We start from the raw sequence: 90,137 nt of genomic DNA, 5'->3' as shown, positions 1-90,137 counted from the left end.
GTATTAGGCACGCCGCCAGCGTTCGTCCTGAGCCAGGATCAAACTCTCCAAATTGGTGTTTGAAATGCTCATTACTTTTTTATCGCTTTTTTCGCTTATCCCGAAGGATTTGCGAGGCAGTTATTACTCGTTGTTCAGTTTTCAAAGAACAATTCATTCTTTCGTGTCAACCGCGTTTTTCGTATCGGCGACTTTTATAATATATCACATTCGCCCAAGTTAATGCAAGCTTTTTTTTAAATTCTTTTTTCAAAGCTTGTTTACTTACTCTTGGGGCGAGAACTAATGTAGCACATAATTGAATACAGAGTCAACCTTTTCCTTAAACCTTTTTTCAAAATTGCTAAACCACCACCCACTGGAGCCCAACGATTAAGGCTACTCCAGGTACACCTAAAGTAAGTACAGTTCCTATTGTTATAGGGTTCAGCGGGATATACATCCCTGGAACAAGACCTGAATAGTTTAACAAGTACAGCAAACCAGCCRCCAAAACAAGATGAAGCGAGAAGCTGCGTAGCCATCCCCATGATAACCTGTTCTTAAGCAGTACGACTGCTAACAGGAGAGAAGATCCAATAAAAATCGATAACCATATTGTCTTCACACTCTCACCCCTCTCCATGCTGGCCAGTTCTTGCTGGTACGCTTTGCCAATCGAAGCAGCATCTCATATCGCTTTTCTGCTGTGATCATACAATATATCGCGTAATCCACTTGATCCTTGCCGACTGCGTAATTAAAGAAACGATTCGCATTTTCCCATTCACGGTGTGCCTCAACAATTTCGGCTCGGATGTCATCCATTTGGTTCATCCCTTTTTTTAATTCGAGCTGGCCTGTATTGCTCATATCTATCCCTCCCGCTTGTCCTCACTACATCATGTTCATTACTATATGTATAAGCTTGGACATTAGAATAGAACGGGATATTAAAAGGAACACCTTATCAAAACGACAAAAACGGCAGATCGATTAATTTCTCGACCTGCCGTTTTCTATATTGATTATGACTAGTTTATTTCTCTTCGACCTTCTAATGCTTTGGACAAAGTAACCTCATCCGCATATTCAAGATCACCGCCAACAGGCAAGCCATGCGCGATACGCGTAACTCGGATACCAAATGGCTTGATCAGCCGGGATAGATACATTGCTGTGGCTTCGCCTTCAATATTCGGGTTAGTGGCCAGTATAAGCTCCTGAACGCGTTCGTCGCTCAGCCTTCTTAACAGCTCAGCGATACGAATTTCGTCTGGACCGATGCCCTCCATAGGCGAAATTGCGCCTTGAAGCACGTGATAATGGCCTTGGAAGTCCTTCATACGCTCAATCGCAACAAGATCCTTAGATTCTTGAACAACACAAATGATGGAGTTGTCACGTGATTTATCCTGACAGATTCTACATGGATCTGTATCGGTTATATTGCAGCAAACCGAGCAATAGAACAAATTGCGCTTAACGCTTACTAGCGCCTTCGCAAAATCAATGACGTCGTCTTCCTTCATTCGAAGAACATGAAACGCCAGACGGGCGGCCGTTTTGGGTCCAATACCCGGTAATCGCGTAAAAGCATCAATTAATTTCGCTATCGGTTCTGGGTAATACAAAACTGGGTACAGCTCCTTTCAAACAAAAAACGCCTTCGGTGTCCCCTGGACACTGAAGCAGCTTTGACGGGGAAATAAAAGATAAGTATACACGTAATATACTTTCCTTTATTTCAAACAGAAGCAATACTGCTTCTTAGAACAATCCTGGAATTTTCATTCCGCCTGTGAATTTACCCATATCCTTATTTGCTAGATCATCCACTTTAGTTAGCGCATCGTTAACAGCTGTAAGGACAAGGTCTTGCAGCATTTCGACATCTTCCGGATCTACAGCCTCAGGTTTAATCGTAATGCTAAGAAGTTTCTTATGGCCGTTCGCAGATACGGTTACTACTCCGCCGCCCGCTGTTCCTTCAACCGTCTTTGTTTCCAACTCTTCTTGAGCCTTCATCATTTGATCTTGCATCTTTTTCACTTGCTTCATCATTTGGTTCATATTGTTCATTACCATTCACCTCATCATTAGAATTTAATCTTTATCCTTCACTACTACTAAATCTTCACCAAAAAGTTTGACGGCCTCTTCCACCCATACTGGCCGACTTGCAGCTTGTGGTGAAGCAGAAGATTCGGGCTCAAGCTGAAGCGCCTCGCTCTTCTGCGTACTAGCACCTTGTGCCGCTGCAGCCTGCCAGTCCTTCATCATAACCGTAACGATACGGAATGAACCGCCGAGTACATCATGCATGACTTTCTCAATAATCTCGCGATTGGCCGGCTTCTCGGTCGTTTCTCGGTGCATCGTATTCTTGAACGCTACGAGAATGGCATCGTCAGCAGAAGCAACCGGTTCACCGTCTTTCAGCCAAGCATGGACCGTAATCTTAGCGTCCTTCACACCCTGCAGCACATCGTTCCACTTCATTCTGAACTGATTGAATTCTGGACTGCCTGCTGTTGCCAGGTACGGATCAAGCTTGACTGCGGACCGTACTATGCCGCCTGAGCCGCCGAATGAACTGCGAACCGCATTAGTACGTGCTGCTTGCTTGCTGGCCGCGCTGTCAGCCGAAGAAGCGCTGTTCCCGCTACCTACTCCATTTTGAATCGCTTGCTCTAGTTTACGCTCCAATGCCTCAATCTGCTGACGCAAACGTCCTACTTCAGCTGATTGTCCGCCGCTTGATGCTGAAGCAGCTGCACTTGCAGAAGCCGCTCCGCCTGAAGATTGCTCGTCATTTAACGTGCAAAGCTTCATAAGCGCTACTTCAAACAAGGTTTGAGGCTGCGAGGCATGCTTAAGCTCCACTTGATAACGGTTCAACGTATCAATCATAGCGAACAATCGCTCTGGAGTGAAGGCCTCGGCCATCATTTTGAAGCGTTCAGGATCAACGATCCTCTCTGTTACTGCGCCGCCCTGCGGAGCAAGCTTCATAACAAGCAAATCACGGAAATAATATATTAAGTTTTCCATGCATTTGTCCGCACTTTTGCCGGCTTGCATCAAGCTTTCCACGAGCGGCATAACAGCTGCTACATGACGATCCTTCACAGCCTCCGCCAGTTGGTAGAAATGATCAGCGGCCATGCCGCCTGTCACATCTACTGCCGCGTCGAGAGTAATGCGATCACCTGCAAAAGCAGAAACCTGCTCCAGCAAGCTGATCGCATCGCGCATTCCGCCTTCCGACAATCTTGCAATATAAGCAAGCGCATCTTCGTCGGCCTGTATGCTCTCTTCACGGCAAATCTTAAGCAAGTGCTGCGTCTGCTCTTCAAGCGATACCTGCCTGAAATCAAACCGTTGACAACGGGAGATAATCGTAGCAGGCAGCTTATGCGGTTCGGTCGTCGCCAAGATAAAGATAACATGCCCCGGCGGCTCCTCCAATGTTTTGAGCAAGGCATTAAATGCCTCGGCCGTAAGCATATGTACTTCATCTATAATATAAACTTTGAACCGCACTTCTGAAGGTGCATATCGCACTTTATCACGAATATCACGAATTTCATCAATACCGCGATTAGATGCAGCATCAATCTCAATTACATCCATAATATGTCCCGCGGTAATCCCTATGCAAGCATCACATTCATTACATGGCTCTTCAGCCGGACCACGTTCACAGTTAACCGCTTTGGCTAATATTTTCGCAGCGCTTGTCTTCCCGGTTCCTCGCGGCCCATTAAAAAGATAAGCATGAGATACACGCTGCTCACGAATAGAATTTTGCAGCGTTTGAATAATATGCTGTTGTCCAACCATGTCCTGAAACGTCTGCGGACGCCAGGCACGGTATAAAGCGATATGTGACACGCAGACCTTTCCTTTCAAGTTGCCTTTTCATTTACAATAAGCAAAAGCACCTTCGGTCCTGTGGACGCTGAAATTGCTTTGCATTGCGAAATATAAGAGTAGTATTAGAAAATAATATACTTTCTTATATTTTAAACCATTGCTACTCCCCTATTATACAACAACTGTGTAGCAAGCAAAACTTTCTTTTGCTAAGATTTTACCCTATTAAAACAACAGCAATAAACAAAAACACCTGCATTCGCTAATTCCGACAAAAACATCGAACAGCGATCACAGGTGCTACTTTTGCTATAAGCAAATCATATTAGAAAATTTTAGTACCGTGCACCTACTCCTGATAAATACGACCCAGGCGACATCCTTGCACTACAGCTCGAGTCAGGCACTCCCCCGGCACATGAACTAATTTACTTATGGCTGCTTCCTTCCGGACCTGACCAAGTTCATAAACGTCCATTGCGGAGGACCCAACTGTCAACACTGCTCGCAAGTGCCAAGACCCTACATCAGTATAACCTCAAGTAGGAATTCAACCTCGCTACAGCGGATTGCGAGTTACAGGGCACCGCTACCTCCCCATCTAGCACGGCAAAAATAAGTATAGCCGATTCCGTCCTAAAGCGCAACTCGTGGTTGAAATTGGACGAATGCCAGAGCTACCTTTTGGCTTCTACATGAACCTTATACCGAGGCATATTGTACTGAACGACCGACTGGGCCTTTGCTCGCAGCTCTTCGACTTGAACGTCGGACAGTGCTTTATTTGCTTTTACATTCACATGAAGATCGGTACCGTTAAAATAAATTTGCGTATGCTCGATGCCGGAAATCGGCTTCAACACCTGCTCAATGAATTTTCCATCTGCATTATAATTAAGATACTGATAACGATTCGGTAAATTCGGATTGCTGTTGGAATAACCCATGTATCCATCATGACCGTAGGTTTTCAGCCTGTTTTCTTGCTTGCTTTTTCCGTTCCCACATCCTGAGATCGTCATGGCTAACAGAAATAAGCAAGCCAGTAAGGCTGCCATTTGAAATAAACCAAATCGTTTACTCAAACCGAATGTTTGTTTATTCAATCAAAAAACCTCCCTTCTATCCAATAGGATGGCTGAGGGAGGCTCTTGTATTCTGCCAAATAAAGGCGGAACGATTTGTAGGATTAAATACCGTATTTCTTCTTGAAACGATCGACGCGGCCGCCAGCATCCAGGAACTTTTGCTTACCCGTGTAGAATGGGTGGCATTGGGAACAAACCTCTACGCGAAGACTCGGTTTAACCGAACCAGTCTCGAAGGAATTTCCACAAGCGCAAGTTGCTGTAATGATGTGGTATGTCGGATGAATAGCTTGTTTCATCTCGTTCACCTCTTTCTGCCCTGAATCGCATGCGGACTCAGAGTTAAATCGCACATCTCGGATTATAGCATGAACTTATTTGCTGTTGCAATGAATAATCAGTGATATGGTTAATATTAGCCGAATTTACTACCTAATAGGTACTTATCGACGTAATGCGGCTGGTGGAACATGTGTATAAGAGCCAATAACTACACCCGGCAGCTCTTCACGGAAAATTTCAAGCATTTGCTTCATCCCGTATATTTCACCTTGTGCCTTAGGAATAATCGCTAAGTAGCTTTCAGGATCGATATTCAGGTTGCGCATTTGAATGAGTTTTAGTCCAGTACGCTTAACGAATCCAATCATCGCTTCTATTTCTTCCTCACGGTCAGTGACCCCTGGGAAAATCAAATAGTTGATCGACGTATATACACCATTGTCAGAAGCATACTTCAAAGACTTCTCAACATTTTTTAAGTTGTAGCCGCGAGGCTTATAGTAAGCATTATAGTGATCATCAAGTGCACTGATCGTACTTACGCGCATTAGATTAAGGCCTGCATCAACTATCGCACGCATGAAATCAGTCAATCCCGCGTTCGTATTAATGTTAATGTATCCAAGCGAGGTTTGACTGCGAACACGTTTCATAGCCTCAACAATGATTTTAGCTTGTGTTGAAGGTTCCCCTTCACAGCCTTGACCGAAGCTAATGATGGATTCCGGCTCGCGCAAATGCTCAAGCATAATTTCAACGATCTCATCAACAGTCGGCTTAAAATTCATCCGCGTCTGCGGAGCAACAAAGCCGCTATCGTCAGGTTGTTCAGAGATACATCCGAAGCAGCCTGCATTGCAAGAATACGATACCGGAACAGCACCCTCCCATCTTCCTAGAAATGTGTTGGAAGAGGTTAAGCACTCATAACCTAGAGCACAGTTCGACAGATGCTTATAAAGACGATTATCCGGATATTTAGCAAGAATACGCTCTACTTGAATACCTAGTTCGCCACGGTCGCAATTAAGCGGGTCCCATCTTTCAGGATCGTCACTTTGCTCAGCCGTTACATAAAAGTTACCGTCTTTCCATACGACAGCTGTATATCCGAACAATGGCAGCTTCTCGTTCTTGTCCGCTTTCACATAGCCCGGCAAGCATAGACGAGTAAATCCTTGCGGAAGCAAGGCGCCGACTGCTTGAGCTCCACCTTGCAATGCCTGCATCTCGCCCGTGCTCGGATTAAGACCAATGGGTCTAGTGAAAGGCAGGCTAACAAGAGTTGCTCCATTAGGTAGCGGAATTAATTCCTCCTCCATAATTTCGACAATCATATCGCCGCTTCTTCCCAAAGCTATAAAGTCGGGATGGTCAAATACATTTCCGTTTTTATCCGCATATACGAGATTCATGTTGTTCTCCCTCCTGCGGTCTTACGATCCGTGCGTAGTTCTAGGCGTAGGACGCCTGCTGGTCGCTGTAGTACTGCTCTTTATACCGGACCGCTCCGGTTTCGCTTCAACTGTTGTATCAAGAGACATGAGGAACTGTTCGTTGTTCTCACTATCTTTAAGTTTCTTCAAGAAATTATCTACATAATCAGGCGTATCTGTCATACCTCTGCGGATGGCCCAAACCTTCTCCAGCTCTTCCTTCGTAAGCAGCATTTCCTCACGTCTAGTTCCAGATCTGCGCAAATCAAGCGCAGGGAAAATACGACGCTCAGAAAGCTTACGGTCTAGATGGAGCTCCATATTGCCCGTACCTTTAAATTCTTCATAAATGATGTCATCCATACGTGATCCTGTTTCGATCAGCGCAGTCGCAAGTATAGTCAAGCTTCCGCCCTCTTCCACGTTTCGAGCCGAACCAAAAAACCGTTTTGGACGGTGGAACGCTGCTGGATCAATACCGCCGCTAAGCGTACGACCAGATGGAGGAATAACCAAGTTATACGCCCTAGCAAGACGGGTGATACTATCCATCAAGATGACAACGTCCTTCTTATGCTCAACAAGACGAAGCGCTCGCTCAAGTACAAGCTCTGCTACTTTGATATGGTTCTCGGGCAGCTCATCAAATGTGGAGGCGATAACTTCACCCTTCACGGAGCGCTGCATATCAGTAACTTCCTCTGGACGCTCGTCAATAAGCAGAACGAACAATTTGATATCGGGACGATTTTCGGAAATGCTGTGGGCGATTTCTTTAAGAAGCAAGGTTTTACCTGTCTTCGGAGGAGCAACAATTAGACCGCGTTGGCCAAGTCCTACAGGAGCAAGCAAATCCATCATTCGAGTGGAAAGCTTCGACTGTGTCGTCTCAAGCACTAGCTTCTTTTCTGGATAAAGAGGAGTAAGCGCAGGAAAGTGCAATCGTTCGGAAGCCGTTTCCGGATTTTCGCCGTTAACAGCATTTACTTGCAATAGACCAAAATAACGCTCATTCTCTTTCGGCGGACGGCATTTACCTGAAACAAGATCGCCGCTTCTCAAATCAAATCTGCGAATTTGAGATGCTGAAATATAAATATCTTCCTTGCTCGGCAAATAGTTAATAGGCCGTAAAAATCCGAAGCCTTCTGACAAAATATCAAGGACGCCTTCCATGAACATAAGGCCGCTCTTCTCTGCTTGCGCTCGAAGAATTGCAAAAATTAATTCCTTCTTCTTAAGTGTTCCGTAATAGGGAACTTGAAATTGCTTCGCCAATTTGTAAAGGTCGGTCAATTTCATCTCTTCTAGATCTGCGATCTGAAGGTCTGTCATGTTCTCACCACTTTATTTAATTTTCATTATGATTTTGTATATCTAGTAAAATCATAGGATTGATTATCCATCATTGCCGAATTAGACGCCGTCTATTCCACAGCGTCTGCATCGTCCTATTCCTTATGAAGTGGCTTCCGTTTCACGCCAAACTTCCGCACCCAGGCGGCATAAGTTTTCTACTAGATTATCATAACCTCGGTCAATATATTCGACGCCCGAAATTTCAGTAACGCCTTCTTCAACAGTCAAAGCAGCGACAACAAGTGCAGCCCCTGCGCGTAAATCAGCAGCCTTAACTTTTGCAGCACTCAGCTTGCCGCCTTCAATAACAGCTGAACGGCCCTCAACACGAATATCCGCTCCCATGCGAGTGAGCTCAGGAACATGCTTAAATCTAGTACCGTAAACATAATCAGTTAAAATACTGACTCCATTCGCTTGTGTAAGCAAGGTTGTCATTGGAGATTGTAAGTCCGTAGGGAAACCAGGGTACACAAGTGCCTTTACATCAATGGACGAATAATTAGGTCCGCCAATAATACGGATGGATTCATCCATCTCAATAACTTGAACACCCATCTCTTCAAGCTTAGCGCTCATCGCTTCCAAGTGCTTCGGAATAACATTATCAATAAGGACATCGCCGCGCGTTGCTGCAGCTGCAATCATATACGTACCGGCTTGAATTCGATCGGGAATAATGGAATGGCGGCAGCCATGCATCTGATCGACGCCTTCAATACGAATCGTCTCAGTCCCGGCACCTTTGATTTTTGCGCCCATGGCATTAAGGAGAGTAGCTACATCTATAATTTCAGGCTCTTTTGCCGCATTTTCAATAATCGTTATTCCTTTGGCCCGCGAGGCAGCTAGCATGATATTAATCGTTGCTCCAACACTTGAAACGTCAAGGTAAATCTTTGCGCCTCGTAATTGCTCAGCATGAATTCGAATAGATCCATGATCATTAGTTACCGTGGCACCAAGTGCTTCAAACCCTTTAATATGCTGATCAATTGGTCTAGGCTCAAAGTTGCAGCCCCCTGGCATTCCGATTGTCGCTTCACCAAACCTACCAAGCATTGCCCCCATCAAATAATAGGATGCGCGCAGCAATTTCACTTTGCCGTTTGGCATCGGTTTGGAGACAAGCGCGGAAGGATCAATGCGCATCATATCGCCATCACGTTTTACGACTGCGCCAAGCTCCTGCAAAATTTCACTATATACAGCTACATCACTTATAATAGGCAAATTATCCAACACAACTTCTGATTCTGCTAAAATAGCAGCAGGTACAAGAGCCACCGCGCTGTTCTTGGCTCCGCTGATTTGAACGGTACCGCGAAGCGGCCGTCCACCGCGTATCATCAATTTCTCCATCTAATTATAGTTCCTCCCGTAGATTGGAAGAGAATAAAGGAAAAACCGCCAAAGCAAGCGAGTGTTAAACCCACTTGCCGTTATGAGGCGGTTTATTCCTTTGCTCCTGTTATTACACATAGTTGTTACTTCCGAACAAACGGATTTTTGTTAGTAACAGCCAGCTTCTCAATTCGCACAGCTGTCAAGTATTGGCGTAGTTCCAACGAATCAGCGTTAGCTATTTGTTTTCTTGGAATTGTATTTGTAAAAGCAACATGTTTCTCTCAAAGGGATACTGCAACTGAAATTAAAATCATGATCAAAATCAAATCGATTGGAAGACTAGATTTTTTTGGCCCCGGCACACGCCATTGCAGCAGTGAATGGAATGCCCATATATTTCAAGGCGCTTTCGCTGACCTTGCAAATAAACGGTGATTTTTCTTCCTTAGCAGCTTCAACAATCGTTTGTGTAATTACCCTGATGTCTGTGTTGAACTGGACTACTGTTTCTTGCTTGCTATAAGCGCCTGGCAAAATTCATTCATAGGAACTAACAAGATCGCTGTCTTCCTCGTAAATGTTATCTTTCTTCCTCCAGCTCGGTCCGACTTGTCATTCTGAGACATTATAACATAATGAGCCTTGGAATAGTAAAGCTTGTTTTGCTATTGCCAATAAATGAAAAAAACGGCATCGCCTTCAAGTAAGAGACGATGCCGTTTATTTGCTAAATCAGGAGCCTATTGCAAAACGACTTGTGGAGTTGCCGCCTCGCAGCTGCATATTAACCGCAATTCGCATCTCATCGATGTCGAAAGGTTTCGTAAAGTGCATTAATGCCCCGAGATCCGTCGCTTCTTTAATCATATCCAATTCACCATATGCGGTCATCATGATGACTTTAATGTTTCGGTCGATAGCTTTCACATGCTTTAAAATTTCCAAACCATCCATGCCGGGAATTTTCATATCCAACAGAACAAGATCTGGAGCATCGTTCTTGACGATTTCCAAAGCCAGCTTGCCATTAGACGCTTGGAACGTATTATAGCCCTCGCTGCTGAAAACTTCCATAAGCAATACGCGAATACCGTTCTGATCATCAACGATCAACACTTTCTTCTTATCCAACTCCAAATCCCCCCGCAAATGAGTTTACCCAGAAAATGGCCAACTCTTCCATAATCGTTAATATATTCGCTAAAGTGGGTATATAATCCTTCTCGTTAAGAGAAAAACTTATCTGTTGTTGTTAAAGAATCTGCCATTGATCATAAATGCAATATATTACTCGGAATGGTTAAGCGCGGCTTGTACAAATCCGCGGAACAATGGCTGCGGACGGTTCGGTCTAGACTTGAATTCCGGGTGGAATTGAACAGCCAAGAACCAAGGATGATCAGCCATTTCCACAACCTCAACAAGACGGCCGTCTGGAGAAGTTCCAGAAATAGTAAGACCAACAGATTCAATTGCTTCACGGTACTCATTGTTAAATTCATACCGGTGACGATGACGCTCATAAACGAGCTCGTCGGCATATTCACGCTCAGCAAGCGTACCTGGCTTAAGTTTACAAGGGTAGAGACCAAGACGCATCGTGCCACCCATATCTTCAACATCCTTCTGATCCGGCAGCAAGTCAATAACCGGATATGGAGTGGATGAATTAATTTCAGAGCTATTCGCACCAGCTAGTCCCGCCACATTTCGAGCATATTCAATGACAGCTACCTGCATGCCAAGGCAAATGCCGAAAAACGGAATTTTGTTTTCACGTGCGTATTTAATCGCTGTAATTTTGCCTTCAATACCGCGATCGCCAAAGCCGCCTGGCACAAGAATACCATTAACGCCTCTAAGCTGTTGCTCGACATTCTCTTCCGTAAGCTCATCTGCATGCAGCCAACGAATTTTCACTTCTGAGTCGGAAGCAATACCCGCATGCTCTAGCGACTCTACAATACTGAGGTACGCATCATGCAACGAAACATATTTACCAACAATTGCAATTTCCGTCTTCTTATGAAGCGACTTTACACGCTGAACAAGGCTTTCCCATTCGCGCATATCCGGCTGTTCTGTCTTAAGCTTCAGATGATTAACAACGATCTCGTCGAGGCCTTCCTCACGAAGCATCAATGGCACTTCATACAAAGTGGACGCATCGCGGCATTCCACGACTGCATTCGCATCGATATCGCAGAACAAGCCAATTTTACGTTTCAAATCTTCAGCAAGCGGATGCTCTGTACGGCATACGATTACGTTCGGTTGAATACCGATGCTGCGCAATTCCTTAACACTATGCTGCGTCGGTTTTGTTTTCACTTCACCTGCCGCTTTGATGTAAGGAATAAGCGTTACGTGGATGTACATTACATTGTCGCGCCCGATATCGCTTTTGATTTGACGAATAGCTTCAAGGAAAGGCAAGCTTTCGATATCACCAACCGTACCGCCGATTTCTGTAATAACAACATCAGAACCCGCTTCTTTGCCCGCACGGAATACACGGTCTTTAATTTCGTTCGTAATATGCGGGATTACCTGAACAGTTCCACCCAAGTAGTCGCCGCGGCGCTCTTTGGTAATTACGTTGGAATAGATTTTGCCGGACGTCACATTGTTGTTCTTCGACAAGTTAATGTCGATAAACCGTTCATAGTGACCAAGATCCAAATCTGTTTCTGCACCATCATCGGTAACGAATACTTCTCCGTGCTGATATGGACTCATTGTTCCTGGGTCGACGTTGATGTATGGATCAAACTTCTGAATCGTTACTTTGAGGCCCCTGTTCTTCAGCAATCGGCCAAGCGAGGCTGCTGTTATCCCTTTGCCCAAGGACGACACTACGCCGCCGGTTACAAAAATATATTTGGTCACTGTGATGATACCCTCCAAGCCCTATGGTTAATGTTTAGGTTTGCCCATTTACTCGATAAACATGGATGCGGATACACTCCGCCTATCCATCCAATTTGTGGGAATGCATCCTACAGACCCATCCCTCACAAACAAAAAAAGTGACACCCGTAGCAACGGGGCACTTTTCCTTTTTTGGCATATATAAAAATACAAGCAAGCATCAGCAATGCGTTATGCTCTACTTCTATTTCACCGCGAAACTTGACCTTCTCGTCAAAAGACGAAAACGAGTCGTTTGCGCTTGTATGCGTTATTTGTTAACCGAATCTTAAGCCCATGAGATAGTTTACTCTGCGCTCGTAGCAACTGTCAAGCGAAACTGACTGGATATTCCTCACGCCAGTTCAAACGACTAAGCCATCTGTATAGAGCAGAGCTCGTACCGCAGAAAAGTATAAGAAGAAGGATAAGCTGGGTGCTTAGACCGCCTTATACTTTCAGCAAACATTTACTTGTCAGACTCGTCGTCGTCTTCAAATTCCTCATCATCCGACTCATCATCATCCGCATCGAGTTCACCGTCGACTTCTTCCTCGTCCAGCTCCTCGTCGTCGATTCCAACTTCCTCATCGACTTCAGCTTCCTCTTCCGCCTCTTCGAAGTCCTCGCGGTCCTCGTCGAATACATCGTAGTCTTCTTCAGCCTCTGCGTAAGTATCCTCTTCTTCGTCCGCAAATACATCATCATCTTCGAGATCATCATCATCGTTAATGATACGCGTACGCTTCGCATTACCTACAGGATCTTCAGAACGCTCAACTGGATACCAGCGTTTCAGCCCCCACATGTTGCTGCCAACGCAAGCGAAACGTCCATCAATGTTGATTTCTGTATACACTTGGGCGATGAACTGGTTGATTCCGTCTGCGGAAAGACCGCGTATTTTAGCGATCTCCATCATTAGATCGCGATAGTAGTAAGGCGTATTAGCCGCTTTCAGCACTTCAAAGGCCAAATCGACCATAGGCATTTCCTTCATACGTTCAGGATCCAGCTTTAACGTGAAATTGCTGCTGCTCATATGGACACATCCTCTCTTGCCATTCAATTTATGTACTCGTTCTTACCTATAAAATGCAAGGATCGTGTACGTTATTCTCTTATACACCGCTCACATTTAATCGCAAAACGATCGGTAACTGCCAGAGGCTCGCACCCGTCGTTTACGCTAGTCACAGTATAGTAAAACCTATTTCCTGCAAAAAAGCAAGCGGATCACGCTGCTGCAGTATAGCTTGGACTTCTATGCAAAAAGCGAAAGGATAGTCCTTCCGCTTTGACTGTATCCATCCGGCCATGACACGAGGCAACGCACCTTGGTCGTAAGAGCCCCTGAGAACTCTTTGTTCATCGTATGTCCCCAGTCGGTTTTTGACACGGTTTTCAGCCTAATTATGTGAAAAAAGGCAAGTTGCTCATGCGTTATAGAGCGCTCGTTCATACAATAGTTCAGCATGGTCCGTCGGGRGGGGAAGCCAAGTTTGGACACCGTCGCTTTTATCCGTATGTTGCAGGATACGATGGCTCGCACGGACACAACGACTGTAAAGCGTATCATTCGCTTTCAGCGTGCGAGCGACTACCGATACTTCCTACAGCAATTGCCTAAAGTCACTTCATCATCTTTACCGCAAAAAAGCATTAGACAAATGCCCAGCATTCTTGGAATAGCCTGCACATTGCCGGCCGAGGAATCATTAGAGCGATTCGCCGGGCGTGTTTGGATTGAGAAAGATTGTAAAATCAGCGTGCATTCTTCTCCACAAAAGTCGATTATTGTAGATAAGGGCATCCCCTGGGGTGTAAACCAGATTAAAGCCCCGCTGGCTTGGAGCACGACAACCGGTCACCGGGTCAAGGTCGGCGTCATCGATACAGGAGCTGACTTCAGCCATCCAGATCTTCGCCAATCACTCTCTAGGGGCATCAACCTTCTCAATCGCAGCATGCTCCCTCATGATGATAACGGTCATGGTACACATATTGCAGGTACCATCGCCGCAGCAAATCAATTACAGGGCATGATTGGCGTAGCCCCGCGGGCGTTAATCTCGCCGGTCAAAGCTTTTGACCATAATGGGAGCGCCTTCGTATCCGACATTATTCTCGGTATTGAATGGTGTATCCGCAATCGCATGAACGTCATCAACATGAGCTTCGGTATGAAGACAAAAAGCAAAGCGCTGCTTGGAGCTGTCATTAACGCCCACAATGCAGGCGTCATTATCGTTGCTTCCTCCGGCAATGACGGGAAGCGCCGTTCCGTTGATTATCCGGCACGCTACCCTCAAACGATTGCTGTTGGCGCTACGAATAAACTCCGCCGCGTTGCACCATTCAGCAATCGAGGCTCCTATATTGACGTTTACGCGCCTGGCGACAAAATCGTATCCGCATGGCTGCGCGGCAAATACAATGAAATGAGTGGAACCTCCATGGCCACCTCGCATGTCAGCGGAGCAATCGCGCTTCTGCTCGCACATAAGCCGGGACTTACGCCTACCGAGATCAAGACAATTATTAAACGATCCGTTCAGCCCCTTAGAGGCAGTAAAGCCCGCCGAACGATCGGCGAGCTTGACGTGATGCGTATGATGCAAACCGTGGATAAAGTATGAGTCCACGGTTTATTTTTATGAAACAAAGCTTACATGCGTTCTGGAGCAGAAACGCCGACCAAACGAAGCACATTCGCAATAGCGATACGTACGGCTCCAAGCAAGGCTAAGCGCGCTTGCGATTGCTCAGCATCTTCTGTGATGACGCGCTCCGCTCTATAATAGCTATGGAACTGGGAAGCCAGCTCGTATACATAACGAATAAGACGATGAGGCGCATATTGTGCTGCAGCCTCAGAGATCTCCTGCGGCAGCTCACCAACTTTACGAAGAAGATCGAACTCGCCCTCGGCAGTCAGCTTGCTGAAATCGATAGTGTCCGTGGATTTAAGAACGATGCCTTGTTCCTCCGCTTGTCTGAAAATACTGCAAATCCGAGCGTGCGCATATTGAACATAAAACACAGGGTTCTCATTTGAAGTAGAGATCGCCAAATCCATATCGAAATCAAGATGCGAATCCATGCTCCGCATGGAGAAGAAGTAACGAATCGCATCGATGCCCACTTCATCCATCAGATCCTGCATGGTAACCGCTTTGCCCGTACGCTTCGACATTTTCATTTTCTCGCCGTTCTGGAACAAGCTGACCATCTGTGCAATTAACACGGTCAGTTTCTTCGGATCGTTGCCTAGTGCCTCCATCGCTGCTTTCACACGCGGAATGTAGCCATGGTGATCGGCACCCCAAATGTTGATCATCTGATCGAAGCCGCGTCCGTATTTATCCATATGATATGCGATATCCGGTGTCAAATAGGTATATGAGCCGTCATTTTTCACGAGCACGCGGTTTTTGTCGTCGCCAAAAGTCATGGTAGACAGCCATGTCGCTCCTTCTTCTTCATAGACATGCCCTGTCGCCTTCAGCGTTGCAAGACCTTGCTCCACTTGTCCGCTCTCGTATAATGCTGTTTCACTGTACCAAACGTCAAAACCAACGCGGAATCTTCCGAGATCGCGTTTAATTTTATCTAGCTCCCGTTCAAGGCCAAACTGGCGGAAAAACGTAAAACGTTCTTGATCCGGCAATTCCAGCAGCTTATCGCCTTCTTGCTCGACAAGAAGTTTTGCAAAGCCAATAATGTCCTCGCCATAATAACCATCCTCCGGCATTTCCGCCGCTTGACCAAGCGCTTGACGGTAACGAGCTTCGATGGATACAGCTAGGTTCTCCACCTGCTTGCCCGCATCATTAATATAATATTCGCGCGTAACATCATATCCCGCATAATCAAGTACATTGCACAATGCATCGCCAACTGCTGCGCCGCGAGCATGTCCAAGATGCAGGCTGCCCGTAGGATTCGCGCTCACGAATTCTACCTGTACACTTTTGCCGGAACCATCCGAAGTACGTCCATAGTTTTCTCCCGCTTCAAGCGCTGCAGCCACAACCGGATAGAGATAGCTGTTATCCATACGGAAGTTAATAAAGCCCGGGCCTGCAATTTCCGCTGCTTGAATAGAAGCTTGCTTCGTATCCAAATGCGCAATAATCGCCTCAGCGATTTGACGAGGATTTTTCTTCGCCAGCTTAGTCAGCTGCATCGCTGCATTTGTTGCCAAATCTCCGTGCGATTTATCCTTAGGAACTTCAATCACAAACGCCGGAAGCTCTTCCCGCGCTGCCAAACCAGCCGCTACCGCTGCATCAGCGATCGCTGCTTTGACTTGTTCATACATCTTCTCTAATACATTTGCATTCATTAATTTTGTTCCTCCTGTATATGGAGCCGGATATGAAACCGACCCGACATTTGATCACCAACGTACAATTCATACTCCCATTCAAGTGTAAAAGGCAGCTGATCAGGCAATGTGTCCATCGCCTTCATTACACCATCTTCACCCGGCGCATGAAGCCGCAGCCGCAGCGTTTCTGCTTCAAGCGATAAAGATGTCATTTGTGATTGATAGCTGCCAGCTCTCCTATGTCCAGGAACAAAAAGCTGCTCCGATTCTATAGCGCCGCGCCGCACAACTGACATTTCTTCCGGCCGGAATCGAATAAGCGTCCGTATTTCGCCAGCTTCTGTATCGCCTTCCACTGCCGGCTCGATGTAGCGGATAAATATGGATTTCTCCTTGCGGAACCAATCCCCTTTGTAAGCATGAGTATGCGAGCTTCCATCCTGCACACTCTCCAAGGTAATTCGCACTTTCCTGCTGTCTGCCATCATCTTGCTCCTGTTATCAGTCTAATCTTATGTAACTACTATATACAGGTAGGCTCCGAATTTCAACGCCAGAGCCCGGTTAACTTGTTGCAAACGGTACGATTTCACGCCATGCCTCCACACGATCCTCGAGCGTTCGCATACGCGGAGTTGGAATCGGACTGGAGGAAGGCAGCTTGAGTAGCGTGATGCTTCGAAAGCTTTCATGCCCTTTATAAAATTTCTGAAAGGTATCGTATGCCTTGCTTCCGTTAAATGCAAAGCAGCGCAGCTCTGGATATTTGGCTACAAGCTCCGGCAGCTTCTGCGGTACGATTCCACGTATGTTCACATCCAAGCTGCCTTCGCGCTCGCAAGATTCGATAACATCCCATAGCGCTAAGCGATGCTCCTTTAAGAATGCGAGACGGTTGTCATACACAGGGTCCGGGTCAGATTCATTGAATAAACGATATATTATTTTCCACATAAAATTTTGCGGGTGTCCATAAAATTGCTTATGCTCAAGCGATTTTACGCTTGGTGCTGTCCCAAGAATCAGCACGCGCGATCGCTCATCGATAACAGGCGGAAACGAATAAATGCGCATGTCGTATAGCCCCCTAATCTATTTTTAAAAGCAGCAATAACGTCTTATTATAAGCCCATTCTAGCCTTGATCATACGATCGCATTTTCTGTTTGTATTAGAAAAAGACGCTTCCCGCTAAGATTACGCGGAAAACGTCTTTTTATCAATCCGAATCGATTATTTAGCCGGAATCTTTATGCTTTGACCCGGATAGATTCTATTCGGGTTCTTTAGCTTATTGTAGCTGGCTAATTTCTGCCATGTCGTTCCGTGCTCCAAAGCTATTGCATAAAGAGTATCCCCAGCTTTCACCGTATAAACCGAAGCTTGAGGAGCCGTTGGAACAGAAGTCGTTGGCTTCTCAGGTTTAGCTGGCTCTGTCGGCTTCGTCGGTTTTGTTGGTGTTGTCGGTTTTGTTGGTTCTACCGGCAATACTACTGACTTCGGACTTAGATTAAGCTTAAACTCTGCATAACCATCAGCTGTATCACCCGTGTAGGAAGTCAACTTATTCGCTTCCGCTGCACTCTTTGCTTCCGGTGACGTCTTGATTGTCACGTTCACGGTGTCATTAATTGCCGCTAGCGACCAGTTGCCGTCCGCTGCCGGATCAATCGTCTTGAAGGAGCGAATGTAGTCAATGACAACCTGGCGGTTCTCATCCGGGGAAGCAAGGATAATACGTTTGCCGTCTGGGTTTGCGAATTTGCTGGAAGATGCGCGATAGTTGTTCGTTGCAACAACGAACTTCTGATCCGCCTTAATTGGTTTTCCTTCAAACTGCAAATTAACGATCCGCTTCGCGCTTTCGTTCTTGAGCGCGCCGCCAGCTTCATACTTCGTCGGTTGTGCAACATCGATCTGATAGGTCACACCGTCAATTACATCGAAGTTGTACGTTGGAAAATCATAATTGATCAGCTCTTGCTTCTCTGTGCTTGATGCGTCGATCTGCTTGAATTGACCAGCCGACCACTCGAGCCATTCTTTAATCTCCGCTCCTGTGACGAGTACAGCATTCACAGTATTCGAGTACAAATACAAATCGGCAACATTCTTGATTGCAATATCGCCCGCCTGAATATTGGTATAATAATTCGGTCCTTGGCGGCCGCCAGCCTTAAACGGCGCTCCTGCCGAAAGAACAGGAAGCCCTTCATATTCCGTTCCCTGCAGCTGCTTCTCTACATACCATTTTTGTGCATTCGTAACGATCTGAATGGATGGATCATCTTGAACAAGAGCAAACCAGCTGTTGATTGACGCTGTCGTCTTGCCGACAGGCCCTCGCACATACGCAAGCGTATGCTCATGATCCTCTTTCACCGCATCGACAACAGCTTTGTCAGCTTCTACAAGAGGTACCTTATTTACCGCATCAAAGATAGGCTTAACCGTGCTTTTCGAATCGACAACGGCCCATTTCCCATCCTTGTTCTCCAGTGTTAAATCAATAATACCAAGATTATTTCCCCAGAAGCCCGGCTCAACCGCAGGCACTCCGTTAATCGTTCCTTTGGCGAGATCGACACCCGTTTTTCCTTCAAACGATTTGTCAGGGAATACTTTATGCGCATGTCCGAACAAAATCGCATTAATGCCAGCAACTTTGCTTAAATAGAGCACAGAATTTTCCATCAGCTCTGATTGCGGAATATCTTCAAAGCCCGAGTGCGGAATCGCAACAATGATATCCGCTCCCTTCGCTTTCATTTCTGGTACAAACTTTTCTGCCGTTTTGACAACATCCTTAACGATAACCTTGCCTTCTAGATGAGCTTTGTCCCATGTTGTAATTTGCGGAGGCACAAAGCCAATCACGCCTACCTTCAGCTTATGCTTCGCGCCCTTGCTGTCTGTTACCTCTTTATCAATAATGAGATAAGGTTTAAACAAATTAACATCATTCGTCTCATCCTTGTCTCCATCTACTTTATAAATGTTTGCATTTACATAAGGAAAGTCTGCGCCCGCGAGCGAGGTGTCCAGAAATGATAAGCCATAATTGAATTCATGATTGCCTAAGTTGCCTGCATCGTAGTTAAGCAAATTCATAGCTTTATACACCGGGTGCGTCTCGCCCTGCTTCAGCTTATCAACAGTAGCGACATAATCACCTAGGGGATTTCCTTGAATCAAATCGCCATTATCAAATAATAGGCTGTTMGGAGCTTCCTCCCGCGCTTTCTTGATGAGCGTAGCCGTCTTCGCGAACCCATATTCATCAGTAGGCTTGTCCGCAAAATAGTCATAGTTCATCATGTTCACGTGCAGGTCCGACGTTTCCATAATTCGCAGCTGCACTGTATTCCCTGCACCCGCATCAGCCATTGCCGTGAACGGCATAGCCCCTAGACTAACGGTAATAGCAGCAGCTAAAGCACCCTTCCACACCGATTTGTTAACCAACAAAAACGCCTCCTTCATTCTCTTTCTATTAATAAGATGCTCTGCTGCAAGCACAAGATGAAATAATGTTTTCCTACAATATATTAATTCAAATATTCTGAATTGTCATTTATTTATTTTGTTAATCCAAAGTGCCCTTTTACAATAAAAAAAAGGCTTCACGCCACGCGGATAAATGACCGCTGGCAGTGAAGCCTTCACTATAATTAATGACTATTTCAAAAAGCCTAGAAGCATCTCGCGAATAACCTTCGCCGCAACAATTTGCGTTTGCTCCGTCGGATCATAAGCTGGCGCAACCTCAACGAGATCGAAGCCCACAATGTTCACGCCGGAACGTGCAATGGCATGAACGGATTCAATAAGCTCCTTCGATGTAATGCCGCCCGCTTCCGCTGTACCTGTACCTGGTGCTGCAGATGGATCAAGCACATCGATGTCGATCGTTAAATAAACCGGACGTCCTTCGAGCTCAGGAAGCACCTTCTTAAGCGGCTCCAAAACCTCAAACGGATGGAAGTTGATGTTCTCGCGTGCATATTGCCACTCTTCGCGCGATCCTGAACGAATACCGAACTGGTAAATGTTCTGTCCACCCATAAGACCAGCTGCTTTGCGCAGCGGCGTAGAGTGGGACAACGGCTCGCCTTCATACGACTCGCGCAAATCAGCGTGAGCGTCGAAGTGAATGATCGCAAGATCAGGGTACTTTTTGTACACCTCTTGGAAGATCGGCCAAGAAACAAGATGTTCGCCGCCGAGACCAACAGGAATTTTGCCGTCGTCTAGCACACCGCGAACGAATTCGCCGATGATTTCCAGACTGCGCGCTGCGTTTCCGAAAGGAAGCAGCAAATCACCAGCATCGAAATATTCAATATCCTCGAGGCTGCGATCTAGGTAAGGGCTGTATTCTTCAAGTCCAATCGACACTTCGCGAATGCGAGGAGGGCCGAAACGGGAGCCTGGACGGAAGCTAACCGTGAAATCCATCGGCATGCCGTAGATAACCGCTTTGGAAGCTTCGTAGTTGTCAGAGCTCAAAATGAATACATTGCCTGAATATTTTTGATCCAATTTCATGAGGTATGTCCCTCTCTTTCCTGAAGCGTAGCCGCTTGTTACTTCACAAGATCTTCAACAAATTTAGGAAGCACGAATGCTGCCTTGTGAAGACGAGGCGTGTAATATTTTGTATCAATTTCTGGAATTGCTGTCTCATCAACAGCAAGAGGATCGTGTTTCTTGCTGCCCATTGTGAACGTCCACAGACCGCTTGGGTAAGTAGGAATGTTCGCGCCATATACACGAACGATCGGGAATACTTCCTTCACGTCTTTGTTTACGCTTTGGATCAGGTCCGCTTTAAACCATGGGTTGTCCGTTTGAGCAACGAAGATGCCGTCTTCTTTCAATGCTTCGTAGATGCCTTGGTAGAAGCCCTTCGTAAATAGGTTTGCCGCAGGGCCAACCGGTTCAGTGGAATCAACCATAATAACGTCATAGGTGTTTTTATGATCATGAATATGCATAAAGCCGTCGTTTACAAGCACTTCAACACGCGGGTTGTCGAGCTCGCCAGCGATGGATGGCAAGTATTTTTTGGAGTACTCGATTACTTTACCGTCGATGTCGACAAGAACTGCCTTCTTCACCTTCGGATGTTTCATTACTTCACGAATAACGCCGCCGTCTCCGCCGCCAACAACAAGCACGTACTCCGGATTCGGATGCGTGAAAAGTACAGGATGCGCAACCATTTCGTGGTAAACGAACTCATCCTTAACCGTGGTCATAACCATACCGTCGAGAACAAGCATCGTTCCAAACTCTTCCGTTTCGATCATATCAAGCTGTTGAAAATCTGTTTGTTCATTAACGTAAGTCTTAGTGATCTTCGCCGTTATGCCGAAGCTATCTGTTTGTTTTTCCGTATACCACAATTCCATGGTGTTAAATCCCTTCTTTCCTTCAATCGTTCAACCTGTATTATAGTAAAATTATTAAATCACTACAAGTACTCTAGACAATCCGTGCATTAACGTTTTTCAAAGATTTTATTAAGTATAATATCCTGATTTTCCGTACGATATGTAGAAGCTGTTTCACAACAAGGGGCTGTCCCACATAACATGGGACAGCCTTTATTCATCTTGAGAAGATCATACCTGTTCTTTTGTATACTGTCCTTCTCAACCATTTGCCGGCTTCACGCAGCCTGTCGTCTCACGAATGATCAGCTCTACCGGCAAAGCCTTGCATCTCTCCAAAACAGGGTTGCCATCAATCTGATCGAGCAGCAAGCGGATCGCTTCCTGCCCTTTCTCCAAAATATTTTGAGAGATGGTCGTTAGTGCAGGCGAAGTAAAACTAGAGATGGACAAATTGTCAAAGCCGATTACCGAATAGTCCTCCGGCACCTTTTTGCCGAGTTCTCGCAGCCGTTTAAGCAAGCCCATTGCACTTACATCCGAAAACGAGAAGATCGCCGTCACGTCCGCAAGCTTGATGAGCTGATCCGCAGCGCGATAGCCGCCATCAAGCGATGTCGGGAGCCTGATCATTAAGGCTTGATCGTATGGAATACCCGCTTCTGCCAGCGCATCCTTATAGCCTAACCATCGCTCATGCAAAACACCGTAATATGTGATGCGCTCAAGCGGAATATCTCCAATTAAAAGCGCAATTCGTCGATGTCCTTGGTCGATTAAATAACGAATCGCGCGATAGCTTCCTTTTCTGTCCTCTAAATTAACTTGATATAGATCCTCCCGCTTCAAGTAGCTATCAATAAAGACGGCAGGCATGCCTAAGTTTACAATGCGATCAACTGCCTGCGAGCCCTCATTCGTCCCCATCACGATTAACCCATCCAATCGACGCTCCTTGGCGAATGTGAATGTTTCTGTGCTCTCATCAATACCCGATAAAATAATATGAAATTGGCGATCACGAGCCCCTTCTTCCACACCTGTAAGCAGGTCCCAATAAAATGGGTTGTCCTGCAGCCTCCCAGGCTGCATCATCGGTACGACGAGTCCAACAAGATGCGTACGCCGAGTCTTCAGATTTCTAGCAGGCAGATTTGGCGTGTAGCCAAGCTCGGTAATTACCCGCTCGATATTTTCTTTCGTTGTGCCCGATACCCTTCCCTTGCCGTTAATAACGTTAGATACCGTCGCAATCGATACACCAGCCACCTTGGCAACGTCTACGATGCTTACTTCATTTTTCATCCTCTTATCGCTCTCTTTCGTCTCAAAGCCCATCCGGCTCCTTGAGTTAAACGTTTTATCATAGTATAGCTTATTTGTGGAGGCACTAAAATTTGTACTCCGAAAATATAAAAAAGAAGAAGCAAACCGGCTCAAGCGAGCCAGCCTGCTTCCCCTATATTGCATACTACCAGCCGCTGTTGCCTGCACCTCTAGTTATTACAAACTGATTATTCGGATTGGATAGGCCTCCCGATGCAGCCCCTGTGACCGTTACATTGCTAAATGTTCCTGAACCGGTAACGGAATCAAACAAAATCCCATAGGTGCCGGCGCCGCTGATATTCACTTGATTAAAGCTCACGTTTGTTATCGATTGATTGTAGCTGAATTTCACAGCTTCATAGGTGCTGTCATTAATTTGAACATTATCGACAACGACTGGAGCCGAAATGCTCTGATTTTCTGCATAGATCCATAAACCGCCGAAGCTCGTGTTCCAGTTTCGTTCCCAGCCGCCTGTACGGTTCAGCGTATTTCGTTTCACTTCAGTCGTGCCGCTAAATGCAACCGCATTGAACCTTGTACTGACCACGATGCCTGCAGAAGCCGTCACCGTATCTGCGCCTATGTTATCCCATATCTTGTTGTCTTTTCCGCCGTAAAGGGCGTAAGTATTTGCAAGAACAGGAACCTGGGCGATATTATAGCGGAACATGCTGTTCTCATTCGGTGAGCCGTCCGACCACATTGCGAAGGCGTCGTCTCCTGTGTTGCGTACACTGAAATGGCTGATCGTTGTATTTTTGACACCGCCGTGAAGGTTTACTCCATCCGCCCATGTATTGCGAATCTTACCTCCGACTACATATAAACCGTCCGTTCCAGACTGCAGCCAGAAGCCCACCTTCGTATGCTCGATCCATACATTTTGAATAAGCGAGCCTGTTCCAAAGTTTCCTTCGAAAGCAGCGTGGTCCGCACCGTCGTTCCGATACAGCGAATCTCCCGTAATCGCAAGATCGGTAATCGTTACATTACCGCCTACGCCATAAAAGCCGCCTTTCCCGTTAGTGCCTTGCAAATTAGAGTACCACATGCCAGCGCCGCGAATATGGATACCGTTCACATTCACTCGGTCATTCATTCGGAAGGTGCCTGATGGAATCCACACGCCTGCTTTGCCTGTCGACTTCGCATTAGCGATAGCGTCGCGAATCGCTTGCGTATCATCACCTGCATCGTTCGCAACAGCTCCGAAGGAGGTAATGCTCACGAAATTAGCAGGCATTGTGTAGGCGGCATCTACTTGTTCCAAGTTAATAAGATCAATCGTATAGTAAGAAGCTGTATCGCCAGAATCCTTCTGCAGCTTTACCGTAGCTCCAGCAGGAATGTTTCCGACAAGGAAGCGGCTCTCATCATAGAAGCGATGTCCTTCGCCGTTCGCAGCATTGTCGTTGTACGGATAAGCGCCATACGTCCATGCATAACGTGACGTCAGGCTGAGTGTCTGTGTTTTAGCTCCGTTCACATAAAGGCTAAGTGTTCCATTCGTACCGCCGCCCCCAGCTGAATCAGGCATACTATACCTGACAACAACAGAGTTAGCAGCTAGTGGCGCTGTCCACTGCACATAGTGACCAGTAGATGTCAGCTTTACAGCGCGTCTTCCCGACGATTCGGATTCAACAGTCAAATAAGTACGGTTTGCTGCAAGCACCTGAGCGTTCGTCGTGCCGCTCTCCGCTTCCAGCTCTTGATAAGGTACGGTTGCTCCCCGCGCCGCCAAGCTGATTCCACCTGCTGCGGAAATGTAATCAATTGCTATTCCACCGCTATTTCCGCTGTCATATTGATACGTAATCGTATTTAAACCTTTGCGGAGGCTCAGCGTCTCGCTTTGGCTGCCCCAAGTGGTAGCTCCTCCTGTTGCTGAGAGCGTTGTTGTTTTAACAAAAACACCGTTCACGTAAATATTTATCGTCTTGCTCGCCCCTGTTCCATTTGCGTAGCGAAGCTCAACGGCCGAATTCCCTTCCGCAGTAAGGTTAACAGTGAAAACAGCTCTCGCACCGACGCTTGTGAAGTTTTGCAAATAGGTCGATGCTTTAGTTACCCCGCCTGAGAAAAATTGATCCTCAGCTTGATACACAAATCCCGCACCCGGCGTTGGTGTTGGTGTTGGTGTTACAGTAGGCGTAGGCGATGGTGTCACGGTTGGTGTTGGTGTTGGAGCTGCTGTAGGGGTTGGTGTAGGCATTGTTGTAAGAGCACCTACAACGAGATTATCCAAATTGATATTTCCAGAATCCGCCGCATCAAATTGAAGCTTAACGGCATTGCTGCCTGCATTCAGAGCAACGACTTCCAGCTTGGTGCCCCATGTGTCCCAATTCGATGTAGCGGGAAGCGTCACTTGACGAAGCTTTGTTCCATTCAGATAAAGGCTTAACGTTTTATCGCTGCCCGTTCCATTTGCATATCGGAATGTCAGCTCACGGCTCCCAGCTGCGGCTGGCGTAACAGCAAATTGTACCGCCGCGCTTCCTTTGTTGCCATCTGTGAAGCCGCCAACAAATCCAGTTCCTGTATAGCCCGTATGATCATTAGCTATAGTTGTTCCTCCCGTAAGAGTCRCCGCTTCTGCTTCAAGGGTGTTTGGCGCAGCTGGGGCTGCTTCAACATCAATTTTGTCTAAGTTCACGTTTCCTGTGTCCGTAGTGTCGAATTTGTAGCGGATCGTATTGCTGCCTGCTGCGAGTGTCAATGCTTCCGTACTGGTCGTCCAGCTGTCCCAATTCGCGGTTGCATTCAGCGTCGTTTGCTTCATTTTGACGCCATTTACGTACAGGCTCAACGTCTTCGCGCTGCCATTCCCATTCGCATACCGCACGATTACGTTATGAACCCCAGCTGCTGCCGCGCTTACCGTAAACTGAACAGCTGCATTTCCCTTATTGCCGTCTGTAAAACCGCCAACGAAGCCAGACCCGGAATAGCCCGTATGATCATTCGCATATACGGCTCCCCCTGAGAGCGAAGCCGACTCCGCCTCGTAAGAAGCTGCATAGCTGGTTTGCGCCTGCGCGAAGAATGTGAGCACCATACTCATAATAATGAGTACGGATAGACGTTTCTTAAGGCTATTCGTCATTAATCATCACGATCCTTTTCATATAATAGAAGCTCAGTTACCTGCGTTGATTTGAATAAGTGCGATTTTAATGTAAACGCATACATAAATCGATATCCACTATGTCAGGCAGCACCACCTTTCAATAGAACATTTTTTGATCCATTAGCACATTATAAGGAAGGTTCATGGATCTTTGCATAATACCATGCCTTATTTTACGATTACGATAACCAATTAAACGTTTAACCAAGTAACGCTAATCGTTCGTGGTTAAACCTTTAATCAGAGATTATCATGCGTTTTCCTTATCGTCAACATCCTAATTTCAAGCCGATTATTAATGTATTGCAGGCTGCTAATTGAAATGCAAAGCTACTGACTCGAGCATGAAGATCAATCTATATAATGAATACTATTTAATCTCCTTTTACAAATATTTACGATTACGCTCCTCTTCGTGAATAGGGTGTTCTTCGTTTTTCCATACTAAGGAAAAGCGAAGTTTTGCAATGAAGGGAGCCTGCTCCATGAAAAAACATTCCAACCAGCAGGGTAAGCTGCGCCGCAGGCCTGCTTTTCCATTTATAACCGAGAGGTTCCTTCCCCAATTTCTGAAAATGAAGAAATGGTTGAGATGGGCAGCAGCCGCATTCACCCTTTTCATACTCATCTTGGCCGGTACACTTATCTTTTTACGTACGCAATCGCTGCCAGTCACCGCAATTAGCCAAACATCTCAAATGCTTGATTTGCATGGCAATGTCATCGATACGTTTCATGCAGGAGAGAACCGCCGTTCTGTGCAGCTATCCGACATTTCGCATTATGTAATTGAAGCAACCTTAGCTATAGAGGATCGCCGCTTCTACGATCATCGCGGCTTCGATATGAAGGGAATGGCGCGAGCCGTTATGGTTAACGTTCAAAGCTTCTCGGCACGCCAAGGCGCAAGCACGCTCACTCAGCAGCTCGCACGCAATCTATATTTAACGCATGAGCGAACCTGGCAGCGCAAGCTGAAGGAAGCGATGTACACGGTTCAGCTTGAAATGAATTACTCCAAAGACGAAATTCTGGGCATGTATTTGAATCAAATTTATTATGGCCACGGCTCCTATGGTATTGAAGCAGCGGCGATGATGTACTTCAATAAACACGCTTCCGAGCTCACGCTTGCAGAAAGCGCGATGCTTGCCGGCATTCCGAAGGGTCCTAAGTATTATTCGCCGTACCTTAACATGAAGAATGCAAAGGACCGCCAGCTTACTATTTTGCAGGCGATGCTTGAAGGCGGCTCTATTACATCCGAGCAGGCTGATGCCGCTTATAAGGAAATGCTGAGCTTCCAGACGCTTGGCTCTGGCGACCAGGAAGGGTTTGCGCCTTATTTTCGCGATTACATCAGGTATATTGCTGTCGACAAGCTAGGCATTAATGAGCATTTGCTGAATGAGGGCGGAATTACCATCTATACAACGCTTGATCCGTCCGCGCAAGCAACGGCTGAAGAGGTCATTGCAAAGGGCTTTCCCGAAAATTCCGAGCAGCAGGCGGCGCTCATTGCTATAGATCCGCGCACCGGATATATCAAAGCGATGGTTGGCGGAAGAAATTATAAGAACAACCAATATAATCGAGTGTTTGCAAAGACGCGCCAACCCGGCTCCTCCTTTAAGCCTTTCTTATATTTAACCGCCTTGCAAAGCGGTTTTATGTCACCTGTTACCCGTTATAAGAGTGAACCAACTGTATTCACTTATGATGAGGGACGGAAGACGTATGAACCGCGCAACTACGGTGACAAGTATTTGAATGAGCTGATTGATATGAGACAGGCGCTGGCCAGCTCGGATAATATTTATGCGGTTAACACCATCATGACCGTCGGCGCTGATAAAGTTATTGAAACGGCAAAGAAGCTGGGAATTGAAAGTCCGATGAAGCCGGTCCCTTCACTTGCACTTGGCACCTTTCCAGTCAGCCCATTCGAAATGGCTTCTGCATTTGGAACTTTCGCAAACGGCGGCATTCACATGGAGCCGGTTGCGATTCTCCGCATTGAGGATCGCAAAGGACAGGTATTATATGAAGCGAAACAAAAATCAGTGCAAGCCATCACCCCAGCCGAAGCCTATGTTATGACCAGTTTAATGGAGAGTGTATTTGAAGAAGGCGGAACAGCTTTCCGCGTATCTTCTATTATTAAGCGGCCGATAGCAGGCAAGACGGGTACGACCCCAACAGATGCATGGCTCGTTGGGTATACGCCTGAACTAGCGACAGCAGTGTGGGTAGGTTACGATAAGGATCGTAAATTAACCGTTGCCGAGGCTTATCGCGCTGCTCCCATTTTCGCCAAATTTACAGAGCAAGCGCTGTCTGCCATACCGCCGAAGATTTTCCCTATTCCGGAAGGCATCGTAAATGTGTATATCGATCCGACAAGCGGCAAGCTTGCAGAAAGCAGCTGCCCGCACAGACGATTAGAAACCTTCATCAGCGGAACGGAGCCGACTGATGTATGCGGCGAGCCTGCGGGTGCAGGAAATAACGACAGTGACGCCTCTCAAAATGGGTCTGGTACAGCAGGACGACGCTCTTGGTGGAATGACTTGAAACGCTGGTGGACAGACTAAACAAACGGCAGCCTTCCTTTAATGAGGAGGGCTTTTGTTCCTTCCAATAATGAACCAACCGTGATCTTTGCGCATTTTTGTCCAACTTATGATCAAAAAGTGAATTTTCTTTGAACAAAACCACAAAGTTGTGGTATAGTATGGATAAGAAAACACTTACAATTGATCGGGAGTGTTAAATATGACAACAAAAACCGCAACAATCAGCAACATTCAGCCTTCTAAATCAGATGTCAAGCGCCTCGTAAAGGCAATGACTGCCATCTCTTGGATCGTTTTATCTATTGGCGTTTTATTAAGCCTCATTAACTTAAGCCATTTCAGCGATAAAAATGTTGGACTTATGGTCGGCATCGGATTCCTAATCGGCAGCGTTCATATTTATGTTATTGGCACAGCGATCGGACTTGTTCATGCACGCCTTAACCAAGAGCAGTCGTCAAAGGATTTTAACGAGCCTCAATAATTAAAATTAACTTCATCACTCTTAACCAATAGACAGTCACATTCGGTCAATGACCAGATGCGACTGTCTATTTGCTTTTACTGGGACAAAACAATTTTATTTGGGTAAAGTTACTATATGTAAGAACAATTCACTGTCTGAACGCTCCTAAATCTAACAGTTGTCTAAGCCGTGAACTTTCTATTACAGAATAAAGACGAATTATTGACGTAATTGTTAACCCCGCAGTTATTACCTTGTGGATCTGCTATTGTAGTCGTAAGCAGTAATTTTGAGGAGTTGAACTGATGATGAGACCGTTTCTTCGTATGCTGACACCCGCACTGATTATGCTAATGGCCGTTATGCTTTCCGGCTGCGGCGAGCAATTCATCGTGCTCGATCCGAAAGGGCCAATCGGCGAGTCTCAGAAAGATTTGATTTATTTTTCAACCATTCTGTGTGCGGTTATTATCGTGCCCGTACTTATCCTGACAGCTGTTATCGTCTGGCGGTACCGTGATAAGCCCGGCAGTAAAGCTTCCTATAAGCCTAACTGGGAGCACAGCACGAAGCTAGAGATTACCTGGTGGAGCATTCCGATTGTAGCGATCCTTGTTCTTGCTATAGTCACTGTCAAATACACGTATGCGCTCGAGCCTTCCAAACCGATTGAGTCAGCTAAGGCGCCAATTACGATCCAGGTTACTTCACTTGATTGGAAATGGTTGTTTAAATACCCTGAAGAGGATATTGCGACCGTCAACTATTTGAAGATTCCTGAAGATACGCCGATTAGATTCCAGTTAACATCGGATACGGCGATGAACTCCTTCTGGGTGCCACAACTCGGCGGACAAATTTATTCCATGTCAGGGATGGCGATGACCTTATTCCTACAGGCTGATGAGCAAGGCAGCTATTATGGCTCCGGTGCTAACTTCACAGGAAAAGATTTTGCCAAAATGACATTCAAGGTGGATGCTACGTCCGAAGAGGACTATAAAGCTTGGGTAAGCGAGGTTAAAGCATCGTCACCGGCACTGACAATGGATGGGTTCGAGAAGCTTACTGAACCAGGTCCTTCTAATGTACAGTTGTTCTCCAGCTTCCCAGAAGGATTGTTCAATAAAATTGTAACGTAGGAGGACCCCTCATGTTAGACAAAATTAAAGATTTCGCGTCCGAATTTTTCGTCACAGGCGATCCGCTTATTTTAGGGGCTCAAGTATCCATCGGCCTGTCGGTTGTGGCGATTATATTCACGCTTACCTTTTTCAAAAAATGGCGCTGGCTTTGGACAGAATGGCTGACCAGCGTCGACCATAAGAAGATCGGTATTATGTATATCATCGCATCTATTCTTATGCTGTTCCGCGGCGGCGTTGATGCGCTGCTCATGCGTGTTCAGCTCGCAGCGCCTGAAGTGGAGTTTTTGCAGCCGGATCACTATAACCAAATCTTTACGACACACGGCGTAATCATGATCTTGTTCATGGCGATGCCGCTTATGTTCGGATTATTCAATATCGTCGTCCCACTGCAAATTGGTGCCCGCGACGTTGCATTCCCGTTCTTGAACTCCCTTAGCTTCTGGATGTTCTTCTTCGGTGCCATGCTGTTTAACGTATCCTTCATTATCGGCGGTTCACCTGATGCAGGATGGCTCGCTTATCCGCCGCTCTCTGAGCTGTCAGGAAGTCCGGGACTCGGACAGGACTTCTATATATGGGGTATCCAAATCTCAGGTATCGGTTCATTGGCTACAGGTATTAACTTTATCGTTACGATTCTAAAAATGCGCGCACCAGGCATGAAGCTTATGCAAATGCCGATGTTCGTATGGTCTGTCTTGTCATCATGTGTAACTATTATTTTCGCATTCCCAATTTTGACTGTTACCTTGTTCCTATTGTTCATCGACCGATATCTGGGCGCTCACTTCTTTACGCTCGACGGCGGGGGCAACCCGATGATGTATATCAACCTCATCTGGATGTGGGGACATCCTGAAGTATATATTGTTATCTTGCCTGCTTTTGGTATTTTCTCTGAAATTGTTTCGGCTTTCTCGAAGAAAAAATTGTTCGGTTATAAATCAATGGTATTCGCGCTTATGTCGATCAGCTTCTTCTCCTTCTTTACATGGGCGCATCACTTCTTCACAATGGGTTCAGGCGCCAACGTCAATGCTTTCTTCGCTTTGACGACGATGATTATCGCAATCCCGACCGGGGTTAAAATATTCAACTGGCTGTTTACGATGTATCGAGGCCGAATTAGGTTTACGACTCCGATGATGTGGACGGTAGCATTTATTCCCTGCTTCGTTGTCGGTGGGATGACCGGGGTGCTCTTGTCTGTCGCACCTGCTGACTTCCAGTTCCATAACAGTTACTTCCTGATCGCGCATTTCCATCAGGTGCTTATCGGCGGCGTTGTGTTCGGTTACTTCGCAGGCCTTTACTACTGGTGGCCAAAAATGTTCGGCTTCCGTTTGCATGAAGGTCTTGGCAAATGGGCATTCTGGTTCTGGAACATCGGCTTCTATGTTTGTTTCATGCCGCAATACGCACTTGGCTTAATGGGTATGACGCGTCGTTTCAACGAATATGACTTCGATATGGGCTGGCAGCCTTTGAACGTCGTCTCTACGGTTGGAGCATTCTTGATGGGTATCGCGTTTATTTTCCAAGTATGGCAAATCGCTCACAGCATCAAGTTTTTCAAGAAAGAAAAAGATGGCGATGCATGGGATGGCCGTACGCTCGAATGGTCGATTCCATCACCTGCGCCGCTATATAACTTTGCTCGCTTGCCACAGGTTACTAGCCAAGACGAGTGGTGGGAAGAAAAGCAGCGCATTGCAAATGGTCAGCCAGCTAAACCACTTGCGCCGCTTGAACCGATTCATATGCCGAAAAATTCAGGTATTCCATTCATTATGTCGATCTGCTGGTTTATTGCAGGCTTCGGCTTCGTATGGGATTGGCTATGGATGGCCATACCAGGTCTAGTCGGCGTAGCCGTATGTATGCTTGTTCGTTCGTTCTCTTACGATACCGATTATTACATTCCGGTGGATGAGATTGAACGTACGGAAGCAGCGTTAAGGGGGACAAAATAATGGCACATGCAGTTTCCACTCCAGCAGGAGCGCATGGCGGACACGGCGCTGGACACGGCGGCGGTCACCATGACGATCATCACGATCAAGAATCGATGAAAATGTTCGGCTTCTGGCTGTTTCTTATAACCGACGTTATTTTGTTCGGTACGTTATTCGCAACCTATGTCGTCCTCCGTCTCAACACAGACGGCGGACCGACAGGTGCCGAATTGCTTGAGATGAACGGTATTATCATTTCGACCTTCATTCTACTGACAAGCAGCTTTACAAGCGGTATAGCTGTTCTTGAAATGAACAAAGGCAACAAGCGCGGCCTTATTCTTTGGCTCGCCATTACAGCAGTGCTCGGCGCTTCATTTATCTATCTTGAAGTAAATGAGTTCATGCATTTGGTGCACGAAGGCGCTAATATCGGAACAAGTGCCTACTGGTCAGCCTTCTTCGTTCTCGTCGGCACACACGGACTTCACGTATCGCTTGGCTTAGTCTGGATGATTGCACTAATTCTTCAGATTAGACGCCGCGGCATTACACCCGTTACGAAGCGCAAAGTCGGCATCATCAGCTTGTACTGGCATTTCCTGGATGTCGTATGGATTTTCGTATTCTCAATCGTTTATTTGATGGGGGTGATGTAGGATGGAAAACCATAACACACATTCGCAGGACGCACACGGGTCCCACGGCGGATCGATGAAGTCTTATGTGATCGGCTTCCTATTCTCCATCATTCTGACAATCATTCCGCTTGTCGTGGTAATGAATGACCTGCTCAGCAAAAAAGCTGCAACCTTGCTCATCCTTGTGACGGCAGTTCTGCAATTTGCTGTTCAGCTTATCTTCTTTATGCACATACGGGATGAGGAGAAACCTCGCTTCAACCTGATGGCGCTTATATTCGGCCTCGTTATTTTGCTGACGATCGTTGCAGGTTCTGTATGGATTATGACTTACAATGCCGTTGCCGTCGCTTCATAATCGGCTATATGAATAAATATAAAGCTGTGCTAAAGTCTATCAGACTTTGGCGCAGCTTTTTTTCGTTTGTTATTTAATGCTTATAGTCAAACTCTCCCTATCAAGGGCTGCTTCATCCGTGCCATAATCATCTTATATGAATACCGAAACGAAAGATGAGGTGGGACGCCATGTCCATTACACTACGCCCCTYGCAGCTGCCAGAGGACTACGAGCAGCTTGCACAATTGCTTAATCAAGTGTGGTCAGAACCGACGACTGCTGAGAACCTGCACGATGCAGATAAGAAGCTGTATGAGATTGGACATACATGGATGGATGAGAACGGACTGCTTGCCGGATACGATCGCGAGCGGCAGGTTGCAGTAAATGAGCAAGGCGATATTGTCGGCTACGCCTGGACGTGGCGGGCGCCTTGGACAGAGCCTGGCTACTTATGCAATACGCTTGTCGTATCAGAGCCTTATCGCAAGCAGGGAATCGGCCAATTGCTGTTAGCTCACATTGGCAAATGGGCTCTGAAAATCGGCGCTTCTACGCTCATTACTGAAGTATGGGACGATAATGAGGATGCGATTCGGTTTGCAAAGCGACATGCTTTTGTAATTGAACGCCATGCCTTCCAGTCCGTCCTTACACTTGGTGATCATGATGGAGCGCAACAACCGCAGTTTCCAAGCATGCCAGACCTTGGGGCGCTACGCTTCCTAACGCTTGCCGATGAACCCGGTGAAGAAAGCGAACAGAAGCTATATGAGATCTATAAAGAAACACTGGTGGACATTCCCGGATATCTTGGTGAGGTCCCTGATTTCGTCGAATGGCGCAAATGGTATTTGAAAGTAGACGGCTATGCGCCTGAGCAAGTGATTATCGCTGCTGACGGCGACCGCTTCGTGGGGGTTACTAATGTCCTGCTTAATCCACAAACAAGCGGGATGTATCATGAATATACCGGCGTAAGCAGAGCATATCGCGGCAGGAAGATTGCTTTTGCTCTAAAGCTCAAAGCGATTGAGCTTGCTCAGAAGCATCAAGCCGCATATATCCGTACAGATAATGACTCAACAAATGCACCTATTCTCAGCATTAATCGCAAGTTAGGTTATGTTCCTCTTCGCGGCTCCTATCGTGTCCTAGCTCCTCTTCAAGAGGTGTTGAGTAAGTTGCCCATCGAAGTACAGCAATGAACGACAACTCCTCATATCCCCTCTCTAAAAAAAAGCAGCTTGAAGCGAGAACATCCCGCTTCAAGCTGCTTTTCCAATTCCACTACTAACGTCCCTGTTCCACGACCTCTACATCCTTCGGTACAATTAATGTCAGCTCCGGGCTGACCGTGTCTGAGATTAGGCCGCCGTCCCGGTGATCCACGGAACCAACCATGACATACATTGTTGAGCCAACAACATCAGTTTTCAGCATTTTATTGTCCAATCGCTCATACTTCTCGGATGACCAATATCGAATTTGGCCAAACAACTTAAGCTCGCGTGTTTCCGTTTGCTCAAGCGTCACGCCATCCAAGGTGTGCACAACAATCTTCTTAATATCAGCAGGCACCCCTATTTTCTTCGTTTCCACGAATGCCGATCGCTGCGTCATCTGCAGCCCTCGCTGCAGCTCATCGAACAAGCCCGTTGACATGAGCAGTGCAAGCCCGAGACTGGCTGTTCCAACCATTCCTACAAAAAAGACACTCATCCAGTCATAACGAACGATAGTACGCGCACTGCTAGAAAACTTCAAGTAAAGCAGCAGCTCCGCTCCAAGCATAATGAAAACGACGGGTGCGACCCAGACGAGCACTTCGTAAGCCTCCATGTCCTGCCATAGAGAGACAGCTAACGCTGTCCCCACGAGAATCAGCGTCACGCCCATGGATAATGAGCCGACGCGCCAAGTGCGAACGCCTGATGGTTGATTGACAGACGGTTCAGCCATATTTACCGTGTTGGTGTTCAATGCGAATCCTCCTCGTACTTTCTTGGCACCGGCTTATGAAGCTCTGGCGGTTTACCTTTGCTCATTACCGGAGATGCCTTGCTTCCGAAAGCTAGACGCATGCCTACAATAATCATAATAAATGCGACAACAGCCGTTGGTATCATATATTTAATTTGCATGTATTGGGAATAAAGCTCCCTTGAGAAATGAGAAGTAACCTCTACAGCTACACGATCGAGCAGGTAATAAACGCCGAATCCCAGCAGCCCAAAACCAAACCAGCGCTGATAAGGGACAAGCTGCGTCAATACCGGTTCATCGGTAAGCACCTGACGCTCATATCGAGACGTCTGCTGCAGCGCATCGAAGAAAGCAAAGCACCAGAACAGCGGAAGCAGGAAAAAAAACAGCGACAAGCGCAAATTGTCCATAATATAGACGGCGAGAAGAAAACCGCCCATTAGCTGCAGGCCGCGTTTTTGCAAACCTAGATACAGATGTCCTGCACCTGGAAAAATAGCTAATGCGATAGCCAGTACTTTGCTTTTACGCCCAGAGGCGATATACGATTCCATATCCTCAAATATAGCACGGTCCGCCACATGCTCCCCTCGCTGCTTGGCATGCAGCTGGCTGATTGCGTCAAACATGCTGTATATCCAAATAACGGGAAGCGCCAAAAGAAAAACGAGCAGCTCTGCCCTGTGCGTTATCGTGCCTAAGAAGACGATAATCGCAAACCAGCCAATGAAGGAAATGAGGAAGGTAATGCCCCGCTGCATAAGCCCCATATGCATATGCCCTAGACCCGGAATCAGAGAGAACATGATGGTACGCGACTTCTCGCGCTGGCGCTCCTGCTCCAAAGGAACGAAGCCTGGCGAGAAATGATCAGCAGGATGCTCGAATGGATGCTGATTAGCAGCGCCTGACGGCAATCCCTTGCCTAGCAGCAAGAAGATGACCATGTCAATCATATTAATGATTCCCGCCATCGCCGCTACAAATAACAAAAAGATATAAACTGTATCCTCCATATACCCGCCCATTAATCCAAATAGCATACACAATCCTATCGAACCAAAGAAAGCTCCCCCGTACAAAACCGCACGTACTGGGCGACCAGCATAGGCATGTCCTACGCCAGGTAAAAAGGAAAGAAAGAACGCCGCTAACGGGCTTTTATTCATCATTGATTCATTCCCTTCTATCTTCGTTTTTTCATTTATCTAAATCGAGATGCTTTTAAGCCATCGAGCCACGATCCGGTTTGATCAACCATTCTGTCTGACCAAGATTCGGAATGTCCACCTGCCGCCGCTGGCGGATTCGGCCTTATATCCTGCTGTTTATTCTCATTCATATCAAGCTGAGCCAGCTTCTGAGAGAAGGAGGCAAAAGTACCGCTGGCGAGCAGGAGCAGCGTAATCGAAGCTGCTATGGTGTAATGCGTTACCGGATGCTGAAGCCATGTCCGCAGACGGCGAGGCTTCTCTTGTATAGTACTTGCCCCGACTTCTTCATGATCATGTTCCTGCTCCATCATCAATTGCTCCACGACACGCTTCTCTATTTGCTCCATGTTAGGCAGCGGCGTCGTTAAATGAGAATCTGCCCGCTGCATCTCGCCCTCAGCTGTTTCAATCGCAATGACGAACAGCTGCAAACAAAAGTCGCAAGCAGCCAAATGCTGCTCAACCGGTATACGCTCAGCCTCAACCAGTCTGTCGTTTACGTAACGAAACATTTGATCAGAAGAAATATGCTCAATCATCATTCGAAGTCCTCCTTCCGAAAATGGCGCTTCATCCAGCCTCTTGCCCGGTACAGCCTGGACTCTACGCTTTTGCGTTCAAGTCCAGTTTCGGCTGCGATTTGTTCATATGACTTGTCTTCCATATAATAAGCGGTTATGACTTCACGATAGTTTTCCGGCATTTCTTCCACTCGATCTCGTATCTGCTGCCTATCCGCCTGTTCGATCGCTAATGTTTCTGCAGCAGGAGCAGATACAAGTTCTTCATGTACTTTTTCAGACATCGCTTCGCTATCCATTAGCTCCTCTGGCTTTCGTGCACGGCTGCGTTTGAAATCGATCGCTCGATTGACGGCAATACGGGTAATCCATGTTTTGAGCCCATCCAATCGACAATCCGGAAGGGAGCGATAAATTTGCAGCAGCACTTCCTGTGTAATATCCTCCGCATCATGCGGTGAACGAAGCACTGCGAAGACTGTTCTATATATATAAGGACCATATGCCTGTACAAAAGGACCAAAATGCTCGGGCCCGCCCTTCTGTACCTCTCTGATCCAATCCTCGTCTTGAATGTCGCTCCCCTCCTTCCCAATCTAATAGACGCCAGCTTGTCCCGCATACCCTGCACTTGCTGCCAAAAAAATTATTATAATGCTTTAACAGCCTCTATCAACGCGGAAAACCTCATCACTCGATAGGACTAGCCTACGAACGATGAGGTTCTCATCCAAAATTCACAATAAACTCAATCTGCTGCTAATAACGCCAGCCGTTATACGTTCAAAGCTTGCTTAAGCTCATCTGGGGAGCGATCCCACCACTCAAGATTATGCTCCACAAGCAGCTTGCGAAGCGCCGATTTATCGACATCGCCAAGCTCGGACAAGTTATAGCGGCGTTTGAGTGATTGATCCAGCTTGTTCACGTGATCCGGGAGAAGCTTCCACCCGCGACGCGCCTCGGAATCAATCAGCATCTCGCATGCCGTAGCGCCCGCGTAATAGGAGCCTTCTTCATTGCGGTCAACCGCTACCCATACGATCCAGCATTGACGACCGTTCGGAGTATCCTCTTTGTTTGGCGTAAACTTAATGCCACGCTCTACTTTACTCTTTGCATGCATAGCGCCAACATCGATATAAGCAACGCCATCATCAATAATAACACAGGATACCGCGCTCAAATCGATCGTTCCTGCTCCAAAACCTTTATGTTGTTTGCTGCTCACTACGTTGAGCGACAGTGATTTCTTTTCTTTCTTTACCGGCTCAGCCGGCTGTCCTTGTTCTTCCGTCATTCGTATTCACACCTTCCCCGATACAATAATTCCATTTTAGCTAATAATCATCGAAAAGCAAACATATACATGCTGTAGATGCTTGTCAACGGGAGGGAAACGTTCAATGACTCCACGCTATTTCAAACGAATTTTACTCGTAATACTCGCAGTCGCGCTGCTCGGGATATCGATGCAGCATGACTTCGGGACTGCTTGGCAATCCCAATATACTTATGCTTTCGCCCCCGCCGCTAACGCCAAGCAAGCACTAGCGCCTGCCCAAAAGTCGGTCAAGCCGCCTGCCGTGCAGGAGCCGAATACGGTCATCACACCTAAACCGCAAGAGCTGAGCAAACGTGTCGTTGAGTACCATATCAACGTGCATTTAACGAATGATGCAAAGCAGCTGAACGGTGAGCAAACCGTAACTTGGACTAACCCTGGCAAAAAAACAGTGTCCGAGCTCTATTTCCATCTGTACCCGAACGCCTTTCAATCGGGCAAAACCACGTTTATGAAAGAATCCGGCGGCAAGCTGCGCCAGGACAAAGCAACAACCAATAGCCAAGGCTATATGAACCTGCTTACGCTAGAAACGCTGAACGGAGAGAGCCTGCTGCCACGCCTTCAATATGTACAACCTGACGATGGCAATGCCAATGACTTTACTTTGGCCAAAATCCGCTTGCCGGAGCCTATCGCTCCCGGCACCTCCGTAACGCTGCGAATGAGCTACGAGGTGAAGCTCCCAGAGGTATTCGCAAGAATGGGCTATTCCGGCAACTTCGTGATGGCTGGGCAGTGGTTTCCAAAGCTCGCTGTATATGAGACAGCCGGCATGCGCGGACGTACAGCTGAGGGCTGGAATGTCCATCAATATCATGGCAATTCTGAGTTCTACAGCGACTTCGGCATATACAGCGTTCGGATTAATGTGCCTGAGAACTACACCGTCGCTGCAACGGGCTTCCAGACAAAGCCTATCGAGATCAAGGAAGCAACAAAAATTTACCAGTTTTATGCTGATGATATTCATGATTTTGCTTGGTCGGCCTCACCAGACTTCGTTTATGAAGAGACTGCTTATTCAGATACCGGCATTCCCGGTGTACGCATTAAGCTGTATCTTGATCCTGCGCATGCTGACCTTAAGGATCGCTACATGCATGCAGCCAAGTCCGCACTCTCAAGCTACGCCAAGTGGTATGGTGAATATCCTTATAGTACGCTGTCGATCGTCGTTCCGCCCAAAGGAGCGAACGGAGCTGGCGGCATGGAGTATCCAACACTCATAACCGCTTTCGCTGCAGAAAATGATAACCCAGGCTACGATCTTGAACGTACGGTCGTGCATGAGATTGGCCATCAATATTGGTACGGAATGGTCGCCTCTAATGAATTCGAGGAGGCATGGCTGGACGAGGGGTTTACGTCCTATGCCGAGGATAAAGTAATGGAGACGGCATACGGCTTGGAGCCGAATTTGCGCATGGAAGCGAGCTATATGACCAACCCTGCTCCGCTCAAGCAGCAATCTTGGTCATACGCCAGCCACTCGCAATATGCCGAGAATGTATATTTGAGGGCAAAGCTGGTGCTCATTGGCATCGAGAATCAGGTCGGCTCCAGAACGATGCAAAAAATATTGCGAACCTATTTCCAAAAGTATAAGTTCAAGCATCCATCGACAGCAGACTTCCAGCGTGTTGTCGAACAGGTAACAAAAACGAAATGGAATGATTATTTCAGCCAATATGTCTACGGCAACAAAATGGCCGACTTTTCAATCGAATCGATTCATGTACGCCCAGTCGCCCAAGATGGTGCTGAGATGTATGAATCTGTTGTACTCGTTAAGAAAAACGGCGGCAGCAATGGCGAGATAAAAGTGTTGATGAAGTTTACTGACGGCACCAAGATAACAAAGCTTTGGGATACTCAGGAATCCCATATGCAATATAAACAACTGCATTCCGCTCCGCTTGAATGGGCAGTCGTTGACCCAAACAACAGCAATGTGCTTGATAATAAGCTCATTAACAACTACATGCAGGCTCAGCTGCCAGAGGATACACGCACGAGATGGAGCCTCGGCGTTGTCCAACTAATTGAAGGACTGCTCGGGTCGCTGAGCTGGTAAGTAATTGCGTTCAAGGAGCGATAAACGATGAAAATACATTTGAAGCAAGGCTGGCGGTTAGCGGTGAAACATTTTTACATTGTTGTTTTATTATTTCTTTATCAGCTGATCTGGGGGTTCTTCCTTTACCGCTTCATTGATTCGGTCGTAGCTCCGTTGCTGCGTCGATATCCGAGTTCTGCTCCTTCAGAAGCAGCCGTTCAGCTATTCATGACCGAAGCACAATTCCAGCTGTTCAAGACCGATCTCATTAATCCTTACCTCTGGACGCTGGGCGGTCTCCTAGTTGCCCGAATGCTGATCACTCCCTTATTCAATGCCGGTCTATTCTATTCGTTAAATCAGTCCAGATCGAATGGAGGGACACGATTTCTAGAAGGCATTCGCAAAGCTTGGAAGCCTGTAGTTCTGCTTTACTGGATCGAGGTTATTTTATCTGTGGCTCCTGCTTGGTATGTGCTGCCGCACTCACTGGATGCGCTTCTAGTGAGCGGCTCTATTCCAGAGCTGCTGCAAACGGTGCTGCCTAGCGCCCTTCTATGGCTCCTATKGGGCACAGTGCTGCATCTGCTGTTTCTAGCCATGCAATTCAGCGCTGCATCAGGAGGAAGCATATTCCGTTCCTTATGGCACGCTCTCCGAAATTTCCTCACCTATGCAGCTGTGTCGCTCATCATGTGGGGGATTGGAGCAGCCGCTGGAATTGTGGTGACAAGTCTCTCCATGCTGTGGGCCGGACTGTTGGCACTCATCCTGCATCAGGGTTATTATCTCATTCAAACGCTGATGAAGGTCTGGACGATTGCCGCGCAATATGACTTCCTGGAAACGAAAAGAATGTAGCAAACCAAAAAAGCCTTCAGCGTCCTCTGGATGCTGAAGCAAAAATAAACCTTCATTCCACGCTTTGCTGTGGTGTGGAGGTTTTTTTGCAACTAACCGCAACTAAATGATGGCAGTTCTGTATAAATAACTGAAAGAAAATCAAAAATGGGGGATATTCACAAATGATGCGTAAAAAACTAGTTATTATATCCATGGTATTGCTCTTATCGGGCGGTTCATTGGTTGCAGCAGACAAACTATTTCAGAAGGTAACGCTCCTTTATAATAATAAGCAATCCACTGACGATGCTGTCGTTGTAGACGATAAGGTTTATATTAGTATTCGTTCTTTAAGCGACACCCTTCAAGCCTTCGTCCAATGGAAGAGCAATGATAAGAAGCTCATTATTCAGAAGCCCAATGTGCATATGTTTCTAATGAACGAGAAGCGAGCTATGTTCGGACAGGTTGATAAAGGCAGTGTTCAGAAATTTTTAGTGCAAGCGCAAATCGATAATTTGAATATGGCGATTTCAGAGTTCAAAGTGACCATTGTTGATCCTAATGATAAGGAAACGACAATCGACAGCCGCAGCCAAGACGATGATGATTTTAAAGAGTTCGTCGAAAAAGACACCTTTTGGTTCAGCTCCAAGCTCGTTTCCTACGATTTCAAAAATGCTGGAAAATACAAGGTACAGTTTTGGATGCAGCAAAAAAACAACGATCCACAGCTCATTTCAGAAAAAATCGTTACTGCAAAATAAATCTTTTTTTCGATTGCCCAAAGGGGGCTGTTCTCATGAACAGCCTCCTTTGTCTATTTCTGCCGCTCTATCTGGAGCAGCAGCTAGGCTGTCTGAATCTACTCTTATTCACGAGTGATATAGATGAGATTTTTCTAATTTATGAGGAGCAAAATGGTGAAATACCGCCGTTTACGGCACTTTAAGCTAGTCCTTGCGATATAGCGCCAAAAGGACAAATCGGTATATTTTACACAACATCCACATAATTAATGAAATTGACTCCATGTATTTAGTTAGAAAGCACTACTGTGGCGTGTTTATATTACAGAAAGAACGGTTTAACGAAGCAAATTGTCAAAAGGTTACATGAGAATTATTAGAAATTGCCACTAAAAGCAGGAGATCATTGAAAATAATCGAATATTTCTCAAAGCAATAAAAAAACTGCCTAATTCCCTATTGGGATACGGGGGAACCACTTTGGGTGAATTGATTCCGACGTTTGAGTTTTTTTCAAACGCCCGAGGAATCATAGGGAGCCTTCAACCGAACCCCACAGCTAACCTCGTCGGCATTGGAAGGAGTTTCACAATTGAAGAAGATTACCGCATTAATCCTGGGTCTCGTTCTCGTGCTCGCTTTTCAAGCGGGAAGCGCTTTCGCTGACTCAAAATTGAACGGAATTGTCAATGATCTTATTGGTACTCCGTACAAAAGCGGCGGAACGTCGTCGAAAGGTTTTGATTGCTCCGGCTTCACGAGCTATGTGTTCGAGAAAATGGGCATTGAGCTTTCACGTACTTCTGGTTCGCAAGCAAAAGAAGGTACAAAGGTCGCTAAGGCTGACCTCATTGCGGGAGATCTTGTGTTCTTCGACACAGTTGGCGGCAATAATAGCGCCATATCCCATGTTGGCATTTACATTGGAGATGGAAAGTTTGTACATTCGTCCTCGAGCAGAGGCGTTGTAACTGACAAACTTAACTCCGAGTACTATGAGGGACGATATGTAACTGCTCGTCGTATCATGGATGCTGATTCATACCAAGCCAACGTTGACGTAAAATAGAGCAACCTAATCCCTCTTCTTGAGGGTTGAACGGGTAGACTCATCTAGCAAAGCCGCAGTTTTTGTCCTCTGACGACAAATGACTTGCGGCTTTGCTGTTTCATTCCAGCTGGAATGCGGCCGTTCAATGTTGCGCTTATGGAAGGAGTTATCACTGATGTATTTGTTTATTCACCGCAAGGATTTGCGTATTGCAGATTTGCGCGCTTTTGATTATTTGAAGAAAAAAGAGAAACAAGGCATTCATTTGCTAATCATAGATCCCGTTATTACAGGAGATGGCCGTTTAACTAGTCATAGCGGCCGGAATTTCATGGCGCAAGCCGCCTCACTTCTGCACAGCTATTCTAATGCAGGAAAGGAACTGCATGTGCTTTATGGTAATCCTGCTGCGATCACCGAAGCACTGCTGCATGCGCATCCCATTGATGAGGTTATTGTTCATACAGACTATACGCCTTACTCACGGCAGCGAGATGAGCAGCTTGGGCTAACCACACGCAGCCTTGGCCGCCGATGGATGTCTATTGCCGATTCACCTCTTGCTGATCTAGATGCTTTCCCGGCATTTGCTCGAAAAATGGAGCCATACAAGGTTTTCACACCCTTTTATCGCAAGTGGAGCAGCTTTATGCTGGAGTGCTATAGCCCAATGAGTGAAACGACGATTCATGAGCTTGCTACCTTAAGCGAAATTAATGCCAAGGTTGCGCAATCCTTCGCTTTGCCTGAATCCGTTTCGCGCGCCCTAGGCGGCACGAACGTGCACGGATCGTCCAAAGGATTATCCAAGCTGGAACGGTTCGTACGAGAACGCCTTGCCTCTTATTCGGAGAGCAGGGACGCTTATGCCGATGATCATACAAGCCAGCTTGCACGTTTCCTTAATACGGGCGCCATCTCCGCCCGCCAAGCCTACGAAATAACCCAAGGGCTTCCGGGGTCTGAATCATGGGTACGGCAGCTGGCATGGCGTGATTTTTATTTATACCAAGCGATGTATCATGATGATTTCTTTCGTTACGAGCAGCTCGCTGATATGTCCAAGCTCTCAGATGCTCATTTAGAAGCATGGGCTGCAGCTGCCACCGGCATTCCAATCATTGATGCGGCCATGACGCAGCTCAATCGTACAGGTGAGCTGCCCAACCGCTTGCGAATGGTAACAGCCATGTTTTTAACTAAAAATCTGCTATGTCCCTTCACGCTTGGCGAACAATATTTCCGCCTTCACTTAAGCGATTATGACAACACGCTTAATCGCGGCGGCTGGCTGTGGTGCTCTTCACTAGGGTATGACGCAGCGCCTTACTTCCGCATCATGAATCCCGCAACTCAGTCGCAAACGCATGATCCTAGCGGCAGCTATATTAGGCGCTGGCTGCCTCATTTGAATCATCTGACAGACAAAGAGATTCATCAGCCGCAAAGCGGTGCCATCGTCGACTTGAAAGCATCACGCGCGCGCGCCATAGAGGTATACAAAACCATTCTTAAATAGCTGAAAGCATTTAAGGCGTGTCTGAAAACCCGTTCAGTGGCACCTTTCACCGCCTTTTCGCCCCCTGCTTCGTTCCGTTTGCTTGACGTACCCCCGGTACGCCTTCACAAATGCGCCTTGCATGGAACGAAAATTCGGCAAAATTTGCTGTCCTCAGAGTTCTCAGACACGCCCTAGAATAACACGTTTAATAATAAATAAACCTCCACACCCGCTTTGAAACAGCGAATGTGGAGGTTTTTTTATAATTTGCAGTTCAGCTAAGCCTTGGATCGTATGCTGTGAACTTGTTTTCTTCCGAGCAGGAGCATCGCCGCTAACAGAAGCAGCAGCAGTATAACTAAGCTGCTTATATACCATAACGTAGATTGCACATTGTACTGATCCATTATCCAGCCAGTCAAACGCGGAAAAATCGCTCCTCCAAGCCCGCCGAATGCTACAAGCAAACTCGTTGTCCTCTCCGTCATACCCGGAATGAGCTCATTGGCATAAACAAGAGCGATACCGAATATACCCGAGAAGAACAATCCGCTAAGTGCGACAAAGGCAAGCATCCAGCTAAGCTGACCCATAACAGCCATTAAAGCAAAAACGACCGAGGCGCCCGCTGTAGCAATAAGCAAGTAACGCGAATAACCCATTCGGTCAGCCAACAGCCCAGCAAACAGACGCCCTAGCACCATCGTTCCCCAGAACAAGCTGAGCACCGCTGCCGCACTGGATTCTCCTACGCCTGATCGAACGATGAGAATAGAAGGCAGATAGTTGGAGAAGCTCATTTCCATTCCTACATAAAGCATAAAAAATAAAGCCGATAACAAGAGAAATGGAAGTGCTTTGCGCGGATAGCCAAAAAAGACAGAACCGCGAGTGGATTGCAATCCTTCCAACTCATTCGAATGGCCTTCCTTCACTTCCGGTGTTCGAGCAACTATACCAAGCTCATCATCCAGCTCTCCAAAGGACATCGTCAGCCAGAGAACAAAGGTGATGCCTGACATCGCTGCCAGAATCGGAAAGGAAACCTGCCATATGCTATGCTGAATCAGATAAGCCGCTGCAATTGGAATCAACAATGCGCCAACGCCAAAAAAGGTTTCCAATCGGCTCATCGCCGATGCCTTGCCGTTTTTCGCCATATCAATAATCATTGCGCCGACGACCGCTTCCGTCATCCCAAAGCCAAGACCCGCAAGCGGAGCAATCGCGAGCATCCAGCCCCATGGCAGCAGCAAACTGTATGCCGCCTCACTGAGCGTCAGTACGCCCATCGCAATCAGTACTGCGCCTCTTTTTCCAACTCTCGAAGTAATAGATGGCGCTAACAGAACACCCACCAGGAACCCGAGGAATTGATTCATAATCCATTGCCCGCCATCTTTATAGGTTAAACCATAATGAGCAATGAGCTGTTCCAAGATAGATCCGCCCACAACATGGGCAACGCCGATGACTAAATATGACAAGCAGCCTAGCCAGATCAACTTCTTCATTTTGATGCTTCTCCTTATTTACGCGCGATCAACGCACGCCTATCTGTTATAATAAACCTATTTCATTCGACATTCGCTCTATTCAGCTACTTTTTTTCAAGCGGAGGTAAAAACAAATGACAAGCCATCAAAGCTCTATTCATTATAATCGAGATGAAGGCGATATGACCATATGCCCGCTCGAAACCGTCCATGCACAGCAACTATGCGGCTGGCGCTACGAGGCTCCATTTGATGTATATAATTGGCCGACTTGGGAGCAAATGAAAAAAGACGAAATCGAATTTGGCGATCCCGTCCTTCGTGCTGCCCAGTATATGGCTGTCCTAGACGCTCAGTCTGCGCTCATTGGGTTCGCGCAGTTTTTTCCTTTAACAGGCGTAACGCGGCTCGGGCTCGGATTGCGGCCTGATCTTTGCGGTAAAGGCCTCGGCCTTGCCTTCACGCGTCTCATTGTCGCAGAGGCAATAAGGCGCACCCCTCAAAACGAAATTGATTTGGAGGTGCTTACTTGGAATACTCGTGCGATGCGCGTTTATGAACAAGCCGGCTTCCATATTACAGACACCTATGCGCGGTCTACTCCCACTGGCTTTGCCGAATGCCATTGTATGGTTTATGAGCCAGCAGCCGCACGTTAACGACGCTGGGCTCCGCGCTCAGAATCCCTCAAATCCATAAGTAAAATAAGACCAGGAGCTGCTAGAACAGATACGGTTCTAATCCATGCGTGAGAATCGAGATCAGTATAGGCGCGCGAAACGATTGCACGTCGATGCTCATTGAGCTGGACGAGATTAGGAACAAAATAGGGACGCCAACACCAGTTGGCACCGCGGTATTGCTCCTCTCGCCTCCAAGCCTTGTCCGCATCGCGATAATAATTGGATGAGAGCTGAATACCGCTCTCATTGCACAAATAAACCCGAATGCAATGCTCGTAAAGCTCGGGAAGCAGCCCCTCTATCCATTCATCCTCATGATCCAGGTAACGCGTCTCTTGAACAAGCGCAACCCACTGCTCTGCCAGCTTCTCCGATTGCCGCTGCCAATAGCGTTCAGTTCCAACGAAATGCAGCAGATGCTGATCAAGCTCCGCTTCAATTAGTGATGCAAAACAAGCAGGCTCACGAAACTCCGGCTCTGCCCTTGCAAACATATAGCCTTGGACGTAACGGGCGCCTGCCTGAATTGCGCGAGCCAAATCCTCCCTTGTCTCCACTCCCTCGACGAGCAGCGAAGCTCCAATTTGCTCTGCTAAATCAGAGAAGGATCGCAGCACACCGAAATAGCCGTCATGAGTCGCGCTTTTCTTAATCATATGAATATCGATTTTGAGCAGGTTGGGCTGAATGTGAGCAATCCGATCCGTATTGCTAAAACCACTGCCTACATCATCGATTGCAATTAAACAGCCCCTTGCCCGGTATATGTCGACAACAGAACGAAGCCTATCCATGGAACCTTGGAAGCTTTCCTCCGTTATCTCTATGACAATTCGTTTCGGGTCGATTCCGTACTTATCAAGCAGCGACAACGTGTAGAGCTCGCCGATCTCCTCATACCGATAAATCCAAGACGGCTTCAAATTAATGAATAACATGGGCTGTTCTTCTTCCATTAAAGCAAGCTTGGAGAATGCCTGCTCCCGCAGTACCCGGTCCACTATAATGTGGTCCTCTTCTGGAATTTGTTCATTGCAGAAGAAAGGTCCAAGACTCCGCACGGAATCACCCTTTACAGCTCGAGCAAGCACCTCGTACCCCATAATGCGTCTTGTATCCATCGCTATAATGGGCTGATAAAATGCTGCCAATGTTTCACCATCTAATTCAAGCGCTTTCGGCAACAGCAACGATGATGAGCACTCATTCATGTCGTTCTCCTCTATGTTAGATCAATGTCAAATTATATGTCATATAGTATTGAATAACATTGTAATAGAGTCGACATTAAATGTAAAGATCCGACAAGAGCATGAAGTTTTATGTCGAATACTTATATCAATCTAATGATTTGTGTCACCTTATCATCCTGTGAAACCTCTATGATGTGATGTTTGCTATTATACGTAATGACACCGCTTCCTACCTCAATGACCGGATTCTCTCCTAGCCCAAAGAAAACATCATCCGCCAAAGCCTCCATCACTTCATGCCGATCGCTTACAGGCAGCTGAGCCCATTCATCAGGCTCCATTTCAAAAAAAGTATAGCTATTCTCAATTTCAGCCACAGCTGCTGTAAAATCCTTCAATATATCTGAATATTCTCTTGCATGTCTTACGCCCATTTGCGTATACCACCTTTGCTATCGTCATTTTTTGTACATATCTCTCTACTATTCTACCGCATTTTATCATTTTTTAACGCATTCGCCTTAAATCATTCCATATACTCTAACTTCAGAATACCCATTTGTCGATAATATAAGAAGTAGAGAAATGTCGAAAATGTATTGGACGGGGTGTATGATGAAAAATTCAACAATTATTGGTTTGGTGCTAGGATTAGTCGCTGTACTTGGAGGCATGGTTTTAAAGGGAGCACACCTGTCCTCTCTTGCAAATCCAGCTGCTTTTATGATTATTATTTTGGGAACTATAGCCTCCGTCATGATCGCCTTCCCGATGTCCGAGCTATCCAAAGTCGGTAAACTATTCAAAATGGTGTTCACTGAGCAAAAGCTGCCTATGCGTGATGAGCTGATTCAGCGCTTCATGGAATGGGCTTCCATTACACGTCGCGAGGGTTTGCTCGCTCTTGAAGCAAAAGTTGACGAAATTGAAGATACATTTCTTCGTAACGGCATGCGTATGATTATTGACGGAAATGACCAAGATTTTGTACGCGATGTTTTACTTGAGGATATTGCCGCAACAGAAGACCGCCACAAAGCGGGGGCACTTATTTTTACGCAAGCTGGTACATATGCCCCTACACTTGGGGTACTCGGAGCAGTTGTCGGCCTCGTTGCCGCACTTGCTGATATGAGCGATATGGGAAAACTCGCACATGCCATCGCAGGAGCTTTTATCGCAACACTTCTTGGTATCTTTACAGGTTATGTATTATGGCATCCTATTGCTAATAAACTGAAGCGCATGTCTAAGAAAGAAATTCAAATCCGTCTTATGATGGTGGAAGGCCTTCTTTCTATTCAATCCGGCGTATCAACGATCGCTATTAATCAGAAGCTATCTGTTTTCCTTACACCTACAGAAAGATTGAAGATGAGGGAAAAGGAGGAAGGCGCCGTTGAGCAGAAAGCATAGACACGAAGAACACGAGGAGCATGTGGATGAATCATGGCTCATTCCTTACGCCGATTTGCTCACCCTGCTGCTAGCACTTTTTATCGTGCTGTACTCCATGAACTCCGTCGACGTAAAGAAGTTTGAAGAAATGTCGAAAGCATTTAGTTTAGCACTCAGCACTGGCAGCGGTATTCTAACCGAAACGTCCGCTGTGAAAAGCGGCGAGGATGACGGGAAGAAGCAAAAAGAAGAAGGCGGCAAGCTTCCCGACAAGGATGTAAACAAAAATCAATCAGATGAAGAGAAAGCTCGCGAGGAACTTATTAAGCAGGAGCAGAAGGATCTCGAGGATCTGAAGAAAAAAGTAGATGCCTATATTAAGAAAAACGGACTGACATCTGATCTTGAGACGAAGCTAAATCTCTCACAGCTGATGATTACGATTAGCGACAACGCATTATTTGCACCGGCACAAGCAACTATTAAGCCTGAATCGAAGGAGCTTGCCGTTGCAATCAGCAAAATGCTGCAGCAGTACCCTGATTATGAGGTCATCGTTTCCGGTCATACCGATACAACGCCGATCTCGACTTACCAATTTAAATCTAACTGGGATTTGAGCTCTATGAGGGCGATTCGTTTCTTGGACGTCTTGCTCGAAAATAAACAACTGAAACCCGAGCGCTTTAGCGCTATCGGTTACGGTGAGTATCGCCCTGTTGCCGACAACGAAACAGTTGCAGGCAAATCCAAGAACCGTCGTGTAGAGGTTTCGATCATCCATACGTACACTGATGTCACGAATGCCCAGCAGTTAAATGTAAAAAAACCATAATAAAAAACCTGAATCAACTCGCCCTAAGCGTGTGATTCAGGTTTTTTTGTCGTTATACGAATGAATACTTCCTGCTTAGACCGGCTCATAACTTAATGTTTCGAATAAAGTCGCCTTCTCAGCTTCACTCAAATCACGCCATTTGCCAACATGAAGACCGCCGAGCTGGATGTTCATAATACGCTGCCGCTGCAGTCTCCGAACATGATAACCGAATGCTTCGCACATTCTACGAATTTGACGATTGCGGCCTTCCGTTAAAATAATGCGAAATACGCGGTCCGTCACTCTTGTTACAACACATGGCAGTGTCATGCTGCCTAGAATATGAACTCCGCTTGCCATTCCTTTTAAGAACGCTTCTGTCATCGGTTTATCTACTGTGACCAAATATTCTTTCTCATGCTTGCCCTCCGATCGTAGAATCGGATTGACGATATCACCGTCATTCGTGAGGAGAATCAATCCCTCCGAATCCTTGTCCAGCCTCCCGATCGGGAAGATACGCTCCTCATGACCAACAAAATCAACAATATTGCCTTTAATATGAAGCTCGGTTGTACAGGTAATGCCTACCGGCTTATTAAGCGCAATATAAACATGATTTTTTTGCTCGCCGATTTTGCGGCCATCGACACGTACATCGTCACCTATTTCAGCTTGGCTGCCGAGCTGTGCCTTTTCTCCATTGATCGTAACACGTCCGCTGTCTACAAGCTTATCCGCCTCACGTCTGGAGCAATAACCTGTTTCACTAATAAACTTATTGATTCTCAAAGCTGCTTCACCCCGTTGTATGTAATGCCAAGTCGGCAATTTTGTCCGATGAATAATATTGAATCATCGATGACTTGCTTGCTGCCTTCATTTGTCCAGCTTGTCCCGCCGCTCTTCTCATTGCCAAAGCTACATCCTCTCCCTTAATCGGCCGATACTTGCGCAGCGGACCAACCATTGCAAATTGCAGCCCTTTCGAAACGACAGCTCCAAACGCTTCACCAGGTCGAGCCTGCGGTCTTTCGCCAAGCAGAAGCGAGGGTTGAAACACTTGAACTAGCGGAATGCTCAGCTTAGCAATCGCATCCTGCAGTTCCCCTTTCACTCTGCTGTAAAATATTTTTGAACTGGAGGAAGCCCCCATAGCCGTCACGATAGAAAATAAAGAAGCATTCGTGCGTTCTGCAAACCGGGCAAGCGTGAGCGGATATTCGTAATCTACTTTGCGGAAGGCTTCTTGCGTCTTCGCCACCCTGATCGTCGTGCCAAGCGTGCAAAATACGACATCTGCATGTACCTGCTCCAGTGTTTGATCCAAATCCTCAAAGGAGATAACGATCATATTCAGTTTGGAGAGCTCATTTGCGCTGCCCAAAGCTTTGGTCTCTAGCGGCCGCCTTACAATAACGGTTACCATCGTCACCAGCGGATCACGAAGCAGCTGACGGAGCAAGGCTGCTCCGATCAAACCAGTAGCTCCTACGAGTAAAGCGCTGTAGCCTGAAGCATCATGAAGCACGTTCCCTTTTTGCCATGAACCATCTACAGAAGATTCCTGCTTCAACGAGAATCCCTCCTCTTACATTTCCGTTAGAAGCCCGATCTGTGCTTATGCTTCCAGTATACCGCTCTCCCGTGTTTCTTTCAAAGCTGGCAGCAGCAAATGTATCGTTGTTCCGACATTAACCTGGCTTTTAATATCCATCGTTCCGCGGTGGCTGTTAATAATACGCTGACTGACCATAATGCCGAGCCCTGTGCCCGTTTCCTTCGCTGTAAAAAAAGGATCTCCAATTTTCGGTATCATATCGTCCGGGATGCCCATTCCTTCATCCGTAATCGTGATCGAAATGTATTCCCGTTTATGATTAATATGAATATGGATTCGTCCACCATTTGGCATCGCTTCAATCGCATTTTTCAGCAAATTAATAAAAACTTGCTTCAATTGATTTTCTTCACATGAAATTAAGCAAGAATCATCGGTTAGAGTAACACAAAACTCGATATTATGAAGAAGTGCCTCACTGTTCATTAACGCAATAACATCTTGCAGTATATCCCGTATGTCCTTGGTGACAAACCTCGTCGCTTGCGGCTTCGCAAGAATGAGAAACTCGCCAACAATGAGATTGATCCGGTCAAGCTCCGATAACATAAGCGTTACGTGGGAAAGCGCCAGCTTCTTGCTCTCCTGCTGGAGCTGCAGGAAGCCGCGAAGCGTCGTCAGCGGGTTGCGAATCTCATGGGCTACGCCTGCAGCTAACTGCCCTACTGTCGTCAGCTTCTCCGACCTTCGCAGCAGCTCTTCCATTTTGTTACGGCTCCTCATGTCTCTTGAAATGCTGGCAAAGGCACGAATCGTTCCGTCCGAATCACGAATTGGCGATATGGTTACACTTACAGGTATCAGCTCTCCAAGCTTCGTCATTCGTATCGTTTCCTGAGCTGGCAGTACTTTGCCCGACAAGATCTGGTTTAACATATCCCTCATCTCTGCATGATGAGAGTCGGGAAGAATAGGATTAATGAGACCAATTGCTTCTTCTTCCTCATAACCAAAGAGCAACTCGAAAGCACGGTTTACTTGAATAACCTTACCATCCAAATCAATAAGATGGATCGCATCGCTCGTATGGTTAATAAACGACTCCAAATGCTCCTTCATCCGGCGGTTCTCCTCAAATGCTCTGCGCAGCTTGTTCATATATATACTTAGATTTTGCGACATCGCATTGACCTTAAGAGCCAGCAAGCCGAATTCATCCTTGCGTTTAATTCGAATCGGCTGTTGAAACCTTGCAGATGAAACCTCGTTAACCTTCCATAATATATCTTTTAGAGGTCTAATCATTACTCCTACCAGCCAATAGCTAATAAAGAGGACGAGCACCATCGATATGCCCGTATAAATGAATGAATCATTTCGCTTCTCCGCGATAAGCTCATTCATTCCCTCACTGTCATAAACGACACTTATAATGTAGTTGCCCATCTGCTTCGTGTAATAATAACTTCTAAAATAGGATTTTCCGTTGATCTCCATCTTTCGAAGCTCAAAACCTGTTTTCTTCACATCGGTTATAATAGATTGATCGCTATTTGAATCCAAATACGTGTAGGTGCCGTAACGAACAGCTGACGTATCTTGCTCAAATACTGTAATTTCATTTATATTTGGATTTAATGTTTTTACGATATCAAAGATATGCCCAGGGCCTGAACGATCCTTCTCCGGAAAGATATAGCCTGAACCTGACTTCTTCTCGTAAGAGGAAAATGTGTTTGCCACATGCATGGAAGTATCGTGCATCGCTCCCTTCGCTTGCTCACGCATGCTTTGAATCATCGAATATTCGCTAAGCATGTGCTGGAATATAAAAAACGTCAAAACGATAAGCGTGATCAAGACTGAGAATTTCATCTTTATTGACAATGAATGACACATCCTTTTACACAAAAACGTTTTTATTAACAACTTATACACAATATTCACAATTACTGTGCACAGCTCTGAATAAATTGTGAGTATTTATGTGTATATCCTGATAGTTATCCACAATGTTATCCACGACATGTTAACAACGGAATATTTGTTCGTTGTATAATGAATAAATAGTAAAGGAGTTATTGTATATGACAAGAGAGCAAGAAGATCAGAAATGGATGCTGGAAGCTATTGAAGAAGCCAAAAAAGCCGAGCAAATTGGAGAGGTTCCTATCGGGGCTGTTATCGTCAGAAACAATGAAATCATCGGAAGAGGCTACAATTTGCGTGAGACGAGGTTTGATCCAACCGCTCATGCCGAAATGGTAGCTATTCGTGACGCCTGCGATCGCATCGGCGCATGGAGATTATTAGATTGTACATTGTATGTCACGTTGGAGCCTTGTCCAATGTGCGCCGGCGCCATTGTTCAATCTCGGGTTAAACGTGTCGTTTATGGAACAAGCGACCCGAAGGCTGGATGTGCAGGGACGCTTATGAATTTACTGCAAGAGCCCCGTTTCAACCATGAAACGGAGCTCACTAGTGGTATTTTACAGCCTGAATGCTCAAACCTGTTGACTCAATTTTTCCGACGGCTTCGAGAGAGATAATATTCTCTACAAATCGTCGCGGCGTATCGTAATATCTGTTAGCTCGTTTCTTTGTATATGCTGTAACGCAACAATTAGTTGATCGGCCTCTTCGCTAATCGCTAGAACATCCGGATCTGTCAGACTGCCGCGCGCTTCGGCTATTTCATGAAGCTTTAGCCGCAACGACTGCAATTGTTTAAGCAAGTGTTTTTTGTCCATAGCTCGCTTCGGGGCACGCTCCTTATCTAGCACTCGTGTGGTAATGCTTCTATTATACTCGTAGAGCAATAAGGAGTTTGTAAAAACTTGTCGACGAACGTAGACAATTTTCGGGCATTATTCGACAAAATGAAGGTATTTTATCCAATTTCTAGTTCTTTTTGACTAGTAAAATCGATCAATATATGGAAAAAGTTACTTGCGTTAAATACAGAATAGTAAAATATACATATATATGAATAATTGAAAAATGTTAATAAAATCACAAATATGCTAATAACGCTCATCAAGTGCTTTAATGTTAACAATTCCGATAAATGGTTTCAGCGATTTACGGGTAATGGTGTCGAATGCCAGAAAAAACGGCTGTTAAAGAAGCTGTTTTAAGCGGCAGCATGCGCCTCGGATTTGGTCCAAATCCTCCACATCTTTGTAGCTATTATGAGGATAAATCCATTTGTATTATAAGAAAGTATGAAGTAAAATTATTTAAAACATTAGTCGTAATACAGGGAAATGAACATAAATTAGGATGTCGGGATGTGCCTTTGTGAATAATAAAGCAGTAATTTTGGGTTGTAATTATTATATAGGTTTAAGCACCATTCGTTGCCTAGGCATTAACGGTGTACATACGGTTTCCGTAGATTATTCGACTAAAGATACCTATGGCGCCGATTCAAAATATACGTCTGAGAGACTAATCTCTCCTCATTATAAAGAAGACACGGCAGCGTTCATTCGTTTCTTGAAGGAATATGCCCGCAAGCAAAGCGCTCCTCCTGTCCTTATTCCATGCCACGATTCTTATCTTGAGGTTATCGATGAGCATTTGGAAGAGCTTAGAGAACACTATCTCATACCACAAGACATTCCGGGCATATATTCGGATATGATGAATAAAGAGGTGCTGCAGCGCCTTTCTCTAGAAAATGGCGTAGCTGTTCCCGAAACGGTCCGTGTAGACGAAGATCGTTTCTTTGAGAAGATCGACGAAATCATTAAATATCCTTGTATCGTCAAACCAACAGATTCTCCGTCCTTCGTTGCCAAGTTTAGACGGAAGCTCTTTAAGGTACACAGCCGCGCTGAGCTCGAACAAGCGCTGGCCAAAGCGAAGGAAGCGGGCTTGGAAGTCATCGTACAGCGTATCATCCCGGGTTTCGACGATCATATGTATACATTCGACGCGTATTTAAACCAAGATTCAAAGGTCACTCACTGGGTCACTTGTCAAAAATTCCGCCAATATCCGATTAACTTCGGCGCATCGGTGTATACAGGGCAGAGATACGTACAAGAGCTGTTCGATATCGGAGCTCCTTTTCTAGAGAAGATGAAATGGAAAGGCTTCGCTGAAATTGAATTCAAAAAAGACGCCGAAACTGGCCGTTTTTATTTAATCGAAGTCAATTGCCGGATTACCAACCTGAACAACCTGCTGTACCGAGTTGGGGTAAATATTCCATGGATTACTTACCAAGAGTTAACTGGCGGCAACCTTGTGCCTCCCAAAGCCGTCAAAGAGAATACGAACCGTGTTTTCTGGTATGGATATGAGGACATGCTTGCTGTTCGCGATTACATCAAGACGGGTCAATTGACTTGGAAGCAAGTATTCGTATCCTTGTTTAAACCGAAAGCTTATGCGATCTGGGATTGGAAGGACCCGAAACCAGCCTTTTCCTATGCGGCTATCATCGGTGGCAAGCTTACGAAAAAGCTTCTAAGAAGATAGCCTGCGAAAATAGTAATAGGTAATAGAATGGAGCTGATCGTATGTTATTGACCTCCTTACTGAAAGATCTGAATTACACGCTCGTGAAAGGCGATTTGCATATTGAAGTAAGCTCCATTGCCTTTGATTCGAGGGAAGCCACAGCTGGCGGCGTGTTTGTTGCGATCACTGGCTTTTCGGTTGACGGACACCGTTTCATTGATAAAGCGATCGCACTTGGTGCGACGGTTGTTATTGTAGAGAAGGATGTTGATGTTCCCGAAGGCATAACGGTGTTGCTCGTTAACGACACGCGTGAGGCGCTCGCCCTGGTATCTGCTAACTTCTATCATCGTCCGACTGAGCAAATGAATCTTATCGGCATCACCGGTACAAACGGGAAGACGTCTACGACATATTTTCTAAAATCTATATTCGAGCAAACGGGGACAGCCCTCGGAATTATTGGCACGATCGGCACAGTTATCGGCGACAAGCTGATTCAAAATAAAAATACGACGCCGGAATCGCTGTATTTGCAACGAATCTTCTCCGATATGATCGAATCACATATGAAGCACTGCGTCATGGAGGTTTCTTCGCATGCGCTCAACTTGAAACGCGTTGCTCATTCCAGCTTCAAAACTGGCATTTTCACGAATCTAACGCCGGATCATTTGGAGCTTCACCATACGATGGAGGAATATTTCGAAGCGAAGGCTTTGCTGTTCGACATGACGACGGACTTTAACATTATTAATGCAGATGATAAATTTGGCCGTATTCTCATTGACCGATTGCAGCATAAAGGTCCAAAGCTGGTTACTTATGGCATTGAGCAGGAAGCTGACATTTACGCGACGGATATTACTTATTATGCCGACTATACGACTTATATTGTAAATACGCCAAAGGGCAGCATCGCAATTAAAGTAAACCTGCCTGGGACGATCTACGTATATAATAGTCTAGCCGCTATTGCAACGGCTTATTGCAATCAATTTACGCTACAGCAAATCGCAGACGGTATTTTGGCTGTTGAGGGTATTAAAGGCCGGCTGGAAGTTGTCTATCAAGATGAGGATACGAAGATCATCGTCGATTTTGCTCATACCGAGGACAGCCTGGAGAAGGCATTAAAAACAATCAGACCTTTTACCAAAGGCAAAATCATTCTAGTGTTCGGCGTTTACGCATCTGATGGGGAATCAGGCACAGAGAAACGTAGAGCGATGGCTAAGGTAGCCGCTACATTTGCTGATTTTTCCGTAATCACCTCTGATAATCCCAAGGAGCAGGATAATAATCTGATTATTAGGGAAATTATTGAAGGAGTCGAAGCTTATAACGGAGCTTATGAGGCCGTTATCGACCGAAGAGACGCTATTGCTTTTGCCATTGATATCAGCAGAAAAGACGATGTCATTCTCATTGCCGGCAAAGGTCATGAAACGTCGCAAATTATTGGGAAAACGGAAATCCCATTTAATGAATCGGAAATCGTCAGGGAAATCAAATTAAAAACGACGATTTGACTGCGCTTAAAACAATAAAGTTAATGAAAGGTATTCCACATGTGCGGTTTTGTAGGTTTTGCAGATAGTCGTCCCGACGTTGATCAAGTAGCCATTATTAAAGATATGATGGATATGATCGTTCATAGAGGACCCGATAGTGGCGGTATCTATTCGGATGAGGAAGTAACTTTAGGGTTTAGACGCCTCAAAATTATAGATATGTCTGAAGAAGCCAGCCAACCGATTTACAACGAGGATAAAAGCTGTGTTCTTGTATTTAATGGAGAAATCTACAATTATGTAGAGCTGCGCGAAGAGTTGATTCAGTGCGGACATACCTTTGTTAGCCATACGGACAGCGAGGTTATCATTCATGCTTATGAAGAGTATGGAACCTCGCTGCTTCAGAAGCTAAGAGGCATGTTTGCTTTTGCGATATGGGATACGAATACGGAAACGATGTTTCTCGCCAGGGATTTCTTTGGCATAAAGCCGTTGTATTATACACAAAACACAACGGATAATTCCTTTCTATTCAGCTCTGAAATCAAAGCTTTCTTAAAGCAGCCTGCCTTCCGCAAAGAGCTGAACAAGGATGCGCTCAAGCCTTACCTGACCTTTCAATACTCCGTGCTTGATGAAACGTTTTTTAAAGGCGTGTACAAGCTGAAGCCTGGTCACTATATGCTTTACAAACAAGGCAAGCTAGAAGTGAAGCCTTATTGGGACGTTAACTTTGCAGAAGAACCGAACAGCCTGTCCCATTACGTCAACCAAATTAAAAGCACAGTAAAAGAATCAGTCGCCTATCACCAAATTAGCGATGTGCCGGTCGGGTCTTTTTTGTCCGGAGGCATTGATTCCAGTTATATTACCGCTTTGCTAAAACCAAACAAAACATTTTCCGTCGGCTTTGAGGATTATGAAGGCAACTTTAATGAGACGAACCTCGCAGWGKATTTGTCAGAAATTTTAAACATCGAAAACTATAAACGACTGGTTTCAGCGGATGAGTGCTTCAAGATGCTGCCAACGATTCAGTACCACATGGATGAACCGCAGTCCAACCCATCCTCCGTGCCCCTCTATTTCCTAGCAGAGCTTGCGAGCAAGCATGTGACCGTGGTGCTCTCTGGAGAAGGCGCAGACGAAATTTTTGGCGGTTATGATTGGTACGATACGACACCAGCGATGAAAAAATACAAGAAGCTTCCGTTTGCAATCAGGCGGCCGTTATCATTATTGAGCGGCAAGCTGTCCAAAAACAGAATCACCTCCTTTGTTGTAAAAGGCGGACAGCGGGTTGAGGAACGTTTTATCGGTCAAGCTCATGTGTTTGAAGAAGCTGATGCCTTAGCCGTATTGAAGGACGAATATAAGCAAGGACCATCCGTACAAAGCATTACGAAGACTATGTATGATCAAGTGCGGGGCAAAGATGATATAACTAAAATGCAATATCTCGATCTGAAGCTTTGGCTTCCGGGAGATATTCTTCTTAAGGCAGACAAAATGAGCCTCGCCCATTCCATTGAGCTGAGAGTCCCATTTTTAGACAAAGTGGTTATGGATCTGGCTTCAAAGCTGCCTACTGATCTTCGTGTACATCCAAGCAATACGAAGTATGCACTGCGTACAGCTGCGAAGGAAGTACTTCCCGATGAATGGGCGAATCGACCAAAGGTTGGTTTTCCTGTACCTATTAGGCACTGGCTAAGACAAGAGAAATATTATAAGCTCGTTAAGGACATGTTTCTCTCGGACCGAGCGAAGCTGTTCTTTCATACCGATGAGCTGATGAAATATCTGGATTCGCATTATTCAGGCAAGCAGAACTACGCTAGATACATTTGGACAGTGTATGTGTTCCTTATATGGCATAAGACGTTCTTCGAGCAAGCGTAACAGGCATGGGGCAGCCACCGGCTGCCTGCTCGTTACACACTGTCGCATAACTATTACGGCTATAAAGTGAAGGAGCCACCAACATGAAAAGAATGATCAAGCTCCTGGTGTTATTGGGTATTATATTTTTTATTTATACATTGTTTACGAAAGAAGATGCAAAACCTGTATTCAATGAGAAAGTCGATTCTTCACCAACGACTGCCCCTACTCCAGAAATAGAGCAAGGAACAATTACAATAATAAGCAAAGACGAAGCAACGCAGCAGCCAATTAAAGATGCTGTATTTATAATAACCGCTGCTAATAGCGGATCGGTTATCGGCACCATGACAACAGACGAAATGGGTAAAGCAACATCTATTTTGCTCGATTACGGTACCAGCTATAAGATAAAACAACAGAAGGTCGGCAGGCCTTATCAGCTGTCGGAGGARGAGCATCAAATAGCGGTTAAAGGCCCTGAACAAGAGCTGACAACCACCAACAAAACGTTTGAATATGTGAAGGATTATGAGCGGGCAGCTGATGGCTCTATTAACATTAAGAAGGTTTATATGGATGTCGATACCATCATGCAGAAGCCTGAGCTGCCTAACGGCTGTGAAATTACTTCATTAACCGCGGTACTCAATTATTACGGATATGACGTTACCAAAACAGAAATGTCGGATAATTACTTGCCGAAGCAAGCTTTTATCACCAAGAACAATAAATTGTATGGGCCTGATCCCTATAAATCATACGCTGGCGAACCTAGGTCGTTAAAAGGCGGATTTTTCAGCTTTGCTCCTCCTATCGTGGAGGCGGCTAACTTGTATTTTGATGTCGCAGGGCGCAGCAACAGTACTTCAGATATTAGCGGCAGCACTCGGGAGGAAATCATCGAGCAGCTTAATAAAGGGATTCCTGTAGTAACTTGGATCACGCTTGATCTCACGCCGCCAAAAATGAATTACGCTTGGTATTTCAGTGATACTGGTGAATATTATTCAGCTCCTATTAATTTGCACGTGGTTGTCCTAAATGGATATGAGGATGGTAAAGTACATGTAATGAATCCGTTAAAAGGACAAGTTACTTACGATGCAGACACTTTTTTTAACAGCTATGACGCAATGGGAAGCCATGCTATGATCGTTGAATAACTAAATCATTTCAATTAAACACTTCATCAAAAGTAGGTTGAGGCAATGGAAGCTAAAAGCTTAGGCATCATAGGCGGGATGGGCCCAAAAGCAACATCCGTATTTTTCGATATGATTATCGAGCAAACGGCAGCAGACCGTGATCAAGAGCATATTGATATCGTCATTCTCAATCATGCCACTTTGCCAGATCGAACTGGTGTCATATTAGAAAACAAAGGCGAGTTGTTTCTCAAAGCGGTTGCTAAAGATTTCAAAATCCTTGAGGCAGCAGGCGTATCTAATATTGCGATTCCTTGCAATACGTCGCATTATTTCTATAATGATATGCAGCAAATGACAAGCATAAATATAATCAACATGGTTGATGAGACGCTGAAAAAGATCCATGACACCTTTGGAGAACACTGTAAGATTGGTATTCTAGCTACAAATGGAACGGTTAGCAGCGGCGTGTACCGTCATGGCTGCAATCAGTATAATATGCACCTTCACGAGCCTGAAGAAGCCATTCAGGAGCATGTGATGGACATTRTCTACAACAAGGTCAAACGCAATTTGCCTGTTGAGCCTTCCGAGTTTGAAGGCATCATTAACCACTTGCTCGTGCAGGATGAGTGCCAGTGTGTGATCATCGCATGCACGGAATTATCCTGCATACCGATCAAAAAAGACGTCGCAGCCTTTTGTGTAGATGCAATGACGGTGCTTGTACAAAGATCTATTGAGCTGTCGGGCAAACAAACCATCGCGAAATAAGAGCATTACAAAAAATCCGGAGATCATTCTCCGGATTTTTTTATGCTTTGGGCTTGTACTATTTTAGATTAAAGAAGATTGAGTTCTACATTAATGTTGCCTCTAGTGGCTCTAGAATACGGACATACCTGATGAGCGGCTTCGACCAATTCCTTCGCTACGTCTGCTTCAACGCCCTCAAGCGCAATATCCAGCTTCACAGCCAGCTCATATCCGCCATCTGCATCCTTGCCAAGCGTAACATGAGCGGTTACTTCGGTTTTCTCCACTTTAATCTTCTTCATCCGGCATACAACGTTAAGAGCACTCTCAAAGCAAGCTGCGTAACCTCCTGCAAACAATTGCTCTGGGTTCGTTGCACCACCCACTCCTCCAAGCTCTTTAGGGGCTCTCACATCTACATTCAAAATATTATCGCTTGAAACAAGCTTGCCATCTCTTCCACCTGTTGCCGTTACCGTAGCTGTATATAAGTTTTGCATCATTAATTCCTCCGTTTAGGTTTTTATTTTAGTACGTTACTTTGCATGCTCTAGACCTTGAAGCTCCCCATGAAAATGCACCTTATCGACAACGGCCTTTTATTTAACCTCCGTTACTTGAAATAACTTCTTGTTTTCTTATTGCCAAAGAGAGCCTTCTCTATTCTCTTTATGCAATTTGGTGCAGTGTTGAATTTGTATTTTATACAATTTAATTTTATAAAATATAATATACACTCGCTCATAGGCGATGTCAATAGTGCTAAGTTATATATGCTCAAATAACAAAACAGATTTCCTCCACATTTAGGGAAGAAATCTTGTTGTTTTATTATATTCAGTTAAATAGTAATCCTCATTCGATCTAAGAAAATCGCTCTAATACCCACTAAGTTGAGGGTTCTAGACTAATCTCGATTGTTTTCTTTCCTAACCGTTTGTTCAAATAATCACGATTTGCCAAAATGCGCTCATCTGTCGGCCGGAATTGTGCTGCTTTTTCATTATGATCGTACGCGGCTTCGTAATCACCTATGCCATCGTAACAAACGCATAGTTGAAGCTGCGGCAGCCATGTAGAACAAGCTAAATTCTCAAAGCCCCAGTTCTCTTCCGGCTTCTCCGTGCTCAGCGCTAATTTATACCAATAAATTGCCAGCTTATACTCTTGACGCTGTAAGAAATAATAACCGAGGCGGCAACAAAATTCTGGACGAGGCTTGTCGTAATGGAAAGAGCGGAAGATCGAATCGACCACGTTGCGTACTTCATTAAGCTCGCTGTAGCAATCTGCAAGCCTGCCGCAGGAAGCAATGTTATCCTCAATCCATCCTCTGCCCGTCGCAAGAAACTTTTCGTAGTACCTTATAGCAGCCTCATATTTCCCATGATCCTTAAGTTCATTGGCATAATAGAATAAATCGCGCGGAGAAAAGATTTCCCCTTTCGCCAGTCGTTTCTCATAAATGTTCAAATTGCGATTACTGTCATGATGTATACTGCTATGGGTTACGGCGATATCGCTGCTCAATATATCCCCGTAAACTTCAAGGTATTCATGCACCGGACCAATCCATTTGAAAGCACGCGATCTTTTTACAATTCGGTTTCGTCTTAGCTTTGAAGTTACATTACCAAATTCATCAAATGCCAAATGGTATTCCATAGAAATGGAGTCGACGGCAGGATCTACATTTTGTTTTAGCTCCAGCAGTTTCTGCTGATCGATTTCCTTCAAAATATCATCTGCATCCAGCCACATAATATGGGATTTGGTTGCTAAAGAAAAAGCATAGTTGCGAGCTGCCGCAAAATCATCGATCCATGTAAAATGTTCGATGCGATCGGTAAACTCGCTCGCAACCTGCTTCGTTAAATCCGTAGAGCCCGTGTCCACAATAATAATCTCATCAGCGATATCCTTCATGGAAGTTAGACATCGACCGAGCGTCTTCTCTTCATTTTTGACAATGAGGCACAAGCTGATGGAAATCAACAAAACCACACTCCCGCGAGTCGATTAGATTGATACATCATATTCTCATGCCATTGTCCTGTTACTTCTGCTTTATTAACTAACCCGAATGATGGTCAAAGCCGCACCTGCTCCGCCGCCTAACAGCGTTGCTGTTCCTAATAATCCAAACATTTGAAGCGTTATGGTGCTGCCAGCAGTCAAAGTAATAATAGTATCATTATTAAAGCTCGATACGCTTAGTACTGGAGCAACAGTAGATGCAAGATTGGCTGTACCATTAATTAGAAGACGAGTACTAAGAAGTAAGGCAGCCGTGGTATTGATTTGATAAGTGATATAATATCTGCCTGCATTAGCAACTGTAAAGGTATCATTCGCTCCGTTGACAGTAATATTTGCGCTTAGGTTTTGTGAGCTTGGGAGTGGTACATTTGTTCCTCCAAGCACAACAGCGATAAGTGCACCCGTTGTATTGCCAGCATAACTAGAATCGGCCGTTGGTTCAGCACCTGTTACACCTGTGGCTCCCGTAGTTCCGGTTGCTCCTGTTGCTCCTGTGACGCCATTTGTTCCAGTTGCTCCCGTCGCGCCTGTTACACCGTTGGCTCCTGTTGCTCCTGTGGAGCCTGTTACACCCGTTGCTCCTGCCACTCCTGTCGCACCTGTTGCCCCAGCAGTTCCTGTCGCTCCAGTTACACCGTCGGCTCCTGTTGCTCCTGTGGAGCCCGTTACACCCGTTGCTCCTGCTGTTCCTGTCGCGCCTGTTGTCCCAGCTGTTCCTGTCGCACCAGTTACGCCGTCGGCTCCTGTTGCTCCTGTAGAGCCCGTTACACCCGTTGCTCCTGCTACTCCTGTCGCACCTGTTGCCCCAGCTGTTCCTGTCGCACCAGTTACACCGTCGGCTCCTGTTGCTCCTGTGGAGCCTGTTGCACCCGTTGCTCCTGCTACTCCTGTCGCGCCTGTTGTCCCAGCTGTTCCTGTCGCACCAGTTACGCCGTCGGCTCCTGTTGCTCCTGTGGAGCCCGTTACACCCGTTGCTCCTGCTACCCCTGTCGCACCTGTTGCCCCAGCAGTTCCTGTCGCACCTGTTACACCATCGGYTCCTGTTGCTCCTGTGGAGCCTGTTGCACCCGTTGCTCCTGCTGTTCCTGTCGCACCAGTTACACCGTCGGTTCCTGTTGCTCCTGTGGAGCCTGTTGCACCCGTTGCTCCTGCTACCCCTGTCGCACCTGTTGCCCCAGCAGTTCCTGTCGCACCTGTTACACCATCGGYTCCTGTTGCTCCTGTGGAGCCTGTTACGCCCGTTGCTCCTGCTACCCCTGTCGCACCTGTTGCCCCAGCAGTTCCTGTCGCTCCAGTTACACCGTCGGCTCCTGTTGCTCCTGTGGAGCCTGTTGCACCCGTTGCTCCTGCTACCCCTGTCGCACCTGTTGCCCCAGCAGTTCCTGTCGCTCCAGTTACACCGTCGGCTCCTGTTGCTCCTGTGGAGCCCGTTGGACCCGTTGCTCCTGCTACCCCTGTCGCACCAGTTACGCCGTCGGCTCCTGTTGCTCCTGTGGAGCCTGTTGCACCCGTTGCTCCTGCTATTCCTGTCGCTCCTGTTGTCCCAGCTGTTCCTGTCGCACCAGTTACGCCGTCGGCTCCTGTTGCTCCTGTGGAGCCTGTTGCACCCGTTGCTCCTGCTACTCCTGTCGCGCCTGTTGTCCCAGCTGTTCCTGTCGCACCAGTTACACCGTCGGCTCCTGTTGCTCCTGTAGCACCTGTTGCTCCAGCAGTTCCTGTCGCTCCAGTTACACCGTCGGCTCCAGTTGCACCCGTCGTTCCTGGTAATCCAGTCGCCCCGGTCGCCCCGGTCGTACCTGTTTCTCCTGCTCCCGTAGCACCAGTTGCTCCTGTAGCACCACTCGCCGCAAGCAGCATATAATCTGGCGATGTTCCCGGTGTGCCTGTTGGCGGCGCCGTATTCACGATATACGTGCTTCCATTAAACGTTACGACCTGACCTACTGGATAGCCTGGCGCCGCGAGTGGATCAAATACCACGATCCCACTTAGACCAACTCCTGTTGCTCCTGTAGATCCAGTAGCACCTGTTTCTCCTGCTCCCGTTGCACCTGTTGCTCCTGTAGCACCACTCGCTGCAATCAGCGTATAATCCGGTGAAGTTCCAGGTGTGCCTGTTGGCGGCGCCGTATTCACGATATACGTGCTTCCATTAAACGTTACGACCTGACCTACTGGATAGCCTGGCGCTGCGAGTGGATCAAATACCACGATCCCGCTTAGACCAACTCCTGTTGCACCGGTAGATCCGGTCGCACCTGTTTCACCCGCTCCCGTTGCACCTGTTGCACCACTCGCTGCAAGCAGCGTGTAATCTGGCGAAGTACCTGGTGTGCCTGTTGGTGGTGCCGTGTTTACGATATAGGTGCTTCCATTAAACGTTACGACCTGACCTACTGGATAGCCTGGCGCTGCGAGTGGATCAAATACTACAATTCCACTCAGACCGACTCCTGTAGATCCGGTAGATCCCGTCGTTCCTGRCGCTCCTGTTACTCCTACTCCTGTCGCACCTGTTGCACCAACAGCTCCCGTTGGACCTGTCGATCCCGTTGCTCCATCTGTTCCCGTTGCACCTGTTGCTCCCGCTCCCGTAGCTCCCGTTGCACCTGTTGCACCACTCGCCGCAAGCAGCGTATAATCTGGCGAAGTTCCCGGTGTGCCTGTTGGCGGCGCCGTATTCACGATATACGTGCTTCCATTAAACGTTACGACCTGACCTACTGGATAGCCTGGTGCTGCGAGTGGATCAAATACTATAATTCCGCTTAGTCCGACTCCTGTAGCTCCGGTAGATCCAGTCGTTCCTGTCGCTCCTGTTGCTCCTACTCCTGTCGCACCTGTTGCACCGACAGATCCAGTTGCTCCTGTGGAACCTGTTACACCTGTTACTCCGTCTGTTCCGGTTGCACCCGTTACTCCCGCTCCAGTCGCGCCAGTTGCACCTGTTGCACCACTCGCCGCAAGCAGTGTATAATCCGGTGAAGTTCCAGGTGTGCCTGTTGGCGGAGCTGTATTCACGATATAAGTGCTACCGTTAAACGTCACAACTTGACCAAGAGGATAGCCCGGTGCTGCGAGTGGATCAAATACTACTGCTCCGCCTAGACCGACTCCTGTCGCACCGGTAGACCCCGTTGTTCCCGTAGCACCCGTTACTCCCGCTCCAGTCGCGCCAGTTGCACCTGTAGCACCACTTGCTGCAAGCAGCGTATAATCCGGTGAAGTTCCAGGTGTGCCTGTTGGCGGCGCCGTATTTACCACATACGTGCTTCCATCAAACGTTACGACCTGACCTACTGGGTAGCCCGGTGCTGCGAGTGGATCAAATACTACTGCTCCGTCTAAACCGACTCCTGTCGCACCTGTAGATCCTGTTGTTCCTGTTGCTCCCGTTACTCCCGCGCCAGTTGCACCTGTAGCACCACTCGCTGCAAGCATCGTATAATCTGGCGAAGTACCTGGAGTGCCTGTTGGCGGCGCCGTATTCACCACATAGGTCCTTCCGTTAAACGTTACGACCTGACCTACTGTATACCCCGGTGCTGCGAGTGAATCATAAGCCACGACACCGTCTAGACCTACTCCTGTTGCACCTGTCGGACCAGTTGCGCCTGCTACTCCCGCACCTGTAGCACCAGAAGCACCAGTTACTCCTCTTGCTGCAAGCAGCGTATAGTCCGGCGAAATACCGGGTGTTCCTACTGGAGAAGACGTATTTGCAACATACGTGCTCCCATTAAACGTAACCACTTGGCCTGCTTGATAGCCAGGTGCTGCGAGTGGATTAAACACAACAATACCATTTAAGCCTGTGCCTGTGGCTCCTGTAGTTCCTGTAGCTCCCGTGGCACCTGTTGACCCAACAGCACCTGCTGCCCCAGGACTGCCCGCAGCTCCCGTTGCCCCGGTTGCTCCTTTTGCACCTGTATCTCCATCCGTTCCACGAAAACCTCTGTGCCCCCTCAAACCTCGAGGTCCTCTATCTCCCTTCGGCCCTCTATAACCTCTCGGACCCCTTACGCACCTTTTTACTCTTTTACTCGGTTTTGAAGAATGGCCGCCCAGACATTTCAAAGCACTATTGAGGATTATGATAGAGTCCTTCACATCAACTTTAGCTCTTCTAATTTTATCTCTACGTGTAAGCCTTCTGGCCTTCCGCAGCTCAACAATCGCTAAGTTTAGTTTTCTTAAGCATTTCGACCGTTTATGCGCCAACTCTATACACCTCCATTAAGATCAGATTTTGCATTTTTCTTCCGTTTTTTATGAACAATGCTGCCCATTGAAGCGACTGCTTCATGTATTTGCTGCTCAGCGTGTTTTAAGTGTTTCGTTTTAATTAAATTTCTCGCTGATTCCAATTTGTAAATCGCTTCATTTATTTTCTGCCCTTGAAGCCTTTTGTTCATAGACGCTTTATCACCCTCCGCTATTTAGCTTGTAATCCGCTCCAGCTTATAAAGTGTTTATAATAACTAAATCAGTCTATGTCCAAAATGATTTTCGAACACGGTAAATACCTAGCCTTTCAAGCAAAGTACAAGCAAGCACCCTATATTTATTAAATCAAGGCTTGGACGACTCCGAATTTTTTTAAAAAAAGACCTCATTGGGCTCACCCCAACAAGGTCTGCAAACAGCTTCTATTCCTTCTCCAGCCAATCAGCATCACGATCTCTTATTTCCAAAAGAAGCGGCAGCTGTTTAAAAAAAGCATCTACCACCTGAGGGTCAAAATGTCTCCCCCGTTCTTCTTTGATCAGTCCCAAAATGCGATCCATCCCCCAAGCCTCTTTGTACATTCTTGCGCTGCTTAAAGCATCAAATACATCTGCCAGCGCAGTAATTCGCCCATATATATGAATAGCCTCACTCTTAAGGCCTTGCGGATATCCGGTACCGTCCCACTTTTCATGATGCTGCCAAGCCACGATCGCCGCAGCCTGCAGCAGCGGTCTCTTGGAATTGTGCAATAATCGGTAACCGATAATGGCATGCTCCTTAATCTGCTCATACTCTTCTGCGGTTAGCTTCCCTGGTTTTTTCAACACAGCATCCGGAATAGCTACTTTGCCGATATCATGCATGGGAGATGCACTGCGCAGCATGTCTGCTTCAGAATCACTCATGCCTAGTCCTTTTGCCAAAACATATGAATATTGAGCAACCCGTTTTACATGATTGCCCGTTTCTTGCGAGCGGCCTTCACCGATTTTTCCCATTGCCAAAATAATCTCTTTTTGCGTCTCTATTATTTCCTCATACAGCATGATGGACTCAAGCGACTTGCCTGAGTAAGAGGCAGCAAGCGATAAGTATTCCATATCTTTCATCGAAAATATCTGCTTCTCTGTTAATTTATTTATAGCTTGATAGGCACCGATTACTTCTCCTTGATTATTGTGAAAAGGGATCGTCATAATCGATTTCGTCCGATAACCGGTCTTTAAGTCGTTATCCGGATTGTGCCTTGGATCTTCATAGGCGTCATCAATAAAAATAGATTGCCCCGTGCTTATAGCACTTCCTACCAGCCCGCTGCCGTAAGGAATTCGTATCTCGCAAGCCCCGTGAGCTACCGCTGTAAAAAGCTCATTGCGAGCAGCATCAATCAACCAGACGGTGCACCGATCTGCAACGACCATCTCTCTGCCCATATTAGCCATTAAGATAAGCACAGCATCCAGCTTCTTTTCATTCGCTATTTTAGCTGTATATTCAAAAATCACCTTAAGCATTTGTTCAGGCGATAAATCCAATCGAAACGATTGCGATTCATTTTGGAATTCAAGCATTCGAACAATCCTCCAGCCGATCAAACTCGTTATCCTTACCTCTATTCGCCTTTACAAGCTTTTTATCCTCTTGTTTCCACAATAAAAGCGCAGTTATTCGACAAAAAAATACAATAGTCTTTCACTAAAATGGTTAATCTTGCTTCACCTAAAGCACCCATGCTATAATCAATGTTGCTGCGCGTCCGTAGCTCATCCGGATAGAGCAAACGTTTCCTAAACGTTAGGTGGGAGGTTCGAGCCCTCTCGGGCGCGCCATTTCTTTCACGAATATATAAAGCTTATTGCTAATGCCGGCAATAAGCTTTTTTTGTTTTCATCTACACCGCACCAATTAGACAAGTGTCGAATAATTTTTATAAGACACCTGATCAGGATACATTGACTACGGAACGTTTGTTCGCATATAATGTGCATGAGGTGATTTACAAATGGCCATGCCGTTGTCCAAAGTAAACAATTCATACCTGTACCATCCACCTGCTCACGATGAGATACAGCTTGTTCACAAAGCGATTATCCTTCCACTAGCTCTCGTTATTGTTGAACGAAATAGACGCGAGCTTGAGAGAAAAGCGCGAACTTTACGATCTATTTTTACTAGGGCAGCAGACATTATGATTGCAAAAATGAAAACAGATTTAACAACAAATACACAGCAGCTCCTTCAGAAAAGCATTACTCTGTGCATGTATAAGAAAACTGCTGAACAGATCAGCTATTGCTATAATTGTCGTGGTTTTGAAGACGAGATTGCTTATTCGCATGCCTACATACGTAATGAGATAAATAAGTGTATTTCAACCTATAGTGCTGAAATTTTCACTAAGTAAGCATCCCTCTATGATCAAAAAAAAAGACGATCCTCTTAAAGCTTCTTAAGAAGTCTCACTATTGAAGTGAGGCTCTTTTCTCTACTCGTAATTTCGTCATACAACGCTATAATCTTCCATTCCAATCTGCTATACTACAAATAGTTTCATATCGTTCYACAAAACATACAGTTTTAACCAAAAAATATTGTCGAAAAAACAGCTTTTTTATTATGCATTGAGGAGGCAGTTCATATGGGAATTAATTTAAATCCGCCAGGAAGACCATCCAACATTCTTGGAGGCCAAGGCGGCATTCAACAGGGCGGTATTCAGCAAGGCGGTATCCAACAAGGGGGTATTCAGGGCGGATCAATAAATAACGCTTTTGGCGCAGCTCCCGCTCCTCAAGCCAGTCCTAATGGTGGGCTTATCCTTACCAAAGGACAGAAGCTGGATTTGACCAAAAATAATGCAGGGCTTGATTTATTGAAAATCGGACTTGGATGGGACACAAATAACCTGCAAGGCCAGAGCTATGACCTAGATGCAGAGGTGTTTATGCTGAATCAGACAAACACGGTTTCTTCCACTAGTCATATCGTTTTCTACAACAATCTCGTGAGCCCCGATGGATCAACACGCTACAAGGGTGATAACCGTGATGGACAAGGCAGCGGTGACGATGAGACAGTTGAAATTCAATTATCCAGAGTAGCATTGGATATCCAAAAAATCGTATTTACCGTTACAATTGATGAAGCTATTCGCAAAAACCAAAACTTTGGACAAGTTTCCAATGCCTATATCCGTGTCGTGAACCAAGCAAACGGAGCCGAGATTTGCCGATTTGATCTATCCGAGGACTACTCTACCTCAATCTCCATCCTAGCTGGCGAAGTATATCGCCACGGAAATGAATGGAAATTTAATGCTATTGGAACAGGCTTATCGCTAGATCTAGCGGGCATATGTGCGCATTACGGGGCAATGTAACAGCTTACTTGTTAATGAAGCAGCTATAATTTCATTTTATATATTATATGGAGGTTACCCCGCATGCCGTTTCAATTCCAGGTCGAACGGGAATTATTTTTAAAAGCAGAAGGACAAGGCCAGTTTTTTGCCAAAAAAGGATCGATGGTTGCTGATCAAGCCTATAACAAGAAATTCAAATATTCTAAGCGGTTGTTAGGAACAAATTCCGGAAATGTTATCGGACAAGTGATCAACCATGGCATGCGTAAAGTAACGGGAGAAAACTTAGAGATTATGGAAGTCGAAGGACAAGGCATCGTATATCTCGCGGATGAGAACTCTCATGTTACAATCATTAATTTAGAGCAAGGCGGACCATGGCAAAGCGTAAGTGTTGAGAGTGAGGATCTGCTCGCATTTACTGACACTTGTCATTATGGCGTTACTATCATTGGAACGGGTGTCCTCTCCCAGCGCGGCTTGTTTACATCCAAACTTACTTACAACGGACAGGGAGCACAGGTTGCCGTAAAAACCAAAGGCAATCCACTCGTTTTGCAAGGTCCTTGCCGTGTAGATCCTGATGCCATCGTTGCTTGGACAGGTCCTTCCCCAAGTGTGAAGATCGATGTCAATTGGAAAACGCTTATCGGCCAAACCTCCGGGGAATCTTATATGTACGAATTCAGTGACCCTAATCAGGTTGTTATTATACAGCCATTTGAACGTGAGAGCGRCGTGAAATTCGGTATGGATGACAACCGTTACCAACCGCAAACGCAGAGCAGCGCATTCAACAACACCTTTGGCGGCAGCCAAGGAGGACATGACAGCAACAGTGGGCTTGGTGGAATTATCGGCAAGTTTCTGAAATAAGCATCGTATAATGATATAAGCCTTGCCGTATCGTTCGGTAGGGCTGTTTTCTTTGAAAACCAGCTGCTCTCCTATGGATAGCTGCCTTTTTGCTTGAAAGCATGTAACCGGGATCGCTTTTGCTGCGTACAAAGATAAACAGAAAACAAAAACTGCCCCATAGAATGATTTAAATATAGAAATAGGAGGAAAATAAAATGAAAGCTGCAGGTACGCTTTTACTAGTCACTGCTATTATTGAAGGCATCTTAGGAATTCCCTTGCTGGGTGGCACCCTAGTCATTTTATCTGGATACACGCTATTATTTGCAACGCTCATTCTTCATATCGTAACGCTTGTTCTTTGCTCGCAGCATAATAAGCCAGTTGTAGGCAGTATTTTGGGGATCATTACATCTGTATTAGCATGGATACCTATTCTCGGCATGATCATGCATCTTACTACAGCCCTATTCCTGTTCATTGGCGTTTCCAAAAACAATCAGCAAAATTACCCTACCCGTCCACCCGCTCCAGGCAGCTTCTAATCAAGAGGGCTATCCTACTGTAGATATTCTACAATAGGATAGCCCTTTTTTTATCTTGATGGCTCGCGATTTAGTAAGCTGATCATATTTTTTCTCCGATTGACGCTTAGCAGCAATCCCATGACCATTAATTCAATAATAGCATTTGTACCGCCATACGATATGAAAGGCATCGTCATGCTATTCATAGGCAGCAGCCCAAACGACATCAGAATGTTCCAGACAAAATGAAAGCCAATAATTGAAAATGAGCCAACGACCAAACCTCTAGCATATACATCCTTGAGTGATTTTGCCATGCCAATCACTTTAACAATCAGCAATACGGCTAACAGCACTATAGCAATACCAAAAACCAAGCCAAGACTGTAGATCAAATAAGTAAACACCATTTCACTATAAACATAGCGAAACATTCGGTTCTCAACGCCAAACCCTTGTCCCCACATCCCTCCCAATCGAATAGATTCCAAGGATTTTTGGAGATAATAGTTTTTATCATCAGGGGAAGCAGTAGGATTTAGAAATGCGGTGTATCGTTCCCATATGGATCTATAGCGAACTGGATCATTTATTTTTATAATAAACACCGTTCCTGCTGTTAGGATTGAACCCACACTGGTTATAAACAGCTTATACGTTTTTGCAACRAACAGCATTAATACGGTCAGTCCAAATAAATATATAATAAAATTAAGATTGGAGTTTGCCTTGCTATACAGTATAGCGGGCACGATCGCATATAAAAGCGCCATTTTTCCGAAGTAAAGTGAATTTCTGAATAGTCCTTGCTTCTCCTTATGCTTAACAAGCAGCGTCCCTGCAAAAGCAATCATAAATAAGTAAGGAGATGTGCCATATACATCAACGGTAAAAGACCCGATTGTGATCCAGTTTTTCGAACCATTGATTTCTACTCCGTAAAAAATGCAGGATACCATCAGAAAAATCGTGCCGCTGTAAATGTACCACGAATACTTTTCCCATTTTCGATAGTCCAAAAAATAAATACCAATGATGAACACGATGCCTATCGCTGTGAAAACTGCCTTCTTAAGAAAAAATTGAAACCCGCTATACATATTTTGATCACTATAAGCGAACTCCATTGCATACATAGCAAGCAGGCCAATACCCACCATAATTGCGACAAGTGCGGCTAATCCCCATTCCATAACCGGCTTATGCGCTGCATGAAGCTGCTTGCCGATCTGATCAGGATCACCCATCTGGACGAGAGCAGCACGAACCGCCTCTTCCTCTGATAACCCTTCGTTTAGCTTATCCTCCACCAGCTCGTCCAGATGGTTCTGCATTTCAACCTTGATGTCACGATGCACATCTCTTGCTTTTACATGTCTGCAAACCTGCACTAAGTATTCCTGAATCGACTCATACTGAACAGGCTTGTTATTCATGCATGGCCCTCCCCGATTACGCGGTCTACCGTCGTCCGAAACAACGTCCACTCCTGCTTCTTCTCCTCCAGCTGCCCTCTTCCACGCGCTGTGATGCGATAATATTTCCGTTTGCGGCTGCCTTCTTCATTCCAGTACGATTCAACCAGCTGTTCCACCTCAAGCGTATGTAAGATCGGATAAAGCGTTCCTTCTTTAAAAGTAAACACACCGCTCGAGCTTTTTTCAATTTCTTTGGTCATTTCATAGCCATACATTTCCTTACGGTCAAGCAGTGTCAAAATAAGAATAACGGTACTGCCTTTCATAAGCTCCTTATTAATTTTCATAATGCCCTCCCGTTTATGTATCGGATTTCTATGCATCGATTATCTATGTATAAGTATATAATTGACCACCACCGATTACAACATCATTTTAGGAATGGATTCCCATAATAGCTAATCGGTGATATATTTATGCATATCTTATCGCTGTGTTAACGTATAAGTACATAAGTCACATTAATCGGCGGTTTTCAATTTAAGGGAGGCAATACACAATGAATCAATCTTTCGGACTTCATAAGGAAGAAAAAACGTACGGCATGCTTTGCCATCTGCTTGCTTTTAGCGGTGTAATTATTCCGCTCGGCAACATTCTTGGACCACTCATCATTTGGCTTCTGAAGAAGGATCAATCCAGCTATGTGGATATGCATGGCAAGGAATCACTCAATTTTCAGATCAGCAATATGATTTATTCCATTATTTCCGGTTTGCTCATTTTTGTTCTCATCGGATTTATTACTACACCGCTTTTGTTTATTTTCTGGATTGCATTTACCATCATTGGGTCTATGCGTGCTTCAGAGGGCAATGGCTATCGCTATCCTCTAACCATTCGTTTCTTCAAATAAAACATAGAACCGCCGGGACGCAAATCGTTCCGGCGGTTCTATTATTTAGGAAGCTGCGAGCTATATTTTTTCCTCATCACATGCAAGCGGTCCAATTGGTCAAATGCCTGCTGCCCGCGCCGCTTTGTAACGGCTACTGACAATGCATCAAGAAGCGCAACTGGCGCTGCCATCGAATGAAAGCCCTCCAGTTCCCCCCGATCAACCTGCRGCACGAGATCGCTCTGCTCCAGCATATCGGATACGAGCAAATCCGTAATCAGTATTGTAGTGTAGCCTGCCTCTTTGGCATGCTCAAGCAGCACCGTTAATTCAGGTGAGCGCCTGACAAAGCCGAACATAAGCAGCACATCGCTGGAATCAACATGAACAAGCGTTTCAAGCAGCTCACTGCCGCTCCCCGCCATACCTTCGATTTGCACATTTATTCGATTCAGACGAAATCGGATGAGCTCGATCAAGCTAGCTGCTGCTCCCGTTCCAAATACATACACTTTTCTAGCCTTATGAATGGCCTCCACCGCTTGATGAAACTGTTCACGGTCTACACGCTTTGAAGTAACCTCTACGTTAGCTGCTGCAATCTCCAACATTTCACTTACAATATCAGCCTCTTCATGATCTACCTTATTCAATATTTTCTTCATCTTATGGGCAGGCGTCGCATGCTCGCTTTGCAGCAGCGTTTTCTTAAAAGCCTTCAAATTAGCAAACCCAATCGTCCGCCAAAACCGCGATACCGTAGCCGTACTGACACCTACAGCCATCGCAATATCTTCCTCTGTACAATAAGGAATCTGCTGCAGTGCACCCACCACGTAATTCGCAATGGATTGGTGGCTTTTTGACATATTATCCAAGTCCATATCCAAATGAAAAGCCGTCATCTTTATTTCCTCCTGCCTATACCAACATCGCAGCTTATTTTCTAAACGGAGTATATCACCTTTTGATTAAAAATGATAATTTTATTTCATATTTATTTTTATGAAATTTATTTTACGTAATCGAAATAATTTGTTGATGATCTGATAACATTCGATCTTTATATTGTAGAAGAATTCGTTTTGAATCGAGGCATTCGAGACGCATTCCGCCTCAAAAAAAATTAGGAGGAATCACAATGGTTACAGCGCCTAAGCGCCGTTATGAGCTAACGCAATCGCAGAAGCTTATGGTATTCATTTTATCGATGTCCTTGTACGGTATTTCCAACATGTTCTCCGAGCTTATTCCTGAGCTAAAGCTTGGTCCGATTGAGCTAAAGGTCGAATACTTCGCTTTTATCCCATTAACGCTTTGTATTCTATTTAATCCGCTGTATGCTGCACTTGGCGCATCCTTTGGCGAGGTTATATTCGGGGAACTGCTGCTTGGACAATTCGGCGGACTCGGAGAATTAGAAAAATTCATAGAATTTACGATTGCCATGTACATAGCTGGCCTGCTCGTTAGCGATCCACGAAATCGTAAACAGCTCGCACTCGCTTCGTTCGTTGCAGTAGGTATTGACCAGATGCTTGGGGCGATTGTCGACATCAGCAAGGTTTGGTTTGGGATTGAAGAGCTTGAAGCTGTTCCAGGCATTCCCGAAAGCATATTGCTTATCGAAGGCGTAGGTTTCCTTAACGCTATGGTCATAACCGGCATCTTTTTCTCCCTGCTGCCTACTTTATTTCTCGTACCGCGTCTATATGGAAAAATCGAGCCGCTTCTCGGCATTAAGCCACGCGACAGCAGAGTTTCCATTTCATTCGGACAGCTAATAACGCCGCGGCTGCTCATTACCGCTATTATATTTGTTTTTATCGGGATCGTTGCAGAATTTTTGTCCGAGTCTGATATTAACTTTGCTGTATGGGAGCCAGAATTTATCGRGCAATATGGCAGTGGATTCATCTGGATTAGTGCTGCTGCAGCCGCATTAGTGCTCATACTGACACTCATCGCAGCATTTCGTGCCAAATCCAAATCTGCACGCACGACGGAGGATGTTAAGCTTTGAGACCTTCATCCTTCCAAGCCAACCTGCAGGGGCCGCAGCAGGCGGCCCCCATCATTAAACTGCAGGACATTCAATTTCAATATCCAGGAGCGGAGAACAAGGCGCTTCACAACATTCAGCTTACTGTTCAACCCGGCGAGTTTATCGCTATAGCAGGAACGAATGGCAGTGGCAAGTCAACGCTTTGCAAATGTTTAAACGGCCTTATTCCAAACTATTATGTCGGCGATTTAGACGGCTCCATTGAAGTTGCAGGGCTAATAGCTGCCGAGGAAACGGTATCCTCCTTGTCACGCAAGGTCGCTTACGTGTTTCAGGATTTTGAGAACCAGCTCGTTCGGCCGACCGTCTATGACGAAGCCTGCTTTGCTCCACTTAATTATGGCTTTAGCGATTACCGTGAACGCGGACTTCGAGCTTTGTCCATGCTTGGCATTGATCATTTGAAGGATCAGTGGATTTGGCAGCTAAGCGGTGGACAAAAGCATCTTACGGCGCTGGCTGGCGCTTTATCCCTCGATCCAGAAATTATTATTATCGATGAGCCTGTGGCGCAGCTAGATCCTTTTCATGCTAGACTCATCTACGACAAACTTAAGCTGCTGAATGAAAAGCATGGCAAAACAATCATCGTCATTGAGCACCATACCGAGTTTATTGCAGAATATTGCAATAGGGTCGTACTTATGGATAGCGGCACAATACGCTGGGTGAAGCCTGTCCATGAGGCATTATCTGCGGTTGATGAGCTTGCTGAACTGCATATATTACCGCCGCAGGTTACGCTTGCTGTTTGTACACTAGAGGCTGCTTCCGGAAAAGCAAAAAGTGAGGATTCATCACCATACCCAATCACCATCGATGAAGCAGTCGCTTATTTTGAGAAGATGCTTAAATCGTCATTCACGCTTTCAGATGTCCTAACGGATAAGCCTATTTCTAATAATGAACATATTAAGCAGCCCCTTATTACGTTTGCAAATGTCTCCTATAGCTACAAAACAATTGCAAGAACGATGCATCCCGTCATTCGGAACATGAGCATTAGCTTTAATGAAGGCGATCGTATTGCTCTTGTCGGCAATAATGGCGCTGGCAAATCAACGCTGCTCAAGCTCCTTTCGGGTATTCGGCGCCCTACGGAAGGACTCTTAACCATATGCGGGCATATTACGAAGCAATCTTCACCTGAACTGCTGTCTGATTTTGTCTCCTATATTTATCAGAATCCAGAGGAGATGTTTATTGAAGACTCCGTCCGCAAGGATGTTGAATATTTTCTAAAAGCCCGCGGAATTGCTGATTATCACCCTTTCGTTGATGAAATTCTGGAGAGGCTGCGGCTAACCGCCCTGCAGGATCGAGATGGCAGACTGCTCAGCGGCGGACAGCAGCGCAGAGCGACATTAGCGATCGGACTCGCCATGCGTCCCACTGTCATGCTGCTGGATGAACCGACAGCCAGCCTTGATGCAGCGAGCCGCCGTGAAATGACTGAAATGCTGGCGCAGCTGCAGGATCATGTAAAAACGACCATCATAGCGACACATGATATGCAGCTGGTTGCCGAATGGGCAAATCGCGTTATCGTTATGCACGATGGCTGCGTCGCACTCGATACAGATGAACGCTCGTTATTCAGCCATGTTGCCATTCTCAAACAAGCAGGCCTCATTGCGCCGCAAATCGCTTTGCTTAGTCAAAGACTGGGTTTCGAGCCGCCTTGCCTATCTGTCAATGAATTCACCGCGCGGCTCATCCGAAATATAAATCCGTCAAACCCATTTGAGCAGGAGGAGATTACGATTGGAAGCAATTAAACAAAGCATGCTCGACAAGCTGAGCGTAGAACAAATTAAAATTGAGCTGATGCGTACCGCTTTCGGCAGACAATCGACCTTTCTGTCGCGCTTTGATCCGCGTATCCTCCTGATTTGGTATTCTTTTTTCGCCATAGCGCCTTGGTTCTTTCATAATAAAGCCATTCTGCTTGGCTTGCTTATTCCAATGCTTGTCCTTACTTTATCTTCAAAGGTTAGTCCACTTGTTCTACTTATTATGGGCGTCGGCCTGGTAAGTGAGATTAGTTATATTTTTTTCGGCTCCATCTTCTTCGGAGGGAGTCTAGCGGGCGTATGGCCGTTATTGACCTTAACATTAAAAATATTAATCATCTCGCTGGCCAGCATTGCCGTGTTCTCCAGCATGGATCCCGAGAAGCTGAGTGACGCCCTGCTTAGTATGGGGATGCCTGGACAATTCAGCTTTGGTGTGTCCTACGGCTATAGGATGCTTCCGATTCTAATTGAGGAGTACCATAACCTTATTCACTCATTCCGATTGCGCGGCCGCGCTCCCCGCAATAAGGGTTTTCTTCGCTGGCGTTCAATTATATACATGGCGAAGATTAGCGTTTATGCCTTTTATCCGCTCATTCTGAATACTGCTAAGCGAACGAGAACGACGGTCGAAGCATTGGAGGTGCGCGGCTTTACCTATTCGCTTGTCAGCCCTGAGACGAAGAAGCTTAAGCTTGCGCATATGCAGGTTCGACCGCATGATTTTATTTTTTTAAGCTGCTCCCTGTTCTATATGATCGGGCTGGTTGCTTTTGGACAATTCATTTCCTTTTAAAACTACATAATGGAATGGAGATAACACACTAATGATGAGCATCGATTTGCATACACATGGCAAGCTGTCAAAGAAAACACATTTTTCACTCGACTACTTCCTTTCCATGGCTCGCGAAGCCAAAGAAAACGGTCTGCACGCGGTGGCGTTGACCGAGCATTTTAACACGCTTCACTTTGCCGATATGATGGATCAGCTGGATCATCATTTTGAATACAAAGGTGATTATTATGTCGTGGAGGGCTTGAAGGTTTTCTCTGGCATGGAGGTTGATATAGCGAATAAAGGCCATATTCTAATCATTGGAAACCGCAGCCACATTCGTGATCTGCGGCAGCAGCTTGAGCCCCATACCGCAAAAGATAGCTTTATCGCTTTAGAAGAGCTGATGAACCGCACCGACGGCTATCCCTTGCTTCGAATTGGTGCTCATCCCATGAGAGAAAGCACGCCGCTCACTCACCATGATGCTGACACACTCAGACGCCTCGATGCACTTGATATAAATGCAAAAGATTTATACCAATATGGTTTCGGCATGGCTGATCAGGTTCGACAATTCGCAGATCAACTTGGCTTAAAGGTCATTGCAGGAAGCGACTCACATCAGCCTCTGCAATTCGGCAGCGTTGTTAATCATGTAGATAACATTTGCGAAACAGCTGAACAACTGCGCAGCGAGCTGCTGAGCGGCAATTATCAGCTTGAAATTTCCGCTTGCTTGAATGTAAAGGTAAAAGCTGCCCAAATGATGAAAGAGCTTCTAAAAAAATCGATGGTTGTCGCTTTGTAAGAACACCCGCTTCACTAAAAAAGCAGCTCCTGACACTCAGGAGCTGCTTCATTTTCACTCTATTACAGACCAACTGGCAGTTGGAACATCTGTGTCAATTCGTCCAGTGTAATCGCATCCGTCGGAATTTCACCTTCGAACTTCGCATCTTTATTAATCTCGGAGTAAGTAACATCATAATGAAGGCCAAGCTTCATCTTCTGGCCGCTCTCTTTGTCAGAGCCTTCAATGCTTACCTTACCCGATTGGTAAGCAAGATACCCATCTGTGATAGCGCCCGTTACTTTCAGAGTATTCACTTTAACATCATTTTTTAATGTGGTTAGAATCTCTGCTTTATTCGTCTCAAGATCCGACTTCATCTTCTCGATGTTCGCCTTATCAAGCTGAAGAGTCTTTAATGATGCTTCATTAGCAAGCAATACATTTAGCACCTCTGGCAGCACTTGGTTAACGATGGTTTCTACTGTTTTTGGGTAGTTGCTTTCATTAATCTCAAAAGCGATGATTTGATCTGCTTTCATATCAGCAGGCAGGCCAGCTGCCTCAGCCTTAGGCTGACTGAAGTATGTTTTCTCGTCAAAATGCTTAAGCATTACTTCTCCGAGCTCTTTGCCTAACTTTTGTTGTGCAGCAAGGTCTAGCTTAGCCGTGCCTTCTTTCTCAGCAAGCTCCTTGAGATCAATTTTAATAAACTTACTTGTAATCGTCTCCGGCAATGGCAGCATCGGAACTTGCGGTATTTTCACATACAGCGCTTCCTCAGTCATAATCATAGGTACCGTTAACTTCATTTCCATGTCGCCTGGCACTACGATTTGCATATTCATATCGGTACGCATCGGTTTTTTCTTATATACAGCATCAACTGTAATGGTTGCATCTTTAATCATCCCTACGATTGCTGCTGTAGCAGCTGCGTTGCCTTCCAAAGATGCCGTTTGCGGAACTTCCAATTCATCCAAGCCAAATGACATTTTTACTGCATATGAGTCCGCTTCATTAATTTTCGTCATAGCCGCCTGCAAAGCTTCCTTCGGTGGTTTTGCCGAGCTGCAGCCTGCAATAACAATCAAAATAACGGCTAACATAAGAACCGCTATTTTTTGAACATTCTTCATGTAGTATGTTCCTCCCTATCTTTTTGTGAGCACCTCCATTCTATACTAAAATAACTTCATTTAGAAGTTATATCCAAAAAATCCCGTTTCAGCGTACTGAAACGGGACGTTTGAACTAGCTTTTAGCAGCACATTGATCTATCCTTGCGGGTTATGATGATCCACATGATTACGCTGCTTTGTTTTCTTAGATCCAGAAAGCGGCTCTTGCTGCCCGCCTCCGTCATTACGCTTCCGATTATTTTGCGGATTGCTTTCCGGCACCGGAATGCTGTCTGGCTTCGACATTTGGATTCCTCCTATTTAGATCTCATCGGCTTCGAGGGAAGCGTTAATTTTTTTGATGTTCTAAATCTGTTGGATGATCATGGTTCATATCATCCTGATTGCTTCGATCGTTCTTGTCCTGCTGCAATTGCTGAGCTTGATGGCTGTTAACCGCCTCAACCTCCAAAGCTTCTACCACATTAGATAAGTTTTTATCAGCCGTTCCTTGTGCCTTCGTCATAAGCAGCTCTCTCCTCTAAGCATGCGTCAAGCGTTGCAGCGCTTGAGCACATTCATGCAGATGTCTAGTGTAATTTTGTATCAGCTCTTGAATGATGTCTCCACGCTCATCGATGGATACCTTGTCTTTCTCCACATCGATAAGCTCAACCTTCACTTCACGGCTATCTACATAAGTAACTTTAAAATCAAACGAATACATTTGATGTCCGGCTGTATCGATCGTTACGCGCAGCGCTTTGGAATCTGACTCATCAGGCAGCACTCTGCTGCGGTCAGCGTCTTTTAGCGTCTCTGGCAAGGTTTGACGCCAAGCATCTGCCAAGTTTTCTTGATTCATTTGCAGTTCATCTGATTTACCCATTAAATGAAGCACCTCCACATCGTATAACATGCGAAGTGCGGCATTATTTTATACGAGGGGATAGAATGAAAAAAAAGCCCAAACGCTTAGCGTCTGGGCTTGTCATGTGCATTTTAAAAAATATGGAGGAGAGAGTGGGACTCGAACCCACGTGGGCTTGCGCCCTAACAGTTTTCAAGACTGCCCCGTTATGACCGCTTCGGTATCTCTCCATCGTTCATTTGTCACAAGAAATATAATACCACAGGTCAAAATAAAAATGCAAGTACATTTTGACCATGTGGCAAAAAAAATTTTTAAAGCTTTGTTGAATCGATCGAACTAATGCCGCCCATGTACGGACGCAGTACTTCTGGAATCGTCACAGAGCCGTCCGCTTGCTGAAAGTTCTCGATGATTGCCGCAAAAGTACGGCCCACAGCAAGTCCCGAACCATTCAGTGTATGAACGAATTCCGGCTTGCTCTTCGTATCTCTGCGAAAACGAATACCCGCACGGCGAGCTTGGAAATCCTCTACATTTGAGCAGGACGAAATTTCACGATACGTGCCTGCACTTGGCAGCCACACTTCAAGGTCATATGTTTTAGCCGCTGTGAAGCCCATATCTCCCGTACAAAGCGTTAGAACACGGTAAGGAAGTCCTAGTAGCTGCAAAACCTTCTCCGCGTTAGCGGTCATTTTCTCCAGCTCTTCGTATGAATCCTCCGGTTTTGTCAATTTGATCAATTCAACCTTGTTGAACTGATGCTGACGAATCAAACCACGTGTATCGCGCCCAGCAGAACCTGCTTCTGAACGGAAGCACGAGCTGTAAGCTACAAAATATTTCGGAAGCTCTTCAATCGGCAAAATCTCTTCGCGGTGCAGGTTCGTAACTGGTACCTCTGCAGTCGGAATAAGGAAATAATCCGAATCCGAAATTTTGAATAAATCCTCTTCAAACTTCGGAAGCTGACCCGTACCGATCAAGCTGTCACGATTAACGATATATGGAGGCAAGACTTCCTCATAACCGTGCTTATCGCTGTGAAGATCCATCATAAAACTGATCAGCGCACGCTCAAGACGAGCTCCAAGGCCGCGGTAGAACGTGAAACGTGATCCCGTTACCTTTGCTGCACGCTCGAAATCCAATATGCCGAGTGATTGCGCAAGCTCCCAATGTGGCTTGGGCTCAAAATCAAAGGTTGGAACCTCGCCATTTTTGCGCAGCTCTACATTATCTTCCTCCGACTTGCCGACTGGCACGCTATCGCTAGGAATGTTAGGGATCGCTTGAGTCAGCTCTATCACTTGTACATCCAGCTCACGAAGTTCATCGTCAAGCTCTTTAATGCGGTCGCCAACCTCTCTCATCTCAAGGATAAGCGATTCTGCGTCGCCGCCTGTGCGTTTGAGTTTAGCTACATCCTGCGAAACCGTATTGCGTCTGCTCTTCAGCTGCTCCGTCTCTTGAATAAGATCACGGCGCCTAGTGTCGAGCGCAGGAAAATTAGCAATAAGATCAAGGGAAGCTCCGCGATCAAGCAGCGCTTTCTCAACCTTCTCAAATTCATTTCTTAACAATTTTACATCCAGCACGATCCAAAAGCCCCTCTCTGAAGGGAGTAATTTTATTATTGTAAACGTTTATTCCTTGCTTGCAGCTGCTTCCTTCACCATATCAACGAAGTATGCATGCAGCCTATAATCGTCCGTTAGCTCCGGATGATACGATACAGCTAGAAGATGTCCCTGTCTTGCTGTTACAATTTCATCTCGGTATGTAGACAATACGTCTACGCCTGCTCCGACTTTTTTGATCAATGGAGCTCGGATAAATACAGCGCGAACCGGTTCGTCAATGCCTTTGACATCCAAATCCGTCTCAAAGCTTTCTTGTTGACGCCCGAATGCGTTTCTTGCAACGGTCATATCCATAAGGCGCAAGTGCGCATCCTCTTGGCCTTCTATTTCATCAGCCAAAACGATAAGACCAGCACAAGTGCCGAACAATGGTTTGCCTTGTTCAGAGAAATCCTTAATAGCCTCCATGAAGCCATAATTGCGCATCAGCTTGCCGATCGTCGTGCTTTCGCCGCCCGGAATAACAAGCCCTTGCAGCTCTTCTAGCTGATGGGTCCGCTTAACGGCGACCGCCTCTGCGCCCGCCGCTTCTAAGCTTCGTATATGCTCTGCCACTGCGCCTTGAAGCGCTAGTACGCCTATCTTCATCGCTCTACTCGCCTTCCTTTACGGGCAAGAGCCGGCAGCACTATTCGCGCTAAGCCGGCACCTGCATATTACAACTATTAGATACCGCGGTCTTGCATACGCTCGGAGGAGTTAAGCTTGGAAATTTCGATTCCCTTCATAGCTGCTCCCAAGTTTTTCGACACTTCAGCAATTAGCTTGTAATCTTGGTAATGTGTCGTTGCTTCAACGATTGCACGAGCGAATTTCTCTGGGTTTTCTGATGTGAAAATACCAGAACCTACGAATACGCCGTCTGCTCCAAGATGCATCATCAAAGCTGCATCGGATGGAGTAGCTACTCCGCCTGCTGCGAAGTTAACGACAGGAAGCTTACCCGTTTCATGTACGTTCAGAAGCAAGTCGTAAGCTACGCCAAGAACCTTAGCTTCATGATAAAGCTCGTCCTTCGACAAACCTTGAATTTTACGAATTTGTCCATTGATCAAGCGAAGGTGACGAACAGCCTCTACGATATTGCCTGTTCCCGGCTCACCTTTCGTACGAAGCATTGCTGCTCCCTCTTGAATACGGCGCAAAGCCTCTCCAAGATCTTTTGCTCCGCATACGAATGGAATTGTAAACTCATGCTTGCTGATGTGGAAAACTTCATCCGCTGGTGTAAGTACTTCACTCTCATCGATATAGTCAACGCCCATGGATTCGAGCACTTTTGCTTCTACATAATGCCCGATACGAGCCTTTGCCATAACTGGAATCGATACAACTTTCATTACTTCTTCTACAATTGTCGGATCAGCCATACGAGCTACTCCGCCTGCTGCACGAATTTCGGAAGGGACGCGCTCAAGCGCCATTACCGCTGTTGCTCCTGCTGCTTCTGCTACTTTCGCTTGCTCGGCGCTCATAACGTCCATAATGACGCCGCCTTTTTGCATTTCTGCCATGCCGCGTTTTACGCGCGATGTACCTGTTTCCATGCTAAAATCCTCCTATTTTCATCCATTAATTTGTATATTACCGCAGTTGTTCTAACCATTGATTTTACAGGATGCAAGAATAATCGACAAGCCTTGATTTGCTTTATTCCCCTGTTTTCTACTCGGATTAGAACAAATTGACGATTCCATTAAATAAACCTGAGAAAAAATCTCCAATTCCACGGAACATCAAGCGGAACCAGCCTGCTTTCGTTCCATCCTCCGTTGTAACGAGGTTAACCGTTTTTTTGAGCTCTTGTTTCGTTTCGGCATCCGTGTACTTGTAAGTTACTGTACCTACAACCGTGCCTGCTGGAATCGGAGCTACCAGCTCAGCTTCTGATTTCACATCGCTGGATACAACCTCGATTTTAGGCTCTACGCCCTTCTTAACCATAAACGTGATATCTTTTTCCGTTACAATCGGCAAGGTTTTCTTTTTACCCTTTTTAATCTTAACCGTTTTCGCTGTTTCTACCACAGATTTTGGCGCAAGCACCGTCTTTTTCTCAAAAGTGCTGAAACCGTAGTTGTACATCTTAGCCGTTTCATTGAAACGAGCAGACTTTGTAGCAGTATCCATAACGACGCTAATAAAACGCTGCTCGCCTCTTTTTACAGTACCCGTGAAGTTGTAGCCAGCAGCATTAATGAAGCCTGTTTTCATGCCGTCAACGCCTTCATAAGCTAAGTGCTTAAGGCCCTTTTGATTCACGTTTGTACCGAGCATCCAGTTAATGTTGATGATTGGATCCTTGTCGCGTTCACGGAATTTATATTCCTGCAGCTTAGAATAATCCAAAAATTCAGGGTGCTTGCTCAAAATAATTTGTGCTAGCTTCGCCATGTCCGTCGCAGAAATAACAGTTGTCTCCGATAGACCAGTCGCACTTGTAAAAATAGCTGTTTTAAGACCCAACTCCGCAGCTACCTCATTCATCTTCTTAACAAACTCTTGCTCACTTCCAGCTATTTGCTCCTCTGAATTCACTTCATACAACACTTGTCCTGAATCCGCATCAATTAGAATAGCAGCTTTCACTTGTAAGCCTAAATCGTTTTTCGTACTTTCTCTTCCTTGATATCCATTCGCCATTGCTACCGCAGAACCAAGCGACAGCATTACCATCCAAACCGCCAAACTTGCAGCGATGACCGTCTTTATTCGAACCGGCCTTACCATTTCCTTCAACGTCGTCTCCCCTTTTCCCACTTGGTTTGTCCGTTGTTAATTGTAACATATCGAAGCCTAACAATTAAACCACAAACAGGTTACAGAACAATGAGTAATCCTTCATAAAAAAAACAGACAAGGGCCAGCGACTCAGTCGCCTTTCCTTGTCTGTTATTATTGAATCTAGAAAGTATAGCTTATAGTGAATAGTTAGGAGCTTCCTTCGTAATTTGCACATCATGTGGATGGCTTTCACGAAGACCAGAACCTGTAATACGAACGAATTGTGTATCGTTCTTAAGCTCGTCCAGAGAAGCTGTACCGCAATAGCCCATACCTGAACGCAAACCGCCGAGCAATTGATGAACAGTGTCAGCAAGCGGCCCTTTGTAAGGAACGCGTCCTTCGATACCTTCCGGAACAAGCTTGTTCTCGTTCTCTTGGAAGTAACGATCCTTGCTTCCTTCCTTCATAGCGCCAAGCGAGCCCATTCCACGGTAGACTTTAAAGCTGCGTCCTTGGAAAATTTCAGTTTCGCCAGGGCTTTCAGCTGTACCTGCGAACAAGCTTCCGATCATAATCGCGCTTGCTCCAGATGCGATTGCTTTCGTAATGTCACCTGAGTACTTAATACCGCCGTCTGCAATAACCGGAATATTATATTCACGAGCAACTGACGCGCAATCATAAATTGCAGTAATTTGTGGAACACCGATACCAGCGATAACGCGAGTTGTACAGATCGATCCAGGACCAATCCCTACTTTAACTACGGAAGCGCCTGCTTCGATAAGATCACGGGTAGCATCGCCAGTAGCAACGTTACCTGCAATAATAGTAAGGTCTGGGTAAGTAGCACGTAGCTTACGAACTGCATCCAAAATATTAATGTGGTGACCATGTGCCGAGTCTACAACAAGAACATCAATTCCTGATTGAACCAATGCTTCTGCACGATCCATAGTATCCTTCGAAATACCAACCGCTGCTCCGCAAAGCAAGCGACCATGCTTATCTTTAGCCGCATTAGGGAATTGGATTGCTTTCTCAATATCTTTAATCGTAATAAGACCTTTAAGTGTATTGGACTCATCAATCAGCGGCAGCTTCTCAATCTTGTGCTTTTGAAGAAGGCCTTCCGCTTCCTGCAGCGTTGTGCCAACAGGTGCCGTTACAAGGTTGTTACGAGTCATAACTTCATTTATCTTAATTGAATAATCATGTACGAAACGCAAATCACGGTTGGTCAAAATACCTACAAGCTTCTTATCTTGATCAACAATCGGTACGCCTGAGATGCGGTATTTTCCCATCAATTCTTCTGCGTCGTAAACATGGTGATCAGGCGTAAGCGAAAACGGATTTGTAATTACACCGCTCTCCGAACGTTTTACACGGTCAACTTCCTCCGCTTGCTGTGCAATCGACATATTCTTATGGATAATGCCGATACCACCCTCACGCGCAATTGCAATCGCCAATGCGGCTTCTGTAACGGTGTCCATACCAGCGCTAATTTATTTAAGTACGTCTCACATATATTATTAGCAATATTAGCAGAGGGGGTATAGGCTGTCAAGGCTGATGAATACCTTTGTTCATCCTGTTTTATACTCGATTTGGAAGTCTCAAAACATGCTATTTCTTTAGAAAAAGTCAGGTAAATACGTAGTTCGTTCGGGAATACGAGATTGTAAGCGTTTAACCAATCCTATATCTCCTTCTATGCGTGCGAATTGGGCTAATTGCTCTAACTGAATATACCCAAATAGCACACTCGTAAAGGAACCAATATCCAGTTTAATTGCATCATCTATTTTTTCACTATCGTCCTTACGACGAAGTGAAGCTTTCCCAGACGCATCGATATGAAGTAAAAAATGACCATTATTCCATGGAGCTTGAGCGTCGATCAGTTGAATATGAATGTCATCAGCATGATCTGCTGCCTTAAAATCATATTGGCTCACAAAAGCTTCCGCATCCACAATTCGAGCCATAAAATAAGGTGTGATTTCCTGTTTTATTCTCGGATTGCTCAGCAAGTAGGGAAGGCGATCGTTAGATGGCATTTTAATCGTCAGCTCTTCGATCATTGAATCATGCTGTGCAAGAAATGACCATATGGCAGCTCTTGCAGGCTCATTTAAATGAACAAACTCATGAACCGTTAACCGGCTATTTTTAACTTCGTAAATGACGTAGCCTTGTGCTGCTCCGCTCTTATCATAATAAAGTGCAGTCTGGCCTGGTTTTCTTCTGTTAATCCGATACTTCCACCAGAAGTCGTCACGCACCAATGAGCCATTAAATTGAGATGCATAGGCTTGATAGACATCATTCAGCAAACTATAGTTTCCTGTAATGCGCTCAAATCTACCCTCGTATGCTATTCTTGCTGGAAGCATGTCCGTCTTAATCGTGTAGGTTTTATGTTCAGTGTAAGTTTCCCATCCAAATTTACGGTAAAAGCTGAATGAAAAAGGATGAAGAAAAGAAACTGTTTGACCGTTCTCCTTCATCTCTAACAGTGATTGAATGAGTATTTGAGCAACTAGCCCCTGCCTCCTGAACTCTGGCCATGTCGCAACACCTGCAACACCTCCCATATCAAAAACCTTGCCTCCGATATAGGTTTGCAGCTTTAGCACTGCAGCTTGCGCAGCCAACTGATTATCGACATACGCTCCGTACCTTACAGTAGGCTCACTCTCATACTGCTCTTTCGTTTGTTCTAGCTCTGCAGCAGAACGTTCATATTGAAATGCAAATTGAGATAAAGCCATAGTCTCGTCAAATTGTTCTACACCGGTATGCTTAATAACGATACGCGTTTCCAATTCGAAGCACCTCCAAATTTGATATAACCCTATCATACCGCATAAACAACAAAAAAACCTATCGCATCACATGCGATAGGTCTCTCGTGCTTGGCGACGTCCTACTCTCCCAAGACCCTGCGGTCTAAGTACCATCGGCGCTGGAGGGCTTAACGGTCGTGTTCGGTATGGGAACGCGTGGTTCCCCTCCGCCATCGCCACCAAACGTAGCGTGTTGCACGCTGAAAACTGGATACGAAAGATTAGGCTTGCTGAAGCCTTTATGCTGCTGTCTACCGGATGTATGGGTCACAGTAAACGTGTTTAGGATAAGCCCTCGACCGATTAGTATTCGTCAGCTACACACATTGCCTGTGCTTCCACCCCGAACC

At 45.9% G+C, this 90,137-nt stretch carries 84 protein-coding genes, 2 tRNA genes, 1 rRNA gene, 1 other RNA gene, 1 pseudogene and 1 riboswitch; of the genes and pseudogenes, 34 read left to right on the top strand and 55 right to left on the bottom strand.

Annotated features, from left to right (window positions below; genetic code table 11):
• Positions 1–343: 343 nt before the first annotated feature.
• The 15 genes from AB4Z17_RS06735 to rpoE all read right to left on the bottom strand — a co-directional run bounded on the left by AB4Z17_RS06735 (position 344) and on the right by rpoE (position 13,322).
• Complete coding sequence (locus tag AB4Z17_RS06735) at positions 344–607, bottom strand: pro-sigmaK processing inhibitor BofA family protein (RefSeq protein ID WP_441958860.1); 264 nt, start codon at positions 605–607, stop codon at positions 344–346.
• Complete coding sequence (locus tag AB4Z17_RS06730; RefSeq protein WP_430053873.1) at positions 604–852, bottom strand: DUF2508 family protein; 249 nt, start codon at positions 850–852, stop codon at positions 604–606. Before AB4Z17_RS06730 ends, AB4Z17_RS06735 begins: the two co-directional genes overlap by 4 nt.
• Before the next feature lie 161 nt (positions 853–1,013).
• Positions 1,014–1,613 (bottom strand): recombination mediator RecR, encoded by a 600-nt coding sequence (gene recR, locus AB4Z17_RS06725; RefSeq protein ID WP_076271598.1) that lies wholly within the window; start codon positions 1,611–1,613, stop codon positions 1,014–1,016.
• Between the two features lie 136 nt (positions 1,614–1,749).
• The gene (locus AB4Z17_RS06720; RefSeq protein ID WP_054025909.1) at positions 1,750–2,061 is read right to left on the bottom strand and encodes a YbaB/EbfC family nucleoid-associated protein; all 312 of its coding nucleotides are present in this window, start codon (positions 2,059–2,061) and stop codon (positions 1,750–1,752) included.
• A 24-nt stretch (positions 2,062–2,085) separates the two neighbouring features.
• Positions 2,086–3,876, bottom strand: a complete 1,791-nt coding sequence (gene dnaX / locus AB4Z17_RS06715; protein WP_441912818.1) for a DNA polymerase III subunit gamma/tau — start codon at positions 3,874–3,876, stop codon at positions 2,086–2,088.
• A gap of 323 nt (positions 3,877–4,199) precedes the next feature.
• Positions 4,200–4,468: signal recognition particle sRNA large type (ffs, locus tag AB4Z17_RS06710), an RNA gene on the bottom strand.
• Between the two features lie 67 nt (positions 4,469–4,535).
• Positions 4,536–4,964, bottom strand: coding sequence for a hypothetical protein (locus AB4Z17_RS06705; protein ID WP_441912817.1), 429 nt, complete (start codon positions 4,962–4,964; stop codon positions 4,536–4,538).
• Positions 4,965–5,047: 83 nt separating this feature from the next.
• Entirely contained in the window at positions 5,048–5,245 is a 198-nt protein-coding gene (rpmE, locus tag AB4Z17_RS06700; RefSeq protein WP_339205996.1) for a 50S ribosomal protein L31, read from the bottom strand.
• Positions 5,246–5,389: 144 nt separating this feature from the next.
• Positions 5,390–6,643 (bottom strand): radical SAM protein, encoded by a 1,254-nt coding sequence (locus AB4Z17_RS06695; protein ID WP_339205995.1) that lies wholly within the window; start codon positions 6,641–6,643, stop codon positions 5,390–5,392.
• Between the two features lie 21 nt (positions 6,644–6,664).
• The gene (gene rho / locus AB4Z17_RS06690) at positions 6,665–7,999 is read right to left on the bottom strand and encodes a transcription termination factor Rho (protein ID WP_339205993.1); all 1,335 of its coding nucleotides are present in this window, start codon (positions 7,997–7,999) and stop codon (positions 6,665–6,667) included.
• Positions 8,000–8,122: 123 nt separating this feature from the next.
• Positions 8,123–9,385, bottom strand: coding sequence for a UDP-N-acetylglucosamine 1-carboxyvinyltransferase (locus AB4Z17_RS06685; protein ID WP_076271592.1), 1,263 nt, complete (start codon positions 9,383–9,385; stop codon positions 8,123–8,125).
• A 324-nt stretch (positions 9,386–9,709) separates the two neighbouring features.
• Positions 9,710–9,904 (bottom strand): class II fructose-bisphosphate aldolase, encoded by a 195-nt coding sequence (locus AB4Z17_RS06680; protein WP_441958858.1) that lies wholly within the window; start codon positions 9,902–9,904, stop codon positions 9,710–9,712.
• A gap of 198 nt (positions 9,905–10,102) precedes the next feature.
• Positions 10,103–10,501, bottom strand: coding sequence for a response regulator (locus AB4Z17_RS06675; RefSeq protein ID WP_076271590.1), 399 nt, complete (start codon positions 10,499–10,501; stop codon positions 10,103–10,105).
• A 156-nt stretch (positions 10,502–10,657) separates the two neighbouring features.
• Positions 10,658–12,259, bottom strand: coding sequence for a CTP synthase (locus tag AB4Z17_RS06670; RefSeq protein WP_441912816.1), 1,602 nt, complete (start codon positions 12,257–12,259; stop codon positions 10,658–10,660).
• Positions 12,260–12,749: 490 nt separating this feature from the next.
• Positions 12,750–13,322, bottom strand: a complete 573-nt coding sequence (rpoE, locus tag AB4Z17_RS06665) for a DNA-directed RNA polymerase subunit delta (RefSeq protein ID WP_076271588.1) — start codon at positions 13,320–13,322, stop codon at positions 12,750–12,752.
• Between the two features lie 460 nt (positions 13,323–13,782).
• On the opposite strand from rpoE, the gene AB4Z17_RS06660 reads away from it, so the two are divergent.
• Positions 13,783–14,919 carry a S8 family peptidase gene (locus AB4Z17_RS06660; protein ID WP_339205988.1) on the top strand — a complete coding sequence of 379 codons (1,137 nt, stop codon included), beginning with the start codon at positions 13,783–13,785 and terminating at the stop codon, positions 14,917–14,919.
• 29 nt (positions 14,920–14,948) lie between these two features.
• Here the strand turns inward: AB4Z17_RS06660 and argS are convergent, their stop codons facing one another.
• From argS to AB4Z17_RS06620, 8 genes are all read right to left on the bottom strand, one after another.
• Positions 14,949–16,628, bottom strand: coding sequence for an arginine--tRNA ligase (gene argS, locus AB4Z17_RS06655; RefSeq protein WP_441912814.1), 1,680 nt, complete (start codon positions 16,626–16,628; stop codon positions 14,949–14,951).
• Positions 16,628–17,101 carry a DUF1934 domain-containing protein gene (locus AB4Z17_RS06650; protein WP_441958856.1) on the bottom strand — a complete coding sequence of 158 codons (474 nt, stop codon included), beginning with the start codon at positions 17,099–17,101 and terminating at the stop codon, positions 16,628–16,630. The genes argS and AB4Z17_RS06650 overlap by 1 nt, the downstream gene beginning before the upstream one ends.
• Before the next feature lie 76 nt (positions 17,102–17,177).
• A complete protein-coding gene (locus AB4Z17_RS06645; RefSeq protein WP_076271584.1) occupies positions 17,178–17,687 on the bottom strand; it encodes a DNA-deoxyinosine glycosylase in 510 nt (169 codons plus the stop codon).
• Between the two features lie 158 nt (positions 17,688–17,845).
• A complete protein-coding gene (locus AB4Z17_RS06640; RefSeq protein ID WP_441912812.1) occupies positions 17,846–20,095 on the bottom strand; it encodes a bifunctional 2',3'-cyclic-nucleotide 2'-phosphodiesterase/3'-nucleotidase in 2,250 nt (749 codons plus the stop codon).
• Between the two features lie 195 nt (positions 20,096–20,290).
• Positions 20,291–21,160, bottom strand: coding sequence for an agmatinase (gene speB, locus AB4Z17_RS06635; protein WP_076271583.1), 870 nt, complete (start codon positions 21,158–21,160; stop codon positions 20,291–20,293).
• A 38-nt stretch (positions 21,161–21,198) separates the two neighbouring features.
• Positions 21,199–22,026 carry a polyamine aminopropyltransferase gene (speE, locus tag AB4Z17_RS06630; protein ID WP_054025894.1) on the bottom strand — a complete coding sequence of 276 codons (828 nt, stop codon included), beginning with the start codon at positions 22,024–22,026 and terminating at the stop codon, positions 21,199–21,201.
• A gap of 243 nt (positions 22,027–22,269) precedes the next feature.
• Complete coding sequence (locus AB4Z17_RS06625) at positions 22,270–23,313, bottom strand: LacI family DNA-binding transcriptional regulator (RefSeq protein WP_441958854.1); 1,044 nt, start codon at positions 23,311–23,313, stop codon at positions 22,270–22,272.
• A gap of 166 nt (positions 23,314–23,479) precedes the next feature.
• Positions 23,480–26,449, bottom strand: coding sequence for a carbohydrate-binding protein (locus tag AB4Z17_RS06620; RefSeq protein ID WP_441958852.1), 2,970 nt, complete (start codon positions 26,447–26,449; stop codon positions 23,480–23,482).
• A gap of 509 nt (positions 26,450–26,958) precedes the next feature.
• On the opposite strand from AB4Z17_RS06620, the gene AB4Z17_RS06615 reads away from it, so the two are divergent.
• From AB4Z17_RS06615 to AB4Z17_RS06585, 7 genes are all read left to right on the top strand, one after another.
• Positions 26,959–29,067, top strand: coding sequence for a transglycosylase domain-containing protein (locus AB4Z17_RS06615; RefSeq protein ID WP_441912809.1), 2,109 nt, complete (start codon positions 26,959–26,961; stop codon positions 29,065–29,067).
• Between the two features lie 181 nt (positions 29,068–29,248).
• Positions 29,249–29,533, top strand: coding sequence for a hypothetical protein (locus AB4Z17_RS06610; protein WP_076271581.1), 285 nt, complete (start codon positions 29,249–29,251; stop codon positions 29,531–29,533).
• 308 nt (positions 29,534–29,841) lie between these two features.
• Positions 29,842–30,657, top strand: coding sequence for a ubiquinol oxidase subunit II (gene cyoA / locus AB4Z17_RS06605; protein ID WP_441958866.1), 816 nt, complete (start codon positions 29,842–29,844; stop codon positions 30,655–30,657).
• A gap of 11 nt (positions 30,658–30,668) precedes the next feature.
• The gene (locus tag AB4Z17_RS06600) at positions 30,669–32,639 is read left to right on the top strand and encodes a cbb3-type cytochrome c oxidase subunit I (protein WP_076271580.1); all 1,971 of its coding nucleotides are present in this window, start codon (positions 30,669–30,671) and stop codon (positions 32,637–32,639) included.
• Positions 32,639–33,280 carry a cytochrome o ubiquinol oxidase subunit III gene (gene cyoC / locus AB4Z17_RS06595; protein ID WP_076271579.1) on the top strand — a complete coding sequence of 214 codons (642 nt, stop codon included), beginning with the start codon at positions 32,639–32,641 and terminating at the stop codon, positions 33,278–33,280. Before AB4Z17_RS06600 ends, cyoC begins: the two co-directional genes overlap by 1 nt.
• 1 nt (position 33,281) lies before the next feature.
• Positions 33,282–33,620 (top strand): cytochrome o ubiquinol oxidase subunit IV, encoded by a 339-nt coding sequence (gene cyoD / locus AB4Z17_RS06590; protein WP_076271578.1) that lies wholly within the window; start codon positions 33,282–33,284, stop codon positions 33,618–33,620.
• A 170-nt stretch (positions 33,621–33,790) separates the two neighbouring features.
• Complete coding sequence (locus AB4Z17_RS06585; RefSeq protein ID WP_441958849.1) at positions 33,791–34,810, top strand: GNAT family N-acetyltransferase; 1,020 nt, start codon at positions 33,791–33,793, stop codon at positions 34,808–34,810.
• An 85-nt stretch (positions 34,811–34,895) separates the two neighbouring features.
• Here the strand turns inward: AB4Z17_RS06585 and AB4Z17_RS06580 are convergent, their stop codons facing one another.
• From AB4Z17_RS06580 to AB4Z17_RS06560, 5 genes are all read right to left on the bottom strand, one after another.
• On the bottom strand, positions 34,896–35,585 hold the full coding sequence (locus AB4Z17_RS06580) for a hypothetical protein (RefSeq protein ID WP_441958848.1): 690 nt from the start codon (positions 35,583–35,585) through the stop codon (positions 34,896–34,898).
• Complete coding sequence (locus AB4Z17_RS06575; RefSeq protein ID WP_441912804.1) at positions 35,582–36,760, bottom strand: hypothetical protein; 1,179 nt, start codon at positions 36,758–36,760, stop codon at positions 35,582–35,584. Before AB4Z17_RS06575 ends, AB4Z17_RS06580 begins: the two co-directional genes overlap by 4 nt.
• Before the next feature lie 32 nt (positions 36,761–36,792).
• Positions 36,793–37,344 carry a hypothetical protein gene (locus AB4Z17_RS06570; RefSeq protein ID WP_441958846.1) on the bottom strand — a complete coding sequence of 184 codons (552 nt, stop codon included), beginning with the start codon at positions 37,342–37,344 and terminating at the stop codon, positions 36,793–36,795.
• A complete protein-coding gene (locus AB4Z17_RS06565; protein ID WP_441958844.1) occupies positions 37,341–37,793 on the bottom strand; it encodes a sigma-70 family RNA polymerase sigma factor in 453 nt (150 codons plus the stop codon). The genes AB4Z17_RS06570 and AB4Z17_RS06565 overlap by 4 nt, the downstream gene beginning before the upstream one ends.
• Before the next feature lie 305 nt (positions 37,794–38,098).
• Positions 38,099–38,623 carry a YwhD family protein gene (locus AB4Z17_RS06560; protein ID WP_430053929.1) on the bottom strand — a complete coding sequence of 175 codons (525 nt, stop codon included), beginning with the start codon at positions 38,621–38,623 and terminating at the stop codon, positions 38,099–38,101.
• A 106-nt stretch (positions 38,624–38,729) separates the two neighbouring features.
• On the opposite strand from AB4Z17_RS06560, the gene AB4Z17_RS06555 reads away from it, so the two are divergent.
• The 6 genes from AB4Z17_RS06555 to AB4Z17_RS06530 all read left to right on the top strand — a co-directional run bounded on the left by AB4Z17_RS06555 (position 38,730) and on the right by AB4Z17_RS06530 (position 44,889).
• A complete protein-coding gene (locus AB4Z17_RS06555; RefSeq protein WP_441958842.1) occupies positions 38,730–40,745 on the top strand; it encodes a M1 family metallopeptidase in 2,016 nt (671 codons plus the stop codon).
• Positions 40,746–40,772: 27 nt separating this feature from the next.
• Complete coding sequence (locus tag AB4Z17_RS06550; protein WP_441958840.1) at positions 40,773–41,588, top strand: hypothetical protein; 816 nt, start codon at positions 40,773–40,775, stop codon at positions 41,586–41,588.
• Positions 41,589–41,752: 164 nt separating this feature from the next.
• A complete protein-coding gene (locus tag AB4Z17_RS06545) occupies positions 41,753–42,337 on the top strand; it encodes a hypothetical protein (RefSeq protein WP_441912799.1) in 585 nt (194 codons plus the stop codon).
• A gap of 35 nt (positions 42,338–42,372) precedes the next feature.
• Complete coding sequence (locus AB4Z17_RS06540; RefSeq protein WP_179089944.1) at positions 42,373–42,522, top strand: hypothetical protein; 150 nt, start codon at positions 42,373–42,375, stop codon at positions 42,520–42,522.
• Between the two features lie 232 nt (positions 42,523–42,754).
• Positions 42,755–42,908, top strand: a riboswitch (cyclic di-AMP (ydaO/yuaA leader).
• 3 nt (positions 42,909–42,911) lie between these two features.
• On the top strand, positions 42,912–43,388 hold the full coding sequence (locus tag AB4Z17_RS06535; protein WP_076271568.1) for a C40 family peptidase: 477 nt from the start codon (positions 42,912–42,914) through the stop codon (positions 43,386–43,388).
• 157 nt (positions 43,389–43,545) lie between these two features.
• Positions 43,546–44,889, top strand: coding sequence for an FAD-binding domain-containing protein (locus tag AB4Z17_RS06530; protein WP_441958838.1), 1,344 nt, complete (start codon positions 43,546–43,548; stop codon positions 44,887–44,889).
• Between the two features lie 260 nt (positions 44,890–45,149).
• On the opposite strand, the gene AB4Z17_RS06525 is transcribed toward AB4Z17_RS06530, so the two are convergent.
• Positions 45,150–46,385: an MFS transporter gene (locus AB4Z17_RS06525; RefSeq protein ID WP_441958837.1), complete on the bottom strand. Its 1,236-nt coding sequence runs from the start codon at positions 46,383–46,385 to the stop codon at positions 45,150–45,152.
• Between the two features lie 116 nt (positions 46,386–46,501).
• On the opposite strand from AB4Z17_RS06525, the gene AB4Z17_RS06520 reads away from it, so the two are divergent.
• On the top strand, positions 46,502–47,026 hold the full coding sequence (locus AB4Z17_RS06520) for a GNAT family N-acetyltransferase (RefSeq protein WP_441958835.1): 525 nt from the start codon (positions 46,502–46,504) through the stop codon (positions 47,024–47,026).
• On the opposite strand, the gene AB4Z17_RS06515 is transcribed toward AB4Z17_RS06520, so the two are convergent.
• Positions 47,023–48,261: an EAL domain-containing protein gene (locus AB4Z17_RS06515; protein WP_441912795.1), complete on the bottom strand. Its 1,239-nt coding sequence runs from the start codon at positions 48,259–48,261 to the stop codon at positions 47,023–47,025. The genes AB4Z17_RS06520 and AB4Z17_RS06515 overlap by 4 nt on opposite strands.
• A 122-nt stretch (positions 48,262–48,383) precedes the next feature.
• Positions 48,384–48,677 carry a hypothetical protein gene (locus AB4Z17_RS06510; protein ID WP_076271564.1) on the bottom strand — a complete coding sequence of 98 codons (294 nt, stop codon included), beginning with the start codon at positions 48,675–48,677 and terminating at the stop codon, positions 48,384–48,386.
• Between the two features lie 181 nt (positions 48,678–48,858).
• Here AB4Z17_RS06510 and motA point away from each other — a divergent pair, with 181 nt between their 5' ends.
• A complete protein-coding gene (gene motA, locus AB4Z17_RS06505) occupies positions 48,859–49,659 on the top strand; it encodes a flagellar motor stator protein MotA (RefSeq protein WP_054027115.1) in 801 nt (266 codons plus the stop codon).
• Positions 49,643–50,476, top strand: coding sequence for a flagellar motor protein MotB (locus AB4Z17_RS06500; RefSeq protein ID WP_441958833.1), 834 nt, complete (start codon positions 49,643–49,645; stop codon positions 50,474–50,476). Before motA ends, AB4Z17_RS06500 begins: the two co-directional genes overlap by 17 nt.
• 75 nt (positions 50,477–50,551) lie before the next feature.
• On the opposite strand, the gene rluF is transcribed toward AB4Z17_RS06500, so the two are convergent.
• From rluF to AB4Z17_RS06485, 3 genes are read right to left on the bottom strand one after another with little or no spacing between them, the layout of a single operon-like run.
• Positions 50,552–51,253 (bottom strand): 23S rRNA pseudouridine(2604) synthase RluF, encoded by a 702-nt coding sequence (gene rluF, locus AB4Z17_RS06495; protein ID WP_076271562.1) that lies wholly within the window; start codon positions 51,251–51,253, stop codon positions 50,552–50,554.
• Positions 51,254–51,260: 7 nt separating this feature from the next.
• Positions 51,261–52,037 (bottom strand): NAD(P)H-binding protein, encoded by a 777-nt coding sequence (locus AB4Z17_RS06490; protein ID WP_441912792.1) that lies wholly within the window; start codon positions 52,035–52,037, stop codon positions 51,261–51,263.
• Positions 52,038–52,082: 45 nt separating this feature from the next.
• The gene (locus AB4Z17_RS06485; protein WP_441958831.1) at positions 52,083–53,897 is read right to left on the bottom strand and encodes an ATP-binding protein; all 1,815 of its coding nucleotides are present in this window, start codon (positions 53,895–53,897) and stop codon (positions 52,083–52,085) included.
• 212 nt (positions 53,898–54,109) lie between these two features.
• Between AB4Z17_RS06485 and tadA the strand changes: the two genes are divergently transcribed.
• Positions 54,110–54,574: a tRNA adenosine(34) deaminase TadA gene (gene tadA / locus AB4Z17_RS06480; RefSeq protein WP_441912790.1), complete on the top strand. Its 465-nt coding sequence runs from the start codon at positions 54,110–54,112 to the stop codon at positions 54,572–54,574.
• A 6-nt stretch (positions 54,575–54,580) separates the two neighbouring features.
• Here the strand turns inward: tadA and AB4Z17_RS06475 are convergent, their stop codons facing one another.
• On the bottom strand, positions 54,581–54,775 hold the full coding sequence (locus AB4Z17_RS06475; RefSeq protein ID WP_441912789.1) for a Spo0E family sporulation regulatory protein-aspartic acid phosphatase: 195 nt from the start codon (positions 54,773–54,775) through the stop codon (positions 54,581–54,583).
• Positions 54,776–55,125: 350 nt separating this feature from the next.
• Between AB4Z17_RS06475 and AB4Z17_RS06470 the strand changes: the two genes are divergently transcribed.
• From AB4Z17_RS06470 to AB4Z17_RS06445, 6 genes are all read left to right on the top strand, one after another.
• Positions 55,126–55,329: a hypothetical protein gene (locus AB4Z17_RS06470; protein ID WP_339205953.1), complete on the top strand. Its 204-nt coding sequence runs from the start codon at positions 55,126–55,128 to the stop codon at positions 55,327–55,329.
• Positions 55,326–56,513: a carboxylate--amine ligase gene (locus tag AB4Z17_RS06465; RefSeq protein WP_441958829.1), complete on the top strand. Its 1,188-nt coding sequence runs from the start codon at positions 55,326–55,328 to the stop codon at positions 56,511–56,513. The genes AB4Z17_RS06470 and AB4Z17_RS06465 overlap by 4 nt, the downstream gene beginning before the upstream one ends.
• Before the next feature lie 41 nt (positions 56,514–56,554).
• On the top strand, positions 56,555–58,027 hold the full coding sequence (locus AB4Z17_RS06460; protein WP_441912787.1) for a UDP-N-acetylmuramoyl-L-alanyl-D-glutamate--2,6-diaminopimelate ligase: 1,473 nt from the start codon (positions 56,555–56,557) through the stop codon (positions 58,025–58,027).
• A gap of 39 nt (positions 58,028–58,066) precedes the next feature.
• Positions 58,067–59,914, top strand: a complete 1,848-nt coding sequence (gene asnB, locus AB4Z17_RS06455) for an asparagine synthase (glutamine-hydrolyzing) (protein ID WP_441958827.1) — start codon at positions 58,067–58,069, stop codon at positions 59,912–59,914.
• Between the two features lie 83 nt (positions 59,915–59,997).
• The gene (locus AB4Z17_RS06450; protein WP_441912785.1) at positions 59,998–61,062 is read left to right on the top strand and encodes a C39 family peptidase; all 1,065 of its coding nucleotides are present in this window, start codon (positions 59,998–60,000) and stop codon (positions 61,060–61,062) included.
• Positions 61,063–61,107: 45 nt separating this feature from the next.
• Positions 61,108–61,821 carry an aspartate/glutamate racemase family protein gene (locus AB4Z17_RS06445; RefSeq protein WP_441958826.1) on the top strand — a complete coding sequence of 238 codons (714 nt, stop codon included), beginning with the start codon at positions 61,108–61,110 and terminating at the stop codon, positions 61,819–61,821.
• Positions 61,822–61,889: 68 nt separating this feature from the next.
• Here the strand turns inward: AB4Z17_RS06445 and AB4Z17_RS06440 are convergent, their stop codons facing one another.
• The 5 genes from AB4Z17_RS06440 to AB4Z17_RS06420 all read right to left on the bottom strand — a co-directional run bounded on the left by AB4Z17_RS06440 (position 61,890) and on the right by AB4Z17_RS06420 (position 69,644).
• The gene (locus AB4Z17_RS06440) at positions 61,890–62,303 is read right to left on the bottom strand and encodes an organic hydroperoxide resistance protein (protein ID WP_076271553.1); all 414 of its coding nucleotides are present in this window, start codon (positions 62,301–62,303) and stop codon (positions 61,890–61,892) included.
• A 388-nt stretch (positions 62,304–62,691) separates the two neighbouring features.
• On the bottom strand, positions 62,692–63,798 hold the full coding sequence (locus AB4Z17_RS06435) for a glycosyltransferase (RefSeq protein WP_441958864.1): 1,107 nt from the start codon (positions 63,796–63,798) through the stop codon (positions 62,692–62,694).
• A 75-nt stretch (positions 63,799–63,873) separates the two neighbouring features.
• A complete protein-coding gene (locus AB4Z17_RS06430) occupies positions 63,874–67,812 on the bottom strand; it encodes a BclA C-terminal domain-containing protein (protein WP_441958824.1) in 3,939 nt (1,312 codons plus the stop codon).
• 254 nt (positions 67,813–68,066) lie between these two features.
• Complete coding sequence (locus AB4Z17_RS06425; protein WP_339205946.1) at positions 68,067–68,258, bottom strand: hypothetical protein; 192 nt, start codon at positions 68,256–68,258, stop codon at positions 68,067–68,069.
• A 234-nt stretch (positions 68,259–68,492) separates the two neighbouring features.
• A complete protein-coding gene (locus tag AB4Z17_RS06420; RefSeq protein ID WP_441958822.1) occupies positions 68,493–69,644 on the bottom strand; it encodes an HD domain-containing phosphohydrolase in 1,152 nt (383 codons plus the stop codon).
• A gap of 181 nt (positions 69,645–69,825) precedes the next feature.
• On the opposite strand from AB4Z17_RS06420, the gene AB4Z17_RS06415 reads away from it, so the two are divergent.
• From AB4Z17_RS06415 to AB4Z17_RS06395, 5 genes are all read left to right on the top strand, one after another.
• Positions 69,826–69,902, top strand: a tRNA-Arg gene (locus AB4Z17_RS06415).
• A 173-nt stretch (positions 69,903–70,075) separates the two neighbouring features.
• Complete coding sequence (locus AB4Z17_RS06410; protein ID WP_441958820.1) at positions 70,076–70,477, top strand: hypothetical protein; 402 nt, start codon at positions 70,076–70,078, stop codon at positions 70,475–70,477.
• Positions 70,478–70,888: 411 nt separating this feature from the next.
• The gene (locus tag AB4Z17_RS06405) at positions 70,889–71,452 is read left to right on the top strand and encodes a TerD family protein (protein WP_441913530.1); all 564 of its coding nucleotides are present in this window, start codon (positions 70,889–70,891) and stop codon (positions 71,450–71,452) included.
• Positions 71,453–71,515: 63 nt separating this feature from the next.
• Complete coding sequence (locus AB4Z17_RS06400) at positions 71,516–72,310, top strand: AIM24 family protein (RefSeq protein ID WP_441958819.1); 795 nt, start codon at positions 71,516–71,518, stop codon at positions 72,308–72,310.
• A gap of 197 nt (positions 72,311–72,507) precedes the next feature.
• Positions 72,508–72,837, top strand: a complete 330-nt coding sequence (locus AB4Z17_RS06395) for a hypothetical protein (protein WP_441913520.1) — start codon at positions 72,508–72,510, stop codon at positions 72,835–72,837.
• 50 nt (positions 72,838–72,887) lie between these two features.
• On the opposite strand, the gene AB4Z17_RS06390 is transcribed toward AB4Z17_RS06395, so the two are convergent.
• Entirely contained in the window at positions 72,888–74,255 is a 1,368-nt protein-coding gene (locus AB4Z17_RS06390; RefSeq protein WP_441958817.1) for an FtsW/RodA/SpoVE family cell cycle protein, read from the bottom strand.
• Positions 74,252–74,584, bottom strand: coding sequence for a PadR family transcriptional regulator (locus AB4Z17_RS06385; RefSeq protein ID WP_430063448.1), 333 nt, complete (start codon positions 74,582–74,584; stop codon positions 74,252–74,254). The genes AB4Z17_RS06390 and AB4Z17_RS06385 overlap by 4 nt, the downstream gene beginning before the upstream one ends.
• A 212-nt stretch (positions 74,585–74,796) precedes the next feature.
• On the opposite strand from AB4Z17_RS06385, the gene AB4Z17_RS06380 reads away from it, so the two are divergent.
• The gene (locus tag AB4Z17_RS06380; RefSeq protein WP_339205934.1) at positions 74,797–75,153 is read left to right on the top strand and encodes a DUF4870 domain-containing protein; all 357 of its coding nucleotides are present in this window, start codon (positions 74,797–74,799) and stop codon (positions 75,151–75,153) included.
• A gap of 41 nt (positions 75,154–75,194) precedes the next feature.
• On the opposite strand, the gene AB4Z17_RS06375 is transcribed toward AB4Z17_RS06380, so the two are convergent.
• Entirely contained in the window at positions 75,195–76,040 is an 846-nt protein-coding gene (locus tag AB4Z17_RS06375; protein ID WP_441958815.1) for a MurR/RpiR family transcriptional regulator, read from the bottom strand.
• Positions 76,041–76,276: 236 nt separating this feature from the next.
• On the opposite strand from AB4Z17_RS06375, the gene AB4Z17_RS06370 reads away from it, so the two are divergent.
• From AB4Z17_RS06370 to AB4Z17_RS06355, 4 genes are read left to right on the top strand one after another with little or no spacing between them, the layout of a single operon-like run.
• A complete protein-coding gene (locus AB4Z17_RS06370; RefSeq protein ID WP_441958813.1) occupies positions 76,277–77,158 on the top strand; it encodes a cell division protein FtsQ in 882 nt (293 codons plus the stop codon).
• Positions 77,155–78,978 carry an ABC transporter ATP-binding protein gene (locus AB4Z17_RS06365; RefSeq protein WP_441958811.1) on the top strand — a complete coding sequence of 608 codons (1,824 nt, stop codon included), beginning with the start codon at positions 77,155–77,157 and terminating at the stop codon, positions 78,976–78,978. Before AB4Z17_RS06370 ends, AB4Z17_RS06365 begins: the two co-directional genes overlap by 4 nt.
• Entirely contained in the window at positions 78,965–79,792 is an 828-nt protein-coding gene (locus tag AB4Z17_RS06360; RefSeq protein ID WP_441913508.1) for an energy-coupling factor transporter transmembrane component T family protein, read from the top strand. The genes AB4Z17_RS06365 and AB4Z17_RS06360 overlap by 14 nt, the downstream gene beginning before the upstream one ends.
• A gap of 31 nt (positions 79,793–79,823) precedes the next feature.
• Positions 79,824–80,585, top strand: coding sequence for a PHP-associated domain-containing protein (locus AB4Z17_RS06355; protein WP_441913506.1), 762 nt, complete (start codon positions 79,824–79,826; stop codon positions 80,583–80,585).
• Between the two features lie 62 nt (positions 80,586–80,647).
• Here the strand turns inward: AB4Z17_RS06355 and AB4Z17_RS06350 are convergent, their stop codons facing one another.
• The 12 genes and pseudogenes from AB4Z17_RS06350 to rrf form a co-directional block, all read right to left on the bottom strand.
• Positions 80,648–81,706, bottom strand: a complete 1,059-nt coding sequence (locus AB4Z17_RS06350) for a hypothetical protein (protein ID WP_441958809.1) — start codon at positions 81,704–81,706, stop codon at positions 80,648–80,650.
• Positions 81,707–81,844: 138 nt separating this feature from the next.
• Complete coding sequence (locus AB4Z17_RS06345) at positions 81,845–81,994, bottom strand: small acid-soluble spore protein P (protein ID WP_076271763.1); 150 nt, start codon at positions 81,992–81,994, stop codon at positions 81,845–81,847.
• Between the two features lie 43 nt (positions 81,995–82,037).
• A complete protein-coding gene (locus tag AB4Z17_RS06340; protein WP_339205924.1) occupies positions 82,038–82,214 on the bottom strand; it encodes a hypothetical protein in 177 nt (58 codons plus the stop codon).
• A 15-nt stretch (positions 82,215–82,229) separates the two neighbouring features.
• Positions 82,230–82,577: a hypothetical protein gene (locus tag AB4Z17_RS06335; RefSeq protein ID WP_083682741.1), complete on the bottom strand. Its 348-nt coding sequence runs from the start codon at positions 82,575–82,577 to the stop codon at positions 82,230–82,232.
• A gap of 123 nt (positions 82,578–82,700) precedes the next feature.
• Positions 82,701–82,789: transfer RNA gene (locus tag AB4Z17_RS06330), tRNA-Ser, on the bottom strand.
• 84 nt (positions 82,790–82,873) lie between these two features.
• Positions 82,874–84,160 carry a serine--tRNA ligase gene (gene serS / locus AB4Z17_RS06325; RefSeq protein ID WP_441884864.1) on the bottom strand — a complete coding sequence of 429 codons (1,287 nt, stop codon included), beginning with the start codon at positions 84,158–84,160 and terminating at the stop codon, positions 82,874–82,876.
• A 48-nt stretch (positions 84,161–84,208) separates the two neighbouring features.
• On the bottom strand, positions 84,209–84,793 hold the full coding sequence (gene pdxT, locus AB4Z17_RS06320) for a pyridoxal 5'-phosphate synthase glutaminase subunit PdxT (RefSeq protein WP_441958808.1): 585 nt from the start codon (positions 84,791–84,793) through the stop codon (positions 84,209–84,211).
• Positions 84,794–84,870: 77 nt separating this feature from the next.
• Positions 84,871–85,752 (bottom strand): pyridoxal 5'-phosphate synthase lyase subunit PdxS, encoded by an 882-nt coding sequence (pdxS, locus tag AB4Z17_RS06315; protein ID WP_076271759.1) that lies wholly within the window; start codon positions 85,750–85,752, stop codon positions 84,871–84,873.
• Between the two features lie 127 nt (positions 85,753–85,879).
• A complete protein-coding gene (locus tag AB4Z17_RS06310; protein ID WP_441958862.1) occupies positions 85,880–86,935 on the bottom strand; it encodes a D-alanyl-D-alanine carboxypeptidase family protein in 1,056 nt (351 codons plus the stop codon).
• Positions 86,936–87,123: 188 nt separating this feature from the next.
• Positions 87,124–88,443 (bottom strand): annotated as a pseudogene (gene guaB, locus AB4Z17_RS06305) (IMP dehydrogenase); the annotation flags it as partial.
• A 129-nt stretch (positions 88,444–88,572) separates the two neighbouring features.
• A complete protein-coding gene (locus AB4Z17_RS06300) occupies positions 88,573–89,766 on the bottom strand; it encodes a GNAT family N-acetyltransferase (RefSeq protein ID WP_441958806.1) in 1,194 nt (397 codons plus the stop codon).
• Between the two features lie 88 nt (positions 89,767–89,854).
• Positions 89,855–89,971: ribosomal RNA gene (rrf, locus tag AB4Z17_RS06295) — 5S ribosomal RNA — on the bottom strand.
• Positions 89,972–90,137 lie beyond the last annotated feature (166 nt).

The sequence above is a fragment of the Paenibacillus sp. TAF43_2 genome, assembly GCF_052113545.1.
In the GTDB taxonomy this organism is placed as follows: domain Bacteria; phylum Bacillota; class Bacilli; order Paenibacillales; family Paenibacillaceae; genus Pristimantibacillus.
The sequence above is the reverse complement of the archived record's forward strand: the minus strand, read 5'-3'. Positions and strand labels throughout refer to the sequence as shown.

What these genes read in the sequence shown, in the direction of transcription:
- AB4Z17_RS06615 (WP_441912809.1), top strand. Translation starts at nt 26,959, where the DNA reads ATGAAAAAACATTCCAACCAGCAGGGTAAGCTGCGCCGCAGGCCTGCT.
- AB4Z17_RS06460 (WP_441912787.1), top strand. Translation starts at nt 56,555, where the DNA reads ATGTTATTGACCTCCTTACTGAAAGATCTGAATTACACGCTCGTGAAA.
- AB4Z17_RS06625 (WP_441958854.1), bottom strand. Translation starts at nt 23,313, where the DNA reads ATGAAAAATGAAGTAAGCATCGTAGACGTTGCCAAGGTGGCTGGTGTA.
- AB4Z17_RS06340 (WP_339205924.1), bottom strand. Translation starts at nt 82,214, where the DNA reads ATGACGAAGGCACAAGGAACGGCTGATAAAAACTTATCTAATGTGGTA.
- AB4Z17_RS06685 (WP_076271592.1), bottom strand. Translation starts at nt 9,385, where the DNA reads ATGGAGAAATTGATGATACGCGGTGGACGGCCGCTTCGCGGTACCGTT.
- motA (WP_054027115.1), top strand. Translation starts at nt 48,859, where the DNA reads ATGAAAAATTCAACAATTATTGGTTTGGTGCTAGGATTAGTCGCTGTA.
- AB4Z17_RS06610 (WP_076271581.1), top strand. Translation starts at nt 29,249, where the DNA reads ATGACAACAAAAACCGCAACAATCAGCAACATTCAGCCTTCTAAATCA.
- tadA (WP_441912790.1), top strand. Translation starts at nt 54,110, where the DNA reads ATGACAAGAGAGCAAGAAGATCAGAAATGGATGCTGGAAGCTATTGAA.
- AB4Z17_RS06395 (WP_441913520.1), top strand. Translation starts at nt 72,508, where the DNA reads ATGAAAGCTGCAGGTACGCTTTTACTAGTCACTGCTATTATTGAAGGC.
- cyoD (WP_076271578.1), top strand. Translation starts at nt 33,282, where the DNA reads ATGGAAAACCATAACACACATTCGCAGGACGCACACGGGTCCCACGGC.
- AB4Z17_RS06355 (WP_441913506.1), top strand. Translation starts at nt 79,824, where the DNA reads ATGATGAGCATCGATTTGCATACACATGGCAAGCTGTCAAAGAAAACA.
- AB4Z17_RS06420 (WP_441958822.1), bottom strand. Translation starts at nt 69,644, where the DNA reads ATGCTTGAATTCCAAAATGAATCGCAATCGTTTCGATTGGATTTATCG.
- cyoA (WP_441958866.1), top strand. Translation starts at nt 29,842, where the DNA reads ATGCTGACACCCGCACTGATTATGCTAATGGCCGTTATGCTTTCCGGC.
- AB4Z17_RS06570 (WP_441958846.1), bottom strand. Translation starts at nt 37,344, where the DNA reads ATGATGATTGAGCATATTTCTTCTGATCAAATGTTTCGTTACGTAAAC.
- AB4Z17_RS06645 (WP_076271584.1), bottom strand. Translation starts at nt 17,687, where the DNA reads ATGCGCATTTATTCGTTTCCGCCTGTTATCGATGAGCGATCGCGCGTG.
- AB4Z17_RS06720 (WP_054025909.1), bottom strand. Translation starts at nt 2,061, where the DNA reads ATGAACAATATGAACCAAATGATGAAGCAAGTGAAAAAGATGCAAGAT.
- pdxS (WP_076271759.1), bottom strand. Translation starts at nt 85,752, where the DNA reads ATGGAAACAGGTACATCGCGCGTAAAACGCGGCATGGCAGAAATGCAA.
- AB4Z17_RS06470 (WP_339205953.1), top strand. Translation starts at nt 55,126, where the DNA reads ATGCCAGAAAAAACGGCTGTTAAAGAAGCTGTTTTAAGCGGCAGCATG.
- AB4Z17_RS06440 (WP_076271553.1), bottom strand. Translation starts at nt 62,303, where the DNA reads ATGCAAAACTTATATACAGCTACGGTAACGGCAACAGGTGGAAGAGAT.
- AB4Z17_RS06525 (WP_441958837.1), bottom strand. Translation starts at nt 46,385, where the DNA reads ATGAAGAAGTTGATCTGGCTAGGCTGCTTGTCATATTTAGTCATCGGC.
- AB4Z17_RS06600 (WP_076271580.1), top strand. Translation starts at nt 30,669, where the DNA reads ATGTTAGACAAAATTAAAGATTTCGCGTCCGAATTTTTCGTCACAGGC.
- rho (WP_339205993.1), bottom strand. Translation starts at nt 7,999, where the DNA reads ATGACAGACCTTCAGATCGCAGATCTAGAAGAGATGAAATTGACCGAC.
- AB4Z17_RS06515 (WP_441912795.1), bottom strand. Translation starts at nt 48,261, where the DNA reads ATGAATGAGTGCTCATCATCGTTGCTGTTGCCGAAAGCGCTTGAATTA.
- AB4Z17_RS06510 (WP_076271564.1), bottom strand. Translation starts at nt 48,677, where the DNA reads ATGGGCGTAAGACATGCAAGAGAATATTCAGATATATTGAAGGATTTT.
- AB4Z17_RS06345 (WP_076271763.1), bottom strand. Translation starts at nt 81,994, where the DNA reads ATGTCGAAGCCAGACAGCATTCCGGTGCCGGAAAGCAATCCGCAAAAT.
- AB4Z17_RS06385 (WP_430063448.1), bottom strand. Translation starts at nt 74,584, where the DNA reads ATGAAAATTAATAAGGAGCTTATGAAAGGCAGTACCGTTATTCTTATT.
- AB4Z17_RS06380 (WP_339205934.1), top strand. Translation starts at nt 74,797, where the DNA reads ATGAATCAATCTTTCGGACTTCATAAGGAAGAAAAAACGTACGGCATG.
- AB4Z17_RS06475 (WP_441912789.1), bottom strand. Translation starts at nt 54,775, where the DNA reads ATGGACAAAAAACACTTGCTTAAACAATTGCAGTCGTTGCGGCTAAAG.
- AB4Z17_RS06350 (WP_441958809.1), bottom strand. Translation starts at nt 81,706, where the DNA reads ATGAAGAATGTTCAAAAAATAGCGGTTCTTATGTTAGCCGTTATTTTG.
- AB4Z17_RS06540 (WP_179089944.1), top strand. Translation starts at nt 42,373, where the DNA reads ATGAACAGCCTCCTTTGTCTATTTCTGCCGCTCTATCTGGAGCAGCAG.
- AB4Z17_RS06730 (WP_430053873.1), bottom strand. Translation starts at nt 852, where the DNA reads ATGAGCAATACAGGCCAGCTCGAATTAAAAAAAGGGATGAACCAAATG.
- AB4Z17_RS06560 (WP_430053929.1), bottom strand. Translation starts at nt 38,623, where the DNA reads ATGACGGAAGAACAAGGACAGCCGGCTGAGCCGGTAAAGAAAGAAAAG.
- rpmE (WP_339205996.1), bottom strand. Translation starts at nt 5,245, where the DNA reads ATGAAACAAGCTATTCATCCGACATACCACATCATTACAGCAACTTGC.
- AB4Z17_RS06520 (WP_441958835.1), top strand. Translation starts at nt 46,502, where the DNA reads ATGACAAGCCATCAAAGCTCTATTCATTATAATCGAGATGAAGGCGAT.
- speE (WP_054025894.1), bottom strand. Translation starts at nt 22,026, where the DNA reads ATGGAATTGTGGTATACGGAAAAACAAACAGATAGCTTCGGCATAACG.
- AB4Z17_RS06575 (WP_441912804.1), bottom strand. Translation starts at nt 36,760, where the DNA reads ATGATGAATAAAAGCCCGTTAGCGGCGTTCTTTCTTTCCTTTTTACCT.
- AB4Z17_RS06530 (WP_441958838.1), top strand. Translation starts at nt 43,546, where the DNA reads ATGTATTTGTTTATTCACCGCAAGGATTTGCGTATTGCAGATTTGCGC.
- AB4Z17_RS06410 (WP_441958820.1), top strand. Translation starts at nt 70,076, where the DNA reads ATGGCCATGCCGTTGTCCAAAGTAAACAATTCATACCTGTACCATCCA.
- rpoE (WP_076271588.1), bottom strand. Translation starts at nt 13,322, where the DNA reads ATGAGCAGCAGCAATTTCACGTTAAAGCTGGATCCTGAACGTATGAAG.
- AB4Z17_RS06425 (WP_339205946.1), bottom strand. Translation starts at nt 68,258, where the DNA reads ATGAACAAAAGGCTTCAAGGGCAGAAAATAAATGAAGCGATTTACAAA.
- AB4Z17_RS06695 (WP_339205995.1), bottom strand. Translation starts at nt 6,643, where the DNA reads ATGAATCTCGTATATGCGGATAAAAACGGAAATGTATTTGACCATCCC.
- AB4Z17_RS06485 (WP_441958831.1), bottom strand. Translation starts at nt 53,897, where the DNA reads ATGAAATTCTCAGTCTTGATCACGCTTATCGTTTTGACGTTTTTTATA.
- argS (WP_441912814.1), bottom strand. Translation starts at nt 16,628, where the DNA reads ATGAATGCAAATGTATTAGAGAAGATGTATGAACAAGTCAAAGCAGCG.
- AB4Z17_RS06650 (WP_441958856.1), bottom strand. Translation starts at nt 17,101, where the DNA reads ATGATGGCAGACAGCAGGAAAGTGCGAATTACCTTGGAGAGTGTGCAG.
- speB (WP_076271583.1), bottom strand. Translation starts at nt 21,160, where the DNA reads ATGAAATTGGATCAAAAATATTCAGGCAATGTATTCATTTTGAGCTCT.
- cyoC (WP_076271579.1), top strand. Translation starts at nt 32,639, where the DNA reads ATGGCACATGCAGTTTCCACTCCAGCAGGAGCGCATGGCGGACACGGC.
- AB4Z17_RS06335 (WP_083682741.1), bottom strand. Translation starts at nt 82,577, where the DNA reads ATGGGTAAATCAGATGAACTGCAAATGAATCAAGAAAACTTGGCAGAT.
- AB4Z17_RS06555 (WP_441958842.1), top strand. Translation starts at nt 38,730, where the DNA reads ATGACTCCACGCTATTTCAAACGAATTTTACTCGTAATACTCGCAGTC.
- AB4Z17_RS06310 (WP_441958862.1), bottom strand. Translation starts at nt 86,935, where the DNA reads ATGGTAAGGCCGGTTCGAATAAAGACGGTCATCGCTGCAAGTTTGGCG.
- AB4Z17_RS06545 (WP_441912799.1), top strand. Translation starts at nt 41,753, where the DNA reads ATGATGCGTAAAAAACTAGTTATTATATCCATGGTATTGCTCTTATCG.
- pdxT (WP_441958808.1), bottom strand. Translation starts at nt 84,793, where the DNA reads ATGAAGATAGGCGTACTAGCGCTTCAAGGCGCAGTGGCAGAGCATATA.